119 protein-coding genes, 2 tRNA genes and 4 pseudogenes (1 of these 125 only partly in view) are annotated in these 108,846 nt (G+C 68.6%); 76 read left to right on the top strand and 49 right to left on the bottom strand.

Going from position 1 to position 108,846, the window contains the following annotated elements; genetic code table 11:
• Positions 1-74: 74 nt before the first annotated feature.
• From NKG98_RS09260 to NKG98_RS09275, 4 genes are all read right to left on the bottom strand, one after another.
• Positions 75-842, bottom strand: coding sequence for a mechanosensitive ion channel domain-containing protein (locus NKG98_RS09260; protein ID WP_254769372.1), 768 nt, complete (start codon positions 840-842; stop codon positions 75-77).
• 1 nt (position 843) lies between these two features.
• Positions 844-1,671, bottom strand: a complete 828-nt coding sequence (gene dacZ / locus NKG98_RS09265; protein ID WP_254769373.1) for a diadenylate cyclase DacZ — start codon at positions 1,669-1,671, stop codon at positions 844-846.
• A gap of 186 nt (positions 1,672-1,857) precedes the next feature.
• Positions 1,858-1,940 (bottom strand) — tRNA-Leu (locus NKG98_RS09270).
• Positions 1,941-1,986: 46 nt separating this feature from the next.
• The gene (locus NKG98_RS09275) at positions 1,987-2,160 is read right to left on the bottom strand and encodes a hypothetical protein (protein WP_254769374.1); all 174 of its coding nucleotides are present in this window, start codon (positions 2,158-2,160) and stop codon (positions 1,987-1,989) included.
• 235 nt (positions 2,161-2,395) lie between these two features.
• Between NKG98_RS09275 and NKG98_RS09280 the strand changes: the two genes are divergently transcribed.
• Positions 2,396-2,704 carry a transcription initiation factor IIB family protein gene (locus tag NKG98_RS09280; protein WP_254769375.1) on the top strand — a complete coding sequence of 103 codons (309 nt, stop codon included), beginning with the start codon at positions 2,396-2,398 and terminating at the stop codon, positions 2,702-2,704.
• Between the two features lie 18 nt (positions 2,705-2,722).
• On the opposite strand, the gene NKG98_RS09285 is transcribed toward NKG98_RS09280, so the two are convergent.
• A complete protein-coding gene (locus NKG98_RS09285) occupies positions 2,723-3,247 on the bottom strand; it encodes a phosphopantetheine adenylyltransferase (protein WP_254769376.1) in 525 nt (174 codons plus the stop codon).
• 134 nt (positions 3,248-3,381) lie between these two features.
• Between NKG98_RS09285 and NKG98_RS09290 the strand changes: the two genes are divergently transcribed.
• Both NKG98_RS09290 and NKG98_RS09295 read left to right on the top strand, forming a co-directional pair.
• Positions 3,382-5,637: an NADP-dependent malic enzyme gene (locus tag NKG98_RS09290; RefSeq protein WP_254769377.1), complete on the top strand. Its 2,256-nt coding sequence runs from the start codon at positions 3,382-3,384 to the stop codon at positions 5,635-5,637.
• A gap of 75 nt (positions 5,638-5,712) precedes the next feature.
• A complete protein-coding gene (locus NKG98_RS09295; protein ID WP_254769378.1) occupies positions 5,713-6,084 on the top strand; it encodes a 30S ribosomal protein S8e in 372 nt (123 codons plus the stop codon).
• Positions 6,085-6,156: 72 nt separating this feature from the next.
• Here the strand turns inward: NKG98_RS09295 and NKG98_RS09300 are convergent, their stop codons facing one another.
• Positions 6,157-7,152: a phosphate signaling complex PhoU family protein gene (locus NKG98_RS09300; protein ID WP_254769379.1), complete on the bottom strand. Its 996-nt coding sequence runs from the start codon at positions 7,150-7,152 to the stop codon at positions 6,157-6,159.
• Between the two features lie 500 nt (positions 7,153-7,652).
• On the opposite strand from NKG98_RS09300, the gene NKG98_RS09305 reads away from it, so the two are divergent.
• The 10 genes and pseudogenes from NKG98_RS09305 (at position 7,653) to phoU (ending at position 17,578) form a co-directional block, all read left to right on the top strand.
• Positions 7,653-8,642: a PstS family phosphate ABC transporter substrate-binding protein gene (locus NKG98_RS09305; protein WP_254769380.1), complete on the top strand. Its 990-nt coding sequence runs from the start codon at positions 7,653-7,655 to the stop codon at positions 8,640-8,642.
• Positions 8,643-8,726: 84 nt separating this feature from the next.
• A complete protein-coding gene (pstC, locus tag NKG98_RS09310) occupies positions 8,727-9,668 on the top strand; it encodes a phosphate ABC transporter permease subunit PstC (RefSeq protein ID WP_254769381.1) in 942 nt (313 codons plus the stop codon).
• Between the two features lie 52 nt (positions 9,669-9,720).
• Positions 9,721-11,430, top strand: a complete 1,710-nt coding sequence (gene pstA, locus NKG98_RS09315) for a phosphate ABC transporter permease PstA (RefSeq protein ID WP_254769382.1) — start codon at positions 9,721-9,723, stop codon at positions 11,428-11,430.
• Between the two features lie 4 nt (positions 11,431-11,434).
• The gene (gene pstB, locus NKG98_RS09320; RefSeq protein WP_254769383.1) at positions 11,435-12,313 is read left to right on the top strand and encodes a phosphate ABC transporter ATP-binding protein PstB; all 879 of its coding nucleotides are present in this window, start codon (positions 11,435-11,437) and stop codon (positions 12,311-12,313) included.
• A pseudogene (locus NKG98_RS09325) lies at positions 12,313-12,642 on the top strand (phosphate signaling complex PhoU family protein); the annotation flags it as partial. The gene pstB (NKG98_RS09320) and the pseudogene NKG98_RS09325, both read left to right, overlap by 1 nt.
• Before the next feature lie 379 nt (positions 12,643-13,021).
• Positions 13,022-13,996: a PstS family phosphate ABC transporter substrate-binding protein gene (locus NKG98_RS09330; RefSeq protein ID WP_254769385.1), complete on the top strand. Its 975-nt coding sequence runs from the start codon at positions 13,022-13,024 to the stop codon at positions 13,994-13,996.
• The gene (pstC, locus tag NKG98_RS09335; RefSeq protein WP_254769386.1) at positions 13,993-14,913 is read left to right on the top strand and encodes a phosphate ABC transporter permease subunit PstC; all 921 of its coding nucleotides are present in this window, start codon (positions 13,993-13,995) and stop codon (positions 14,911-14,913) included. The genes NKG98_RS09330 and pstC (NKG98_RS09335) overlap by 4 nt, the downstream gene beginning before the upstream one ends.
• The gene (gene pstA, locus NKG98_RS09340) at positions 14,913-15,827 is read left to right on the top strand and encodes a phosphate ABC transporter permease PstA (RefSeq protein ID WP_254769387.1); all 915 of its coding nucleotides are present in this window, start codon (positions 14,913-14,915) and stop codon (positions 15,825-15,827) included. The genes pstC (NKG98_RS09335) and pstA (NKG98_RS09340) overlap by 1 nt, the downstream gene beginning before the upstream one ends.
• Positions 15,824-16,693 carry a phosphate ABC transporter ATP-binding protein PstB gene (pstB, locus tag NKG98_RS09345; protein WP_254769388.1) on the top strand — a complete coding sequence of 290 codons (870 nt, stop codon included), beginning with the start codon at positions 15,824-15,826 and terminating at the stop codon, positions 16,691-16,693. The genes pstA (NKG98_RS09340) and pstB (NKG98_RS09345) overlap by 4 nt, the downstream gene beginning before the upstream one ends.
• Before the next feature lie 213 nt (positions 16,694-16,906).
• A complete protein-coding gene (phoU, locus tag NKG98_RS09350) occupies positions 16,907-17,578 on the top strand; it encodes a phosphate signaling complex protein PhoU (RefSeq protein WP_254769389.1) in 672 nt (223 codons plus the stop codon).
• A gap of 78 nt (positions 17,579-17,656) precedes the next feature.
• On the opposite strand, the gene NKG98_RS09355 is transcribed toward phoU, so the two are convergent.
• The 3 genes from NKG98_RS09355 to NKG98_RS09365 form a co-directional block, all read right to left on the bottom strand.
• Positions 17,657-18,205 (bottom strand): DUF7344 domain-containing protein, encoded by a 549-nt coding sequence (locus NKG98_RS09355; protein ID WP_254769390.1) that lies wholly within the window; start codon positions 18,203-18,205, stop codon positions 17,657-17,659.
• A 548-nt stretch (positions 18,206-18,753) separates the two neighbouring features.
• On the bottom strand, positions 18,754-19,413 hold the full coding sequence (locus NKG98_RS09360; protein ID WP_254769454.1) for a helix-turn-helix domain-containing protein: 660 nt from the start codon (positions 19,411-19,413) through the stop codon (positions 18,754-18,756).
• 246 nt (positions 19,414-19,659) lie between these two features.
• Positions 19,660-19,818 carry a hypothetical protein gene (locus tag NKG98_RS09365; RefSeq protein WP_254769391.1) on the bottom strand — a complete coding sequence of 53 codons (159 nt, stop codon included), beginning with the start codon at positions 19,816-19,818 and terminating at the stop codon, positions 19,660-19,662.
• A gap of 295 nt (positions 19,819-20,113) precedes the next feature.
• On the opposite strand from NKG98_RS09365, the gene NKG98_RS09370 reads away from it, so the two are divergent.
• The 3 genes from NKG98_RS09370 to NKG98_RS09380 all read left to right on the top strand — a co-directional run bounded on the left by NKG98_RS09370 (position 20,114) and on the right by NKG98_RS09380 (position 23,727).
• Positions 20,114-21,430, top strand: coding sequence for a hypothetical protein (locus tag NKG98_RS09370; protein WP_254769392.1), 1,317 nt, complete (start codon positions 20,114-20,116; stop codon positions 21,428-21,430).
• Positions 21,431-21,540: 110 nt separating this feature from the next.
• Positions 21,541-22,344, top strand: a complete 804-nt coding sequence (locus NKG98_RS09375; protein WP_254769393.1) for an FxLYD domain-containing protein — start codon at positions 21,541-21,543, stop codon at positions 22,342-22,344.
• Positions 22,345-22,506: 162 nt separating this feature from the next.
• Entirely contained in the window at positions 22,507-23,727 is a 1,221-nt protein-coding gene (locus NKG98_RS09380) for a hypothetical protein (RefSeq protein ID WP_254769394.1), read from the top strand.
• 402 nt (positions 23,728-24,129) lie between these two features.
• Here the strand turns inward: NKG98_RS09380 and NKG98_RS09385 are convergent, their stop codons facing one another.
• Entirely contained in the window at positions 24,130-25,560 is a 1,431-nt protein-coding gene (locus tag NKG98_RS09385) for a hypothetical protein (RefSeq protein ID WP_254769395.1), read from the bottom strand.
• Positions 25,561-25,915: 355 nt separating this feature from the next.
• The gene (locus NKG98_RS09390; protein WP_254769396.1) at positions 25,916-26,716 is read right to left on the bottom strand and encodes a hypothetical protein; all 801 of its coding nucleotides are present in this window, start codon (positions 26,714-26,716) and stop codon (positions 25,916-25,918) included.
• A 1-nt stretch (position 26,717) separates the two neighbouring features.
• Here NKG98_RS09390 and NKG98_RS09395 point away from each other — a divergent pair, with 1 nt between their 5' ends.
• Complete coding sequence (locus tag NKG98_RS09395) at positions 26,718-26,945, top strand: hypothetical protein (RefSeq protein ID WP_254769397.1); 228 nt, start codon at positions 26,718-26,720, stop codon at positions 26,943-26,945.
• An 84-nt stretch (positions 26,946-27,029) separates the two neighbouring features.
• Here NKG98_RS09395 and NKG98_RS09400 read toward each other — a convergent pair whose 3' ends face one another.
• From NKG98_RS09400 to NKG98_RS19105, 3 genes and pseudogenes are all read right to left on the bottom strand, one after another.
• Positions 27,030-27,299, bottom strand: a complete 270-nt coding sequence (locus NKG98_RS09400; RefSeq protein WP_254769398.1) for a hypothetical protein — start codon at positions 27,297-27,299, stop codon at positions 27,030-27,032.
• A gap of 377 nt (positions 27,300-27,676) precedes the next feature.
• Entirely contained in the window at positions 27,677-27,952 is a 276-nt protein-coding gene (locus NKG98_RS09405; RefSeq protein WP_254769399.1) for a hypothetical protein, read from the bottom strand.
• 104 nt (positions 27,953-28,056) lie between these two features.
• Positions 28,057-28,311 (bottom strand): annotated as a pseudogene (locus NKG98_RS19105) (TMEM175 family protein); the annotation flags it as partial.
• A 134-nt stretch (positions 28,312-28,445) separates the two neighbouring features.
• Between NKG98_RS19105 and NKG98_RS09410 the strand changes: the two are divergent.
• Positions 28,446-28,940, top strand: a complete 495-nt coding sequence (locus tag NKG98_RS09410) for a hypothetical protein (protein WP_254769400.1) — start codon at positions 28,446-28,448, stop codon at positions 28,938-28,940.
• Between the two features lie 278 nt (positions 28,941-29,218).
• Here the strand turns inward: NKG98_RS09410 and NKG98_RS09415 are convergent, their stop codons facing one another.
• The gene (locus tag NKG98_RS09415; RefSeq protein ID WP_254769401.1) at positions 29,219-29,410 is read right to left on the bottom strand and encodes a hypothetical protein; all 192 of its coding nucleotides are present in this window, start codon (positions 29,408-29,410) and stop codon (positions 29,219-29,221) included.
• A gap of 171 nt (positions 29,411-29,581) precedes the next feature.
• Positions 29,582-29,666 (bottom strand) — tRNA-Leu (locus NKG98_RS09420).
• 133 nt (positions 29,667-29,799) lie between these two features.
• Here NKG98_RS09420 and NKG98_RS09425 point away from each other — a divergent pair.
• From NKG98_RS09425 to NKG98_RS09460, 7 genes are all read left to right on the top strand, one after another.
• Positions 29,800-30,312: a helix-turn-helix domain-containing protein gene (locus NKG98_RS09425; RefSeq protein WP_254769402.1), complete on the top strand. Its 513-nt coding sequence runs from the start codon at positions 29,800-29,802 to the stop codon at positions 30,310-30,312.
• Between the two features lie 48 nt (positions 30,313-30,360).
• On the top strand, positions 30,361-31,587 hold the full coding sequence (locus NKG98_RS09430) for an alanyl-tRNA editing protein (RefSeq protein ID WP_254769403.1): 1,227 nt from the start codon (positions 30,361-30,363) through the stop codon (positions 31,585-31,587).
• Between the two features lie 152 nt (positions 31,588-31,739).
• A complete protein-coding gene (locus NKG98_RS09435) occupies positions 31,740-32,978 on the top strand; it encodes a mandelate racemase/muconate lactonizing enzyme family protein (RefSeq protein WP_254769404.1) in 1,239 nt (412 codons plus the stop codon).
• 153 nt (positions 32,979-33,131) lie between these two features.
• On the top strand, positions 33,132-33,377 hold the full coding sequence (locus NKG98_RS09440; RefSeq protein ID WP_254769405.1) for a hypothetical protein: 246 nt from the start codon (positions 33,132-33,134) through the stop codon (positions 33,375-33,377).
• Between the two features lie 340 nt (positions 33,378-33,717).
• Entirely contained in the window at positions 33,718-33,897 is a 180-nt protein-coding gene (locus NKG98_RS09450) for a protein translocase SEC61 complex subunit gamma (RefSeq protein WP_254769406.1), read from the top strand.
• The gene (locus NKG98_RS09455; RefSeq protein ID WP_254769407.1) at positions 33,897-34,334 is read left to right on the top strand and encodes a transcription elongation factor Spt5; all 438 of its coding nucleotides are present in this window, start codon (positions 33,897-33,899) and stop codon (positions 34,332-34,334) included. Before NKG98_RS09450 ends, NKG98_RS09455 begins: the two co-directional genes overlap by 1 nt.
• A gap of 75 nt (positions 34,335-34,409) precedes the next feature.
• The gene (locus tag NKG98_RS09460; RefSeq protein WP_254769408.1) at positions 34,410-34,730 is read left to right on the top strand and encodes a cupin domain-containing protein; all 321 of its coding nucleotides are present in this window, start codon (positions 34,410-34,412) and stop codon (positions 34,728-34,730) included.
• 21 nt (positions 34,731-34,751) lie between these two features.
• On the opposite strand, the gene NKG98_RS09465 is transcribed toward NKG98_RS09460, so the two are convergent.
• On the bottom strand, positions 34,752-35,039 hold the full coding sequence (locus NKG98_RS09465; RefSeq protein ID WP_254769409.1) for a DUF7565 family protein: 288 nt from the start codon (positions 35,037-35,039) through the stop codon (positions 34,752-34,754).
• Positions 35,040-35,144: 105 nt separating this feature from the next.
• Here NKG98_RS09465 and NKG98_RS09470 point away from each other — a divergent pair, with 105 nt between their 5' ends.
• Positions 35,145-35,909 carry a PHP-associated domain-containing protein gene (locus NKG98_RS09470; protein WP_254769410.1) on the top strand — a complete coding sequence of 255 codons (765 nt, stop codon included), beginning with the start codon at positions 35,145-35,147 and terminating at the stop codon, positions 35,907-35,909.
• Here NKG98_RS09470 and NKG98_RS09475 read toward each other — a convergent pair.
• From NKG98_RS09475 to NKG98_RS09485, 3 genes are read right to left on the bottom strand one after another with little or no spacing between them, the layout of a single operon-like run.
• Positions 35,903-36,385, bottom strand: coding sequence for a Mut7-C RNAse domain-containing protein (locus NKG98_RS09475; RefSeq protein ID WP_254769411.1), 483 nt, complete (start codon positions 36,383-36,385; stop codon positions 35,903-35,905). The genes NKG98_RS09470 and NKG98_RS09475 overlap by 7 nt on opposite strands.
• Positions 36,386-36,388: 3 nt before the next feature.
• Positions 36,389-38,140: a DNA polymerase/3'-5' exonuclease PolX gene (polX, locus tag NKG98_RS09480; protein ID WP_254769412.1), complete on the bottom strand. Its 1,752-nt coding sequence runs from the start codon at positions 38,138-38,140 to the stop codon at positions 36,389-36,391.
• A gap of 2 nt (positions 38,141-38,142) precedes the next feature.
• Positions 38,143-38,583: a DUF5788 family protein gene (locus NKG98_RS09485; protein ID WP_254769413.1), complete on the bottom strand. Its 441-nt coding sequence runs from the start codon at positions 38,581-38,583 to the stop codon at positions 38,143-38,145.
• Positions 38,584-38,685: 102 nt separating this feature from the next.
• On the opposite strand from NKG98_RS09485, the gene NKG98_RS09490 reads away from it, so the two are divergent.
• The 4 genes from NKG98_RS09490 to NKG98_RS09505 all read left to right on the top strand — a co-directional run bounded on the left by NKG98_RS09490 (position 38,686) and on the right by NKG98_RS09505 (position 42,805).
• On the top strand, positions 38,686-39,612 hold the full coding sequence (locus NKG98_RS09490) for a rhomboid family intramembrane serine protease (RefSeq protein ID WP_254769414.1): 927 nt from the start codon (positions 38,686-38,688) through the stop codon (positions 39,610-39,612).
• Entirely contained in the window at positions 39,612-40,394 is a 783-nt protein-coding gene (locus NKG98_RS09495; RefSeq protein ID WP_254769415.1) for an endonuclease V, read from the top strand. Before NKG98_RS09490 ends, NKG98_RS09495 begins: the two co-directional genes overlap by 1 nt.
• 83 nt (positions 40,395-40,477) lie before the next feature.
• A complete protein-coding gene (locus NKG98_RS09500) occupies positions 40,478-41,458 on the top strand; it encodes an SDR family oxidoreductase (protein ID WP_254769416.1) in 981 nt (326 codons plus the stop codon).
• A gap of 9 nt (positions 41,459-41,467) precedes the next feature.
• The gene (locus tag NKG98_RS09505) at positions 41,468-42,805 is read left to right on the top strand and encodes a glycerate kinase type-2 family protein (protein WP_254769455.1); all 1,338 of its coding nucleotides are present in this window, start codon (positions 41,468-41,470) and stop codon (positions 42,803-42,805) included.
• A 4-nt stretch (positions 42,806-42,809) separates the two neighbouring features.
• On the opposite strand, the gene NKG98_RS09510 is transcribed toward NKG98_RS09505, so the two are convergent.
• The 3 genes from NKG98_RS09510 to NKG98_RS09520 form a co-directional block, all read right to left on the bottom strand.
• Positions 42,810-43,943 (bottom strand): ArsA family ATPase, encoded by a 1,134-nt coding sequence (locus tag NKG98_RS09510; RefSeq protein WP_254765687.1) that lies wholly within the window; start codon positions 43,941-43,943, stop codon positions 42,810-42,812.
• A gap of 125 nt (positions 43,944-44,068) precedes the next feature.
• Positions 44,069-44,386, bottom strand: a complete 318-nt coding sequence (locus NKG98_RS09515) for a hypothetical protein (protein WP_254765688.1) — start codon at positions 44,384-44,386, stop codon at positions 44,069-44,071.
• Positions 44,387-44,449: 63 nt separating this feature from the next.
• Positions 44,450-45,550 (bottom strand): pyridoxal phosphate-dependent aminotransferase, encoded by a 1,101-nt coding sequence (locus NKG98_RS09520; RefSeq protein ID WP_254765689.1) that lies wholly within the window; start codon positions 45,548-45,550, stop codon positions 44,450-44,452.
• A gap of 93 nt (positions 45,551-45,643) precedes the next feature.
• Between NKG98_RS09520 and NKG98_RS09525 the strand changes: the two genes are divergently transcribed.
• Entirely contained in the window at positions 45,644-46,168 is a 525-nt protein-coding gene (locus NKG98_RS09525) for a CinA family protein (protein ID WP_254765690.1), read from the top strand.
• 103 nt (positions 46,169-46,271) lie between these two features.
• Entirely contained in the window at positions 46,272-46,757 is a 486-nt protein-coding gene (locus NKG98_RS09530; protein WP_254765691.1) for a metal-dependent hydrolase, read from the top strand.
• Between the two features lie 7 nt (positions 46,758-46,764).
• Here NKG98_RS09530 and NKG98_RS09535 read toward each other — a convergent pair whose 3' ends face one another.
• Positions 46,765-47,607: a cell division protein CdpA domain-containing protein gene (locus tag NKG98_RS09535; protein WP_254765692.1), complete on the bottom strand. Its 843-nt coding sequence runs from the start codon at positions 47,605-47,607 to the stop codon at positions 46,765-46,767.
• A 134-nt stretch (positions 47,608-47,741) separates the two neighbouring features.
• Between NKG98_RS09535 and NKG98_RS09540 the strand changes: the two genes are divergently transcribed.
• Together NKG98_RS09540 and NKG98_RS09545 are read left to right on the top strand one after the other, a co-directional pair.
• Complete coding sequence (locus tag NKG98_RS09540; protein ID WP_254765693.1) at positions 47,742-48,026, top strand: DUF5789 family protein; 285 nt, start codon at positions 47,742-47,744, stop codon at positions 48,024-48,026.
• 6 nt (positions 48,027-48,032) lie between these two features.
• Positions 48,033-48,731 carry a CPBP family glutamic-type intramembrane protease gene (locus NKG98_RS09545; protein ID WP_425504328.1) on the top strand — a complete coding sequence of 233 codons (699 nt, stop codon included), beginning with the start codon at positions 48,033-48,035 and terminating at the stop codon, positions 48,729-48,731.
• On the opposite strand, the gene NKG98_RS09550 is transcribed toward NKG98_RS09545, so the two are convergent.
• Positions 48,714-49,616, bottom strand: a complete 903-nt coding sequence (locus NKG98_RS09550) for a CPBP family intramembrane glutamic endopeptidase (protein WP_254765694.1) — start codon at positions 49,614-49,616, stop codon at positions 48,714-48,716. The genes NKG98_RS09545 and NKG98_RS09550 overlap by 18 nt on opposite strands.
• Before the next feature lie 200 nt (positions 49,617-49,816).
• Between NKG98_RS09550 and NKG98_RS09555 the strand changes: the two genes are divergently transcribed.
• From NKG98_RS09555 to NKG98_RS09565, 3 genes are all read left to right on the top strand, one after another.
• Positions 49,817-50,467, top strand: coding sequence for a helix-turn-helix domain-containing protein (locus tag NKG98_RS09555; protein WP_254765695.1), 651 nt, complete (start codon positions 49,817-49,819; stop codon positions 50,465-50,467).
• 158 nt (positions 50,468-50,625) lie between these two features.
• Positions 50,626-53,382 carry a PEP/pyruvate-binding domain-containing protein gene (locus NKG98_RS09560; protein ID WP_254765696.1) on the top strand — a complete coding sequence of 919 codons (2,757 nt, stop codon included), beginning with the start codon at positions 50,626-50,628 and terminating at the stop codon, positions 53,380-53,382.
• Entirely contained in the window at positions 53,379-54,143 is a 765-nt protein-coding gene (locus NKG98_RS09565; protein ID WP_254765697.1) for a DUF4010 domain-containing protein, read from the top strand. Before NKG98_RS09560 ends, NKG98_RS09565 begins: the two co-directional genes overlap by 4 nt.
• Positions 54,144-54,349: 206 nt before the next feature.
• Here the strand turns inward: NKG98_RS09565 and NKG98_RS09570 are convergent, their stop codons facing one another.
• The gene (locus NKG98_RS09570) at positions 54,350-54,601 is read right to left on the bottom strand and encodes a hypothetical protein (protein ID WP_254765698.1); all 252 of its coding nucleotides are present in this window, start codon (positions 54,599-54,601) and stop codon (positions 54,350-54,352) included.
• Between NKG98_RS09570 and NKG98_RS09575 the strand changes: the two are divergent.
• The 3 genes and pseudogenes from NKG98_RS09575 to NKG98_RS09585 form a co-directional block, all read left to right on the top strand.
• Positions 54,582-54,946 (top strand): annotated as a pseudogene (locus NKG98_RS09575) (DUF8168 family protein); the annotation flags it as partial. The gene NKG98_RS09570 and the pseudogene NKG98_RS09575 overlap by 20 nt on opposite strands.
• Positions 54,943-55,872 (top strand): annotated as a pseudogene (locus NKG98_RS09580) (hypothetical protein). The pseudogenes NKG98_RS09575 and NKG98_RS09580, both read left to right, overlap by 4 nt.
• Positions 55,873-56,016: 144 nt before the next feature.
• On the top strand, positions 56,017-56,475 hold the full coding sequence (locus tag NKG98_RS09585; protein WP_254765699.1) for a DUF302 domain-containing protein: 459 nt from the start codon (positions 56,017-56,019) through the stop codon (positions 56,473-56,475).
• Between the two features lie 8 nt (positions 56,476-56,483).
• Here the strand turns inward: NKG98_RS09585 and NKG98_RS09590 are convergent, their stop codons facing one another.
• The 3 genes from NKG98_RS09590 to nreA all read right to left on the bottom strand — a co-directional run bounded on the left by NKG98_RS09590 (position 56,484) and on the right by nreA (position 59,688).
• Complete coding sequence (locus NKG98_RS09590) at positions 56,484-56,744, bottom strand: DUF4405 domain-containing protein (RefSeq protein ID WP_254765700.1); 261 nt, start codon at positions 56,742-56,744, stop codon at positions 56,484-56,486.
• A 54-nt stretch (positions 56,745-56,798) separates the two neighbouring features.
• The gene (gene arcD / locus NKG98_RS09595) at positions 56,799-58,244 is read right to left on the bottom strand and encodes an arginine/ornithine antiporter ArcD (RefSeq protein ID WP_254765701.1); all 1,446 of its coding nucleotides are present in this window, start codon (positions 58,242-58,244) and stop codon (positions 56,799-56,801) included.
• 145 nt (positions 58,245-58,389) lie between these two features.
• A complete protein-coding gene (nreA, locus tag NKG98_RS09600; protein WP_254765702.1) occupies positions 58,390-59,688 on the bottom strand; it encodes a DNA repair protein NreA in 1,299 nt (432 codons plus the stop codon).
• Between the two features lie 117 nt (positions 59,689-59,805).
• On the opposite strand from nreA, the gene NKG98_RS09605 reads away from it, so the two are divergent.
• Positions 59,806-60,225: a CBS domain-containing protein gene (locus NKG98_RS09605; RefSeq protein ID WP_254765703.1), complete on the top strand. Its 420-nt coding sequence runs from the start codon at positions 59,806-59,808 to the stop codon at positions 60,223-60,225.
• Between the two features lie 96 nt (positions 60,226-60,321).
• On the opposite strand, the gene NKG98_RS09610 is transcribed toward NKG98_RS09605, so the two are convergent.
• On the bottom strand, positions 60,322-61,284 hold the full coding sequence (locus NKG98_RS09610) for a transcription initiation factor IIB (RefSeq protein WP_254765704.1): 963 nt from the start codon (positions 61,282-61,284) through the stop codon (positions 60,322-60,324).
• Positions 61,285-61,445: 161 nt separating this feature from the next.
• On the opposite strand from NKG98_RS09610, the gene rnhA reads away from it, so the two are divergent.
• Together rnhA and NKG98_RS09620 are read left to right on the top strand one after the other, a co-directional pair.
• On the top strand, positions 61,446-62,039 hold the full coding sequence (rnhA, locus tag NKG98_RS09615; protein WP_254765705.1) for a ribonuclease HI: 594 nt from the start codon (positions 61,446-61,448) through the stop codon (positions 62,037-62,039).
• 52 nt (positions 62,040-62,091) lie between these two features.
• A complete protein-coding gene (locus tag NKG98_RS09620) occupies positions 62,092-62,694 on the top strand; it encodes a DUF7108 family protein (protein WP_254765706.1) in 603 nt (200 codons plus the stop codon).
• On the opposite strand, the gene NKG98_RS09625 is transcribed toward NKG98_RS09620, so the two are convergent.
• Complete coding sequence (locus tag NKG98_RS09625; RefSeq protein ID WP_254765707.1) at positions 62,688-63,047, bottom strand: PadR family transcriptional regulator; 360 nt, start codon at positions 63,045-63,047, stop codon at positions 62,688-62,690. The genes NKG98_RS09620 and NKG98_RS09625 overlap by 7 nt on opposite strands.
• A gap of 199 nt (positions 63,048-63,246) precedes the next feature.
• Here NKG98_RS09625 and NKG98_RS09630 point away from each other — a divergent pair, with 199 nt between their 5' ends.
• From NKG98_RS09630 to NKG98_RS09650, 6 genes are all read left to right on the top strand, one after another.
• Positions 63,247-63,780 carry an inorganic diphosphatase gene (locus NKG98_RS09630; RefSeq protein ID WP_254765708.1) on the top strand — a complete coding sequence of 178 codons (534 nt, stop codon included), beginning with the start codon at positions 63,247-63,249 and terminating at the stop codon, positions 63,778-63,780.
• Between the two features lie 130 nt (positions 63,781-63,910).
• On the top strand, positions 63,911-64,744 hold the full coding sequence (locus tag NKG98_RS09635) for an aldo/keto reductase (protein ID WP_425504329.1): 834 nt from the start codon (positions 63,911-63,913) through the stop codon (positions 64,742-64,744).
• Positions 64,745-64,840: 96 nt separating this feature from the next.
• Positions 64,841-64,975 carry a hypothetical protein gene (locus NKG98_RS18995; protein WP_256558409.1) on the top strand — a complete coding sequence of 45 codons (135 nt, stop codon included), beginning with the start codon at positions 64,841-64,843 and terminating at the stop codon, positions 64,973-64,975.
• A 135-nt stretch (positions 64,976-65,110) separates the two neighbouring features.
• Positions 65,111-66,454, top strand: a complete 1,344-nt coding sequence (locus tag NKG98_RS09640) for an alkaline phosphatase family protein (protein ID WP_254765710.1) — start codon at positions 65,111-65,113, stop codon at positions 66,452-66,454.
• A 52-nt stretch (positions 66,455-66,506) separates the two neighbouring features.
• A complete protein-coding gene (locus NKG98_RS09645) occupies positions 66,507-66,920 on the top strand; it encodes a DUF371 domain-containing protein (RefSeq protein WP_254769457.1) in 414 nt (137 codons plus the stop codon).
• A 45-nt stretch (positions 66,921-66,965) separates the two neighbouring features.
• Entirely contained in the window at positions 66,966-67,790 is an 825-nt protein-coding gene (locus tag NKG98_RS09650) for an endonuclease III domain-containing protein (protein WP_254765711.1), read from the top strand.
• Between the two features lie 9 nt (positions 67,791-67,799).
• On the opposite strand, the gene NKG98_RS09655 is transcribed toward NKG98_RS09650, so the two are convergent.
• The 3 genes from NKG98_RS09655 to NKG98_RS09665 all read right to left on the bottom strand — a co-directional run bounded on the left by NKG98_RS09655 (position 67,800) and on the right by NKG98_RS09665 (position 70,857).
• Positions 67,800-68,213, bottom strand: a complete 414-nt coding sequence (locus NKG98_RS09655) for an EamA family transporter (protein ID WP_254765712.1) — start codon at positions 68,211-68,213, stop codon at positions 67,800-67,802.
• 64 nt (positions 68,214-68,277) lie between these two features.
• Complete coding sequence (locus NKG98_RS09660; protein ID WP_254765713.1) at positions 68,278-68,607, bottom strand: YbjQ family protein; 330 nt, start codon at positions 68,605-68,607, stop codon at positions 68,278-68,280.
• Between the two features lie 309 nt (positions 68,608-68,916).
• Positions 68,917-70,857, bottom strand: coding sequence for a beta-CASP ribonuclease aCPSF1 (locus tag NKG98_RS09665; protein WP_254765714.1), 1,941 nt, complete (start codon positions 70,855-70,857; stop codon positions 68,917-68,919).
• A 335-nt stretch (positions 70,858-71,192) separates the two neighbouring features.
• Between NKG98_RS09665 and NKG98_RS09670 the strand changes: the two genes are divergently transcribed.
• Positions 71,193-71,675 (top strand): DUF7984 family protein, encoded by a 483-nt coding sequence (locus NKG98_RS09670; protein ID WP_254765715.1) that lies wholly within the window; start codon positions 71,193-71,195, stop codon positions 71,673-71,675.
• Positions 71,676-71,686: 11 nt separating this feature from the next.
• On the opposite strand, the gene NKG98_RS09675 is transcribed toward NKG98_RS09670, so the two are convergent.
• A complete protein-coding gene (locus tag NKG98_RS09675; RefSeq protein WP_254765716.1) occupies positions 71,687-72,136 on the bottom strand; it encodes a hypothetical protein in 450 nt (149 codons plus the stop codon).
• A 124-nt stretch (positions 72,137-72,260) separates the two neighbouring features.
• On the opposite strand from NKG98_RS09675, the gene nucS reads away from it, so the two are divergent.
• Positions 72,261-73,007, top strand: coding sequence for an endonuclease NucS (gene nucS / locus NKG98_RS09680; protein WP_254765717.1), 747 nt, complete (start codon positions 72,261-72,263; stop codon positions 73,005-73,007).
• A 12-nt stretch (positions 73,008-73,019) separates the two neighbouring features.
• Here nucS and NKG98_RS09685 read toward each other — a convergent pair whose 3' ends face one another.
• The 4 genes from NKG98_RS09685 to gvpA form a co-directional block, all read right to left on the bottom strand.
• Complete coding sequence (locus NKG98_RS09685) at positions 73,020-73,871, bottom strand: hypothetical protein (RefSeq protein ID WP_254765718.1); 852 nt, start codon at positions 73,869-73,871, stop codon at positions 73,020-73,022.
• A gap of 110 nt (positions 73,872-73,981) precedes the next feature.
• Entirely contained in the window at positions 73,982-76,711 is a 2,730-nt protein-coding gene (gene mutS, locus NKG98_RS09690) for a DNA mismatch repair protein MutS (RefSeq protein WP_254765719.1), read from the bottom strand.
• A gap of 152 nt (positions 76,712-76,863) precedes the next feature.
• Complete coding sequence (gene gvpO, locus NKG98_RS09695) at positions 76,864-77,412, bottom strand: gas vesicle protein GvpO, halophile-type (RefSeq protein WP_254765720.1); 549 nt, start codon at positions 77,410-77,412, stop codon at positions 76,864-76,866.
• Between the two features lie 101 nt (positions 77,413-77,513).
• Positions 77,514-77,813, bottom strand: coding sequence for a gas vesicle protein GvpA (gene gvpA, locus NKG98_RS09700; protein ID WP_254765721.1), 300 nt, complete (start codon positions 77,811-77,813; stop codon positions 77,514-77,516).
• Between the two features lie 189 nt (positions 77,814-78,002).
• Between gvpA and NKG98_RS09705 the strand changes: the two genes are divergently transcribed.
• The 8 genes from NKG98_RS09705 to gvpM are packed head-to-tail and all read left to right on the top strand — an operon-like array spanning position 78,003 to position 82,497.
• Positions 78,003-78,650 (top strand): GvpL/GvpF family gas vesicle protein, encoded by a 648-nt coding sequence (locus NKG98_RS09705; protein ID WP_254765722.1) that lies wholly within the window; start codon positions 78,003-78,005, stop codon positions 78,648-78,650.
• The gene (gene gvpF / locus NKG98_RS09710) at positions 78,650-78,904 is read left to right on the top strand and encodes a gas vesicle protein GvpF (RefSeq protein WP_254765723.1); all 255 of its coding nucleotides are present in this window, start codon (positions 78,650-78,652) and stop codon (positions 78,902-78,904) included. Before NKG98_RS09705 ends, gvpF begins: the two co-directional genes overlap by 1 nt.
• A complete protein-coding gene (locus NKG98_RS09715) occupies positions 78,904-79,425 on the top strand; it encodes an Hsp20/alpha crystallin family protein (protein ID WP_254765724.1) in 522 nt (173 codons plus the stop codon). Before gvpF ends, NKG98_RS09715 begins: the two co-directional genes overlap by 1 nt.
• Positions 79,418-80,359 (top strand): hypothetical protein, encoded by a 942-nt coding sequence (locus NKG98_RS09720; RefSeq protein ID WP_254765725.1) that lies wholly within the window; start codon positions 79,418-79,420, stop codon positions 80,357-80,359. The genes NKG98_RS09715 and NKG98_RS09720 overlap by 8 nt, the downstream gene beginning before the upstream one ends.
• A gap of 50 nt (positions 80,360-80,409) precedes the next feature.
• On the top strand, positions 80,410-80,940 hold the full coding sequence (locus tag NKG98_RS09725) for a gas vesicle protein (protein WP_254769458.1): 531 nt from the start codon (positions 80,410-80,412) through the stop codon (positions 80,938-80,940).
• Entirely contained in the window at positions 80,933-81,271 is a 339-nt protein-coding gene (locus NKG98_RS09730) for a gas vesicle protein K (protein ID WP_254765726.1), read from the top strand. Before NKG98_RS09725 ends, NKG98_RS09730 begins: the two co-directional genes overlap by 8 nt.
• Positions 81,268-82,176, top strand: coding sequence for a gas vesicle protein GvpL (gene gvpL, locus NKG98_RS09735; protein WP_254765727.1), 909 nt, complete (start codon positions 81,268-81,270; stop codon positions 82,174-82,176). Before NKG98_RS09730 ends, gvpL begins: the two co-directional genes overlap by 4 nt.
• Before the next feature lie 3 nt (positions 82,177-82,179).
• Positions 82,180-82,497 carry a gas vesicle protein GvpM gene (gvpM, locus tag NKG98_RS09740; protein ID WP_254765728.1) on the top strand — a complete coding sequence of 106 codons (318 nt, stop codon included), beginning with the start codon at positions 82,180-82,182 and terminating at the stop codon, positions 82,495-82,497.
• 97 nt (positions 82,498-82,594) lie between these two features.
• On the opposite strand, the gene NKG98_RS09745 is transcribed toward gvpM, so the two are convergent.
• Positions 82,595-82,810 carry a hypothetical protein gene (locus NKG98_RS09745; protein ID WP_254765729.1) on the bottom strand — a complete coding sequence of 72 codons (216 nt, stop codon included), beginning with the start codon at positions 82,808-82,810 and terminating at the stop codon, positions 82,595-82,597.
• Positions 82,811-83,093: 283 nt separating this feature from the next.
• On the bottom strand, positions 83,094-84,107 hold the full coding sequence (locus NKG98_RS09750) for a Gfo/Idh/MocA family protein (protein ID WP_254765730.1): 1,014 nt from the start codon (positions 84,105-84,107) through the stop codon (positions 83,094-83,096).
• Between the two features lie 94 nt (positions 84,108-84,201).
• Between NKG98_RS09750 and NKG98_RS09755 the strand changes: the two genes are divergently transcribed.
• The 3 genes from NKG98_RS09755 to NKG98_RS09765 all read left to right on the top strand — a co-directional run bounded on the left by NKG98_RS09755 (position 84,202) and on the right by NKG98_RS09765 (position 85,982).
• Positions 84,202-84,441 (top strand): glutaredoxin family protein, encoded by a 240-nt coding sequence (locus NKG98_RS09755; RefSeq protein WP_254765731.1) that lies wholly within the window; start codon positions 84,202-84,204, stop codon positions 84,439-84,441.
• 472 nt (positions 84,442-84,913) lie between these two features.
• Positions 84,914-85,384, top strand: coding sequence for a nucleotidyltransferase domain-containing protein (locus NKG98_RS09760; protein ID WP_254765732.1), 471 nt, complete (start codon positions 84,914-84,916; stop codon positions 85,382-85,384).
• A gap of 112 nt (positions 85,385-85,496) precedes the next feature.
• Positions 85,497-85,982, top strand: coding sequence for an FxLYD domain-containing protein (locus NKG98_RS09765; RefSeq protein ID WP_254765733.1), 486 nt, complete (start codon positions 85,497-85,499; stop codon positions 85,980-85,982).
• Here the strand turns inward: NKG98_RS09765 and NKG98_RS09770 are convergent, their stop codons facing one another.
• Entirely contained in the window at positions 85,983-87,044 is a 1,062-nt protein-coding gene (locus NKG98_RS09770; RefSeq protein ID WP_254765734.1) for a zinc-dependent alcohol dehydrogenase family protein, read from the bottom strand.
• Positions 87,045-87,158: 114 nt separating this feature from the next.
• On the opposite strand from NKG98_RS09770, the gene NKG98_RS09775 reads away from it, so the two are divergent.
• The gene (locus NKG98_RS09775) at positions 87,159-87,806 is read left to right on the top strand and encodes a hypothetical protein (protein ID WP_254765735.1); all 648 of its coding nucleotides are present in this window, start codon (positions 87,159-87,161) and stop codon (positions 87,804-87,806) included.
• A gap of 1 nt (position 87,807) precedes the next feature.
• On the opposite strand, the gene NKG98_RS09780 is transcribed toward NKG98_RS09775, so the two are convergent.
• Positions 87,808-88,698 (bottom strand): ribonucleotide-diphosphate reductase subunit beta, encoded by an 891-nt coding sequence (locus NKG98_RS09780; RefSeq protein ID WP_254765736.1) that lies wholly within the window; start codon positions 88,696-88,698, stop codon positions 87,808-87,810.
• Positions 88,699-88,809: 111 nt separating this feature from the next.
• Here NKG98_RS09780 and NKG98_RS09785 point away from each other — a divergent pair, with 111 nt between their 5' ends.
• A complete protein-coding gene (locus NKG98_RS09785) occupies positions 88,810-90,630 on the top strand; it encodes a MutS-related protein (protein WP_254765737.1) in 1,821 nt (606 codons plus the stop codon).
• 3 nt (positions 90,631-90,633) lie between these two features.
• Here the strand turns inward: NKG98_RS09785 and NKG98_RS09790 are convergent, their stop codons facing one another.
• Positions 90,634-91,140, bottom strand: coding sequence for a DUF6735 family protein (locus NKG98_RS09790; protein WP_254765738.1), 507 nt, complete (start codon positions 91,138-91,140; stop codon positions 90,634-90,636).
• A 174-nt stretch (positions 91,141-91,314) separates the two neighbouring features.
• Between NKG98_RS09790 and NKG98_RS09795 the strand changes: the two genes are divergently transcribed.
• A complete protein-coding gene (locus NKG98_RS09795) occupies positions 91,315-91,983 on the top strand; it encodes an HAD family hydrolase (protein ID WP_254765739.1) in 669 nt (222 codons plus the stop codon).
• A 3-nt stretch (positions 91,984-91,986) separates the two neighbouring features.
• Here NKG98_RS09795 and NKG98_RS09800 read toward each other — a convergent pair whose 3' ends face one another.
• Entirely contained in the window at positions 91,987-92,487 is a 501-nt protein-coding gene (locus NKG98_RS09800) for an SRPBCC domain-containing protein (protein WP_254765740.1), read from the bottom strand.
• A gap of 92 nt (positions 92,488-92,579) precedes the next feature.
• Here NKG98_RS09800 and NKG98_RS09805 point away from each other — a divergent pair, with 92 nt between their 5' ends.
• The 3 genes from NKG98_RS09805 (at position 92,580) to NKG98_RS09815 (ending at position 95,028) form a co-directional block, all read left to right on the top strand.
• Complete coding sequence (locus NKG98_RS09805) at positions 92,580-93,863, top strand: DUF7405 family protein (RefSeq protein WP_254765741.1); 1,284 nt, start codon at positions 92,580-92,582, stop codon at positions 93,861-93,863.
• A 92-nt stretch (positions 93,864-93,955) separates the two neighbouring features.
• Positions 93,956-94,765 (top strand): NAD-dependent epimerase/dehydratase family protein, encoded by an 810-nt coding sequence (locus NKG98_RS09810; protein WP_254765742.1) that lies wholly within the window; start codon positions 93,956-93,958, stop codon positions 94,763-94,765.
• Between the two features lie 62 nt (positions 94,766-94,827).
• Positions 94,828-95,028, top strand: coding sequence for a DUF7535 family protein (locus NKG98_RS09815; protein ID WP_254765743.1), 201 nt, complete (start codon positions 94,828-94,830; stop codon positions 95,026-95,028).
• Between the two features lie 4 nt (positions 95,029-95,032).
• Here the strand turns inward: NKG98_RS09815 and NKG98_RS09820 are convergent, their stop codons facing one another.
• A complete protein-coding gene (locus NKG98_RS09820; RefSeq protein WP_254765744.1) occupies positions 95,033-96,040 on the bottom strand; it encodes a glutathione S-transferase family protein in 1,008 nt (335 codons plus the stop codon).
• A gap of 68 nt (positions 96,041-96,108) precedes the next feature.
• The gene (locus tag NKG98_RS09825) at positions 96,109-97,080 is read right to left on the bottom strand and encodes a calcium/sodium antiporter (RefSeq protein ID WP_254765745.1); all 972 of its coding nucleotides are present in this window, start codon (positions 97,078-97,080) and stop codon (positions 96,109-96,111) included.
• Between the two features lie 53 nt (positions 97,081-97,133).
• On the opposite strand from NKG98_RS09825, the gene NKG98_RS09830 reads away from it, so the two are divergent.
• Complete coding sequence (locus NKG98_RS09830) at positions 97,134-98,165, top strand: DNA methyltransferase (protein WP_254765746.1); 1,032 nt, start codon at positions 97,134-97,136, stop codon at positions 98,163-98,165.
• A gap of 180 nt (positions 98,166-98,345) precedes the next feature.
• Here NKG98_RS09830 and NKG98_RS09835 read toward each other — a convergent pair whose 3' ends face one another.
• Complete coding sequence (locus tag NKG98_RS09835; RefSeq protein WP_254765747.1) at positions 98,346-99,008, bottom strand: potassium channel family protein; 663 nt, start codon at positions 99,006-99,008, stop codon at positions 98,346-98,348.
• A 92-nt stretch (positions 99,009-99,100) separates the two neighbouring features.
• Here NKG98_RS09835 and NKG98_RS09840 point away from each other — a divergent pair, with 92 nt between their 5' ends.
• From NKG98_RS09840 to trpB, 7 genes are all read left to right on the top strand, one after another.
• A complete protein-coding gene (locus tag NKG98_RS09840; protein ID WP_254765748.1) occupies positions 99,101-99,322 on the top strand; it encodes a DUF7979 domain-containing protein in 222 nt (73 codons plus the stop codon).
• Positions 99,323-99,379: 57 nt separating this feature from the next.
• Entirely contained in the window at positions 99,380-99,790 is a 411-nt protein-coding gene (locus NKG98_RS09845; protein WP_254765749.1) for a DUF7124 domain-containing protein, read from the top strand.
• A 40-nt stretch (positions 99,791-99,830) separates the two neighbouring features.
• Entirely contained in the window at positions 99,831-100,364 is a 534-nt protein-coding gene (locus NKG98_RS09850; RefSeq protein ID WP_254765750.1) for a DUF5815 family protein, read from the top strand.
• Positions 100,365-100,584: 220 nt separating this feature from the next.
• Complete coding sequence (gene carB / locus NKG98_RS09855) at positions 100,585-103,842, top strand: carbamoyl-phosphate synthase large subunit (RefSeq protein ID WP_254765751.1); 3,258 nt, start codon at positions 100,585-100,587, stop codon at positions 103,840-103,842.
• 124 nt (positions 103,843-103,966) lie between these two features.
• A complete protein-coding gene (locus NKG98_RS09860) occupies positions 103,967-104,203 on the top strand; it encodes a DUF8015 family protein (RefSeq protein ID WP_254765752.1) in 237 nt (78 codons plus the stop codon).
• Between the two features lie 146 nt (positions 104,204-104,349).
• Complete coding sequence (folP, locus tag NKG98_RS09865) at positions 104,350-106,824, top strand: dihydropteroate synthase (RefSeq protein WP_254765753.1); 2,475 nt, start codon at positions 104,350-104,352, stop codon at positions 106,822-106,824.
• Positions 106,825-106,942: 118 nt separating this feature from the next.
• Positions 106,943-108,097 carry a tryptophan synthase subunit beta gene (gene trpB, locus NKG98_RS09870; protein WP_254765754.1) on the top strand — a complete coding sequence of 385 codons (1,155 nt, stop codon included), beginning with the start codon at positions 106,943-106,945 and terminating at the stop codon, positions 108,095-108,097.
• Here the strand turns inward: trpB and NKG98_RS09875 are convergent.
• Positions 108,089-108,846, bottom strand: the 3' portion of a protein-coding gene (locus tag NKG98_RS09875; protein WP_254765755.1) for a glycosyltransferase family 4 protein. 304 nt of this gene lie beyond the right edge of the window; 758 of the gene's 1,062 nt are visible here — the last part of the coding sequence; its start codon lies beyond the right edge, outside the window — the gene reads right to left on this strand; it ends in the stop codon at positions 108,089-108,091. The two genes, trpB and NKG98_RS09875, sit on opposite strands and share 9 nt — an antisense overlap.

The raw sequence follows: 108,846 nt of genomic DNA on the forward strand, positions 1-108,846 counted from the left end.
GATAGCGCGCCGGCGCGGGCCGGCGGCGGTCGACGCTTCTCTCGTCTCTCGTCTCTCCGACCGCGCGGGGTGGCTCACTCCCGAATCCGGACGACCCCCTCCTCGAACACCTGCCGGTTCGGGACGATGAACTCCTCGGAGTCGGACTCGATTTTCGTCACGAAGAGGTCGACCTCCTGGACGATCCCGGTTCGCTCGCCGATTCGAACCCGGTCGCCGATGCCGTAGGGCTGGTCGAGCAACAGGTAGATGCCGACGGCACTGGAGACGAGGAAGTCCTTGAACGCGAACGCGCCGACGACGACGACGCCGATGGCGTAGACCGCGAGCAGGATCTGCAGCGCCAGCACCTGAACGTTGATCTGATCGAGGGCGACGAGGAAGGCGACGTACAGGACGGAGTACTTGACGACCTTCGGGATGATCGAGACCTCGGGGAGTTTCACCCCACGGAGGTACTCGCTGACGACGAGTTCGGACTTGTCGGCGACGATGAAGCCGACGATGACGACCAGAACGGCGATGAACACCTGCGGGATGAAGCCGACGACGGTCTGCCAGAACGCGTTCGTGTTGAGCAGTTGCGCGATGTGGATCGCCGTCAGGACGGCGATGCCGTAGATGAACCACGAACTCAGGCGGGCGATGATCTCGACGGTCGAGGTTCCGATCGACTGGGCCGTCCGCTCGAACGGCGTCCCCTCGACGGCGTCGGGCACGCCGGCCGCGCTCAGCAGTTCCTTGTTGAGGCGGCCGACGAGGTAGCCGACGACGATCCCGAGCGCCAGCACCGCCGCGGCTACGACGGCCGGTTCGTCGATGAGGGACTGCCACGCCACCATGTCAGTAGTCCTCCGGATCTGCCTCCATGATGAGTTCACCGCCTTTGAACGCCCGTACCATCCCGTCGCTCTCGGAGAGGGCGATCGCGATCGCGTTGGTGTCGCGGGTGATCGCGCCCGCGGCCATGTGCCGGGCGCCAAGCCCCTTCGGGATGTCGACGCCCTCGGCGGAGGGTTCGAGGTAGCGGTACGCCGAGACGATCTTGCCCGAGTCGGAGATGACGAAGGCGCCGTCGAGCCGCGAGAACTCCTTGAGCATCACGTTCACGATCGGATCGCCGACGTGGACGTGGGACTTCTCGAACGGGTTGTACGACAGCGGGCGGGACTTGTTCATGACCTTCCCCGCGTCGCCGACGACGAACAGCGCGCCCACGGGCTTGCCCTTCTGGCCTTTCTTCCCGAGTTCGATCGCGAGTTCGAGCACCGACTTGATCACCTCCGGGTCGGCGCGGGACTTCACGAACAGGTCGTAGATGCCCGTGTGGGTGTCGCCGTCGGCGCGCACCCGCGAGACGGTGTCGATGCCGTCGCTGAAGACGCTCGTCGCGCAGACCAACTCGTCGCCGTCGTCGATCACGCCGTCGTCGAGTCCCCCCTCGATGCCGAACTTGATCCGTTCCGAGACGTTCTCGAACGCGAGGGGTAACTCGACGAACACGTCCGCGCCGACGGCGTTCTCCGTGCCGACGACGACGACGTCCGGCCCCCCCTCGTCGTCGTCCCCGATGGACGTGACCCGCTCGTAGTACGAGCCACTCGGGGAGAAGAGCATGACGGCGTCGGCACCCGAAAAGAGATCCGCGAACACGTCGTCTAATCCGGCCATTGATACATACAAGCCGTTCGCGCGCGAATAAGCGTTTTGGACCGTCTGACGCGTGACTGTCAATTATCTCCGGCCGGTGTCAGATGTAAGTAGCTCGTGGCGGGTCGTCGGCGAGCGAACGGGACCGTCTGCAGGCGTCTTTGAGCGTTTGCCGAGGGGTGGCGAAGCCGGCCCGCACACGATGGATGCGCGGGACAGGATTCGAACCTGCGGACCCCTACGGGACAGCGTCCTAAGCGCTGCGCCGTTGACCACTTGGCTACCCGCGCTCACCGCCGAGTTCCCGCGAGTCGAGTAAGAAGTTGTCGGTCCGCGCTACTCGTGGGTCACCGGCTGTTCGGGCGACCAGTCCGGGGGGACGATGAACGTGACGTGTTCGGAGTCGCGCAACTGGTGGAGTTCCGCGGCTTGCTCCGCGAGGGCGCGATCACGGTACGGCATCTCGAGGCCGCAACCGGTACAGACGAGTTTACACGTTGGTTCGTTCATGAGAGCACGCGCGGACCGTGCCGCGAGCGACCGGCGTCGCCCGACCTTCGGAGGCGTATTGCTTTAGTAACAGTGACCTAGTGAAATCGCGTGCGAACGGCCGGTTTCACTAGTCGTTCGTATCTGAACGTTGGGAACTGCCGGGCGAACGTTGCACGAGACAGGCCGTCGTTGGGCGACGGCCGCCCGTGGGGCGATCCGTACGTTTATTTCAGTTGCCGCGCTAGCGTGGGCCATGTACAGCGCGAGGGAGCGCGTCGAACACGCCGACTGGCTCGAGGAACTCGACCAGATCGCCGACCGTCTGGACCTCTCCTCGGAGGCGCGCTCGTGTGCGACGGACCTCTTTCTGGCCGACGTGCCGGAGGCCGACCGATCGAAGCGGGCCGTGCTGGCGGCCAGCGTCTACGCCGGGTCGCTCGTGGCCGGCGACGGCCGCACCCAGGGAGCGGTCGCCGACGCGGCCGACGTCTCGCGGCTGTCGATCCAGCAGCGGTGGAAGGAACTGCTGGCGAACGCGGGACTCGAACCGCCGCGGTGGTAAGGGAGACGGCCCGCGGCCTCAGTCGCGATCGGACGTGGAGTCGGAGGCGGAGTCGGGGTAACGGGCCTCGCGCCCCTCGCGGTCGGGGGTCACGCGCCCGTGCTCGTCGATCTCGCCCTGAACGATGCGGGTGCTCGAGATGATCTCGCCGTCCTCGGCGAGGACGTGCGGGACGACGACGACCTCGAGGGGGTCGTGGCCGCGCTCGCGGCGGATCTCGTTGATACGCTCGCCGCCGTCGACGGTCTCCGGTGAGACGATCAGGTAGTCGAACTGCGGTTCGGTCGCGATCCCCGTCGGCTCCTCGAGCGTTCGAACCTCGAACTCGCGGTCGTACTCGTCGGTGTAGCCCGCGAGTTCCGCTTCGAGGTCGCGCTTTCGGTCCTCGTAGGGTCTCACGTATCGGTCGACGTGGCGTGTCTCCGGGGCGAGTTCGTCGCTCGTCAGCCCGACGGTCACGTCCCCGAGTTCGAACGCCCGTTCGAACAGCCGTCGGTGGCCGTCGTGAACGGGGTCGAACGTCCCACCAAGCGCGACGTCCATACCCCAACCACTGCCGCGGCCCGTATAAAAGGGTCGAATCCGGATACGGCGTGTCGATCGGCGCGCACGACGTTCGACGATCGTCGATATCGCCTTTCACATCGTTTTTAGTATCCGACTCCCGTCTCCCCGATATGGGATTAGACGAGGACGCCCTGGAGTACCACCGGACCGACCCGCCGGGGAAACTGGAGATTTCCACGACGAAACCGACGAACACCCAGCGTGACCTCTCGCTCGCGTACTCGCCGGGGGTCGCCGCGCCGTGTATGGAGATCCACGAGGACGAAACCGACGCCTACACGTACACCGCGAAGGGGAACCTCGTCGGCGTCGTCTCGAACGGGTCGGCCGTGCTCGGCCTCGGCGACATCGGCGCGCAGGCCTCCAAACCCGTGATGGAGGGGAAGGGCGTGCTGTTCAAACGCTTCGCCGACATCGACGTGTTCGACGTCGAACTCGACGAGGACGACCCCGAGAAGTTCGCCGCCGCCGTGAAGATGATGGAACCGACCTTCGGCGGGGTCAACCTGGAGGACATCAAGGCGCCGGAGTGTTTCGAGATCGAGGAGCGCCTGCGCGAGACGATGTCGATCCCGGTGTTCCACGACGACCAGCACGGCACCGCGATCATCTCCGGGGCCGCACTGCTCAACGCCGCCGACATCGCCGGCAAGGACCTCGAAGACCTCGAAATCGTCTTCTCCGGCGCGGGCGCGAGCGCGATCGCGACGGCGCGTTTTTACGTCTCGCTGGGCTGTCGGCGCGAGAACATCACGATGTGTGACTCCTCGGGGATCATCACCGAGGCCCGCGCCGCGGCGGGCGACGTCAACGAGTACAAACGGGAGTTCGCCCGCGACGTCCCCGAGGGCGACCTCGCGGACGCGATGGCGGGCGCGGACGTCTTCGTCGGCCTCTCGATCGGCGGCATCGTCGATCAGGAGATGGTGCGCTCGATGGCCGACGACCCGATCGTCTTCGCGATGGCCAACCCCGACCCGGAGATCGGCTACGAGGAGGCCAAAGCGGCCCGCGACGACACCGTCATCATGGCGACGGGCCGGTCCGACTACCCGAATCAGGTGAACAACGTCCTCGGGTTCCCGTTCATCTTCCGCGGCGCGCTCGACGTCCGGGCGACGGAGATCAACGAGGCGATGAAAGTCGCCTGCGCCGAGGCGCTCGCCGACCTCGCGAGACAGGACGTCCCCGACGCCGTCGTCAAGGCCTACGGCGACCAGCCGATCCAGTTCGGCCCCGACTACATCATCCCGAAGCCGGTCGACCCGCGCGTGCTGTTCACGGTCGCCCCCGCGGTGGCGAAGGCGGCCATCGACTCCGGCGCCGCGCGGGTCGAGATAAACGTCGACGTCTACGAGGAGGAACTCGAGGCCCGCCTCGGCAAGTCCCGCGAGATGATGCGGGTGGTGCTGAACAAGGCCAAGAGCGAACCGAAGCGCGTCGCGCTCGCGGAGGGCGACGACGAGAAGATGATCCGGGCGGCCTACCAGATGCAGGAACAGGGGATCGCCCAGCCCGTCCTCATCGGCGACGAGAGCGAGGTCAAGCGGACCGCCGCCAACCTCGGGCTGGACTTCACCCCCGAGGTCGCGGACCCGTTCGCCGGCGACTACGACGAGTACGCCGACCGACTGTACGAACTGCGCCGGCGCAAGGGGATCACCCGCTCGGAGGCCGAGGAACTCGTCCGCCGGGACACCAACTACTTCGGCAGCGTGATGGTCGAGCGCGGCGACGCCGACGCGCTCCTGACGGGACTTACCCACCACTACCCGTCGGCGCTGCGCCCGCCGCTGCAGGTGATCGGCACCGCCCCCGACGTCGAGTACGCCGCCGGCGTCTACATGCTCACGTTCAAGAACCGCGTGATCTTCGTCGCCGACGCGACGGTCAACCAGTCGCCCGACGAGGAGGTGCTCGCGGAGGTCACGAAACAGACGGGCAAACTCGCCCGCCGGTTCAACGTCGAACCCCGCGCCGCGTTGCTGTCGTACTCGAACTTCGGTAGCGTCGACAACGAGGGGACGAGAAAGCCACGCCGCGCGGCCGCGATGCTTCAGGACGACCCCACCGTCGACTTCACGGTCGACGGCGAGATGCAGGCCGACACCGCCGTCGTCGAGGAGATTCTCCACGGCACCTACGAGTTCACCGACCTCGAAGAGCCCGCGAACGTGCTCGTCTTCCCGAACCTCGAGGCCGGCAACATCGGCTACAAACTGCTCCAGCGTCTCGGCGGCGCCGAGGCCATCGGCCCGATGCTCGTCGGGATGGACAAGCCGGTCCACGTCCTCCAGCGCGGCGACGAGGTCAAAGACATCGTGAACCTCGCGGGCGTGGCGGTCGTAGACGCCCAGCAGGAGTAGGACGGCTTTCCCACCGCCCGATCCGGGGCGGTTCAAAAGGGTGGATTCAAGTACGCGAGGGGACTTCTCCCGGGTATGCAAGATCAGGGACGCTCCACGCGCAAGCGCACCGGTGGCCGACTCAAGCACTTCCGCAACCGCCGCAAGTCCGAACTCGGGCGCCAGCCGACGGAGACGCAGGTCGGCGAGCCCCGCTTCCGGACCGTCGACGCCCGCGGCAACGACGAGAAGACCCGCGCGCTGGCGACGAACGTCGCGAACGTCAACACGGGCGAGGAGACGGTCTCCGCCGCCATCGAGGACGTCGTCGAGAACCCCGCCAACCCCAACTACGTCCGGCGGAACATCGTCACGAAAGGCGCCGTCATCGAGACCAGCGAGGGCCGTGCGCGCGTCACCTCCCGTCCCGGCCAGACCGGTCAGGTCAACGCCGTCCTGCTCGACTGACCGACGACTCGACTCTCCTCTCGACCCATCGCCCTATAATAGCGGTACGGGGACGACGGTCGACTACGTAGTTCAGGGCCGCGGCGCGGCCTTCTGCAGGGCCGTCTCGGCGATGTTGCCGCCGTAGTCGGCGCTCCGGGAGAGCGAGTCGACGATCAGCCCGAGCGACTGGGCCTGAACGGGGTCGAGGTCCCGGAGCATGTCGTCGACGGTCCGGGTGTGCTCGTCGATTCCGAGGACGGCCTCGCGGGCGGCGTGGCCGAGCCGGTTGGCCTCCTCGCTCTCGTCGGCGAACAGCGCGTCCATCGACTTCTCGAGGACGTCGAAGGCGTCCTCGAAGAGTTCGAGCAGCGCCTCGGCGACCTCCTCGGGGATCTCCTCGAGTTTGAGAGCGAGTTTGCTGATCTTTACGGCGTGGTCGGCGACGCGCTCGAGTTGCCGGGCGCTGGAGTGGTAGTCGAAACAGTCCTCGCGGGGGACGCCGAGTTCCTCGGTCGCGCGCGGGGAGCGAAGCGCCGCGCGGAAGATGCGCGAGACGACGAGCCAGAGGCGGTCGACGTCGTCGTCGCGCTCGATGACGTCGCGGGCGATGTCGTCGTCGTTCTCGACGAGCGCGGTGACGGCGTCTTCGAGCATGGCCCCGGCGATCAGGCGCATCCGGGTGACGGCGTTGACGATCGACAGTTCCGAGGAGTCGAGCAGGTCCTGGATGACGACGCTGTTGGTCGTCTCCTCTAACACCTCGACGCCGACGAGGCTCTGGGTCGCGCTCCTGATCGCCCGGCGCTGGTCGGTGGTGATGCGGTTTGCCTCCAGCCGGATGATGTCGAAGCCGCTGACGTACATCGTCATGACCGCCCGCGTGAGGCGCTCGCCTTCGAGGTTCGAGACGTCGAGGGAGCCTTCCTGCCTGTGGGTGTCGCTTTGGGGCGTCAACAGCAGGGCGTCGTCCTCGGGGTAGAACTCGACGGTCGTGCCGGCGCTGACGTCGTTCTCCGTCGCCCACGTCTTCGGGAGCGAGACGGTGTAGGTCGATCCGCCGGTCACCTGGACCTTGCGCGTCTCCATGTGGCGCGCTTTCGAGGCAGGGAATATAAATCCACCCCAATCTATAGATTAGCTCTTATCGGTACGTTCGAATCCGTTGTGTCATGCGATTTTCCCGAGAAAACGGGACGGCAGAGTCCGCGTCGATACCGCGATAACAGTTCTACAACGTATAATTATATAGTACTATTTCCAGTACGTAGATCGGCGCCGCGACCGACGGCGGGCGCGTTTCGCGGGCCGGCGCGCGCCGGCCGCGACGGCGTCGGTAGCGGCGGTCTCGACGACCTTCGGGGCGTCGAACGCGACCCGCGACGGGCGTCCCGGGAGCGGTGACTTCGGGGATGGATACCGGAGCCGACGTCAATAGTTCCTCGTCGATCGAAGATCGCGAGAGGGCGACCCGACAGCCCGGGGGAAGATGCCGGATACGATCACGTCTATATTGGAATATGTACCTCGGTTCGGATATATACACGTCATAGCATCGTATTTCTACGGGCATTCGAAACTCCCGCTCGATGCCTGACAAGCAGATCGGCCGTCGGGTCGACGCAGTATCGAGGCGGAAACTCCTCGCGGCGACCGGATCGATCGGCGCGCTGGCCGTCGCCGGCTGTTCGGAGAACGAGGCCAGCGACGGTGGCGACGGCGGAAGCGACGCCCTCTCCGGCGAGGTCGTCGTCACGGGTTCGAGCACGGTGTTCCCGATCTCCGACCGGATGGCAGAGGAGTTCATGGCGGAACACGACGTCAACGTGCCCGTCGACTCGACCGGCAGCGGCGGCGGGTTCGAGAACCACTTCTGCCCCGGCGACTCGGACATCAACGGCGCCTCCCGCCCGATCAAGGACGCGGAGGTCGCCAGTTGTGGAGACCAGGGCGTCACCCCGGTCGAGTTCCACGTCGCGGGCGACGCGCTCACGATGGCGGTCAGCCCCGAGAACGACTGGGTCGACTGCATGACCTTCGACGAGATGGCCCAGATATGGCAGGAAGACGGCGCCGAGACGTGGGCCGACGTCGACCCCGACTGGCCCGACGAGGAGTTCGAACTGTTCGGCCCCGACACCACCTCGGGCACCTTCGACTGGTTCACCGAGAACGTCGTCGGCGAGGCGGGCAACCACCGCGACGACTACGAGCCCACCGAGGACGACAACATCATCATTCAGGGCCTCGAGCAGAACCCCTACGCGATCGGTTACTTCGGCTACGCGTACTACGCGGAGAACCAGGATCGCGTCAAGGCCCTCGAAGTCCGCGAGACCGCGGACGACGAGTGTGGCGAGCCGAGTCTGCAGGCGGCGAGCGATGGCACCTACCCGATGGCTCGCCCGCTGTTCATCTACGCCAGCGAGGACGCCATCCAGCGCGAGGAGGTCGCCGCGTTCCTCGAGTTCTACCTCGAAAACGCCAGCGCGGACTTCGTCGCCGACGAGATCGGTTACGTCCCCTCGAGCGACAAGATGGTCGAGGAGAACCTCGCGACGCTCGAAGAGTACGCCTGAGACGTCGCGGATCGGCGCCGATCCGCGATCTCGGCGGGTGGAATCGCCTACGAACGACTCATTGACAAACGACATGGCACGGACATGAACGGGGATTCGGTATCCGCCTCGCTCACGCGCTCGTCCGCACTTCGGGACGGGCGCGAGCGGGCGTATCGGTGGCTGCTGTTCTCCTGTGCGGCGCTGACGGTGGTAGTGACGGTGAGCATCCTGGTCACGCTCGCGTACGACGCGATCACGTTCTTCGGGTTCGACGAGGTCGGCGTCGTCTCGTTCCTGACGGGGACGGAGTGGAACTCGCGGCGGGACGTCTACGGCGTCCTCCCGCTCGTGAGCGCGACGCTGATCATCACGGTCGTCTCGGCGATGGTCGCGATTCCGATCGGGACCGCCGCGGCGGTCTACCTCTCGGAGTACGCGAGTCCGGAGGCGCGCTCGGTGTTGAAACCGGCGCTCGAGATACTCGCGGGCATCCCGACGGTCGTCTACGGGTATCTGGCGCTCGTCTACCTGACGCCGTGGTTGCGGGCGGCCGGCCTCCCGCTGGGGACGTTCAACCTCCTCAGCGCGTCGATCATGGTCGGGATCATGATCATCCCGATGGTCTCCTCGCTCTCGGAGGACGCGATGAGCGCCGTCCCCGACTCGCTGCGACAGGCCGGCTACGGCCTCGGCGCGACCAAGTTCGAGGTCTCCACGGGAATCGTCATCCCGGCGGCGGTCTCGGGCATCTTCTCGTCGTACATCCTCGCGCTCTCGCGGGCCATCGGCGAGACGATGATCGTCGTGATGGCCGGCGGGTTGCAGGCGCGCATGCTGAACGTCGCGAACCCGTTCGAGAACCTGGCGAACTCCGGGCTGGCGATGACGGCGTCGATGGTCCACGCGGTCACGAGCGACGTCACCGGCGGTTCCCCGGAGTTCTACAGCATGTTCGGGATCGGACTCACGCTGTTCTGTCTCACGTTCGCGATGAACCTGCTGAGCAACCGGATCGCCGCCCGGTACCGGGAGGAGTACCAGTGACGATCGAACGACGCGCGCGGCCGGCCGCCGCGACCGCGGGGGTGAGTCGCTGATGGCGACCGGCGGACCCGCCGTCGACGAGTGGTACGGCACGGCAGGCGAGGTCGGACGCCGGCGCGGCCTGCTGTTTCAGGCCGCCTGCCTCGGCGCGACGGCGCTCGCGCTGGTGTTGATGCTGGTGTTCCTGCTGTACGTCTTCAACGACGCCGTCCAGCCGGCCACGGCCGATACGGGCTGGCTCGCGACGGTCGCCGTGACGGTCGTCCTCCCCGCGCTGGGGCTGGCGGCGTACTACTACCTGAACGACCGGACGGCGGGGCGAATCGCCTACACCGCCCTCGGCGTCCCGTTCATGAGCGCGATGGTCGCCGGCGCCGTCTGGATCGGCTTCGCGCACCTGATCGAGCCCCACGCGTGGTTCGCGCTCGTCCTCTCGGCGACGGTCGCCGCCGGCGTCGTGCGGGCGTACGGTCGGCTCGACCGGGACGCCCCGCTCGAACGGCTCGCCGTCCTGACTCTCGTCCCGTGGTTCGCCCTGGTCGGCGTCCCGGCCGTCTCGGTCGACTACACGGTCAGGACGCCGTTCCTCGGTCAGGAGCTGTTCCCGATCTCGGTCGCGATCCCGACGCTGGTGCCGAGCCTGCGGGCCGTGATCCTCTCGCTGCCGGTGCTCCCGACCGAACCGCTCGCGCTGCTCGCGTCGTTTGCCGTCCCGGTCGCGCTGGCCGCCGGCTGGCACCTCCGCCGGGTTCGCGAGAGCGACCGCGACGCCGCGGTCGCCGCCGGCGCGGTAACCGTCGCCGCCGCGGTCGGACTGGCGGTCGCCCCCGCGATCGGGTGGGGGCCGACCTCGTGGATCGTCCTCGTGACGGTCGTCGGGACGGGGACGGGCCTGTACGTCGAGCACGTCCTCAGGCGGGGCGAGGGGGTCTCCGGGCTCGCGCTCCCCGTCCTCGTCGCCGTCGGCGCGCTCGTCGGCTGGGGGATCGTCCGACTCGCCGACTTCGCCGGCCCGGACACGTGGCTCGACGCGGGGTTCCTGACCAGCGCGCACAGCACGACCCCCACGAACGCCGGCATCTACCCGGCGCTCATCGGCTCCGTCTTCCTGCTGGTCGTCATCGTCGTCTTCGCGTTCCCGGTCGGCGTCGGGGCGGCGATCTACCTCGAGGAGTACGCCCCGTCGAAGGGACGGATGGGTCGGGTCGTCGAACTCATCGAGATCAACATCGCGAACCTCGCGGGCGTCCCCTCCGTCGTCTACGGCGTCCTCGGGCTCACGGTGTTCATCAGGACGGTCGGGATGGGCAACGGGACCCCGATCGTCGGCGGGCTGACGGTCGGCCTGCTGATCCTGCCGATCGTGATCATCTCCGCTCAGGAGGCCATCCGGGCGGTTCCGGACTCGCTCCGACAGGCGAGTTACGGCATGGGCGCGACGAGGTGGCAGACGACCCGGAACGTCGTCCTCCCGCGGGCGCTCCCGGGGATCTTCACTGGGACGATCCTCGCGCTCGGGCGGGCGATCGGCGAGACGGCGCCGCTGTTGATGATCCAGATGCCGGCGATCGTCAGGAGGTCCCCCGAGTCGTTCTTCAGCACGGCCAGCGCGATGCCGCGACAGATCCTCCAGTGGTCGACGCTGATCAAGACGGACTTCCGCTACGGCGTGCTCGCGGCGGGCGTCGTCACCCTGCTCGTCGTCCTGCTCACGATGAACGCGACCGCGATCGTCCTCAGAAACAGGTACCAGCGAGGCTGACACGATGACGAACGAACGCACACTTGCGGACGGAACGAACCGAACCGACGCCGACCCGCACCCGGCCGGAGCCGACGGGGCGCTCGTGAACGTCCCCGGCACGATCGGCCGGGACGGGACGGCCGCGACGACCGAGACGATCATCGAGGCGCGCGACCTCGACGTCTACTACGGCGACGAACAGGCGTTACGGAGCGTCGAGATGGCCATCCCCGAGAAGCAGGTGACGGCCCTCATCGGCCCCTCTGGCTGTGGGAAGTCGACGTTCCTGCGCTCGATCAACCGGATGAACGACCTCATCGACGTCTGCCGGGTGGACGGCGGCGTCCGTTTCGACGGGAAGAACGTCTACGACGAGGACGTCGATCCGGTGGCGCTGCGCCGGAAGATCGGGATGGTGTTCCAGCAGCCGAACCCGTTCCCGAAGTCGATCTACGACAACGTCGCCTACGGCCTGAAAGTTCAGGGGATCGACGACGACCTCGACGAGCGGGTCGAACAGGCGCTGAAGCGCGCCGCCCTCTGGGACGAGGTGGAGGGACGGCTGGACGAGTCGGGGCTCGAACTCTCCGGCGGCCAGCAGCAGCGACTCTGCATCGCCCGCGCCATCGCCCCCGACCCGGACGTCGTCCTGATGGACGAACCGGCCTCGGCGCTCGATCCCGTCGCGACCTCGCGCATCGAGGACCTGATCGACGAACTCTCCGAGGAGTACACGGTCGTGATCGTCACGCACAACATGCAGCAGGCCGCCCGCATCTCCGACAAGACCGCGGTCTTCCTCACCGGCGGGGAACTCGTCGAGTTCGACGCCACCGCCAAAATCTTCGAGAACCCCGACAGCGACCGCGTCGAAGACTACATCACCGGCAAGTTCGGCTGATGACCGTCGACTACCGGCGCCGCCTCGACCGCCTCCGGGACGCCGTCGTCGCGATGGGCGACCTCGTCCGCGAGTCGCTCGCGGACGCGTTCACGGCGCTTTTCACCGGCGACCGCCCCCTCGCGCGGGCGGTCCGGCGGCGGGACGACGAGGTCGACCGACGGTACCTCGACGTCGAGCGCGAGTGCCTCGAACTGCTCGCGTTACACCAGCCGGTGGCGGGCGACCTCCGGATCGTCGCCGCGGCGTTCAAAATCGTCACCGACCTAGAGCGCGTCGGCGACCACGCGGTGAACGTCGCCGCGCGGACGCTGTACGCCCTCGAAAGCGACGACCGACTGCTGGCGTAGCGGACCGCGGCCCACGCTCCGTTTTTACACGATTTCGGCACGGAGCGTCGCGCGCGGCCGAATCGCCCGCGGCGGCCGCCCTCGCGACCTCGGACCGACGTCGTCGGTCGCCGCCACGGACCCCCGTTACTGTGCCCCCATCTATATACTTCGACGAGTGATACGATTGAATTCCCCGAGCGGGCCGTCGGCGACGGTCGCTCCGGACGCCGATGGATCCGTCGGTACGACTACATCGGACCGCAGTACTGCGATTTTTCTTCGGATCGTCGTCGAGGCACGTCCCCCTCCGGTAATACATAGCACTATATACTCATCATAGTAGGCTACTTACCCCGTCTGCGGCATCCATTCAATGATGTCGAGAGACACCACTGGCTCCTCGCCGGCCGGGGTCGGCCGGCGGGATTTTCTCGCCGCGGCGGGCGTCGCGGCGACGGCCGGCCTCGCCGGCTGTTCTAGCGCCTTCGCACAGGGGGGAAAGCAAGTAAACATCGCCGGCAGCAGCACCGTGTTCCCGGTGACCGCGGAGGTCGCGGCCGAGTTCTCCGACCGTCGGCCCGACGTCACCGTCTCCGTGAGCCAGACCGGCACCGGCGGTGGTTTCTCGAATTTCTTCTGTCCCGGCATGACCGACGTCAACAACGCAAGCCGGGAGATCGCCGACGTCGAGGTCCAGCAGTGCGCCGACAACGGGATCGACCCGATCGAGTTTACGATCGCGACGGACGCGCTCACGGTCGTGGTAAACCCCGACGCCGACTGGGTCGACTGCCTGACCGTCGACGAACTGGCCGAGATCTGGCGCGACGGCGGCGCCGAGCGCTGGAGCGACGTCCGCGAGGAGTGGCCCGACGAGGAGTTCGAACTGTTCGGCGCGGACACGACCTCCGGCACCTTCGACTACTTCGTCGAGGCGATCCTCGACGAGGGTGACACCCACCGCAGCGACTACCACGCCACCGAGCGCGACCGGACGATCGTCCAGGGGGTCCGGGGCAACGAGTACGCGATGGGCTATTTCGGCTTCGCCTACTACGGCGAGAACCCGAATCGGATCAAGGCCCTCGGGATCGACGACGGCGACGGCTGCGTCGAGCCGTCGATCGAGACCGCCATGAAAGGCGAGTACACCCCGCTCTCCCGGCCGCTTTTCGTCTACGTCTCCGACCAGTCGCTCACGCGGCCCGAGGTGCAGGACTTCCTTCGGTACTACATGGACCGGGCGGCATCCGACCTCGTCTCCGACGTCGGCTACGTCCCGATCACCGAGGACCAGCGCGACGAGAACCGCGCGCAACTGGAGGCGGCCATCGACGAGGTGACCGCATGAGCGAGCACGACTTCGCACACGACGGCGTCCGGACGGCCCGCGGCGCCGCGTTCCGGTACCTCTTTGCGCTCTGTGCGCTGCTGTCGATCGCGACGACCGCCGCCATCGTCTTCACGCTGCTGTACGACGCCGTCGACTTCTTCGGTGCCGTCGGCCCCGCCGAGTTCCTCCTCGGGACCCAGTGGAGTCCGACGAACGAGCACACGTTCGGCGTCCTCCCGTTGATCTCGGGGACGCTGACCATCACGATCGGGTCGGCCATCGTCGCGTTGCCGATCGGCCTGCTGACGGCGATCTACCTCAGCGAGTACGCCACGGAGCGCCGGCGGGCGTACCTCAAGCCGGCGATCGAGGTGCTCGCGGGCGTTCCGACGGTCGTCTACGGCTACTTCGCGCTGGTGTACGTCACGCCGGCGCTCGACACGTTCCTGCCGATCGGCACGTTCAACGCGCTGTCGGCGTCGATCATGGTCGGGATCATGATCATCCCGATGGTCTCCTCGCTCTCGGAGGACGCGATGAGCGCCGTCCCCGACTCGCTGCGACAGGCTAGTTACGGCCTCGGCGCGACCAAGTTCACGGTCTCGACCTCGGTCGTCGTTCCCGCGGCGCTGTCGGGCATCTTCTCGTCGTTCATCCTCGCGCTCTCGCGAGCGATCGGCGAGACGATGATCGTCGCCATCGCGGCGGGCCAGACCCCGCGGCTGCTCGACCTCACCGACCCGGCCGGGATGTTCCTCGACTCCGTCCAGACGATGACCGCGGCGATGGTCCAGATCGGCCAGAGCGACGTCGTCGGACAGGGCGTCGAGTACCAGAGCCTCTTCGCGGTCGGCCTCACCCTGTTCGTGATCACGTTCGCGATGAACCTCGTCAGCGAGTGGGTCGCCTCGCGCTACCGGGAGGTGTACCAGTGATGGCGCCGGAAGACCGACTCGAAACCGACGGCGGGACGGCGACCGGGACGGCGTTCGGACGGGTGAGCCGACGGAAGGACGTCGCCTTCCGCTACCTGACGCTTTCGGCCGCGCTGGTCGGCATCGTCTCGCTGGCCGTGTTGCTCGCGAACGTCGCGGTCGACGCGGTCGGCTGGCTCACGTGGGACTTCCTCACGCGCCAGCCGAGCCTCCGGGACCCCCACGAGGCCGGCTTCTACCCGGCGCTGCTGGGCTCGATCGCGCTCATGCTGTTGATCGCGCTCGTCACGTTCCCGCTGGGCGTCGGCGCCGCGATCTACCTGGAGGAGTACGCGAGCGACGGGCCGCTGACGCGGTTCATCCAGATCAACATCGCGAACCTCGCGGGCGTCCCCTCCGTCGTCTACGGCCTGCTGGGCCTCGGGCTGTTCGTCAGCCTGCTCGACCTCGGCTTCGGGACGCTGATCGTCGCCGGCTTCACCGTCTCGCTGCTGATCCTGCCGATCGTGATCATCTCCGCCCAGGAGGCCATCCGGGCGGTTCCGGACTCGCTCCGACAGGCGAGTTACGGCATGGGCGCGACGAAGTGGCAGACGATCCGGAACGTCGTCCTCCCCCGGGCGATGCCCGGCATCCTGACGGGGACGATCCTCGCGCTCGGGCGGGCGATCGGCGAGACGGCGCCGCTGATCATGATCGGCGCGCCGACGGTGGTGTTCGGCGCCCCGAACAGCCTGTTCAGCAAGATCAGCGCCATGCCCCTGCAGATCTACACGTGGGCGGACCAGCCCCAACTCGAGTTCCAGTACGGCGTCGTCGCGGCCGGCGTCGTCACCCTGCTCGTCGTGTTGCTGTCGATCAACTCGGTCGCGATCCTCATCCGCAACAGATATCAGCGGAGGACCGGACAATGACCCAAGAACAGATGACTTCCTCGGAGACGGAATCGGCAGACGACCGGACGACCCCTGCGCCGGGTACCCGAAGCCTCGCCGACCGGGCCGACGCGGGCGAGCGCGCCCGCACCGATCGGACGATCATCGAGGCGCGCGACCTCGACGTCTACTACGGCGACGAACAGGCGTTACGGAGCGTCGACATCGAGATCCCCGAGAAGCAGGTCACCGCCGTGATCGGCCCCTCTGGCTGTGGGAAGTCGACGTTCCTGCGCTCGATCAACCGGATGAACGATCTCGTCGACGCCGCGCGCGTCGAGGGCGAACTCCTGTTCGACGGGAAGAACGTCTACGACGAGGACGTCGATCCGGTCGCGTTACGCCGGAAGATCGGGATGGTGTTCCAGCAGCCGAATCCGTTCCCGAAGTCGATCTACGACAACGTCGCCTACGGCCTGAAAGTTCAGGGGATCGACGACGACCTCGACGAGCGGGTCGAACAGGCGCTGAAGCGCGCCGCCCTCTGGGACGAGGTGGAGGGACGGCTGGACGAGTCGGGGCTGGAGCTGTCGGGCGGCCAGCAGCAGCGACTCTGCATCGCCCGCGCCATCGCCCCCGACCCGGAGGTGTTGCTCATGGACGAACCCGCGAGCGCGCTCGATCCCGTCGCCACCTCGCAGGTCGAGGACCTGATCGACGAACTCTCCGAGGAGTACACGGTCGTGATCGTCACGCACAACATGCAGCAGGCGGCGCGGATTTCGGACAAGACCGCGGTGTTTCTCACCGGCGGCGAACTCGTCGAGTTCGACGCCACCGCCAAAATCTTCGAGAACCCCGACAGCGACCGCGTCGAAGACTACATCACCGGCAAGTTCGGCTGATCGACCGCGACCGTCTTCTTCCGGGGTACCGCTCACGTCGAACGCCGCGAACCGGTCGCGCCCGCGAACCGACCCACGACACGCCGACGCGACGACCGTTCGCTATCGCCGTCGGGAACGCCGTGCCGTTCGACACCGTCGCGGCCGGACGGTCCGCTCGCGTCCGTGACGGTGGACGCAAGGTATTTCAACGGTCGACGAGGTGGCTGAACTATGGCCAGACAATCGTACCAGGAACAACTCTCGGAACTCCGTGAGGACGTCCTCTACATGGGCGAGGTCGTGATGGAACGGCTCCGAATGGGCCTCGACGCCCTCGAACAGAAAGACGAGGAGATCGCCCGGGAGGTCATCGAGGGCGACGCCGAGGTAAACCGGATGTACCTCGACCTCGAACAGCAGTGTATCGAACTGCTGGCGCTCCAACAACCCGTCGCGAGCGACCTCCGTTTCATCGCCTCCTCGTTCAAGGTCATCACCGACCTAGAGCGGATCGGCGACCTCGCGGTCAACCTCGGGGAGTACACCATCGACGCCGAGCAGGACCTCTTCCCGGACGTCGACGTGCAGGCGATGGGCGAGTTGACCCTCGAGATGGTCGACGACGCCATGCGGGCCTACGACGCCGAGGACGTCGAGGCCTGCCGCGAACTCGCGGCCCGCGACGACGACCTCGACCACTTCGCCGAGCGCGCGAGCCAAATCGTCGTCCGCGACCTCATCGAGCGCGAACTCGACGCCCCGGGGGAGGTCGAAGGCCTCCTGCAGGACGTCTCGCGGCTGCTGCTGACGATCCGCGACCTCGAACGCGTCGGCGACCACGCGGTCAACATCGCCGCCCGGACCCTCTACATGGTCGAGAACGACGACGAACTCATCTACTAGAATCGGTTCCGCCGCCGTTGCGTTCACAACGCCTCGCTTTCGTCGCCGTGTTCCCGCGCTGCTCCCCGAGTTCGTCGGTCAGGTCGCCCTCGCGTGTACGCCGATCACGACGGCGAACGCCGCGATGACGGCCCCGCCCGCCGCGAGTCCCGCCGGCGCGACCACGCCCGTCGCGCCGAGGGCAGCAAGCAGGAGAGTACAGAGGGCGGCCACGGCGGCGTATCTGCGCGGCCACGAGTCCCGCCGGTCGACCCCGTCGATTTCGTCGATGAAGGGGTCGAACGCGGCCGCGAGCGGCGTCCGCTCGACGATTCCGCGGTCCTTGTCGTAGTCGACGATCCCCTCGCGGTCGAGTTTCGGGAGGTGCGACTGGTAGAGCGAGATGTAGACCCGCTGGCGCTCGCTCGAAGTCAACGCGTCGACGGTCGTCCCCTGCTCCCAGGCGGCTACCCGTTCGGCGAGGTCGCCGAGTCGCACCGGGCCGTCGGCCTGCCGCAGGTACCGGAGGACGTCGCGCCGGCGCCGCGTCTGGAGGATGTGAAAGATTTCGTCGGTTTCGAGGTCGTCCGCGTCCGCCGTCGAGGAGCGGTCCTCGAACCGTTCGGCGACCGCCTCTCCGATACCCATGGCTTGTGACAGCTCACTTCACACCGATACATAAAGCGCGGTAGTCTTTCACGCGACGGGTGCGTTTAACGACGTATTATCCGTCGGTTCGAAGACGGAAGCGCCCGGACACGTCTGTGGCCGGGCGGTGTCTGACAGTCGGCGGCCGCACAGCCACGAACGGCCGCCGAACGCGGATCGAGCATGAGCGATCGGTCGCGACCCGCCCGAAGGCGCGTCGCTCGGATCTCGAGCGCCCGTCGTCGTCGAAGCGGGGTCCGACGAGGGCCGAACGGACGCTCACCACCGGCACTCACAGGGGGTCAGTCGATCGGCTGTACGTCGTCTCGCCGGCGCATCGCGCCGACAGTACAATCACCCGTCCGTACAGTAATAAACGCATCTTTCGGGGTAGATATGGCTCCAATCTCGAAATAATCTCGACGAACGTCTTATAATTTGTGCGAAAGTGCGTGAAGTGCCGATGGTTATCTGACCCACCGGGCGGAAAGTCGGTGATCGTCAACCCGCTCGTCGACCGCGTCGGCGCGCTCGCGGCGCCGCGCCCGTCAGGGGTCGATCCCGGTCGGCGTCATCCGGTTCGAGAGTTCCGCGCTCACGAGCGCCGCGTGGCTGCGCCGGAGGCGCTCGGAGAGCGCCTGGTGGGAGACGTCGAGTTCCGCCGCGAGTTCCTGTAAGGTGACCTGACGGGGGACGTCGAAGTAGCCGAGTTCGTGGGCCTTCGCGATCGTCTCGTACTGGGTCTCCGTCAGGGGCGTCCCGCCGCCCGAGGAGTCGCTCATCTCCGAGACGCGGCGGACGGTCGCGTCGAACTCGTAGTTCCCGAACAGTTCGTGGGCCTCCGAGAGGGCCTCGCGGTCGTGAAAGAGCAGTTTCGTCGACCACGTCCCCCGACGGCCGGAGGCTTCGAGGATCGCGCCGTCGTGCTCCGCGACGATCCGCTCGAACACCTTCACGCGCCGCTCGAACTCGAGGCGGAACAGCCACCGCTCGTCGTCGGCGTTCGCCAGACTCGCGATCACGTCGACCGTCGGGTCGGCCTCGAGGGCCTCCTCGACCGTCCGCCGGTCCGGCCCGCTCGTCCAGACCAGCGGCGGCGAACCGCCGATCATCCCGGCGACCTGGAACTCGAACGACGGCACGCGTTCGAACGTCCCGGACAGGCAGAGTCGATCGGCCGGAAGTTCGAGTTCGACGAGGGTCGTCATCATCGCTTTCCACCACAACCGCGTATACCCGGCTTGCGTTTCCGGTAGCCTTTCCCGCCACCATTCTGGACTGACAGTCAGTTCTTACGGTGAGTCAGGACGAGTGATCGGTAACCGTACCAACAGTAGGCGCCGGTTTATACGGCGACGCACGCGTCACACCTCGAATCCGACGGTGAGCGCGAGCAGGCCGATGGCGGACGCGTACAGCGGGATCGCGTAGCGCCAGACGCGGTTCGGGACGACTCACACCAGGTACGGCGCGACGATCGCGGCGACGAACCCGCCCGTGTAGATCGAGGGCAGCAGCGTCAGGTCAACGGCGACGCCCCGCGAGAACAGGCCGACGACGTAGACGACGTCGAGCAACGCGAGGCGTCGGAGCGTCGAGTACGGCAGCCGCATCCGCTCGCCGATCGTCCGGTCCGCGTCGAGTTCCCGCGCGGCCGACCCGATCTCGGTCGGCTCGACGGCCGCGAGTTCCGACTCGAGTTCCAGCGCTGGTCGAGCCAGTGCACCTCCTCCCCGCCCTCGCGACGCTCGTCGGGATCCACGGTGGTCCCTCGACTGACCTTCAGGTGAGCGTCCTGACGGTATCAGCCGGTTTTAGAATTGCGCTTGCCGCCGTCGTCGAAGGGACGAGGACGAATCTAAATTGAACTTTCGACAGATTTATCGAAATATAGTGTGATCGCCCCCTATGGACCGACGTGGTTTCCTCGCTGCGGGTGCCCTCCTCACACTGGCCGGCTGTGCCAACCCTACTACCGACCAACGGTTCCCGGAAGACGACGGACGAAACGCCGACGAGACCCCGTGGGACGACGGGGACGCCGCCGAGAACGACGCGCTCGCCAAAGCGCAGTGGGCGCTCGAGAGTGCGATCGACGAGATCGAAAGGCAAGGCAACGGCGCCGCGTTCGGCGCCGCGCTCGACGGGACGGTCGCGGTGGACCCCGGGCCGATCAAGAGAAGCCTCAGAACGACGCGCGAGGCGCTCGACGACGCGCGCGACGACGGCCTCGACGACAGGCAGGCCGCGGTGGCCGACGCGATCGCGGCCGCCGAGCGAGTCGTCCGCGGGATCGTCGAGGCCCAGCCGGCGGTCGCCGCCCTCGCCGACGGACCCGCGGCCGTCCGCGCCGACGTCTACGACGGCGCGTTCGACGACGCCGCGGACGGCGCCGCCGACCTCGCGCGCGACGCCGAGACCGCCCTGAACGGGCTCGCGGACGTCCGCGCCGACGTCGACGACCTGGAAGCGGACGACTTCGAGGTGGTCGAGGCGCTCTCGGTCGCCCAGGTCGACGAACAGCTGGGTGTCCTCGAGGCCGACGCCGGGGCCGCGGCCGGCGTCGGCGAGGCGGTCGCGCCGCTCGTCGAGGGGGAGGAACTGTTCTGGCCCGCGTACAAACCCGTCCGGAAACTGGCGTTCGAGGACGTCGACGGGGAAACGCTCGCCGACGCCGAGGCCGCCTTCGGGGAGGCCCGCGACGCGGCGAGCGGCAACGACGACGCCCCGGCGTTCGGCGACGACGCGGCGGCGTTCGCGACCTACGCCCGCGCGATGGGCGAGGCGGCGCGTCGCGCCTCGCGCGTCGTCGACCGCCACCTGGACGAGTTCTACGTGGACGCCCACGAGCACGCGCAAGCGCTGTCCGAGGCGCTCTCGACCGCGGCGGACGCCGAGGTCCGCGATCGGTCGTGGGACGACCGCGACTTCGAGTACGACCTCCGCGAGTACGTCGATCCCGAACTCCAGACCGACACCGAGACGTGGACCGAGGACGGGACGTTCCACGTCAACGGAATCGTCACGAACGAGATGCCGTACCCCGTACACGCCACGGTCCAGCCGATCCGCGTGTACGAGAACGGCGAGACGCAAGGCGATTCTAACATGATCAGGATCGAGGTGCAGGCGAACGCCGAGTTCACGATCGAAGGCCTCAGCTACGAGGCCGAAGACGGCCTCGTCGACGTGCGACTTCGGCTGTTCCGGATGAGCTGGGGCTAATCGTTCCCGACTACGTCATCCCCGTTCCTTTCGTCCGATCCGGCTGAAATAGTCACTCGGAAATGGTTTTCTCCACAATATTTATAATATATAATTATGGTGTGTGTCACATGTTCCGGCGGAAACTCCTGCTGGCGAGCGGTTCGGCGTTCACAGCCGTCCTCGCAGGATGTGCATCCGGCAACGAGGAGATCGAAGGTGGATCACGGGACGACGATGACGACGAGGAGGACGGGAACGAAGCCGACGAGCGAACGGATACTACCTCCGACAACGATTCCGAGGACGGTTCCGAAGACGAGTCCGAGGACGGTTCTGCGGATGTCGGAAGCGCGGACCTGGAAATCCTCGATCACGAGATGGTCCTCGAGGAGGGTGACTTCCTGGACGACGTGTACGTCGCAGCGACCGTAGAGAACAGCGGCGACGAGCGGAGTGGCCAGATCGAACTCCAGGTCGACTGGTACGACGAGGAGGGTAACTACCTCGACAACGACACTGGCCGCCTCCGGTCGCTCCCGGCTGGTGGGACGTGGACGTCGCGAACATACGCGCTCACGGTCGATGCCGAGGATGTCGACGATTACGAGATCGAGGGCGAGTACGGTGACGACCCCCGGACTGGGGCCGAGGGACTTACGCTGGTCGACAGCAGCATGGTGGTTCAGGGCGACGAGCTGGAGATCGAGGGTCAGGTCGAAAACGAGACCGACGAGGACGAGGACTACGTCGAGGTGGTCGCGACGGTGTACGACGGCGAAGGTCGCGTGATGGGGGACGAGTGGACGAACGTGACCGACCTGCGTGCTGGCGAGACGTGGGCGTTCCAGTTCGAGCACTTCGGGCCCGATATCCGAAATCGCGTAGAAGAGGCTGCCGACCACGAGGTCTTCGTCACGGATTCGGTCTGGTGAAGGCGTATATCGGTTACGGAAGTCCGGCCTCGGTCAGCACAACAATCAAAACGCTTGCCGAGCCGCGGGACCTCACCTGCTCCAGATAACTCCCCGTTGCTCGCCCTGACGGATTCGTTTCCCGTAGAAATACTCTAAAGGGAATCGTACGATGATCCGGACATGGGCGAAACGCACAACGTGTGGACGCCGGTGTACGTCGGCGAGCGGCCGGACGACCTGATCCGGCGCACCATCCACATCCTCATCGACAACGGCTTCGAGACGACTCGCGACGGTGACACCGACCTCGTGGAGTGGTACAAGTTCGAGGGGGACGACCGGTACGACATCCGCAAGGACGCCACCCTCGACGAGGTGATCGAGGAGTCCCGCACCGCCGACGACGTCGACAATGTCGTGATTCGGGTCTGGATGCCCGACAGCTCGTCGTGCCTGCGCGTCGAGTTCAACGACGAGGAGTCCGTCGCCTATCCTACATTGGCCCTGTTCGGTCCGGACGAGTGGGAACTGGGCGACAAAGGGGACGTGGAGTACGACGTCGCCCGCGAGCGTTCCGACCGGCTCGCCGACGCGCTCGTCGCACTCGCCGAGGAGTTCGACCCGTGGTTCGCCTTCGCCCGCGTACGTCACCCCTACGACGGCGACGACGTGTTCCCCGCGGACGAACCGCCGAACAGCGGCGTCGAAACGATCCCGTGGATGGCGGCGTTCGGTGAGGAGTGGTTCGATCGGTTCGGTGGTCGGGAACGAGTCCTCGACGCGCCATCGTGGCGGGTCGACGCCCTCGACTCCGGCGGCGTGTTCCTGCGGTCGCACGACGTACCCGCACGGATCCGGTCGGACGCCACCGGCGGCCCCGAGATTTCCACCTACGACTACCTGTTCGACCGCGACTCCCTCGACGACTTGGAGGCCGAAATCGAGCGGCAGAAGAACACGTTCGTCGATCCGTTCCGCGACCTCGACGACGGCGAGTTGGCCAGCGACGTAGTGATGTGTGAGGCACACGCCCCCTTCGAGTTCGAGGAGATGGACTACGCCTCGTTCTTCGACGAGTACACCATCGAGGACATGTGCCACGTCTTCTGCGTGCGCCGCGACGGCGACAAGTTGTGGGAGGCGAACAACGACGAGTTCGTCCGTCGTCTCGTCGACGAGGACGGCCAGCCCATCGGAGAACTCCCCGATGGCGTACCGCCCCACCGGGAGATGATCTCGCACAAGGTCGTGACCGAACACCACGGCGCTGCGCCGCTCGACATGCTTCGGATGGATGCTCCCGACGAGCCGAGCTTGACCGCACGATTGCACGGGCTCAGTCGGACACGCGAGGGCGAGAGCATCTGGCAGGACGAGGCCGAACCGGTCACGAGAACGTGACGACGGTGTGACGTGGCGGCGAACGGCCAACCGAGAAGCGGTTCAGATTGCGGCGTCGACGGGGACGCGCTCGTACACGTACACGGTGTAGGTCTCCGGGTCGCCGCTGGCGGTCACGTCGGCGGGATAGGTGACGGCCTCGCCGTCGGTCTCCACCCACGTCGCCCGTTCGCCGAGGGCCTCGACAGCGTTCCCGTCCGAGACGACACGAGCGTCGGACTCGTCCGCGCCGTCAGAGAGATAGACGTCCCGACCGCGGGACTTGCTACGGACGGAAGACGTATGCAGCAGATGAATCCTAGCAGCTACCGAGGGGTTCGACGGGGCCGATCAACGATATTTCTAGTCTCTGCATCCGGTCACGGATAGTTACAGCGGGTTTGAACGCTGTGAGGGCCTATTTCAGCTCGTGAGCTCGGACGTGTCGGGGATGGTCATGTTGGTTTCGATCTCCGCCCAGTCGTCGAAGTCGTTCTCAGAGTTACTACCATCCGAGAAGCCATAGTAGCCCGGATCGGCGTTGTAATTCATGTTGCTGGGGTACTCGGCGAAGTCGTATTGCACGGAGTCGATCCCATCGAAATCTAATGGGGTGAGACCGAGCGAGTGTCCCAGTTCGTGCATTACCGTCGCCCCGGTCCAGTCGGAACGGTCGCTCATCACCATCATATTGCCGACTCCTCGGGTCTGACCGACGAGGATCTTCCCGTCGTCGACCTCTGTGCCGGTATCGAGCTCGTTCACGATCAGCACGTAGTGATAGCCGTAGCCGTCGTTCTCGAAATGCGCCTCTTTATACTCGTCGTAGTCGTTCCAGGACGTCGACGATTGCCGAGCAACCTCGTCGCTAAAGACGAAGTGGAGATTGATTCCGGTCGACCCGTCTTCGTTCTCGACCGACGCGTCACCGAATTCGGCTTCTATTCTGTCCGCCTCGTCGCTGTCCCAGCCCTCTCCTTGCATCTCGTCGACCTCCACGAAGACGTCGGTCTGAAGCGGGTCAGCGCCGGGATAGCGCTCTGGGCTGTGGACCTCGGGGCCATCAGGGATACCGTCGCCGTCTGTATCGGCCTCGAGCGGGTCCGTTCCGGTCTCGATCTCGGTGCCGTCGTCGAGGCCGTCGCCGTCGGTGTCGTCGTCGGTCGGATCGGTGCCGTACTCGTCGACCTCCGGACCGTCGTCGAGGCCGTCGCCGTCCGTATCAGCTACCGTGGGCTCTGTGGAGTGCTCGCGGACTTCGCCGGCATCGCTGAGGCCGTCGCTGTCGGTATCTCGCTCTCGCGGGTTGCTCTCGTACGTGTTGACCTCGTCGCCGTCGTCGAGGCCGTCACCGTCGGTATCGTCGTCGGTCGGGTCGGTCCCGTGCTCGCCGATCTCCTCACTGTCACTGAGTCCATCGCGGTCGGTATCGGCTCTGGTGGGGTCCGTTCCGTGCGTCCCGATTTCTTCGGGATCGCCGAGGCCGTCGCCGTCCGTATCGGCCTCTGTGGGATCGGTGTCGTACTCGACTACCTCGTCGCCGTCGTCGAGCCCGTCGTCGTCGGTGTCCGGATCTAACGGGTCACTGCCGTACGCATCGACTTCTGTGCCGTCTTCGAGGCCATCAGCGTCGGTATCGACCTCGGTGGGGTCCGCGCCGATCTCTATCTCGTGATCGTCGCGCAGGCCATCGCCGTCGGTATCGGCCTCGAGCGGATCGGTCCCGTCTCGAAGCTCGGCGACCGGCGTGAGGCCGTCACCGTCAAGATCGACGACGTTGGTCGCACCGACAACCCCTGTTGTGAGGAGTCCGACTGAGACAACGAGGGCGAGCGCTATCTGCTTCGACAGCATTCCTGATCATACTTTCATAGATGCTGTTATAGTTACCTTTGATGAAAGTCGGGAGTCGGGGCGAACCGCGCCACTGCGAGGCGCTAGTTGCGTCGGTGTTGAACGAGGCGTCAGCGGTGAGATCGACGGCCTCGGCGCCCGATTTGACCGCAGCTACCCGCTGGCCTCGGCCTCGGCGGCGGCCCGGAGGTCGCTGCGGAAATGCATGGTCGCGTCGCGGAGTAGCCCCGTCGGCGGCGACGAAACTCGCCAGTTTGACATCTACCCCTCTTCAAGAGATTCCCAGTCTTGAGCGAACGGGCCGACATGCACTTTTATATCCTATAGTGCAGATTGAATTATCTTGGTCAGAGACTCATTGTCCATGGAGAGTGACGATAACTTCATCAAAGGGCTCATGACCATTCAAGTCCCACAGGTGGAATGAGTAGTCGTAGTGATAATCAGGGAGTTCATTCTCCGGGTCACCAAGCATCGTATACGGTTCTACATGATAGTGGAGTCGCCCATCCTTGATGACTGGATTGCTATCTTTAAAGTCCTCTACAATATTTTCGTGAAAACCGTCTTCATCGTCGTATCCCACGAGGCCATATTCTGTTGGGAGAACGCCCACAACAATAGTAAGACACCGATCTCCCTCGTCAAATGTTCGAAATTCAACTGGTGCTGCAACAGTCGGGTCCTCGTCTTGATTCGGTGTTTCTCCTTGCCAGTTGACGTGTTGGCGTGCGGCTTCGGGACTAGCGATGGCTCTACCCCACACAGAGGGAACCCCGTCTTCGATGGTTGGTTGGCCTTCAACAACGGGTTCGTAGGTCGTTGTCCCACCATCGTGTAAAACAGCAGGTTTCGTTCGCATGCGACTGCTCAGACAACCGCTGAACGACGTGATCGAGAGGGTGGTTGCTCCGAGGAGGGCCCGACGGCGAATTTTCATACGACTGCTTCTTTTTACAATTTTATAAGTATTGTGAATTATTAGTTTTGGCAGGTTATCCATGGAGAACTGGAGTGCTGCGAAACCGTCTCCGCCGTATCCCCGTTGATCGCTTCGAATATCCGATCCTGAAGGACCTGCCCAACTCCGCTCTCGTCGGTCGGCGTGATCGTCTTGGACTATGAATGGTTGAGTTATGGTGTCACAGGATACCATCTTGGCGTACGAGGAGGACGAGCGAAAGCCGCTCGACAGCAGCCGCGAACGGACGTTCCACCAGGGCTGGGAAGACGCACTCGAAGACGGGCCGTACAGCGAGGGGACGTTCAACACGCTGAGCTGGCAGAACCTCGGCAACCGCCTGGGCTGTCTCTTCGGCGACGTTCCCGAGGAAATGCGAGACGAACTGCTGTTCTGGGCGGAGCGACAGCGCCGACTCGAGTGATCGTCGGCAGATCGTGACCTCGATCGGCAAGATGACCCCGCTCAGTATAGGAAACTCACTTTACGAGTTCAGAGAAATGACTCGTCACTCGTCTGTGCAGGATGATTTATTAGAACGCTCTGTTCCGGGAAGTGGGAATTCTGCATCTTCAGAAGCCTCAACTTCATCTTCAGGTATGGTCCGTCTGATGAGATACAAAACGAGCCCAACCCCAGAGAAGATAACAACAATCGAAGCCCACAGTACCGAATTTTCGATTCCGCGCTTCTCTGGGTCTCTCAGCACGAGAATTGACAGTAGAGCGTGGATTGATACGTATAGGATTGTCAGATCAAGGATGGCAATTGCTTCCATCAAATATTGGTTTGTATAATGTCGTAAAATAGTTTTCTCAGTCAGTAGGTAATGAGTCCGATGTTTTATGTTCAGTTCGCAGGCCACCCGTTTCACTTTGTCATGTTTTCCGATGCACTTCAGGGCAACTCCTCTCCTCACTACTGGAGTCTGCGGTCTCTGGTCACCTCACGCCGACCGTCTTCGCTGTGGACGACGACACGGGCGAGTCTCGATTGGTCGAACTCGACGAACTGGGCCGGACATGATACGAACCGGCTCTGTTGAAACCCTCAACGGTTGATGTAAACAGCGTGCTGAATACAGGCGCGAATGCAGCGGAACGAGTCCAACTCTACGTAGTTACCGGGGACCCATCTCGTGGCCCTCTACTCGGATTAAAGATCATCTGCTTCGAGATTCGCCGCCAGTCGTGACTCGAGCGTGGCGTTTATCGGAATTAAGAGCAGCCACGTCAGAATCCCGAAGCCGGGATCGAACGCCGCGACGATTATCGAGAGGAGGAACACGAACGGGGACGCGAGATACCTAGCCGCTTGAATCTCCACGGCCCGAGATGTGAGTCCTTCCTCAACGAGTTGTTTCCACGACGCGTACGACCAGAGGAGTGCGAGAGTAAACCCTGTAAGTGCGAGTGTTCCCGACAGAAACATGATTCCGAACTGGTCCGGATACGTCGCAAAGACGTGGAGGCGAACGGGACGAACGCGACCATGAGGAGAAACAGGAGATTGAGCCACACTACTCCCCTGTCATGTTTCTCGATGTGGACGAAGATGCGACGGTGGTTGACCCAGTATGACGCAATAACGAGGAAGCTCAGGACGAAGCCGAAGAACTCGTGCCATTGGTCAAGGAGGAGATCCGGGAGAACCGAAATCGGGTTTCCCACCGGCATTTCCGGAACGGTGATTTCGAGCACTAACAACGTGATGGCGATAGCGATGACGCCGTCGCTCAATGCGAGCAGTCGGTCCGTTTCGTCCGACTCTCGGCGAAATGAAAACGCCATGGATTGACAAACATCACCAATTCACAAACAGTTGTTCGTCTATTCGCGCACGTGTGCGCCGGTCTGTCTTATAGCGGGTTGTTTGTGCCGAAATGCACCGGAAAATTGATTTGTATGCGCAATATCCATTAGCTATGGATAGGCGAGGTTACCTCACTGGCGTTACGATCGGGATCGTTGGCATCGCAGGCTGCTCGGACTCACTGGGCAATGCAAACAGTGACACTCGAAACGCTGGCACGGAAAATACTGGCGCTGACACGCCCGAATTCGAGGTCGACGACGACGCCCCGGGCACGGTCATCCTTCTTCGGCAACAGCCACAGAACCCGAACGGTGTCGTGGTCGGCGACGAGTTCGAGATCGCTATCGTGCTCGGAAACGCCGGCGGGGAACCGGTCAGTACCGACGTGAGCGTCGAACTCGGCCCCCCGACCGACGACGAGCCCGCTCAAATGGCGACGGTCGCCGTCGACGAACTCCCCGCTGGGGCGGCGCGATTTTTCACCGCCGGCCCGTTTGCAGCGACGGTTGCCGGCGACTGGGAACTAACCGCCGGCCCCGAGATCGACCGGGTCTATCCCGAATACGACGGGATAGTCACCGTCGAAGACCAGGCCGACGAGTGAGAGAGGTCGCTTCTGATTCTGCTCCACAATGGGCACGGGCCCTTGGGATCATGATGCGGCCAGAGCTATGTGATCGATCTAAATTCAGATAGACGAGTTTCGCACTGCTAGGTACGTCAGCAAGATCGGCATCGAGATCGAGGCCGGACATAATCATCTTATCTCGCAGAGACGCAGGGCTGATCGACCGGAGGCGAACGCCACGTCGTACCACCCAATCACGATGGCAGTCACTCCGATCAGAACTGCTTTTCCGGTCCCACATCTTAGACTGCCCGTCACCCGGAAGCTACAATATGGATCGTCTTGCCGGCGGCGAACGCGCGCAGCGCGCGGACGAACGTGCCGGCGACGTCGTCGCAGGAGATGACCTCTGCCCAGAGGGCCGTGACCGGCTGAGTGTCGAGATCGATTACGGCCGCGGCCGACGCCGGGACCTGCTGGGTCGGGGTGAGCCCCGGCGTCGTCACGCCGACCACCTCCGCGCTTCCGCCGAACCATCAGCGGGCGCTCTCGCAGGAGACGGGTGGCCGAGCGCAGCAGGCGCTCGGGAAGTAGTTCCGAGAGGATTGTGCGTGGGTGCTCGTCCCTTTTTAAGGGGAGCTCCCCTCGAAAGGGGAGTATCAGCACCGGTGACGTAGTGCGTGGGACCGGATTCGAACCGGCGGACCCCTACGGGACAGCGCCCTCAACGCTGCGCCGTTGGCCTGGCTTGGCTACCCACGCTCGCGTCGTCTTGCTGCGTTCGTTCGTATCCAGCGTGCATATAAAAGCCCTTCCTTTTCTTCGAAGCCTGCGCCCCGGTCGCACGAACCCGTCCAAGCGGAGGCTTGAAATGCTCCAGTTGCGAATCTCCCGCATGGCCAAATACTCGACGGGCTCGTCGTCGGGTGGCGGCGGGACGACCTGCGAGCTTTGTGGCGCCGAGAGCGACTCGCTGCGACGGGCGACCGTCGCCGGCGCGGAACTCGAAGTCTGTCCCGACTGCGCGCCCCACGGCGACGCACGCGGCGGATCGAACCGCTCGGACCGCTCGTCGGGCGGCTCGCGCGACGGGACCGACCGCAAGAAGAAGGCGGCACAGAACGTCGCGCGGGCGAACCCGATCTGGGACGGCGACTCCGAACACTGGGAGAAGGAGGGGACGAACTACGACGACGACCCGCTCCCGTACCTCGTCTCCGGCTACGGCGAGCGCCTCGAGGAGGCCCGCCAGGAGGCCGGCTACCGGCGCGAGGAACTCGCCGAGGAACTGGGCTGTCGGGAGTCCGACCTGCTGGCGATCGAGCAGGGGCGGGCGACACAGGCCGGCGTCGGCGGCGGTCTGGTCCGCGCGCTGGAGGAGTACCTCGACGTGACCCTCACCGAGTGACCGGGCGGCGAGCAAACTTTTAATCGCGGGGCGCGGAGTCGGTGAGTGATGAGTGGGCAACGGGCGGCAGCCGAGCCGTACACGACGCGCTTCCAGACCGAGGTGACGGCCGTCGACGGCCGGAAGGTCTGGCTCGAGACGAGCTACTTCTACGCCGAGAGCGGCGGCCAGCCGGCCGACCGCGGCCGGATCGGCGACGTCCCCGTCGAGGACGTCCGACTCGTCGACGGCGAGCACGTACACGTCCTCGCCGAAGAACCGTCGTTTAGCGCCGGTCGCCGCGTAATGTGTTCGATCGACTGGTCGTTCCGGATGTACTGCATGCGAGCGCACACCGCCAGCCACGCCCTCTACGGCGCCGGCCGGCGGCTCCTCGACGACCTCGGCTACGGCGGGTTCGACATCGGCGAGGAGAAGGTGCGCGTCGACTTCGAGACGAGCACCGAGATCGACGACGAGACGCTGGTCGAACTCGACGAACTGGTAAACCGGGCCGTCTGGGAGTCCCGACCGGTCTCGTGGGAGGAGGTGCCGGTCGCGGAGGCCCGCGACCGCGAGGGCATCTCGTTCAACGAAGCGACCGAGGAGGAGGCGTTCCGGAAGGGGCGCGTCCGGGTCGTCACCATCGGCGCCGAGGACGACGACGAGCGCAGCACCAACGGGTCGAGCGACCCGTGGGACGTCGCCGCCTGCGGCGGGACGCACGTGCGAAACACGCGCGAGATCGGGCCCGTGACCGTTCTCGGACGGTCGAATCCCGGCGAGGGGATGACGCGGGTCGAGTTCGCCGTCGGCCCGCGGGCGATCGAGCGGCGGGCGGTCGAGAAGCGGACGACCCTCGCGGCCAAGCGGGACCTCGGCGTCGGCATCGAGGACGTGCCCGACGAACTCGAACGGCTACGGGACGAGCGCGACTCGCTCGCCGAACGACGGCGGACGCTCGAACGCGACCTCGTCGCGAGCCGGCTGGAGGGCGGCGAACGGATCGAGCGCGACGGCGCCGCGTGGCTCGTGGCGGCCGTCGAGGGCGTCTCCGGCGACGCCGTCGGCGAGGTGCTGCGGGAGCGCGCCGGGGAGTTCGCGGACGTGGTCGTCGCGGTCGGCGACGACGGCTCGCCGTTCGTCGCCGTCGGCGCGGCCGGCGACGAGAGCGCCGCGGCCGTCGTCGACGAGGTGACCGACGAGTTCGGCGGGGGCGGCGGCGGCTCCGACCGGTTCGCCCAGGGCGGCGGCTTCGACGCCGGGGTCGACGAGGTCGTCGACTGGCTCGGGTGACGCCGGCGGCGAGAGCCGCGGTGTGCAGGGTAGCACTGACGGTGCTCGATCGCCTATCGTCTCCGGCATGAGGCCCCTGCTTTCGACCCGCCGGAATCGAACGACCGTACCGAACGTGAAAGTTTTACTACGAGCCGAGTCAATGTAACGCCATGGGAGTCGATTACTCGCAGCTCCGGGACCCGAACGCCGAGTACACGATGCGGGACCTCTCGGCCGAGACGATGGGCGTCACCCGCGAGCGCGGCGGCGGCCGCGACGTCGAGATCACGGACGTCCAGACGACGATGGTCGACGGCAACTTCCCGTGGACGCTCGTCCGGGTCTACACCGACGCGGGGATCGTCGGCACCGGCGAGGCCTACTGGGGCGCCGGGGTACCGGAACTCGTCGAGCGGATGAAGCCGTTCGTCGTCGGCGAGAACCCGCTTGACGTCGACCGCCTCTACGAGCACCTGATCCAGAAGATGTCCGGCGAGGGCAGCGTCGAGGGCGTCACCGTCACCGCCATCGCGGGCATCGAGATCGCCTTGCACGACCTCGCGGGCAAGATCCTCGAGGTGCCGGCCTACCAGCTACTCGGCGGCAAGTACCGCGACCACATGCGGGTCTACTGTGACTGCCACACCGAGGCGGAGGCCGACCCCGAAGCCTGCGCCGACGAGGCCGAGCGCGTCGTCGAAGAACTCGGCTACGACGCGCTGAAGTTCGACCTCGACGTCCCCTCCGGACTCGAGAAAGACCGCGCGAACCGCCACCTCCGGCCCGGCGAGATCCGCCACAAAGCCGAGATCGTCGAGCAGGTCACAGAGCGCGTCAAGGACCGCGCCGACGTCGCCTTCGACTGTCACTGGACGTTCTCCGGCGGCAGCGCGAAGCGCCTCGCGGAGGCCATCGAGGACTACGACGTCTGGTGGCTCGAAGACCCCGTCCCGCCGGAGAACCTCGACGTCCAGGAGGAAGTGACGAAGTCCACGACGACGCCGATCACGGTCGGCGAGAACCGCTATCGCGTCACTGAGGAGCGGCGCCTGATCGAGAACCAGGCGGTCGACATCGTCGCCCCCGACATGCCCAAGGTCGGCGGGATGCGCGAGACCCGCAAGATCGCCGACGTCGCCAATCAGTACTACGTGCCGGTGGCGATGCACAACGTCTCCTCGCCGGTGGCGACGATGGCCAGCGCCCACGTCGGCGCGGCGATCCCGAACTCGCTGGCCGTCGAGTACCACAGCTACGAACTCGGCTGGTGGGACGAGTTGGTCGAGGAGACGGTCATCGAGGACGGCTACATCGAGATCCCCGAGGAGCCGGGACTGGGCGTCACGCTCGACATGGACGCCGTCGAGGAGCACATGGTCGAGGGCGAGACGTTGTTCGACGAGGCGTAAGCCGAAGTCAAGCACGCCGAGCTTTGCTCAGCGGAGTTCGACGCGAGCCAGCGAATCCTCGATTCGAGCCGTTCGACGAGGCGTAGCTTCGTCGAGCACCCCGCCGAACCCCGCTCCCGAACCTTTTTGTCGTCTTCCTGAACAGACCGTGGTATGTCTCTCCCCTTCGAACTCCTCACGAAGGTCCTCGTCGACCCGCTCATCGAGTACGTCTGGCACGGCCTGACCGTCGGACGGATCGTCACGCGACTCGTCGCGACCGTCGCGCTCCTCGGCGGGGCGTACCTCGCGTTCCTCCGGCCGGCACCGCTCTCGTACGTCGGCTGGGCCCTCGTCGTTCCGGCGATGATCTTCACCGCCTACGACGCGCTCACCGTCCACCGGTACACGCGCCACTGAGCCAACGCGTCGGAAGCGCTCGTCCAACTCCTCGCCTCGCTCGCGCTCGTCGAGGGGCCCGGTCGGTCCGCGGCGCGTTCTGCGTCCCGAGGCCGTCGCCCGCGTCGACCTCCTCGGGGTCGCGGCCGGCCCGCGTCGACCTCCTCGGGGTCGCGGCCGACCCGCGCCAGTTTCTCCTCGCGTTCGGCCTCGTACTCGTCGGCGGGGTCGGTGTCGTCCTCGGCCGTGCGCGAGGGGTCGCCGTCCAGCGGTTCGGTCGCCGGCCCGTCACCTGCGGCGTCGACCCGTCGGCCGACGGACGAAAGACAGATAAAAGACGACGCGGTGTGAACGGACAGACATGGACGTTCCGTACGACCTCACCTCGTACGTTCGGGTGCTCAAAATGGCGACGACACCCACGCGTGAGGAGTTCTTCCAGGTGGCGAAGATCGCCGGCGCCGGCATCCTGCTCGTCGGGCTCATCGGGTTCCTCATGGGCGTGGTGATGTTGCTCCTGACCGGCACGGGTGGCATGTGATGGCAATCTACGCAGTCAAGACCACGGCCAGTCAGGAACAGACCGTCGCCGACATGATCATCAACCGCGAGGAGTCGGAGGTCCACGCCGCGCTGGCGCCGGACTCGCTTACCTCCTACGTGATGGTCGAGGCGGACAACGACGCCGTCCTCGAGCGCGTCCTCGAGGAGATTCCCCACGCCCGGACCATCGTCCCCGGCCAGTCGGACATCTCCGAGGTCGAACACTTCCTCTCGCCGAAGCCGGACGTCGAGGGGATCGCCGAGGGCGACATCGTCGAACTCATCGCGGGGCCGTTCAAAGGCGAGAAGGCCCAGGTCCAGCGCATCGACGAGGGCAAGGACCAGGTGACGGTCGAACTGTACGAGGCGACGGTTCCGATTCCGGTGACGGTACGCGGCGATCAGATCCGCGTGCTAGACTCCGACGAACGATAGCGGCTCCCGGAGCGAGAGAGGTAGTCAGTCGGGGTATCCGCCGGATTCTTTACGTTCTCCGCAGTATCGTGACACATGGGATACGACACCGTGTCCTACGACGAGGTCGAACCGCGCGCCCCCGGCATGCACTTCCTGCGCGACGCGCTCGACTGCGAGACCCACGGGATCACCGTCGTCGAAGCCGACGCGGGCTGGGAGGGGATGGAACACGAACACGGCGACGAGGACCACGAGGAGACGTACCTCCTGTTAGCGGGCGCGGCGACGCTCGCGTTCGACGGCGACGAGGCGGCCCTCGAACCCGGCGACGCCGTCCGGGTCGACCCCGGCCAGCCGCGGACGCTCTCGTTCGACGCCGACGACTCGCTGATGGTGATCGTCGGCGCGCCCTGAGGACGGGAACCGTCGACGGCGCTACCGGCGCAGGTACTCCGCGAGGCGGGTCTCGTCGACGACGTCGTCGACGTCCTCGAGGAGGTCCTCGCGCTGGCGGACGGCCCGGGAGTCGGCCCCGTAGGCGCGGACGTACTCCGCGCGGCTGTGTTCGGTGAAGACGTGGCGGATCGCCAGATAGCCGTCGGGGACGAGGGTGCCACAGACCTTGCACTCGCGGCGCTCGTGGTCGTTCACCTGGTGAGCGATCGCCGACTCGACGTCCTCGAACACCGAACCACAGCCGTCGATCCCGCATTCCCAGGCCATTTTCGTGAGTGTCGACGTGCCGTCCTAATATGTCTTTTCGCCTTCGGCGTCGCGGCGCTCGCAGGAATCAGAATACATAACTCGCCGGTCACGAAAGCCCCTCGCGTGAGCGACGGATCGGAGTTTCGGGTCGACCTCCACGTGAAGGTCCTCGACGACCGCGTCCTCGAACGGGCGCGCCGGGCGGACCTCGACGCGATCGTCTACGCGCCACACTTCACCCGTCTTCCCGAGATCCGGGCGCGAGCGGCGGCGTACTCGAGCGAAGACCTCCTCGTCGTTCCGGCCCGGGAGGTGTTCACCGGCTCGTGGCGCGACCGCAAGCACGTCCTCGCGGTCGGCCTCGAAGAACCGGTGCCGGACTTCATCTCGCTCGACGCCGCGATGGCCGAGTTCGACCGGCAGGACGCGGCGGTGCTCGTCCCCCACCCCGAGTTCCTGAACGTCTCGCTGACCGAGGCGGACCTCCGGACGTACCGCGAGTCGGTCGACGCCATCGAGATTTTCAACCCGAAACACCTCCCCTCGCACAACCGCCGGGCGCGGGACCTCGCCGACGAGTTCGACCTGCCGCCGTTCACGTCCTCGTACGCCCACCTGCCGGGCTCGGTCGGCATCTCCTACACCGCCTTCGAGGACGGGATCGAGTCGGCGGCCGACCTCGTCGACGCCCTGAAGGAGGGTACGCCGCGGCGGGTCGTCTACCGGAACGGCCTCCGGCGCCTCCGGACGACCGCGGCCGAACTGGTCCACCTCGGCTACGAGAACTCCTGGCAGAAGGCAGACCGGCTGTTCCTCTCGGGGACCGAGCCGACCCACCCGCGTCACATCGCCTACGACGGGAAGTTCGACGACGTGGCGGTCTACTGATCGGCGTCCTCGCGCCCGCCTTCCGAGGCCGACCCGATTTCCGAGAGCGTCTCCCGCACCCGGTCCCAGTGGCTCCCCCGCCAGAAACACTGCCCGCAGTCGCGACACCGCCAGACCGGCTCCTCGGCCGGATCCGGCGCGTACTCGGGGGTCGGCTCCGTGCGGTCGACGCGCGCCAGCGGACCGTTGCAGGCCCCGCAGAACCGTGGCTCGTCGGCGAGCGAGAGCGGGACGCCGGCGTCCGCGAGCGCCGCCAGTTGCGACTCGATGGCACGCGAGTCGAGCAGGATCGCCGCGTCGGCGCGGCCGGCGAGTTCGACGTCGCGGCTGACGACGGTCCGCCCTTCGGCCGCGGCGACGGCGAGGACGTCGTCGTCGGCCTCCAGATCGCGGTCACCCGCGTAGAGGGTGTCGTGGCCGCACATCCGCAGGTAGGGCACGAGGCGGCCGCACATGACGTCGACGAGCAGGCGCATGAGTCAGTGCAGGAACGCCCGCAACTCCGCGAGCGGCCACGCGTTGATCACGTCCGCGGGTTCGGCCCAGCCGCGGCGGGCGGTGTGGACGCCCCACCGCATGTACTCGAGGGTGGCGGGCCGGTGGGCGTCGGTGTCGACCGCGATCGTCGCGCCCTCGTCGATCGCGGCCTGGACGGCGCTGCCCCACAGGTCGAGCCGGCGGGGGTTGCCGTTGACTTCGAGGGCGGTGTCGTGTTCGGCGGCGGCGCGGCCGAGTGCGGCGGCGTCGATCGACAGCCCCTCGCGCTGGTTGAGCAGCCGGCCGCTCGGGTGGCCGAGCACGTCGACCGCCGGGTTCTCGATCGCCCGCAGGAGTCGCTCCATCGCCGTCTCGGAGTCCTGGCTGAGGCCGCTGTGAGGCGAGGCGACGATCAGGTCGAGCGCCTCGATCACCGCCTCGGAGAGGCCGATCTCGCCGTCGGCGTCGACGTTGGCCTCGATCCCCGCAAGCACCTCGACGTCCGCCGCGGCGTCGACCTCGCGGATCGCCTCGACCTGCTCCGCGATCTCGGGCTCCGAGAGGCCGACGTCGGCGACGACCCCCGCCCCCTCGGCGTGGTCGGCGATGCAGTAGTACTCGTAGCCGCGCTCCTCGGCGGCGGCGACCATCTCGTCGATCGAGTTGTTGCCGTCGGACCACTCGGTGTGGGTGTGGAGGTCGCCCCGGACGTCGTCGCGGGTGACGAGATCCGGGAGGTCGCCGCGCTCGGCGGCGTCGATCTCGCCGCGGTCCTCGCGGATCTCGGGCGGGATCCACGGCAGGCCGAGCGCCTCGTACATCCCCGCCTCGGTCTCGCCGGCGACCCGGTCGCCGACGCGCTGGTCGGCATCGGGGTCGTCGACCTCGCTCACGTCGAACGCGCCGTACTCGTTGAGCTTCAGCCCGCGGTCGATCGCGTAGTTGCGCAGGCGGACGTTGTGGTCCTTGCTCCCCGTGAAGTACTGCAGGGCGGAGCCGAACTCCGCGGGCGCGACGACGCGCAGGTCGACGCGCACCTCGCCGACGCGGACGCTGGCCTTCGCGGGGCCGGACTCGATCTCGTCGTCGACCGACTCCCAGCCGACGAACGCCTCGACGACAGCCTCGGGTGACTCCGTCGAGGCGAGCACGTCGACGTCGCCGATGGTCTCGCGCCAGCGCCGGATCGAGCCGCCGACCTCACAGCGGTCGACGGCCCCGACGGACTCCAGAAACGCCAGCACGTCGTCGGCCAGCGGCCGGGCCTCGCCCAGCAACTGGCGCTGGCCGACCTGCCGGGCGAACTCGAGGTTCTCGAGGATGTTTTGCTCGGTCTTCGGCCCGAACCCCGTGACCTCGCGGATCTCGCCCGCTTCGGCCGCCGCTTCGAGGTCGTCGAGCGTCCGGACGCCGAGTTCGCGGTAGAGGGTCCCGACGGTCTTCGGGCCGACGCCCTCGACGCGGGTGAGGTCGGCCATCTCGACCGGCAACTCCGCGCGGAGTTCCTCGAGTTCCTCGATCTCGCCGGTCTCGACGTACTCGATTATCTTCGCGGAGATGGCGTCGCCGACGCCCTCGATCTCCTCGATCGCCCCCTCGTCGCCGGCCTCGACGAGGTCGGCGATCGGCGCCGGGTGCGCGCCGATGGCGTCGGCCGCCCGGCGGTACGCCCGGGGCTTGTACTCGACGTCGTTGGCTTCGAGCAGGTCGGCGAACTCCTCGAAGCGGGCGGCGAGTTCGGCGTTTGTCGTCATCGCTACCGCCCCCGCCGCGTCGCGGCCTCGTCCTCGTGGCCGAGTGCCTTCTTCAGGAACGACATCCACCGCTTCTGGTCGGCGGTCCGCTGGGCCCGCTCCTCGCGTTCCAGATCCGTCGGGCCGAGGCTCTCTAAGGCGTTCAGCGCCCGGTCGATGCCGACGACGCTGCTGGCGAGTCGCTCGCCCTCCTCGCGGCTGACGTCGCCCGCCTCGATCCGCTGGACCCGCTGGAGGCGCTCGCGTCGCAGGTTCCGCTTCGCCCGCTCGACGCGCTCGCGCTCGCCGGGCGGTACCGTCTCGCGGCGCTTGATCTCGAAGACGAACTCCCGGAGGTCGATCTCCTCGCCTTGCACCTCGATCCGGTCCGGGATGTCCGCGCCGACGGTCGCGCCCTCGCGTTCGACGCGTTCGAGCAGCTGTTTGCGCTCGTACTCTTTCACACCCCCGAATCCGCGTCGAAGGGGCAAAAAACGTCGGTCGCTCCCGGAAACGGAGGATCGAAACCCCAAACCCCTTGGCAACTGGCCACTTATCCCGGGGCAATGGCAACGTGCGACGTGTGTGGGAAGCAAGAGAGCATGCCCTACAACTGTCGACACTGCGGGGGGACCTACTGCGCCGAGCACCGGCTCCCGGAGAACCACGACTGCTCGGGGCTGGAAAACTGGAACGACCCCGGCGGGGTCTTCGACAGCGGCTTCGACGACAGCGTGAACGCCGGCTCCTCGCGGGCCTCCGGCGTTCGCTCGAAGCTCGCCTCGCTGACCGGGACCGGCGGCCCGCTCGCGTACTTCCGCGGGAACATGACCTACACGTTCCTCGCGCTGATGTGGCTGACGTTTCTCGCACAGTTTATCGTTAGCGCCGCCTTCGGTGCCGAAGCGTTTCAGACCCTCTTCATCCTGCGGCCCTACTATCCGGAGTACGTCTGGACGTGGTTCACGTCGATCTTCGCCCACGGCAGCCTCATGCACATCGTCGGTAACAGTATCGTAATCTTCTTCTTCGGGCCGCTCGTCGAGCGCTACGTCGGCTCGCGGAACTTCGCGATCCTCTTTCTCGTCAGCGGTGCACTCGCCGGTCTCGGACAGATCACGATCCAGATACTGGAACCCGGGGCGGTTACGCCGCTCACACCGGGCGTCCTCGGTGCCAGCGGCGCCGCGCTCGCGATCATGGGCGTCCTGACGGTGCTGAACCCCAACCTGAAGGTGTACCTCTACTTCATCCTCCCGATCCCGATCTGGGTGCTCACCGGCGGCTACGCCGTCTTCAGCGTCTTCTTCCTCGCAACCGGCGGTGGCGGCCCGATCGCCCACGCGGCACACCTCGTCGGCCTCCTGATCGGCCTCGGCTACGGCGAGTACGTCAAGCGCACCCGGAACGTCCGGGCGCCGAACCAGTTCCAGCTCGGCGGCGGCCCCGGCGGGCCGGGCGGTCCCGGCGGTCCCGGCCGTCGCCGGTTCTGATGGCCGCCGATCCCCGTCCCGACCTCGCGCCCGACCCCGCGCTCTCGCGCGAGGAGATGGAGGCCCTCCAGCGCGAGATCGCCCGCGCGGCCGCCTTCGAGGACGACTTCGCGTTCGACCCCGGGGCGCTCTCGAACCCGCTCGCCGCGACCGCGAACGAGGAGGCGGCGCCGATCGTCGCGGGCGTCGACCAGTCGTTCCTCCTCGACGAGGAGCGCGCCGTCAGCGCCGTCGTCGCCGTGCGGGGCGGCGAGGTGATCGAGCGCGTCCACGCGGTGACGCCGCTCGAAATTCCGTACGTCCCCGGCCTGCTCTCGTTCCGCGAGGGCCGGCCGATCCTCGACGCCGTCGAGGCGCTGTCGGTCGCCCCCGACCTGTTCCTGTTCGACGGCAGCGGCCGCATCCACTTCCGGCAGGCCGGCATCGCGACCCACATGGGCGTCGTCCTCGGCGTCCCGAGCGTCGGCGTCGCCAAGAGCCTCCTCTGTGGCCACCCCGCGGGCGAGACCGACGGACTCGACGCCGGCGCCCGGGTGCCGATCGAGGCGAACGCGCGCGTCGACGCCCCCGACGGCACGCTGCTCGGCTACGCCGTCCAGACGAAGCAGTACGACTCCCCGAACCGCCACGTCAACCCGCTGTACGTCAGCCCCGGCCACCGCGTCGGCCCGGAGACGGCCGCCGACGTCGCCCTCGCGCTCTCGTCGGGCTACAAGCTCCCCGAACCGATCCGGCTGGCCGACTCGTACGCGGACGAGGCGAAGCGTGAGCACGTCGATTGAGGCCACCGCCGGGTGCACCGGCCCGTTCCGAGCGGCGCGACGAACCGTCGGTACTTAGGTGTCGTCTCCCGAACCGGTCGGGTATGACGAACGCAGCGGAAGCGGACGCCGACGAGGGCGGGTCGGAGTCCCGCGTCGGCGAGGACGCGGGGGAGGCGAGCGACGAACGCGTGCGACCGAACCGCCGGACCGCCGGCGAGGACCGGGAGGTCGTCGCCGGCGAGGCGCCCGACGACCGCTACACCCGCAAGAAGAGCGTGCTGATCACGGGCTGTTCCTCCGGGATCGGCCGCGCGACCGCCCGGGCGTTCCTCGAGGAGGACTGGCGGGTGTTCGCCACGGCGCGCGACCCCGAGGACGTCGCGGACCTCGCGGAGGCGGGCTGTGAGACGCTCGCGCTCGACGTCACGGACTCCGAGCAGGTCGCGCGGGCCGTCGAGACGGTCGTCGAGGACGGCGGCGCGATCGACTGTCTCGTCAACAACGCCGGCTACGCCCAGATGGGGCCACTGGAGGACGTCTCCACCGTCGACCTCCACCGGCAGTTCGACGTCAACGTCTACGGCCCCCACCGGCTGACCCGCGCCGCCCTGCCGCACATGCGCGCGCAGGGCGAGGGCCGGATCGTCACCGTCTCGAGCGTGCTCGGGCGCCTCTCGTTCGCCGCGACGGGCGCCTACTCGGGAACGAAACACGCCGTGGAGGCGATGAACGACGCCCTCCGCGCGGAGGTCGAGGAGTTCGGGATCGACGTCGTGTTGATCGAACCCGGCAGCGTGAAGACGAACTTCGTCGACCGCGTCGACGAGGAACTCCCCGAGAACCGGACGCCAGCCTACGAGTCGCTGTACGAGATCGTCGAGGACGCGGGACTCGTCGGCGGCGACGGCCCGCTCGCGGTCGACCCCGAGGACGTCGCCGCGGCGATTCTCCACGCCGGCACCTGCCCGGAGCCGCCGGCGCGGTACCCCGTCGGCCCGATGGCCCGGTACGGGACGTACGCCCGGTTCCTCCCCGACCGCGTGCGCGACGCCGCCTACGGCCTCGTTCGCAAACTCGTCTGAACCGTGACCGTGTTCGACGACCGCGACGACCTCGCGGGGACGCCCGCCCGCGAGACCGCGCTCGCCTGCCTCGAAGCGGGGATCCGTGCGGCCCTGCCCGAGCGCGTCGTCGCCGAGGCGGTCTCGGTCGAGGGCGACGCGCTGTACCTCCTCGACGCCGAGTACGACCTCTCACGTTACGACCGGGTCGTCGTCTGCGGCGGCGGGAAGGCCGCCGGCGGCCTCGCGCGGGCGCTCGAATCGACCCTCGGCGACCGGATCGACGGGGGCGTCGTCGTCTCGACCGATGGCGCGGAGACCGACCGGGTCGACGTCCGCGCGGGCGACCACCCGACGCCGAGCGAGCGCAACGTCGCGGCGACCGCCGACGTCCTCGCTCTCGCCCGCGAGGCCGACGAGCGAACCCTCCTGCTCGCCGCGATCACCGGCGGCGCGAGCGCGCTGCTGTGCGCGCCGGCCGACGGCCTCTCGCTCGCGGCCCTGCGGGAGACGACCGACGCGCTGCTCGCCTCGGGGGCGTCGATCGACGAGGTAAACGCCGTCCGCAAGCACTGCTCGGCGATCAAGGGCGGTCGCCTCGCCCGCGCGGCGGCCCCGGCGACGGTCGCGGCGCTCGCGATCAGCGACGTCGTCGGCGACGACCCGGCCGTGATCGGTAGCGGACCGACGGTTCCCGACCCATCGACGTTCGCCGACGCGCTGGCGGTCCTCGACCGGTACGACCTCGACGACGAGGTTCCCGCGCCCGTCCGGGAGCGCCTCGAACGCGGCGCCGCGGGCGAAATCGCGGAGACGCCGACGGCGGAGGACGCCGCCGTCGCGGCCGCGGACTGGCACCTGCTGGCGAACGGCCGGACGGCGACCGACGCCGCCCGCGAGGTCGCCCGCGAGCGCGGCTACGGGACGCTCGTGCTCTCGGGTCGCCTCCGCGGCGAGGCCCGCGAGGTCGGGCGCGTCCACGCCGCCGTCGCCGAGGAGGCCCGGGCGACGGGCGACCCGGTCGAACCCCCGGCGGTCGTCTGCTCGGGCGGCGAGGTGACGGTCGCGGTCCGCGGCGACGGCGTCGGCGGCCCCAATCAGGAACTCGCGCTTGCGGCCGCCGCCGAGTTCGCCGACCGCGGGACCGACGCCGTGCTCGCGAGCGCCGACACCGACGGGATCGACGGCCCGACCGACGCCTGCGGGGCGCTCGTCGACGGCGGGACGGTCGACGACCCGGACGCCGCGTGGCGGGCGCTCGCGGCGAACGACGCCGCCGGCTTCCTCGACGACGCGGACGCGCTCCTCCGGACGGGCTACACGGGGACGAACGTGAACGACCTGCGGGTGCTCGTGCTGGACGAGTAGGGGGTCAGCGCAGACAGGCCGCGACGACCGCGAGCATCTCCTCGCCGCGCACCTCGTCGGCGAACAGCGGCACCCGCTTGACGTCCGTGCCCCGGAAGAGGTCCTGGGCCCTCGCCAGGGCGCGCTGCTGGACGTCCCAGCGGCGCTGGCAGAACTCGCAGTCCTCGAGGTTCGGCTGGAGGAACTCGCCCGCGCCCTCGACGTCGTCGGTGACGTCCGCGAGCGGCTCCATCACCCGGTTGACGACGACCGTCCCGACGGGAATCTCGAACGTCCGGAGCTGATCGCGCAGGCGCTCGGACTCCAGGACGCTCATCTCCTCGGGGACCATCACGATCCGGAAGTCGGTCCGCTCGGGGTCACGCAGGGTGGCTCGCAGGCGCTCGACCCGCTCGCGCACGACCCGCAGGTCGTCTAGGTCGCCGGCGCTCCCCGGTGTGTCCTCGTCGCCGAACATCCCCTTGAGGCCGTCCATCATGCCGGAGATGCGCTGGCGGAACGTGATGATCCGCCCCATCATCGTGTCCATGATCTCCGGAAGCTGGAGCAGGCGGAGGGTGTGGCCCGTCGGCGCGGTGTCGACGATCACGCGCTCGAAGCGGTCGTCGTCGAGGTACTCGAGGAGGGTCTGCATCGCGACGGCCTCGTCGGAGCCGGGCATCGCGCCGCCGAACAGCGCGTCCATCGGCGACTCCTCGCCCAGCATCTCGCCGAGGCCGCCGAGGGCGTCCGGCCCCGCCGCGGCGAACGCCGCCTGCCCCTCTTCGAGGGCGGCGTCGGGGTCGATCTCGGCCGCGTAGAGGGGGACGTCCTCGCGAAGGCGCTCCGGACGGGCCGGCACGTCGGTCTCGAAGGTATCGGACAGCGAGTGGGCGGGATCGGTCGAGACGACGAGCGTCGACGTCCCGCGGCGGGCGCTGTCGAGGGCGGTCGCGGCCGCCATCGTCGTCTTGCCGACCCCGCCTTTCCCCCCGTAGAGGACGTACTCGGGGCCGTCGGCGGGCCCCTCCGACGGCTCGACGTCGATCGTCCGGCGCTCGCTCTCCGCGACGGCGTCCGTCGGCGTCACCTCGATAGTGTTGTCGTCCGCGTCGTCCTCCTCGGTCTCGTCGACCGGTTCGACGTCGAGTCCGCTCATGGAGCCGAATAACCCGTCCGGACACGAGTATTCGTCGGTCGCGAGCGGCGGCGGCCGACGCCGCGCGTGAGCGTGACACACGGGTACCGAGTGTCCGTGGCGCGGCTCCCTGCGGTAGGTCGTTCTCACGCCGGTCCCGCGGCGTAGTGCAGCGCAATCGCGAGCGAGACGTAGGCGGCGACGAGCGCCGCGAGGCGGACCCCGAGGCGGTCGTCGAGGCGGATCGCCGCGGCGGCGCCGACGGCGAGGGCGACGAGGTTCGGCCACGCGGCCGCCGACAGCGGGGGGAGGGCCGCGAGCGCCAGCGCGGCGAGAAGGCGGTCGACCGCCCCGGGGACGCTCGCGAGCGACCCGGTCAGGTAGACGGTCGCGCCGACGACAGCGCCGAAGGTGAGCGCGACCGCTCCGACGACCGTCTCGGCGAGTTCCCGGATGGGCGACACGGCACAGCCGTGGGGGTCGATCGACTAAGCTATCGGCCTTCACGTGGCCGCGTTTGATGGCCGTCAGCCGAAGTACGCGGCGAGGCGGTCGGCGGCCTCCTCGGCCCGCGGCGTGACGAGCGCGAACCGGAGCCAGTCCGCGCGGGCGTCCCCGAACGCCTCGCCCGGCATCCCCGCGACGCCGGCCTCGTCGATCAGTCGCTCGACGTTCTCCAGCGTGCCGGGGTAGCCCTCGAAGCGGGCCATCACGTAGAAGGCGCCCTCGGGACGGGTGTACTCGGCGCCGGCGTCGTCGAGCGCGCTCGTGAATGCGTCGACGCGCTCGCCCAGGAGGTCGCGGTTGCGCTCGTAGTACTCGGGCCCCGTCTCGCGTAAGGCGTGCAGGACGGCGTACTGGGCCGGCCGACTCCCGGCCACGTTGACGAGCATGTGCCGGCTCTCGGCGTTTTCGACGAGGTCCGGCGGGAATATCGCGTAGCCGACGCGAAAGCCCGTGATCGCCATCGACTTCGAGAAGGCGTTGGTGACGATCCTGTGGTCGGAGTCGACCGCGAGCGCGCTCTCGAACCGCCCCGAGAGGTCGAAGTGGTCGTACACCTCGTCGCTGACGAGGATCGCGTCGTACTCCTCGGCGATCGCGACGAGTTCGCACACCGTCTCCGCCGGGTAGACCGCCCCCGTCGGGTTGTTCGGCGAGTTGACGACGATCGCCGCGGTCTCCTCGCTCGCCGCCGCGCGCACGTCGGCGGGATCGAGGTGGCCGTCCGCGTCGGTCGCGACGAACCGCTGGCTGCCGCCGAGCATCGTCGTCTTGCCCGGGTAGTAGGGGTAGACGGGGTCGGTGAGGAGCACCTCGGAACCGGCGTCGCGTTCGAGCGCGCGGGCCATCGCGAGGTAGTTCGCCTCGCCGGCGCCGTTGGTGACGACGACCTGGTCGGCGTCGACGCCCCGGCGGGCGGCGATCTCCTCGCGGAGGTCGCGGAGGCCGGGGCTCGGCGGGTACTGGAAGGCGTCCGGGTCGAGGTCGGCGTACTCGTGCAGCGCCTCCCGCAGCGCCGCCGGGGGCTCCCAGTCGGGGTTGCCGCTGACCATGTCGATCACGTCGCGGTCGGCCCGGGCCGCGTAGCCCATGACGCGAAAGAACAGGGGCGTCTCGTACTCCATGCTCGCCCCTGCGGCCGGCGCCCCCGTGGTTCTTTCGTCACGGCTGGGCCGGCGACCCCGGCTTTCACTACCGTCCCGCCCGTTCACGCTCGCATGAACGACGCCATCGACCGCGACCTCTCGCGGCGGGTCGGGGAGGCCCTCCGCGAGGCCGACGCCACCCTCGCCGTCGCGGAGTCTTGCACCGGCGGGCTGATCGGCGCCGCGATCACGGCCGTCCCCGGTGCGAGCGACTACTTCGACGCCGGACTGACGACCTACGCCTACGACGCCAAGCGCCGCCACCTCGGGGTGAGCCGCGAGGCCCTCGACGAGCACGGCGCGGTCTCGGAGGCCGTCGCGGTGGAGATGGCCCGCGGGGCCCGCGACGTCGCCGACGTCACCTGGGGGCTGTCGGCGACCGGCGTCGCCGGCCCCACCGGCGGGACCGAGGAGACCCCCGTCGGCACCGTCTACGTCGGCGTGGCGTACGCGGCCCCGTGGGGCTCCGGGGAGTCCGCCGCGACCGCCTCCCGGTACGAGTTCGACGGCGACCGCGCGACGGTGCGCGCGAAGACCGTCGAACGCGCCCTCCGGGACCTGCTCGCGGACGTCGAGCGGGTCGAGGGCGACGGCTGAGCCGGGACCGCGCGCCACGCCGTTTCGGCTCGCGGGACGGTCACCGCGAGGCGACGGTCTCGAAAGAAAGGTATTCGGGCCCGGCCTCCCCAGTGGCCGGTAGATGAACAAGAAAGGACACGTTCTCAACGCGATCCTGCTGGGCGTCGGTCTGGGGTACCTGCTCGAACCCGCGGGGGACGAGACGACGTTCGCGGCGATCCTGATGATCGGCATCCCGGTCACCCTCGGCGCGCTGTTTCCCGACGTCGACACGGAGTTCGGCCGCCACCGCAAGACGCTGCACAACCTGCCGGTGCTCGCGGCGTTCGTCGCGTTCCCGTACGTCTTCGGCAACCTCGAGTACGTCTGGATCGGCGTGCTCACCCACTACGTGCTCGACGTCGCCGGCAGCAAGCGCGGGATCGCGCTGTTCTACCCGCTCTCACCGAAGGAGTACGGCCTGCCGACGGGCGTCAACGTCAGCAGCGCTCGCTCCGACATCGTGACGGTGCTCGTGACGGTCGCCGAACTCGCCGCCGCCGCGGCGTGGCTCTACCGCCTCCCCCAGCGCGGGTTCGAACTGGGGCGGGCGGCGTTCGGGTTCTGAGCCGCCGTCACCCCCGCTCGTGGTTGGGCGTCCACTCCCCGCAGGCGTCCATGTCGTCCATCGCGCCCTCGTAGTGGTCGCAGTAGGGCGTCATCCCGTCGGCGGTCCGGACGTACCGGAAGTGCTGGCAGTTGCCGCAGTAACGATCGGTCGTCTCGGCCGGCGACCCGGACCCGGAGACGACCTCGGCGCCGTCGTCGTCGAGCGGCGACCGGATGTCGCCGGCGGCGGCCCCGCCGTCGCTGGCGGCGGCCGCGACGGGGCCGTTCGTCTGGGTCGCCACCTCGCCGTCGGGGTCGTCCCCGAGGAAGCCGACGCCGCCGACGCCGCCCGAGTGTTCGACCTCGACGACTTTCGTCTCGTTCGTCCGTGTGACGTTCATCTCGAGCATCCCGCCGGGGTCGTTGCGGGTCTTGAAGTTGACGACGGCGGTGAACAGACACCAGACGGCGGTGAACAGGCCGAGCAGGTAGACGGCCGACACCAGCCACGTGAGGTTGTCGCCGTGGCCCCGCCAGTGGGACGGGTAGGCGTGCCAGAAGAGCGCGACCCCGAGCAGGCAAAGCGCCAGACCGATGGCCGCGGCGGCTTTCACCCGACGGCTCGACGGGAGGACGACGAAGACGCCGACGAGCGCCGTCGGGACGCCGACGCCGGCCGCGATCCCCGCCCACTTCACCGGGGCGAACGGGCCCTCGAAGGCCCAGGCCAGCAGGTCGGTCGTCGCCACGAGCACCGCCACGACGGCGAGGACGGCCCCGGCGATCACGAGCGCGGTTCCCGCGTACAGCCGGCGGAGGCTGGACACCTCCCCGGCGTTCCCCTCGTAGACCTCCGTCAGGCTGGTCATGGACCCGGATTGAACGGCCTGCCACAAAACGATACGTCAGACACGTGTCACCGGTCGGAGGGGACGGGCCGGCCACGCGGTCCCGAACACGGGGAAGCGAAAGCTTGAATCGACGCCCTCGCGAACGACCGACCATGAGCGACGAGGAAGACGACGGGGAGCCAGCGGTCGAACTCGGCGAGAAGACGCCGGTCGAGGGGGCGCCGCTGGCCCGCGTGAGTTCCCGGCTGCACTGGCCGATCCAGCAAAGCGAGGTAGACCGCCTCGAAGGCGACAGCGTCCTCCGGACGGCCGACGGGCCGCGCTCGCTGTCGGCGGTCCTCGAGGAGGTCGACCTGACGTACTTCGAGCGTCGACAGGAGTTCGAACGCCACGTCCGGGACGTGATCGGCACCGGGCCCGTCGAGACCGCCGAGTAACCAGCCGTGGCGACCGGCGACGTCCGCGGCGGCGTGCGCCGGCTTCTCGACCGAGTACCGGAACTCACGTGGGTCCAGAAGTCGCTGCTCGCCGGCGCCGTCCTGACGGTGCTGTGGATGCGTCTCGTCCCCTCGGACCTCGGCCGGCGGGCCGTCGTCGACGGCGTCCTCTTGATCGGCGGGCCGCTCGCGCTGGGGCTCACCCACGGCCGCCGCGTCGGCTGGCGGGTCGACCGGCGCGCGGCCCGCAACGCCCTCCTGCTCTCGCTGTTCGTCCTCCCGTTCTACCTCGTGGGGTCGACGCTGCCGACGATCCGCGAGTTCTACCCGATGTGGGAGACCTCGGCCGCCCTCGGCGAGTTCCTCCCCCACGGCGTCCAGCTATTCCTGCTCGCGCTGGCCGCGGAGACGTACTACCGGGGGTTGCTCTGCGTCGGCGTCCGCGAGATCGGGTTCGTCGCGGTGTTCATCAGTCCCGTCGTCTACATGCTCCACCACTCCTCGAAGCCGCCGGTCGAGTTCCTGCTGTCGGGGCCGACGGACGTCCTCTTCGGCGCGGTCGACTACGAGTCGAACTCGATCCTGCCGTCGGTGATCGCCCACGGGGCCGGTCTCGTCCTGCTCGACTGGCTCGTCCTCCACGACCCGCTGTTCGACCCCGCGCCCGCGCTCCGGGCGGTCGAGTGGCTACCCGTGCCGCTGTGAGTCCGCGGTCCGGCGTCGGTCGACGAGCGGGGGCGGGCGCGGTATCCGTTCGGACTTCAGTAACGTCGTCGGTCCCCAGAGCGCCGCGAGCAAGGCGGCCAGCAGCACCCAGTTGGCGTAGTAAAACACGTCGGCCACCGCGACGGTTTCGGCGGTGAAGTTGATCCACCCGTGTAAGACCACGATGGCGAGGACGCTGCGGGCCGTGTGGTTGTACACCCACGTGAACGCCACCGAGAGGGCGACGATCCCGATCATGAACAGCCAGAACCCCTGCGTCCCGAATCCGACCGACTCGGCCTGAAACGAGCCCGCGACGAAAAACAGCGGGAGGTGCCACCCCGCCCACACCACGCCCAGTATCAGGCTCGCGGTCAGCGCGGACCACGTCGTCTGGAGCCGATCCAGCGCGTAGCCTCGCCACCCCAGTTCCTCGAGGATGGGTGGGAGCGTCGCGAAGAAAAGCGCCGGCAGGATCGCGAGCGGGTCGACGCCGAACTGCCGAACCCCCTCGCCCCACGTCGCGCCCGGTCCGCCGAACGCCACGTCCATCACGGCTGCGGCGAGAGTCACGACCAGCGGCAGGGCCAGAATCACGAGGAACCACCGGGAGCCGATTCGACCGATCCCGGTGACGCGGGCCCGGAGGTCCGACAGGCCGTCGCGGCCGTACGCGAGGTACGCGAAGGCGATTCCCGCGATTCCCGGGCCGGTGAGTCCCAGCAACAGCAGCAGGGCCCCCGTACCGCTCGCAAAGGATACCCCGAGGGCGATCGCCGACAGCCAGAACGACCACGTGATGGCGAACGTCACGGCGAAGAAGACCCAGGGGCTCGTCAGGGAACCGGTCGTATCGGTGATCGTTCGGCGCACGTTTTGGTACACGGTACCACGGACGGTCGGTGCGAGCTTAACAGTTGTTGCAAACACGGATTATTTATTCAGAATTGATGAAGAATGGAAGCCGAACTCCTACTGTGATAGTGAAGGCTAAGGAATCGCCTAGCTTCAATGGTAGTATAAATGCAGAGTATGAGAGTGGGAGGCTGCCCATTCAGTAAACCGCTGAGCCAGGTGGTATTCCGATGAGAGCGGTGACAGTCCTCGTCTCGCCCCCGACGAATCACCCTGTGGACCATCTGTTTACCAGTGAATCGAGTGTGCAACGGGAGCGAATCTTCAATCTCACCCTCCTCGAAGATGGGACGTTCGTTCTCCTCGGCCGGATTCGGGGCAATCTAACGCATGCACGCGAAATCCTCTCGGCTGAACAGGACGTCCTCGGATTCAGTATCTCCGAACAGGACGCGAACGTCGGGCTCGTGTTTGTACACGCTCGACCGCCGTCATCCATCAGGCGGATACTCGAACTCCGTCGAGAGCAGGGCGTGTTCTTCGACTTCCCGATCGAGGCGACGGAAGAGGGGCAGCTCAAGCTCACCATCGTCGGCGAAACCAACAGCGAAATCACGGGAGTACTGGACGAAATTCCAGCAGAGATCGAAATATCGGTCGAACGAATCGGCCCGTACATCGAGGGTCCGAAATCGATGAAAGACTTGCTGACCGACCGCCAGCGCGAAATACTGGACGTCGCGCTCACCAGCGGGTACTACGACGTTCCTCGGCGCGCGACTCACCGAGACATCGCCGAACAACTCGAACTCGCAGTGCCGACAGTGAGCGAACACCTCCAGAAAATCGAAGCTAGAATCTTCGGCGCTCTCGAACTCTGAGCACGGCCCCGGGACCCTCAAAAAACGCCGCCCTCCGGTTTCATATTTAAATGGCCATTAGTACTAGGCATCAGTCTAACTCCTCAGCTAGGCAATAGCGTATTATGGAACTCTGCCCCGTTACAGATCAGTGCCGTGTAATCAGGAGGGATGATTAGATGCCGGAGACTGAGCTATCAGACGTACGCGACCGGCGGTTCGTCATCTCGCTGGACGAAGAAGACGCGACAAACCTCGAACTCACTGGCGGTAAGGGTGCAAATCTCGCTCGCTTAGTCGAAGCGGGCATGCCAGTCCCCGCTGGAACGTGTGTGACGACTGGCGCCTATCAGGTTCTCGCCGACGAGCCCGACATCCGGGCAGAGATCGAATCGTTGGAGGGACTCGACCCGGAGAGTGCGGACGAAATCGCTACGAAGAGTGAGGAACTCAGAACGAAGATCCGGGAGACGGAGATCCCCGAACACGTCCAGCGGGCTATCTCGAACGCACTCGACACGCTCGGTGCCGATGCGTACGCCGTTCGGTCGAGTGCGACGGCCGAGGATTTGCCGACGGCGTCGTTCGCCGGGATGCACGAGACGTTCCTCGGAATCGACCAGGAAAACGTCCCCGAATACGTTCAGGAGTGCATAGCGAGCCTCTTCACGGAACGGGCAGTGTCGTACCGGCTCCGGAACGGCATCTCGCACTCTGAGGTAGCGATGGCGGTAGTCGTGCAGACGATGGTCGAACCAGAGGTTGCCGGAGTGCTCTTCACCGCCGATCCTGTGTCCGGTAATCGCCACATTGCATCGATCGACGCCAACTATGGTCTTGGCGATACGGTGGTCGCCGGAGACGTATCTCCGGACAACGCACGTGTTGACCGGCGAACTGGAGACGTCCTCGAATACGAAGTCGGCGAAAAGCAGCTCGCGCTCCGCTCGGGGAAGGACGACCAGGATGAGCCATCGCTGGAAGAGGTGTCTACGGGACGCCGCGAGAGCCGGGCGTTGACCGATGCCCAACTACGGGAACTCGTAGAGTTCGGGGAAGATGTCGAAGAACTACTCGGGAGCCCACAGGACATCGAATGGGCACTCGTCGATGGCGAGTTCGTGCTGCTCCAGTCACGTCCAATTACCTCTTTGTATCCGCTCCCCTCACCAGCGCCAGCCGGCGACCAGCTGCACATCTACTTCAGCATCGGTCACCAGCAAGCGATGGCCGAGGCACTCCCACCACTGGTCGCCGATTGGATGCAGGAAACGCTAAACAGGTCGGTTGCTCGGTTCCAGTCCCCCGAATCCGAGCAGTCGTTCGCAGTCGAAGCCGGACGCCGAGTGTATGTGGACCTCACCCCCCTTCTCCGAGGGGAAGTAACACGAAAGATCGCTCTTCGCGTCCTCGACTCGATGAGCGAGCCTGCGACGCGTGCACTCGAAGATATCCTCGACCGACACGACGATACATTTTCCCAAGACACGCTCACGAACAGGCTCCGAACGCTCGGTCGCGTGAGCCGACGCCTCCTCCCACTTGCGGTCTCAAACGCACCGCACCTGTTGGTCCGTCTCCTCGAGCCGTTCCTTTTGGGGCCACCCGACGCCGAACACGTCCGTGCTCGTGTCGAACGGGCGGGAAAAACGATGGCAGCTCGTGTCACGCAACCCGAGTCCCGGAGTGAGCGGATTCGAGTGGCATTCGAGGAAACTGCACTCGGGACGCTGGTCGCTTCGGTCGGAAGCAAGTCGATGCCGTATCTCCTGGCCGGCGTCGTGGCGGGCAACGTGCTGGAACGGCTGTACCCGGACGCAGACGACGAACTCACAGCACTCAGCCGCGGATTCGACGAGGAGATCGCCACCGAAATCAATCAGCGGCTCGGCGACCTCGCAGATATTTCCAGGGAACATCCGGGCGTCGAAGCGGCGATTCGAGACGAATCCTCGCTCTCAGAGATCGAAGATGTCGATGGCGGAACCGAATTCGTGGCGGCATTCGAGACGTTTCTCGACGACTTCGGCTTCCGGACGAGTAACGAGATAGACCTGAGCCGACCACGCTGGCGAGACGACCCTTCGATACTCTTTCAGACGATTCGAAGTAATCTTCGGAGTAGTGACCGGGGAGAACACCGCAAACACTTGGCGCAACTGAAACAGGATGCGGGTGAAGCCGCCGAGAAACTCGAGAATCGCGCTAGTCGAGGACTCTTCGGCCCCGTGAAACGGCCGATTGTGGGGCAGTTGATCCAAGTGTACCGGGGAGGAATTCAGCTCCGGGAACATCATAAACACGGAGCTGCGCGGTTTCTCGCGGCCATACACGACTGCGTCTCCGATGTGGGAACCGAACTCGCTGAGGCTGGAGTATTGGAACACCCAGAGGACGTCTGGTTCCTCCGGAAACGGGAGTTGTTGGACGCACTTGATGGTGAGTCCCCTCTTGATGTAGACGTCTCCGAACGACGTGATACTCACCAGCGATATATGTCACTGAGCGCACCGCCTATTCTCACGAGCGAAGGAGAGACACCGACAGGCAAGAGAAATGGTTCACCCTCAGAACACGTGCTCACTGGAACGCCGGTCTCGTCCGGTGTGGTCGAAGGAGTTGCCAGGGTGATGCACGATCCGTCCGAACAGTCGATTTCAAAGGGTGAGATTCTCGTCGCCCCGTCTACGGACGTTGGATGGACACCGTTGTTCCAGGATGCGGCTGGGTTAGTGATGGAGGTTGGTGGCCGGATGACACACGGCGCACTGGTCGCACGTGAGTACGGTATTCCGGCCGTCGTGTCGGTGGCGAACGCAACCAACGAAATCCGAACGGGCGAGCGAATTCGAATAGACGGCGAGCGCGGAACCGTCGAGTTACTTGACCGAACGGACCAGTCGACGGGAGATTCTGACTCTGAGAGTAAGCGATGAGCACTCGCTGGAGCGAGATGAGAGGTCGAATCGATACGGAAGACCTCAGAGCGATAGCTGAATTTCTTGCTCTGCTCCTCGTCTTGCTGGTTTTACCCGACGAGCGCCTCGATGTACTGCTCGGAGTGAACCCGCGACAGGTCTGGTTAGTCGTGGTGTTCGTCGCAGGACTGAGTTTTCTCGGATACCTCCTATCCAAGGTAGTCGATCCGGGGACTGCAATCGGGGTCACCGGAGCACTTGGGGGTGCCGTGTCCCCCGGAATGACAATTACATCACTCACTGAACAGTACCGGCGTCATCCGGAGTTCGGTCTTGCCTACACGGTCGCAGCCGCAATCGCATCGACGATGCTGTTCTCGCGTAACTTCATCGTCGTGGCCATCGTCAGCCCTGCACTTGCCCAGTCGCTCGTGATTCCATTCGTGGCGATGGCCGGGGTAGGATTCCTCGTGACAGGGAGTCTCCGGCTTCGTACTCGAAATCGTGAACCACCAACGAACGAATTAAATACTCCGTTTCGGATTCGATCAGCGCTAGCGATCGGCGGCCTTGTCGCGGTCGTTCTTGCCTTCGTCAATTCCGTTGACCTGTCTCTTTCAGCAGGCACTACCCGCATTGGAATCGTCGTAGCGACTGTGGTACAGTTATCTGTATACGTTGCAGTAACGTCGATAGCTGGTGCGAAACAGATTGCTCAAGTGATCGTTGTGATACTACTCGGTAGCGCGAGCGTCGGAATTGTGCTCGTCGTGTTATAGCGGAGCACACCCGAAATGATACGCTTGGTACCGAAACACATCGGCATCTTGCACTGAAACCCGCATTCGACTAGAATATCTAATTGAATTCGAGCCAGGTTGCATGCCATGTTCTGGCCTTCTATTCAGCACGGGCCGTTGTGGCTGTTATCTGATATATACACTATTTTACAGCCTTCGGCAAGAGTCCAAAATGAATTCCTACTTCAGCGGAACTCTGACCAAGGATCAAACGCTTTGAACTTGTCTTCGACCACCGACAGGTCGTCCTTCTCCCCAATTTGCAAATCAGCGGGATCTTCCTCGATAGCACGCATCACCTCGGGACCGCGGAACGGGTAGTCCTCATCGTCGTCACCGAGATCAATCTCCAGTTCATCGGCGCGCTTCACGTTCGCGGCCAGCCACATATTGTACCAGAGGACGGCGAAATAGAACACCTCGCTGAAGTGCCACACGCTACTCGTGGCGGTCTTGCTCGACAACTACCGTGACGGCCACGAGTTCGCCGATCTCCTCCTGGTGGTGGACCGCGCCGGGGAGATCGTACCCCCTCGGACGGTCTACGCCGGCGAGGATTTCGCGCTCCGAATCGACGAGCGCGCGGGCGGACGACCGTCGTCCCGCCTCGGGAGTCGGCCGCGGCGGTCGTGGGCCGCCACGTGGAATCGGTTGACCGCACACCCGCTCGACGCCGCTCACGACAAGTACGACATGGTGCTCGACGCGAATCTCCGTCGATCGGCGCGTGGTCCACCGCGCTCCAGTACATCGAGGACTTCCGGGAGGTGTTCGACCGATGACGCGCATCCAGCAAGTCCAGTGGAGGCTGGAGATGGACTACATCGGCCACCCGTACTACGTCTCGGGGAACGCCATCATGCACGCGCTCGGTCAGCAACTCCCGCACGACGTCCACCGGCACCTGAACGCGAGTCACGGCGTCTTCGTGCCCGGGCAGTTCGGGACTTCCCGAGGAGCACTCGCAGAGCGGTATCCGGCCGTACCTCGGGAGTGGGCTCCCGGACGTCGAGGCGTACGACGACCTGTTCCTGATGCGGCAGGCGTCGCACTCGTGGCTCCTCGATTCCCGGCCGCGAGACGCGCCGAACACCCACGACAGCCGCGTCCAGAGCGGTCACCTGACGCTGTCCCACGAGACCATCATGGGGAAACCCGACGGCGCGCGGAAGCAACAGCGGACGACGAAGTGGTACATCAACGCGTACCTTCACGCCGACCGGGACGACGTCCTCCCGCTCGACGAGAGCGCCCTGGACGGCCTCCAGTTCGGCGGGAAGCGCAACTACGGCTACGGCATCACGGGGCTGAAAGACACGCAGGTCGTGGACCTGGACGTTGGACTACTCGCGCCTCGAAGACGGCGAGGCGTTCATCCTCGAACTCGTGACGCCGTTCGTGCTGGAGTCGGAGTACCCGAACGCCCACGACCAGGACGTCCCGTGGTGGTGGAAGGAGGACCGCCGCCGATCTCCGTGAACGCGAGGAGAAGGTGCCGGAGCAACGCGAGGTGTACAAGCTCCAGGCGGTAGACCACGGACAGGTGGTCGCCTACGAGGGCGACCGTCCGGTGGAGACCGCGAAGAGCGGTATCCTCCGGGTCGGAAGTCACTCGAAGTACGGCTTCGGTGAGTTGCGAGTGAAGCCCGTCGAACCCCGGTCGGAGCAGTGGCAGAAACCAGATGAAAAGACGAAGGTCACCGGGTGAAATAACTCATGCGAGACAGAGAAATCGGCACGAAAAAATCACGCTGCAGACTGAATAAAGAAATCGTATTTGCAACAACTGTTAAACCAGGCAGGGGGCTCTCGACCAGCCACTGTTTTACGCACGCCACGCGATGTACCGCGCATGAGTCTCCCGATCGACCCGACCGAGATCGACCCCGACGAGTACGGCGAGAAACAGGCGGTCCTCGAGATGGACCACGAGGAGGCCGTCGAGCACGTCCGCGAGGTCTGTCTCGACGTCGGCTTCGGCATCCCCGTCGAGTTCTCCCCGTCGGAGTTGCTAAACGAGAAGGTCGACGCCGACCGGGACCCCTACTACGTCCTCGGCGCGTGCAACCCCGAGATCGCGGATCGGGCCCTCGACGAGACGATGGGCATCGGCGGGCTCTTCCCGTGTAACACGGTCATCTGGGAGGAAGAACCGGGCCGCCAGCGGGTCTACCACGTCTCGATCATGCGGATCGCCCGCCTGCTCGGGATCGCACCGGACAGCGAGGAGTGGGGCGAGATCCTCGCGGCGACCGGCGAACTCACCGAGGAACTGTTCGAGCGCCTCGACGCGGTCGAGGCGAGCGGCTGAGTCGCCGGTTACGACCGCAGGAGCTTCGGCACGGCTCTGACGTACCGCCAGTGGAGCGCGAGGTGGACGGCGACGAGCGCGGTCATCGTGAGGCTCGCGAGGACGTGAACGCGGGTCCAGTCGCCGCGGACCAGCCCGACGAAGTCGAGCCCGCGCGAGGTGCCCCCGCCCGGGAGCACCTGCCAGAGGACGACGCCCGAGGCGAGGACGACGAGAAACGCCGCGAACAGGAGGAGGTTGACCGAGAGGTTCTGCGTCCGTCGGTTCATGCGTGACGAGACGGCCGGAACGGGCAAAGCGTCGTCCGTGCAGTATACAGGGGGTTATCCCCGCCCCAGTCCGCTCCGGGGCAGGCGGGCGCGCCGCGTCGTCGGCACGCCCACGCCGGTCGCCGCCATCGCGAACAACACGAGCGGCGACAGCAGGCCGAACAGGTAGTACGGCGCGTACTCCAGCGTGGGGACGCCCGTCGCCGAGGCCATGAAGACGCCCCCGGCGTGCCACGGGATGAGCGCGCCCGTCGGCGTGCCGGCGGCCTCGACGGCCCGCGAGAGCTGGTCGCCCTCGAGATCGAACTCCTCGTAGAGGTTCCGCAGCGTCACCCCCGGCAGGACGATGCTCATGTACTGCTGGGCGGTCAGCGCGTTGATCGCTATCGCCGCGGCGCCCGTGCCCGCGATCAAACTCGTCGAGTTGCGGATGCCCTGCGAGAGCCGGTGGGCGAGCACCGCGAGCGTGCCCGTCCGTTCGAGCAGGCCGCCGAGCGCGAGCGCCGCGACGACGACCGTGATCGTCCACGCGGACCCCGAGAGGCCGCCGGTCGCGAGCAGTTCGTCGACGAGGGCCGCCCCCGTCCCGGGCTCGGTGCCGTACAGGAAGACGTCCCACGCGGCGACGAAGCCGACGCCCTGGACGGCGACCGAGGTGACGACGCCGGCGAAGACGCCGGCGACCAGCGACGGCAGGGCGGGGTAGCCGCGGAACGCGAGCCCGAACGTGACCGCCAGCGGGAGAAACGCCAGCGGCGAGAGGTCGTAGGTGCCCGCGAGCGCGCCCTGGATCTCGACGACGCGGTCGGCGGGGATCGCCCCGTCGACGCCGACGCCGAGGGCGGCGAACGCGAGGACGGCGACGGCAAACGCCGCGCCCGTCCCCGTCCGCATCCGGCGGATGTGGTCGTACAGCGGCGTGTTCGTCACGCCGGCCGCGAGGTTCGTGGTGTCGGACAGCGGCGACTGCTTGTCGCCGGCGTACGCCCCCGAGAGGACCGCGCCGACGGTCATCGGTGCGGGGACGCCGAGTCCGGCGCCGATGCCGACGAACGCGACGCCGAGGGTCCCGACCGTCGTCCACGAGGAGCCGATCGAGAACGCGACGACGGCCGCGAGGACCGCCGCGACGGGCAGGAACACCGCCGGCGTCAGCGATTCGAGGCCGTAGTACATCATCGCCGGAATCGTCCCCGCGGCGACCCACGTGGCGATGAGCGCGTAGATGGTGAAGACGATCAGGAGTGCCTGTGCCCCCATCAGGAGGCCGCCGGCGAGGCCGTCCGAGAGGTCCTCCCACGTGTAGCCGAGGGAGCGGCCGAAGGCGCCGGTGAAGACGATGCTCCACAGCAGCGGGGCGTGCGGGTCGAGCCCCAGCAGGGCCGAACCGACGCCGAGGAACGCGACGACCGCGAGCACCGGAACGAGCGCGAGACGAAACGAGGGCCGTCGCTCCGGGTCGAGGTCGTCGACGGTGGTCGGTGTGAAGTCGAGCGTCATCGGCCGAGTTATGCAGATGAAGCATAAAAACTTGTCTTTTCATTACCGAGATTCATGCGGCGTGGTACCGAGATCCACTGCTCGGGACGCCAACAGGAGCTCGCGGACGGGTACGGCGGGGACGCGGACGAAAAACGGAGGCCGGCTACTCGACGCCGTACGCCGAGAGGCTCGACTGGAGGCCCGCGGCGAGTTCGGACTTGCGCTGGAGGCGCTCGCGGGAGACCGGCAGCCGCGAGGCGACGGCCGCGACCGCCCCGTGGAACGTCTCGGCCGTGCCGTACTCCCCCTCGAAGGCGTTGCGGACGCTCTCGCGGACCTGCCAGACGCCGACGGGCGCCCAGTAGTCGTCCGACACTTCGCGGAGGACGAGACACTTCGCCTGCCGGCCGATCGACTCGAGGTACTCCAGCACTCCGAGGCGGGCCGCGTAGTAGGCGCCGGCGGTCTCCTCGACGTAGCTCGACCGGCCCTCGTACCCCTCCGAGGCGCTGGCCATCCAGACGTTCCCCTCCGGGTCGGGGTTCCAGATGCTCCCCGGGGCCTTCATCTCGACGAGTTCGAACTCCCAGGAGCCGGGCGCGAGGATCACCCAGTAGCGGTTGCCCACGTACTCGTTCGCCCAGACCTGGACCTCGTCGACGCTCGGCTCGTTCCTGATCCGGCCCCGCAGGTACTGGCCGACGGTGTCGTCGACGGCGGTGATCGACCACCGCGTCGGCACCAGCCGGCGGTTCGCGGCCTCGCCGAGCGCGCCCGCCGAGAGGATCGAGTTGATCTCGTAGACGTCGAACCCCCGCCGGTAGAGGTAGGTCATCGCCCCCTGTGCCTGCCAGTCGTCGTCTTCGAGGGTCTTCCGGACCGGGCGGGGGACGTGGGGGTTCTCCCGGAGTTCGGCGTCGCGGGCGGTCGCCCGCGGGCCCCGCGGGGTCGCGACGTCGGTGCCCGCGTCCAGCCCGAGGTCGGGTTTCCCGTCGAGGCCGATTTCGAGGTCGACGGGCCGGTCCGAGATGGCGACCTCGCGCTGGACGCCGACGAAGCCGTCCCAGACGTCGTGGACCGAGGGCGCCAGCCGGGAGGCGATGCCGGGGGCGTCGACGTTCGCGCGCTTGTTCGAGTTGAGCAGGCCGGTCCGGCGCTGGAGCACGTCGTCGATGCCGTACCCCCGCCGGTACCAGTTTCCGTCGGTGACGTACTCCTCGGCCGCGCCCTCGTCGCCGACCGGCGAGAGGACGCCGACGGGAATGTCGGGGTAGTTCGACCGCCCGACGAAGATCGACGGGGCGGTCGAGCCGACGAGGGAGTCGCCGCTGAGCGCGTCGTCGAACTTGCGCTCGAACTCCGCCAGGTGGTCCGTGATCGCGTAGGACTTCTCCTTGGCGAGTCGGCGGCGTTCTGCCTCCTCGTCGGGCTCTAGGTCCTCGATGTACTCGTCGAGGCGCATTCACCGGAGGTAGGGGCGGCCCGGCTTTGAATGTTCGCTCGCGCCGACCGATCCGACACCCCGTAGCGAGGGCAAGGCCAAGAGGTAGGATCGGGGCCGGCCTCACGTAGGTTCGCCATGGCAGTCCAGCAAATCGCCGAACCGGACGTCGTAACGGCACACCGAGACGACGGCGTCGAGGACGTCGTCGAGAAGATGGCGACCGAGAACGTCGGCTCGGTCGTGATCGTCGAGGACGGCTCGCCCGTCGGCATCGTCACCGACCGCACGATCGCCCTCTCGATCCGCGAGGTCGACGACGTCGCCGACCAGACCGTCGACGACCTCATGGCCGCGGACCTCGCGACCGTCTCCGCCGACGCCGGCGTCTTCGACGTCATCCGGACCCTCAGCGACGAGGGGGTCCGCCGCGTACCCGTCGTCGACGACGGGGGCTCGCTCGAAGGGATCGTCTCGCTCGACGACCTGATCGTCCTGCTTGCCGACGAGTTCGGCGGGATCAGCACGGTCATCGAACAGCAGGCACCGCGCTTCTAGCCCGCTCTCGCGGCCGCGGGCCGACCCGGCCCGCGGCCGGGTCGGTCGCCACTGCGCGGCGGGTGCGAAAAATCGAGCCTCGGGGGCAAACGGCGGCTAGCCGTGGATGCCCATCGCTTCGATCTGTTCCTGGTACCGGTTGCGGATCGTCACTTCCGTCACCTGCGCGACGTCCGCGACCTCGCGTTGGGTCTTCTTCTCGTTGCAGAGAAGGGACGCGGCGTAGATCGCGGCGGCGGCGTAGCCGGTCGGGGACTTCCCCGAGAGCAACCCTTCCTCGGCCGTCTTCTCGATGATCTCGTTGGCCTTGGTCTGGACCTCCTCGGAGAGTTCGAGTTCGGAACAGAAGCGGGGGACGTACTTCTTCGGGTCGACGGGTTTCATCTCGAGGCCGAGTTCCTGCGAGATGTACCGATACGTGCGACCGATCTCTTTGCGTTCGACGCGGGAGACTTCCGAGATTTCCTCCAGGCTGCGCGGGATGCCCTCCTTTCGACAGGCGGCGTACAGCGCCGAGGTGGCGACGCCCTCGATCGAGCGCCCGCGGATCAGGTCCTCTTTGAGCGCGCGCCGGTAGATGACCGACGCGACCTCGCGGACCGACCGCGGGACGCCAAGCGCCGAGGCCATCCGGTCGATTTCGGAGAGCGCGAACTGCAGGTTTCGCTCGCCGGCGTCTTTGGTTCGGATGCGTTCTTGCCACTTGCGCAGCCGGTGCATCTGGCTGCGCTTCTTCGAGGAGATGGAGCGACCGTACGCGTCTTTGTCCTTCCAGTCGATCGTCGTCGTCAGCCCCTTGTCGTGCATCGTCTGCGTCGTCGGCGCGCCGACGCGGGACTTCTCCTGCCGTTCCTGGTGGTTGAACGCCCGCCATTCCGGGCCGGGGTCGATCTTTTCTTCTTCCACGACGAGCCCACAGTCTTCGCAGATGAGCTCACCCCGGTCGGAGTCCTTGACGAGGTTGTCCGATTCACACTCGGGGCAGGCACGAATCCCCTCCTGATCCTCGGCCTCGTCCGTCTCGCGCAATCGCTCCCGCTGGCGGGTGGACCGTGTCATCGCACTTTTATAGTAGTAGCATCAGCGTATATAAATCCTTGGGAAGGGTTTTCGGTGCCGAACGTTTATCGGCCGAAAGCGGACACGTAGGACGGTTCCCTCCGGCGATTTCGGTCCGAAACCGCAAAGACTTTACTCGCCGTATCGCCTCCACCCGAGGGATGCCGGTGATCGAATGCGACGTCGAGGCGGCCCGCGAGCGACTCGAAGCCGCGGACGTGACGGTCGAGCCCGGAAACACCGAACACGAGCGCTGGCGGGCCGAACGCGGCGGTGCGAGCGCCGTCGCGTACGACGACAAGGTCGTGATTCAGGGGTCGGAGCCGCGCGACCTCGAGGCGCTGCTGCGCGAGGGCGGCGGCCGCGCGCACGTCTACTTCGACGGCGGCGCGCGCGGCAACCCCGGCCCCGCCGGAATCGGCTGGGTGATCGTCACCGGCGACGGCATCGCCGCCGAGGGCAGCGAGGCGATCGGGCGCGCGACGAACAATCAGGCCGAGTACGAGGCGCTCGTCGCGGCGCTCGAAGCCGCACGCGACTACGGCTTCGAGGAGGTCCACGTCCGCGGCGACTCCGAACTCATCGTCAAGCAGGTCCGCGGGGAGTACGACACGAAGAACCCGGAACTGCGCGAGAAGCGGGTGACCGTCCGCGAGTTGCTCTCGTCGTTCGACGAGTGGACGCTCGAACACGTCCCCCGCGAGGTCAACGACCGCGCCGACGCGCTCGCGAACGAGGCGATGGACCGGGCCTGACGGCGCCGGACCGCCAAGCGGATGAAGCCTCGGGCGCGTAGGCTCGGCCGACATGAGCGAGCGTCGCGACGCGGAGGGGGAATCGACGGACGGCGACGAACTCCCCGCGGACGTCGTCGACGAGGCCGAGCGGCTGACCCGCCTCGCGCGCCGGGCGGTCGACGACGCCGAGCGGGAAGTGTACGAACGTCGCCGCGAGGAACTGCTCGCGGCCCGCGGGTTCGTCGCCCGCGTCCGCGAGGACGACGCGGGCGAGGTGCTCGTCGTCCATCCGGACGAGTGGCTCGACGACGGCGTGGTCCGGACGGACCGCATCGAGGATCTCTCGCGGGGAATCGAGATCCCCCTCGACGGAGCCGGCGACCCCGACGACTGGGAGAACGTCGACGCGCACAACCGCGAACTCGTCGACGCGGTCCGCGAGGCCCACGGCGACGTCCACGGCGCGAACGCGGCGGCGCTCGCGGACTTCATGGGCAACCACTACGCCAAGCCGATCGAGTCGGCGACGGCCGACGAGCTAGCGGAGTTTCTCACGGAGTACTTCGTGCGAAACGCGTGGCCGTCCGAGGCCCAACGAGAGGCGATCGAGGAGTCGATCGAACTCGTCTTCGAGACGGCCGGAGAACCGCTACCCGAAGCGGGCGGTCAGTAGCTCTCGTCGACGATCTCGCGGATCTCGTCGGCACGCTCCTCGTCGATGACGACCTTCGAGAGCGTCCACTGGATCCCGTCGAGGACGGCCGCGTAGCCGTCGTCGGTCAGCGTGTACTGGTTGGTGCGCTTGTCGAGTTCACTCTTCTCGACCAGTCCGAGATCGACCAGTTCGTCGAGGTTGGGGTACAGCCGACCGTGGTTGACCTCGGTGCCGTAGTAATCCTCTAGTTCCCGTTTGATGGCGAGACCGTACATCGGTTCCTTCGCCAGAATGACGAGGATGTTGTTCTGGAACGCTGTAAGGTCGCGAGCGATGCTCTGTTCGCCGGTGATTGATTGTGCCTCTGACATAGGTGTGCAAATGTCACCAGACTATTTAAGGTTTGCCAACTATTCGTGTGCGGTAACGACCGGTTATCGCCCGGCCGACAGGGGGTGCCGTGCCCGTGGCCCGGATCGGCACTCGTCGGCCGGTTGTCTGGCAGCCGTCACCTAACCCTCCAACTCGATTACGAAAGTACTTTTTGATCCACCGCGGACGTGAGCGTGTATGGTGAACCTCTGGGAAGACCTCGAGACGGGACCGAACCCGCCGGAGACCATCTACGCTGTCGTCGAGTGTCTCAAAGGCGAGCGCAACAAGTACGAGTACGACAAGGACGTCCCCGGCGTCGTCCTCGACCGGGTGCTCCACAGCAACGTCCACTACCCCTCCGACTACGGGTTCATCCCGCAGTCCTATTACGACGACGAGGACCCCTTCGACGTGCTCGTTCTCGTCGAGGACCAGACGTTCCCCGGCTGTGTCATCGAAGCCCGCCCCGTCGCGCTGATGAAGATGGACGACGACGGCGAGCAGGACGACAAGGTCGTCGCCGTCCCCACCGAGGACCCCCGGTTCGACCACATCGAGGACCTCGAGGACATCCCCCAGCAGACCCGCGACGAGATCGACGAGTTCTTCGCGACCTACAAGAACCTCGAGGCGGGCAAGGAAGTCGAAACGCAGGGCTGGGAGGACCGACAGGCCGCCTACGACGCGATCGAGCACGCCCAGGACCTCTACGAGGAACACTTCGGGTAGTCTCCCGCTTCGATCCGAACGCGTCGCACCGTCTCTCCACCTCCGACGCGCCGTCGTCCGGACGACCGCCGCGGCGTTCGACCGTCCACAGTACCACACGTTCTACGTAACTTCGGTACCGGAAACGACTATGCGGATCCGGACGGCAGGTGCGAGCGTGACCGCCGACGACCTTCCCCCGATCGGACTGGGCACGTACGGGAACACGAACCCCGAGGAGTGCGCCGAGAGCGTTCACACGGCGCTCGAACTCGGTTACCGGCACGTCGACACCGCCGAGATGTACGGGAACGAGGCGGCCGTCGGCGAGGGGATCGCGCGGGCGGACGTCGACCCGGCGGACGTCTTCGTCGCCACCAAGGTCGACTCGCGCAACCTCGCGTACGACGACGCGGTCGAGAGCGCCCGCGCGAGTCGCGACCGACTCGGCGTCGACGTCGTCGACCTGCTGTACGTCCACTGGCCGATCCGGACGTACGACCCCGCCGAGACGCTGGCCGCGTTCGACGACCTCCGCGACGAGGGCGTGATCCGCCACGTCGGGCTCTCGAACTTCACGCCGGCGCTGCTTTCGGAGGCGCTCGAACGTCTCGACTCGCCGCTGTTCGCCCACCAGGTCGAGTGCCACCCGATGCTCCCACAGTCCGAGTTGCGGGCGCTGGCCCGCGAGCGCGGCCACTACCTCGTGGCGTACTCCCCGCTGGCCAAGGGAGCGGTGACGTCGCACCCGGTCCTGCGCGAGGTCGCCGCGGACCGCGACGCGACGGCCGCCCAGATCGCCCTCGCGTGGCTGGCCTCGAACGACCGCGTCGTCCCCATCCCGAAGGCCGCGACCGAAGCGCACGTCCGCGAGAACGTCGAGGCGCTGGATCTCTCGCTCCCGCCCGAGGCGATCGAGCGCATCGACGCCATCGAGGAGCGAACGCGGACGGTCGACTTCGAACGCGCGCCGTGGAACCGGTGAGCGCCGCCCGATACCCGGTAGTTATTCGCACGCAGTCGCCGATGCGTTATGAGCATGGGTAATTTTATTCCGGTGGCCGTGCTAGTCCCGAACGTCATGGCAACGAGCGAGCACCCCTCTCGGTCGTCGGACTCGACGCCCGAGGCATCCGAACCCGGTACGGGCATCGCCCACCCCACCGTCGTCCCGACGAACTTCGACCCCGACGCGTCGGACGGCCGTCGGGACTGACGACCGGCGGGGTCGGCGCGGACGACGAGACGGCCGTCCACGTCCGCTCTCGGGGCCGCTCGCGGCGCGTCGCTCGTTCTCGAAAACAGTGTCCCGAGACGAACCTTCTTGTATGCGGTCGGACTACGACCCCCCATGGGACTATTCGACCGGCTGCGGGGTGACGGAGACCCTCGCGTCGCTTTCGTCGGAATTGATGGCGTGCCGTACAGTCTCCTCTCCGACAACCCGGAACTCTTTCCCAACTTCGCGGCACTCGCCGACGAGGGGACGGCGGGCGAGATCTCGAGCATCGTCCCGCCCGAGTCGAGCGCCTGCTGGCCGTCGCTGACGACGGGCGTCAACCCCGGCGAGACGGGCGTCTACGGCTTTCAGGACCGCGAGGTCGGCACCTACGAGACCTACGTCCCGATGGGACGGGAGGTACAGGCCCCCCGCGTCTGGGACCGCGTCGAGGAAGCAAACCGGCGTGCGACCGTGATGAACGTCCCCGTCACCTTCCCGCCCCAGCGTGACGTCCAGCGGATGGTCTCGGGTTTCCTCTCGCCCGGCCTCGAGAAGGCGGCCTACCCCGACGACGTCCGGGAGTACCTCGACTCGATCGGCTACCGGATCGACGTCGACCCGAAACTCGGCCACGAGGAGGACAAGACCGACTTCGTCGAGGACGCCCACGCGACGCTCGACGCCCGGTTCGAGGCGTTCGAACACTACGTCGAGGAGGACGACTGGGACCTCTTCTTCGGCGTCTTCATGACCACCGACCGGGTCAACCACTTCCTGTTCAAAGACTACGAGCGCGACGGCGAGTACAAGGAGGCGTTCCTCGAGTTCTACCGGAAGGTCGACGAGTACGTCGGCCGCCTGCGGGAGGCGCTCGCGGACGACGTCACCCTGATCGTCGCCTCCGATCACGGCTTCACCTCGCTGGACTACGAGGTCCACTTCAACGAGTGGCTCCGCGAGCAGGGGTGGCTCTCGTTCCGGACCGACGACCCCGAGGAACTCGACGACGTCGCCGACGAGACGACGGCCTACTCGTTCATCCCCGGCCGGTTCTACGTCAACCTCGAAGGTCGCGAGCCCCGCGGCACCGTCCCCGAGGCGGAGTACGACGACGTCCGCGACGAACTCAAGGCGATGCTCGAGACCCTCGAAGGGCCCGACGGCCGGCAGGTCGTCGACCGCGTCGTCGAGAAGGAGGAGGTGTTCCGCGGCGACCACGACGAGATCGCCCCCGACCTCGTCGCCATCCCGACGAAGGGGTTCGACTTCAAGGCCGGCTTCAGGGCCGACTCCGAGGTGTTCGCCACCGGCCCGCGAAACGGGATGCACAGCTTCGACGACACCGCGCTGTTCGTCGACGACCCCGACGCGACGCTCGACGGCGCCGACCTCTACGACATCGCGCCGACCATCCTCGACCTGATGGACGTCGAGTACAAACGCGGCGAGTTCGACGGCGCGAGCCTCGTCTAGATCCGATCCCGTTTTCCCCGCGACGGCCGACCGACTGGACATGAGCGACCCACTGGAGGAGGTCATCCGCGCCCGCGGCCACGAACACGTCAGCGCCGCACACGCGAGCACGTTCGAGGTGACGACCGACGACTACCTCACGCCCGCCGGCGACTGCATCCTCGCGGTCGACGCCGACCGCGCGCCCGCGGACTTCGACCCCGCGTTCGTCGAGGCCTGCCGGGACGCGTCGGCGGCGATCACCGTCACCGTCGAGGCCGGCGGCCACCGCGATTCGGTCGTCGGCCGGGGCGACCCCGACCTCGAGTTCGCCAGCGAGCGCAGCGCCGTCGGCCGGACCAGCGAGTACGTCGACGAGCGAACGGTCCTCGTCGGCGCCGCGTTCGCCGCCGAGGGGTTCGACCGCGACCTCGTGGCGGCGCTCGCCGACGGCGCCGAGGCGACGGTGACGATCACGGTCGAGTAGCCGCGAGTCACCGCCGTTTTGTCGCCCGGGTTCGTACCCCGGGGCATGAGCGAGGAGCCAGATCCCGAACCCGCCGTGAACATCAGCGGCGGGCCGGACGGCGGCGGGGCCGCCGCCGAGTTCGACCCCGCGGCGGCCGACACCCGCGCCGAGGCCGTCGTCGACCGGCTGGGCGAACTGTACTGGACGAAGACCTACGGCGGCCGCGACGGCTTCGAGTGTCTCGTCCGGACGATCCTCAGCCAGAACACGAGCGACGTGGCGAGCCAGCCGGCACACGACGCGCTGATCGAGCGCTACGGCGGTGCGGACGCGGATCTGGCCGACGCCCTCGCCGACGCCGAGCGGAGCGTCCTCGCCGAGACGATCAGTTCCGCGGGCCTGTACAACCGGAAGTCGAAGACGCTGATCGAGGTGGCCGAGTGGGTCGTCGCGGAGTTCGGCTCCGCGGCGGCGTTCGACGCGTTCGCCAGGGACGGCGACCCCGAGGAGGTCCGCGAGACGCTGCTGTCGGTCCGCGGCGTCGGCCCGAAGACCGCCGACTGCGTGTTGCTGTTCGCCGGCGGCCGCGCGGGGGTCTTCCCCGTCGACACCCACGTCCACCGGATCTACCGCCGGATGGGCGTCGCGCCGGCCGACGCCGACCACGAGGGGGTCCGCGAGGTCCTCGAAGCCGACGTGCCGGCCGCGAAGTGCGGCTTCGGTCACACCGCGACGATCCAGTTCGGCCGCGAGTACTGCACGGCCCGGAAGCCGGCCTGTCTCGACGACCCCGAGGCGTGTCCGCTGGCGGACCTGTGCGAGCAGGTCGGCGTCTACCCCGAGACGGGCGAGGTCGTCGACCCCGCGGCGGCGCCCGAGGCCGACTGACGCCGACCTTCAGTTCGCGAGCAACAGGACCGCGAGGACGGCGAAGGCGATGCCCGCGGCGTCCTTCAGGACGAGGGTCTCGCCGAGGACCAGCACGCCGAGGACGGCCGCGACGACGAAGTACAGCGCCGAGACGGTCGTGACGACGCTCGCCCGCCCGTAGGAGAGTCCGGCGTAGAAGGCGACGGCGCCGATCCCGGCGAAGACGCCGGCCGCGAGCGCGAGGCCGACGCCGGTCCGTTCGAGGGTGACCGGCTCGCCCCGGACCGCGACGTACCCCAGCGCGACGGCGACGCCGGTCGCGTACGACAGCACCATGGCGATCTCGGGATCGATCGTCCGCGTCGCCTCGTTCGCGAGGACGGTCCAGACCCCCCAGCCGAGCATGGCGACGACGGCGAGGACGACCGCGTGTTGGCTCATACGCGTGCCGACGACTCCGAGCGTCGAATAGCCGTCGAAACCGCCCTAAAACCGATCCGCGGGCCTACTCCCGGCGCGTCTCGACGGCGGTCCCGGAGAGGTTGACCCACAGCATTCCCTCTGCCATCTCCTCGTAGTCGAACGTCGCGCCGACGACGGCGTCCGCGCCGAGGTCCGCCGCCTCCGCCCGGAGGTCGGCGATGGCCTCCTCGCGGCCGGCCTCGACCTTCTTCTCGTAGGAACCGCTCCGCCCGCCGACGACGTCCCGGATGCCGGCGGCGATGTCGCTCACCACGTTCGCACCGATGATCGCCTCTCCCGAGACGACGCCGAGGTACTCCACTACTTCGTACCCGTCGAGACTGTCCGTCGTCGTGATGGTGATCTCGTCCATGCCCGTTAGCGTGGGCGCGGCTACGACATAAATTTTCTCTAACAATTCTGGCGCGCGGTTGCCACGTCCGGCCGACCGTCCATCGGGACGCGGTCGGCCAGCCCTCAAAAACGACCGATCGACCAACCGGCGAAAAACGAGTACTCGACCGACCAACCGGCCGTCGCGCGCGGTCGCGATTCCAGCGACCGCGCGCGACACGGGGGAAGGCTGGCCTCCGAGCGGCGTGCGGACCCGCGCGCCGCGTTACGGGTCTGGCGGAAATTGAAACGGCGAGCGAGGCCCGCCAGGGCCGAGCGAGGGTTCTCTTCAGAGGAAGCGGAACGTCTCCAAGTTCTTCGGCGCGAAGGTGCGCATGTTGAACTTGTGGTACAGCGCCGAGGAGAGGTCCTGGGTGGAGCGTTCGTCGCCGTGGACACAGAGCACCTTCTCGGGGCGGGGGTTCATCGTCTTCACGAAGTTCTCGAGGCCGGCGCGGTCGGCGTGGCCGGAGAAGCCGTCGACCGTCTCGACGTCGACGTCCAGCGAGAGGGTGCCGCGGCCGTTGCCGCCGTTGCGTCCCATCCGGCCGACCTCGCTGACGGGAATCTCGTCCCAGCCGTTCTGGATGCGTCGGCCGAGGGTGCCCTGGGCCTGGTAGCCGACGAAGACCATCGTCGAGTCCGGGTCGGGGCCGATGTGGCCGAGCCACGACATGATGGGGCCGCCGGTGACCATCCCGGAGGTCGAGAGGATGATGGAGGGGTCGCCGTCGGCGACGTCCTGACGCTCCTCCTCGCCGCCGTCGATGTGGTTGAACTCGTCGGCGAGGAAGGGGTTCTCGTCCTCGTGGAAGATGCGGTCGCGCAGGTCGTCCCGGAGGTACTCGGGGTAGGTGGTGTGGATGGCGGTCGCCTCCCAGATCATGCCGTCGAGGTGGACGGGCATCGAGGGAATCTCGCCCTCGCGCATCGCCTCCTCCAGGACGAGCATGATCTCCTGGGAGCGACCGACCGCGAACGCCGGGATGAGAACCTTCCCGCCGCGCTCGGCGGTCTCCCTGATGATCTGCTTGAGTTTGCGCTCGGAGTCCTCCTGGTCGGTCTGGTAGTCGTTGCGCCCGCCGTAGGTCGACTCCATCACGAGCGTCTCCACCCGCGGGAAGTCGTTGACCGCGCCGTTGAACAGGCGGGTGTCCTCGTAGTGGATGTCGCCGGAGAAGGCGACGTTGTAGAGGCCGTCCCCGATGTGGAAGTGCGAGACGGCCGAGCCGAGGATGTGGCCGGCGTTGTGGAAGGTGAGTTTGACGTCGGGCGCGATGTCGGTGACGTCGCCGTACTCCAGCGGGATCGTGTGTTTGATCGCCTCGCGGACCTGCTCGGACTCGTAGGGCGGAGAGCGGCCCTCCTTGGCCGCGACGTCGAGGTAGTCGAGGGTGAGCAGGCCCATCAGGTCGCGGGTGGGTTCGGTACAGTAGATGGGGCCGTCGTAGCCGTACTTGAACAAAAGCGGGATGAGCGCGGAGTGGTCGAGGTGGGCGTGGGTGAGCACGACGGCGTCCAAGTTCTGGGCGCCCGCGCCGAGCGCCTCGGGGACGTGGAGGTACGGCACCTCGCCCTCGGCGCCGGGTTTGTCCCCGCAGTCGATGAGGATGCGCGTCTCGGGCGTCGAGAGGATAAAGGAGGCGCGGCCGACCTCGCGGCAGCAGCCGAGGGTCGTGATGCGGACGTACTCGTCGTCGGACATCTCCTCGCGGTGGATCTGTCGGCCCACCTTCTCTAGGATGTCCCGGCGGTCGTCGCGCTCCTGTTTGAGGAAGTTCCGGACGTTCGAGACGGTCGACGACTCGATGGGCGGCGTGCGGACGACCTCGGGGGTCCAGCCGACGGTCTTGGTGATCTCGCGCAGGGTCGAGCCGTGACGGCCGATCACCATGCCCGGCTTCTCGGCCTCGATGACGACCTCGCCGGTGTCGGCGTGGAAGTCGAGGTCGGTGACGCCGGCCTCGTCGGGGATGACGTCCATGATCTGCTCGCGGGCGTCGCCGGGCCGCGAGAGGACACTCGGGTCCGGCCGGACCGTGATCCGCTTGCGCAGTTTGCTCGCGAGTTTGCGGATCAGGTCGCCCTGTCGGGCGAACTTCTTCGGATCCCGGGTGTAGACCACCAGTTCGGGGCCCTCGTACTTCACCGAGGAGACCGAGATGTCGCTCGGTAACTCGCTCGTGATCTCTGCTTTCAGATCGTCGAGTTGCTGCTCTACAGTGCTCATAGTCGCCGAATGTGGCTCGCACGGACTCGTCGACGGGGAATCGTGCGTCTCGAGCCGTACGCGCGGGAGAGCGGGTCGTCTCGGGTCCCGTGGCCGCGCGACGGCGTCGCCGCCGTCGGCGCGCGTCGCCCGAAGCGGGGCCACACGGGCTGGTTCATCAATGGGTCGCCGTCCCGGATCATCGTGTGGTGTGTCCGTGCCGTGACGAGCACGCTCCCAGGTGTGTCCTGGTTCGTGCGGGAAGATTCCAGGGAGAACCCGCTTACCCGAGCCTATTCCTTGCGTGGTATAAAAGCCTTCGCAAAAGTGAGTACGGGGCGCCACGAACGGTCGGTATGCGACTCACACCGCGACGCGTCGCCGAGGAACGCGACTGGGTGGCCGACCGGGCAGACCGGGTCGTCCCCGTGATCAACGAGGTCCGCGACGAACTGGGCGAGCTATTCGAGACGGACGTCGACCCCGTGAACGAGGCCGCCTACCGCGAGGCGGTCGACGACGTCTTCGCCGACGGCGACCTCGCGGTGAACGTCGCCGCGCTGGTCGCGCTCCTGCGCGACCTCGACGTCGAGGGCGACTACCCCGGCTTCGTCGTCGACGAACTGCTCGGGCGCGAACTCGCCGCGACCGTCGCCGGCCGCCAGCCGCTTCGCACCCTCGGCGAGGCGACGTTCCACTACGCCGACCTGCGGGTCCACGGCCCCGCCGACGAGAACGCCGGCGTCGACGACCTCGAGGCGGCGCTGGCCGCCGGCTTCCAGGAGCGACTGCCCGGCTGGAACTGGACCGAACGCGAGAGTCCGTTCGCCGTCGAGTGACCGGGAGCGGGTTACGGCGCCTGCGCCTGAAGCTCGGCGAACGCCTCGCCGGGCAGCAGCGCGTCGACCGAGCCGTCCCTGAGCGTCCCGACGAGCGCCTCGGCGGACGCGTCGAGCAGGAAGAGTCCCATCTCGAGCACCGAGTCCTCGATTTCGAGGTCCGCGTCGGCCTCGGCCGTCGACTGGAACTCGGCTGCCGTCTCCTCGACCAGTTCCCTCTGTCGCCGCTGCATCTCGGCCTGCGCCTCCTCGCGGTCGAGGTCGCCGGCATCGAGTTCCGCCGCGACCGTCTCCTGGATCGCCGCGAGCTCCGCCTCCGGCGGCTCGACGACCGCGGTGATCGCGCCGGCGGTCGACCCGGCGTCCTCGTCGGCCTGAAGCTGACTGCACCCCGCGACCGAGACCGCGGCGCTCGCGCCCGTCAACCGGAGGAACCCGCGGCGGGAGGGCAAACCGTCCATCACGTTTCGACAACGTCACGCGAACGCGAATAAGCCTTGTCTCCGGCCTCGCGCGTCGAAACGGCCCCCTGCGGCCGGCCCAGGGTCGGGGCCCTTTTGGTCGTCGGCGGGCTACCCCGTCGCAGTGACCGCGAGCGAACGAGAGCCCCCGGTTCGAACCCTCGAAGCGCCCTCGCCCGAGGCCGCCCGCGACGCGATCGACGACGGGATCGCCCGCGGCGCGCTCGTCACCGTCTTCGGCCGGTGTACCGTCGACTACGACGGCCGGGCGTCGAGCACGCTCGACGCCGGCGACAGGCACGTCATGCTCAAGCCCGACGGCGCGGCGCTGGTCCACACCGCCGAGGGCCAGCAGCCGGTGAACTGGCAGCCCCCCGGCTGCGAGCACGAGGCGTTCTGCGCCGACGGCGCGCTGTGCCTGCGCAGCCTTCGCTCGACGCCCGACGAGCGCCTGCTCGTCACCTTCGAACGGGTCGTCCAGGTGTCGACGTTCGCGATGGACGACCCCGGCGAACTCGCGTTGGTCGGCACCGAGGCGGACCTCCGCGACCGCATCCTCGACGACCCCGACCTGCTCGAACCGGGATTTACCCCCCTCGCGACCGAGCGCGACACGTCCGCCGGCGCCATCGACGTCTACGGCGAGGACGACGACGGGAACGCCGTCGTCGTCGAACTCAAGCGCCGCCGGGTCGGCCCCGACGCCGTGAGCCAACTGCGCCGGTACGTCGACGCCCTCTCGCGGGACCTCCACGCCGACGCCGCGGTCCGCGGGATTCTCGTGGCCCCATCCGTGACCGACCGGGCCGAGCGGCTGCTGGCCCGCCACGGCCTCGAATTCGTCCCGCTCGAGCCGACGGTCGGCGACTGAGTCGCGACGCGGCTACCGCGCCCACTCGGCGAACAGTTCGGCCGGCGTCTCGTCGGGCACCGCGTCGTCGGGCAGCGCGTCCCACCCCAGCACGTCGGTCCCGGGATCGGCCGCCGTCTCGAAGCCGGCGGGTTCCGCGTCCGGCCCGCCCCGGTACTCCGGCGGCGGGACGTCGTGCGCGTAGGTCCCCTCGGGGTGGGAGACCGTCCAGACGTGCAGCATACACGGCGTCCGGCAGTCGGGGAGCACCTCGCCCTCGCTGGCGGCGTCCTCGTAGACCTGCCGGTAGTACCACCAGGCGAACCGCCCGGGGAGGCCCGCGTGGGCGTGCCACGGCGAGCACCGGCCGCCGTCTTCGGCCTCCCCACGGTAGACGTCGGGCGGTCGCTCGACCCGCTCGCCCGAGCGCGTCGCGACGAACATGGCGCCGATCGGCCGCCACCGCTCGTCGTCCACGAGCACCGCCTCGGGTCGCCCGGGATCGAGGACGGTGTCGTCGCCGACGAACTCGGGGTGCAGCCAGTGGGAGTAGCCGCCCGACTCGCCGGAGACGAGGGTGTCGAAGTACGGGACGAACCCCGCGTCGAGCAGCGCGCCGACCGTCGGGTAGCGACGCTCGATCGTCCGCTCGACCGCGCCCCGCAGGCGCTCGGTTTCGGGGTCGTCGTCCGCACATCCGTCCGCGTTCGACCCCGGACAGGACGTCATCGACGGCCGGAGCGTCGCCTCGGGACAGCGGCGGTGCGGTCGCTCGTCCTCCTCGTCGTCCGCCCGCACGTCCCCCGCGAGCGCGAACGGGGCCGCGAGCGCCCCGCCCGACGCCCCCAGCAGGGCGCGGCGCGTCACGCGGTCGTCGCCGGTCATGGTGGACGTACCACCCCGCGGCCGGCCGTAAAACGCAGCCCCGATTCGACCGATCGGAAAGCGCACGAAATTTTGTGCAACGCGGCGCGCCCGACCCCCACCGCCGCCGATCACTCCTCCAGCAGGCGCTTCAGCCGGTCGAGTTCCGTGAGCGCCTCGACCGGCGTCAGGTGGGCCACGTCGAGTTCCCGGAGTTCGGCCGCGACGTCGGTGGGGGCGTCGCCGACGTCGGAGCGAAGGTCCGACCCGGCGGTTCGCTCGCCGCCGTCGGCCGCCGCGTCGGCGGGCGCCCGGTCGGACGCGCGGGCCGTCGCGGACTCCCCGCCCTCGCTCCGGCGTTCGCCGGCGTCCGCGTCGGCCGCCTCGCTCGCCGCCGCGACGAGTTCCCGCGATCGTTCGACGACGGGGTCGGGGACGCCGGCCGCGGTGGCGACCTCGACGCCGTAGGAGCCCTCGGCGGCGCCGGGGGCGATCTCGTGGTGGAAGACGACCTCGCCGTCCGCCTCGCTCGCCTCGAAGTGGAGGGTGAACGCGGCCGGGAGGTCCTCGGCGAGTTCGGTGAGGGGGTGGTGGTGGGTCGCGAACAGCGTCGTCGCGCCCACCTCGTCGTGGAGGTGCTCGGCCATCGCCTGCGCGATGGCGAGGCCGTCGGCCGTGCTCGTCCCGCGGCCGACCTCGTCGAGCAGGACCAGCGAGCGCTCGTCGGCCTCCCGGAGGATCGTCGCGAGTTCGTCCATCTCGACCATGAACGTCGACCGACCGCCCGCGATGTCGTCGCTGGCGCCGACGCGGGTGAAGATCCGCTCGACGGGCGCGAGGCGGGCCGCCCGCGCGGGGACGAAACTCCCCACCTGCGCGAGCAGGACGATCAGCGCCACCTGCCGCATGTACGTCGACTTCCCCGACATGTTGGGGCCGGTGATGACCGCCAGCCGCCGGTCCGGCGAGAGGCCGACGTCGTTCGGGACGAACGACTCCTGGGTGCGCTCGACGACCGGGTGGCGTCCGGCCTCGATCGCGAGTTCGGGGTCGCCGTCGACGACCTCCGGCCGGCAGTAGTCGTACTCGGCGGCGACGGTCGCCAGCGAGACCAGCGCGTCGAGCGTCGCGACCGCCTCCGCCAGCGCCTGAACGCGCTCGACCTCGTCGGCGACCGTCCGGCGGACCTCGCGGAACAGTTCGTACTCGCGCTCGTCGGCCCGGCCCTCCGCGCGAACGATCTCGTCCTCGCGCTCCTCGAGTTCGGGCGTGACGAACCGCTCTGCGTTCTTCAGCGTCTGGCGGCGCCGGTAGTCCTCGGGCACCGAGTCGAGGTTCGGGTTGGTCACCTCGATGTAGTAGCCGTGAACGGAGTTGTAGCCGACCTTCAGGGAGTCGATGCCGGTCCGCTCGCGCTCGCGCTCTTCGAGGTCGTCGATCCAGCGTTTCCCGTCGCGGGCGGTCTCGCGCAGGCGGTCGAGGTCCTCGTCGTACCCCTCGGCGACGATCCCGCCCTCGGTGATCTCCAGCGGCGGGTCGGCGACGATCGCCCGGTCGATCAGGTCGCGCACGTCCGCGAGGGGGTCGAGCGCGTCGCGGAGGTCCCGCAGGCGGTCGGACTCGGCGTCGGCGAGTTCCGCCCGCACCTCGGGGACGACCGCGAGCGTGTCCCGCAGCGAGCGCAGGTCACGCGCGTTCGCCCGCTCGCGGGAGATCCGCCCGATGAGCCGTTCGAGGTCGTAGACGTCCCGCAGCAGGCCGTGGAGTCGCTCGCGGGTCCGGACCGCGCCCGTCAGTTCCTCGACGGCGTCGAGTCGCGCCTCGATCCGGTCGGGGTCGAGCAGCGGCCGGCGGATCCAGTCCCGGAGTTTGCGGCTCCCGAGCGCGCAGGCGGTCTCGTCGAGGACGCCGACGAGGGTGGCGTCCTCGCGGCCGTGGACCGCGCGGGGTTCGAACAGTTCGAGGCTGCGCAGCGCGACGGCGTCGAGCAGCAGGTACTCCCGCGGGTCGTACCGGGTCAGGTGCGTGAGGTACTCGAGGCGGCGGCCGTCGCCGTCCGCGTCGTCCTCGTTCCCGTCCGCGTCACCGTCTTCCTCCCCGGCCGCGCCGCCGCGGGCGTACTCCGCGTAGGCGAGCAAGGCCCCGCAGGCGCGGATCTCGGCGTCGCCGGCCAGCAGCGCGTCCGGATCGCCGAAGTAGGCGGCGACGCGCTCGCCGGCCCGCTCGCGGTCGAAGGCGGCCGCCTCGAACGGCGTCACCATGCAGTCGTCGGGGAAGAGGGCCGCCGGCGCGTCGGGGCCGACGACGGCCTCGGCGGGGTCGAACCGGCTCACCTCGTCGGCGATGGCCTCCCGCGAGGTCGCGCCCGTCGCGAGGAAGTCGCCAGTGGAGACGTCGAGCAGGGCGAGTCCGAGTTCGCCGTCCTCGCGGGCGACGGCGGCGACGAAGTTGTTGTCCGCGCTGGAGAGCAGTTCGTCCTCCGTGAGCGTCCCGGGGGTGATGACGCGGGTGACCGCCCGCTCGACGACGCCGGGGGACTCGCCGGGTTCCTCGACCTGATCGGCGACGGCGACCCGGTAGCCGGCCTCCAGCAGTTCCTCGATGTAGGAGGCGGCGTTGTCGACCGGGATGCCGGTCATCGGGTACTCGCCGGTGGAGTCCTCGCGGCTGGTGAGCGTGAGTTCGAGCAGGCGCGCGGTGCGCTCGGCGGCGCCACAGAAGGTCTCGTAGAAGTCGCCGACCTGAAAGAGGACGATGGCGTCGTCGTAGCGCGCACAGAGGTCGTGGTACTGGGCCATCATCGGCGTCAGTTCCTCGCGCCGTTCGGCCATCGCCTCCGGTGGACCGAGCGCCGGATCCATACGAGAGGGGGACCGCCCGACGCGGAAAAAGGTGCTGGATCGGCGGAAACCGCGCGCCCGCGCGCCGGTCGGCGCCGGGACCCGAGGACTCGTCTGGCGGCAGGGGGGAGCGCGGGCGGCCGGGGCGGCGTTCCGATTCCGAGCGAGGCCTGTCAGCCGGACTCGTACTCGACGGTGTCGCCCCGGCGGTAGCGGTCGATCCGGCGGTAGCCCTCGATGACGCCGTCCTCGGTCAGGTCGACCTCGTAGCGGCCGAGGACGTCCATGGTGTCGGGGATCGAGGAGCGCTCGACCACCTCGACGACGGCGCGCCAGCCGTCCTCGGTGGGCGTGATCTCGCTTACGCCGTCGAACTTCCGGCCGATGATCTGCCCGGCGGTCCGCTCGACCGTCCGGCGGACCGCGAGCAGGCCCTCGACCCGCTCGTCGTCGACCTCGACGTCGAGGTCGCTCGTGTCGACGTCGCCGGGATCGGTGGTCTCGACGCCGCTTGGGTCGACCTCGCTCTCGGCCGCGGCGGTGCTCTGGTCGTCCGGTTCCCCTTCGCTCTCGGTTTCGGTTTCGCTCACTGTCGGATCACTCTCGTCGTGCTGGTAACAGAAGCCGTTCTCCCGGGCCGGTCGCGAACAGCGCTCACCCTCGGCTGTCAGCGCCTTACACCGCTCGGGTTCGGAGTCGGATTGCGCGTCTGCTTCGGCCATGTGTCGGTCCACATCGGTGGCCCCCGCCGGGGGTTCCGGCGAGGGTCGGCGGAGCGCCGACGGCGACGATCACGGCGAGATCCGCCCGCGACGCCTCGTCGCTAGCCCTGCTGTTGCATCTCCGCCGTGATCGGCGACGACTCGGGACGGGTCTCGATATCGAGTTCCTCGAGGGACTCCATGTCCCCCTCGGCGGTCGCCCGTTCGATCTTCGATATCTCCTTGGCGTAGTGGAGGAAGGTGTCCACCGACGCCACGACGACTCGCGCCTCGACTGTGAGGAGCTCGATCCCCACGACGGAGACGCGCGCCCAGACGTCGATGACGACGCCCTTGTCGAGGATGCGATCGAGTACCTCCGCGAGGCTCGAGGAGTCCGGCCGGCGCGTTGGTTGTGCCATGATGCGTCCGTTCGTCCGACAGCGACACGTATGACGGTTCGGGGTGCTGGTGCAAGCGAGCCGACACCGCGCGGCTGCAAGCACCACCGTAAGGCACCGGGAAGCCGAACCGGCCACCGAGAGTCGCGCACGTCGCCGGCGCGCCGACAGCCGCCGGACGGTGACGGTGCGAGGCCACGTCTCAGAGTTATGAACGAGTCAGCACGGTCCGAGGCGAACAGCCGGTACGTCTACGGGATCGTTCGCGACGAGGACGCCGTCGAGTTCGAGACCGACGCCGTCCGCGGCGGCGAGCGCGTCTACCCGATCACCCACGGCCGGCTGGCGGCCATCGTCTCGGACGTCGACACGACCGATCCCGAGGAGACCGACGAGGACGCCAAGCGTCACGACGAGGTGCTCCGGGAGATCATGGAACACGACGGCGGGCGAACGGTCGTCCCGATGCAGTTCGGCATGGCCTTCGAGAGCGACCGGGCGCTGAAGAACGTCCTCCGGGGCGCGCGCCCGGCGTTCCGGCGGGCCATGCGCGACGTGCGGGGGGCGGTCGAACTCGGCCTGAAGATCGTCCGCGACGAGGACGACGCCGTCGACCGGGAGGCGGTCGCCGCGGCCGTCGACGACGAACTCGCCCCGCTCGCCGAGGACGCCGTCGACGGCGACCTGTTCAGCGACCGCCTCGTCTACAATCGGACGTTCCTCGTCGCCCGCGACGACCGGGAGGCCTTCGACGAGGCCGTCGCGCGCCTCGAAGACGAACACGACGACCTGACGTTCCGGTACTCGGGCCCGTTCGCCCCGTACAGCTTCGTCGACGTCCACGTGGGGGCCCAGTGATGTTCGTCCTCGACGACCTCCTGTTCCGGCCGTTCGTCGGCATCGTCGACGCCCTGCACACGATGGCGCTCGACGAACTGTACGACGTCGACGCCATCGAGGACGACCTCAAGGAGAACCAGTTGCTGTACGAACTCGGCGAGCGCTCCGAGGAGGAGTACCGCCGACGGAAGGAGGAACTGGAGACGGAACTCGAAATCGCCCGCGAGGTCCACGAGGAACTCACCAGCGGCCGCGTCCAGGTGAAACGATAATGGTAGACGACCCACCCGACGACCCGCCAGACGAACCGACCGACGACCGTCGCGACGGCAACTGGATCGCCAGTCTGCTGGACGCGCTAGAGCGCCTCGACCGGTACTCGTCGTCCGAGCACCGCGGCCGGGGCCGGCGCTTCGACTACGACGTCTCGATCCGGACGGGCCTCGACGCGATCGACGACCGGCGCCGCGACCCCGAGGAAGGGGGCCCGCCCGGGCGTCGCCCGTCGGGGACCCGACCGTCCGCGCCGGAACGGGGGTCGTCGGGGCGAACCGCCAGCGCGGACCGGTACAACCTCACGACCCGCCGCCACGGGGACGAACTGCTCGTCACGGCGGACGTCGCCGGCGTCGACCCCGACGACGTCACCGTCGGCTTCGACGACGACGTGCTGGTCGTCGCCGTCGAGGATCGGCCGCTCGAACGCGTCGACCTGCCGTGGGAGGGGTCGACGGCCGAGGCGCGGGTCAACAACGGCGTGCTCACCGTCCGGGCGAGGCCAGCCGATGACTGACCCGAACGAGGGGGCGGAGGCGGTGACCGAGGCCGCCGCGGAGGGCCTCGACGGCCTCGAGGACGCGCTCCGTTCGATCGACGACCTCGTAGACCCCGACGAGGAGCACCTGGGGTCGGTGATCGACCGCCTCGACCGCCTCGAACGGGTCGCCCGCGAGGCCGAGGAGTTGCTCGCGTCGATCGACCTCGCCGAACTCCCCGACGCGGTCGACGAGGAGGAACTGGTCGAGGCGGTCGAGACGGGCGAGATTCCCGACGCCATCGCCGAGGGCGAGGCCGACGAGGTGGTGCGCGTCCGCCGGCTCCTCCGGGCGATCAACCTGCGGGAGCTGCTGGACGTCGGGAACGTCGTCGAGATTTCGCGGGAGGCGAACGAATTCGAGGAGGCGGTCGGGAACGTACGCGACGGCGGCGACGGCGGCGAGGACGACGGCATCCTCGGGAAGGCGACCGACGCCGTCGGCGACGACGAGGGCGGGATGCTCGAAACCGCCGTCGAGGAGGGCGAGGAGTTGGTGGCAGAGGGCAAAGAGGCCGCGAGCGACGAGTTCGGCGTCGGCTCGCTCGACCCGGCCGAGGGCGAGGAGTTCGGCTTGGACGCCGAGGACACCGAAGCCTACCAGCGGATGGTCCAGGACCGGGCGGTCGCGAGCATCGAGGAGTTCCGCGAGGCGCTGCTCGTCGTCCACGGGAAGTTCCAGAAGGTGTACGACTTCAACCGGGAGCACCTGCGCCGCGAGGACGCGAGCACCCACTCGCGGAACCCGACGGCGGCCTCGACGATGCCGATCGAACGGGCCGACATGCGCGCGGCCGACCGCCTCTCGACGGTGCCGCGCCAGGTGAAGTACTCGACCGCGCCGGGGTTCGACCGGATCTACGGCTCGCGGTTCGAGCGCGAACTCGAGAAACGCCGAGGTGACAACGAGTGAGAGACTTCCAACCCAGCAGACAGAAGACCGACCTCGCCGAGGTCGTCGAGATGCTCCTCGACAAGGGAATCGTTATCAACGCCGACGTCGCCGTCTCGATCGGCGACACGCAACTGCTCGGCATCCAGATCCGGGCGGCGATCGCCTCCTTCGAGACGGCCGCGAAGTACGGCCTCGAATTTCCCGAGGGGACGGACATGCGCCGCGTCGCGGAGGCCGCCGGCGATCCCGAACTCGCCGAGCGCGAGCGGCCCGCCGCGCCGGTCGACCCGACCCGCGGGGTGAACGTGACGGCCGAAGGGGACGACGAGGAAGACGGCGACGGCGAGGAGACCGAGACCGCGAACGACGGTGGCTCGTACGGCCACGACGGGGGCACCGAGCGCGGAACCGAACACGTCGGCGTCCGACCCGACCCCGGGACGCTCGGCGGGACGGGGACCGACCTCGTGAGCGACACGACGAAGGGAGACCCCGAGGAGTGGGAGCCAAACGAGGAGGACGAAGAGGCGGGCGAGGGCGACGCCGACGAGGCGGAAGCCGACGGGGCCGAAGACGACCCGGAGGCCGAGGATGGCTAAGATCGACGTCGGCGACGAGGCGGACGCCCGGCAGGGACTCGTCACGCTCGTCGTGACCGTCGTCGAACTACTGGTCGAAGCCCTGGAGCGGGAGGCCGTCCGCCGGATGGACTCCGGGAAGCTCTCCGACGAGGATGTCGAACGTCTCGGGAGCCAACTCGCCCGGATCGAAGCCGAGATCGAACAGTTGAAACGCGACGAGGGGATCGAGGAGGGGGTCGCCGACCTCCGGGGCGACCTCGACGGCCTCGTCGCGGACGCCATCGAACGCTTCGACGATCCGGAGGCAAGCGGGCCGGGCTACACCGTCTACGGGGGTGACGAGGAGTGACCGACGACGTCGGGCGAGCGGTCGAGAACGGCGGCCCGGAGACGGCGGAGGACGCGGCGGAAGAGCCGCCGGAGTTCGACGAGGGCCGGTACGTCTACTGCGTCGTCCGCGCCGAGGCGGACGACGCCGACGCGTTCGAGGGCGTGACGGGCCTCGAAGACGAACCCGTCTCGCTCGTCGCCGTCGACGGCGTCGGCGCGGTCGTCCACGCCTGCGAGGGGCTGTACGACTCCGCCGACCTCGGGGAGATCCGCCGCTGGCTCGTCCGCCACCAGTCGGTCGTCGACGCGGCCGCCGAGCGCTTTGGCACCCCGCTGCCGTTCCAGTTCGACACCATCGTCCGCGGCGACGACGGGACCGTCCGCGAGTGGCTCCGCGAGGAGCGCGAGACGCTCGCGGACGTCCTCGGATCGCTGGCGGGCCACTGGGAGTACCGGATCGAGGTCGTCCGGACCGACCCGGTCGACGCGGCCGCCCTCGAAGCGGACGACGAGCGACTGGCGGGCCTCCGCGAGCGGATCGACGACGCCGCCGAGGGGACGGCGTTCCTCCTGGAGAAGCGCTACGACCGGCGGGCCGCCGAGCTACGGCGGGACCGCCGGGAGGCACTGGCGGCCGACCTCCGCGAGCGGCTGGCGGGGCCCGCCCGCGAGGTCCACGAACTCGACCGGTCGCCGGCCGCGACGCTCGACGAGGCGGACGGGAGCGACGAGGCGGGCGAGACGGTCTGCCGGCTGACGGTCCTCGCACGCGAGGACCGGGAGGACGCGGTCGGATCGGTGCTCGACGACGTGGCGGCCGAGCCGGGGATCGAGGTGCGGTTCACGGGGCCGTGGCCGCCGTACACGTTCGTCCCGGACCTCGGGGACGAGACCGACGCCGGCTCCGCCGGCGGGAGGGGGTAGCGCGTGGAGCCGACCAGAAACGAGGACGCGCTGGTCGACGTCCTCGACGTGCTCCTGCGTGACGGGGCCGTCCTCCGGGCGGACGTGATCGTCTCGGTCGCGGAGATTCCGCTGATCGGGATCAAGCTGACGGCCGCCATCGCGGGCATGGAGACGATGACCGAGTACGGCCTGTTCGAGGAGTGGGACACCACCCGGCGGAAGGCCGCCGTCGCCAGACGGCAGTACCGCCGCGGCGAGCGCCGGCGGGAACCGGAGCGACGCGAGGCGTCGGCCCTGCGCCAGCGGTCGGCAGCGGACGATCGAGACGGGGAAGACTGAGACGACTCCCGGGATCGGAAGGGAGCGTCGACGAAAGAGCGCGAGTGCGAGTGCGAGACGCCCGACAGTGGTGAGGCGATTCGAGCGGGACGACCGGTCAGGCGAACTTGGGGCGTTCCTTGGTCACCTGGACGTCGCCGGAGACGGCGGTGCGCTCGCCGTCCTCCTCGTAGGTGTACCGCCCCGTGCCGCCACAGAGGGTGCACTCGTACTTCTCGGTGATCTCGTTTATCATCTCGCCGTCCTGGAAGTAGACCCGGCTCTGGGTGATCTGGAGGAACTGGGCGGTCTCGCAGTTGGTGCACTCGATCATGCGAGACGGGTCGGCCGTTTCGGTAGTAGTTATCCGGCTTGTAACCAGTCCGGAGGGTCGATACAGACGTGTTAACACCGCCCGGAACGGCGAGCGCCGACGGCGGGTCGCGGCCCCCGGCCGCGGGCGACGATCCCTCCCGCGGGCACCGACGGGATCGCCCGACGGGAGCGGGGACGACCTCGCGGACCAGCGACGGATTACGGGTCGAAAACCGCGGGTGAAACGATTCGACGTCGATTAACGGAGCGAATGCTGTGATTTCGACGGCCGTTCGCGGGGGCTACGGTCCGACGGCGACGCGCTCGCCCGAGCGCGCGGACTCGTAGGCCGCCTCGGTCAGCGCCGTCACTTTCAGGGCGTCGCGGGCGGTCGCCGGCGGTTCCGTCCCGTCGAGGACGCTCCGGACGAAGGCGTCGGCGCGGGACTGCTCGCGGCGCGGATCGATGTAGGGAACGTGTTCCGCGCTCTCGGCGTCGATCTCGAAGACCCGACGCGAGCGCCACTCCTTGCCTTCGAGGTAGACCGCGCCCTCCTCGTCCCAGACGTGGAGGTGTTCGCGGACGGCCGGCGCGTCGCCGTAGAAGGAGAACGCCCCCGTCGCGCCGTTCGAGAAGCGGACGTCGAGGTGGGCGCGGCGGTCGACGCGCCGCTCGTCGTCGTGGAAGACCATGCTCGCGCGTACCGACTCCGGTTCGAGGCCGGTCGTCCAGAGTACGCCGTCCAGAACGTGGCTGCCGGTGTCGTAGAGGAAGCCGCCGCCGGAGAGGTCGGGGTCGAGGCGCCAGTTGCCCGCGGAGGCCTCGATCCACCCCTGGGTGATCGAGGCGGTGAGCCACGTCGGCGAGGCCTCCCGGAAGCGCTCGTGGGCGGTCTGAAACGCCGTCTGGAGGTGGCGCTGGTAGCCGACCATCAGCGTCTCCGGCCCCGTCGCCGCCCGCTCGGCGAGGTCGCGGGCGTGCCCGTAGTCGGTCGCTAACGGCTTGTCGCAGTAGACGTGTAAGCCGCGGTCGAGCGCGGCGGTCACCTGCTCGTAGTGCAGCGTGTGGGGCGTCCCCACGAGGACGGCGTCGAGGCCGGCGTCCCCGAGCATCGCCTCGTAGGAGGGGTACCTGCGGTCCTCGGCGACGACGAACCGGTCGCCGACCTCCGCGAGGCGCGCCTCGTCGAGGTCGCAGACGGCCGCGACGGTCGCCTCGGGGTGGCGGTGGAACTGACTGCCGACCGTCGTGCCGATGTAGCCGAGGCCGACGATCCCGAGGCGAATCGGTGTCGTGGCGTCTCGCTGTGACGTCATGGCTCGTCGCACGACGCCCAAGGCCATGTCTCTTTGGCGAGGGGAACGCCGCGTCGCCGCCGGACCTTTCCTCGTGGAACCGGTACGGCCGCGCATGGCGATCACGCTGTACGAACTCGACGGCTGTCCCTACTGCGAGACGGTGGCCGACGCGCTCGACGAGGCCGGCGTCGACTACGAGAGCGTGTGGGTCGACGCCCCGCACTCCGAGCGCGACGAGGTCAAGCGCGTCTCCGGCCAGCGTGCCGTGCCGGTGCTCGTCGACGACGAGCGCGGGGTCACGATGGCCGAGTCCGAGAACATCCTCGCGTACGTCGAGCGGACGCTCGCGTGACGGCAGTAACGGCCGCCATCCGCGGGCGCAGGCGACGGCTCACGGCCGGTAGCCGGGGGCTATCGGCGTCGGCGCCGCGTCCGACCGGTCGGGTAGCTCGCGGATACCGCCGCGTTACACCACTCCTGTGCTCGTTTTCGCCGGGCTAGCCGCGACCGAGCGACTCCATAACAAAGGGGACGTCCCGCGTCGCCCTCACGTGCGGGGAAGCAACGCCCCGTCGGGTACACGCTCGGCGCAGACCACGACGCGCTGACCGGCCGATTGCCGTGCGTTCGTGCCCGGATCGCTCGGAAGTGGACTCGCCCCCCGCTTCGAGTCAGCTCATGTCTCTCACGCCAGGGCGGGCCCCCGCCCCCGCCCGGCTCACCAATTTTCGAGCGACGGCTCCCGGTACGCGAGCGGCGGCGTTCCCTCGCGGACGGCGTCACGCCGAAATCGCTTAGCACGCGGGACGAATACGTCGGGAACGATGCCCCCGCTCGGCGACGACCACCGCGCCGCGATCCGGACGCTCGCGACCGAACTCGAAGGGGCCGGCGTGACGTGGGCGCTTACGGGCAGCGCGAGTTTCGCGCTGCAGGGCGTGCCGGTCGAACCGGACGACGTCGACGTGCAGACGACCGCCGAGGGCGCCTCCGAGATCGAACGGCGGTTCGCGGAGCGGGTCGTCGAACCGGTCTCGTTCTCCGCGGCCGAGCGGATTCGCTCGCATTTCGGCGCGTTCGAGGTCGAGGGCGTCCGGGTCGAGGTCATGGGCGCGGTCCAGAAGCGGCGGGCGGACGGACGCTGGGAGTCGCCGGTCGACGTGGCGGCCCACCGCAGGGAGGTGTCCCTCGACGGCGTGTGCGTGCCCGTCCTCTCGCTCGCGTACGAGGCGCGGGCCTACGAGCGGCTGGGCCGGACCGAGCGGGCCGCCCTGCTGCGCGAACACGTCGAGTGACGCCCGCGGGTTCGGTCTGCAAGGCGTAGGCCAAAACCGTCGGAGCCGTTTCGTTCGATCGGATGCAGCAGTTCGTTTCGAGCCGTCGGCCGCTCGCGCGGGGTGGGCCGCGGTGAGCGACGCCGGGACGGGCCGGCGACGGTACCTGGCGGCGCTCTGCGGCGCCGTGGCGACGGTCGCCGGCTGCGGCGCCGCGGAGACCGCACCGCGGTACGAGTCCGGCGAGGCCGACGGCAACGCGTCGGCCAACGGCTCGCGGTCGGCCGAGCAACTGGAGACGGCCGAGGCGCTCGCCGTGACCGAGGCCGACGAGGACGCCGACCACCGCGAGGGGCTCGCGGTGGTCGACCACGAGTACGTCGTCTACGACGACTACCGCGGGCCGACCGTCGAGGGAGTCGTCGAGAACGACGGCGACGAACCCCTCAGGCGCGTGGAGGCCCGCGTCCGCGTCTACGACGACGCGGGCCACCAGCTCGGCCGGTACGTCGACCGCACGGGCGACCTCGAACCGGGGGACACGTGGCGGTTCGAGGTGCTCGTCCTCGAATCGCCGGGCGACGTGGCGAGCTACGACGTCGCGGTCGTCGGGCTGTGATCAGAACTCGGTGACGACGGGGATGCCGACCGTCTCGTAGTCGTCCATCGCGGCGAGGGTCTCCGGGAGGTCGTCGAGCGAGAGCCGCTCGCCGACGATCCGCCCGGGGTCGAGCGTCCCGCGCTCGATGAGGCGGAACAGCTCCTCGTAGCGGACCGGCGGCATCCCGAACGAGCCGCGGACGTCGATCTCCTGCATGGTCATCGCGTCGACGGGGATCGACACCTCCCCCTGTTCCTCGCCGGAGGTGAGCCCGATCTGGACGTGGGTCCCGCGCCGGCCGAGGCTGCGGATCGAGTTCCGGCAGGTCTCCGCGACGCCGAGGGCGTCGATCGAGACGTCGGCGCCGCCGCCGGCGGCCGCCTTCACCTCCGCGTGGACGGTCTCGACCGCGGCGGCGTTTACGGTCTCGACGGCGCCGAGGTCGCGGGCGCGTTCGAGTTTCTCCTCGCGGACGTCGACCGCGATCGGGTGTGCGCCCAGCGCCGCGGCGACGTGGACCGCCGAGAGGCCGACGCCGCCACAGCCGTGGACCGCGACGGCGTCGCCGGCGCGGAGGTCCGCGCGGTCGGCGAGCGCGTGGTAGGCCGTCACGAACCGACAGCCGAGGCCGGCCATCTCCGCGAAGTCGACCGCGTCGGGCAACCGGACGCAGTTGAAATCCGCCTCGCGGACGGGGAACGCCTCGGCGAACGCGCCGGGGGCGATTCCGGTGAAGCCGAGCGGGAGCACCGTCTCGCAGACGTTCGCCCGCCCGGCCCGGCAGTGCGGGCAGGTGCCGTCGGCGAGGTGGAAGGGGACGGTGACGCGGTCGCCCGCCGAGAGGGTCTCGACGTCCGCGCCCACCTCGGCGACGACGCCGGCGGGTTCGTGCCCGAGGATCTGGCCCTCCGGCGCCTGCGCCCCGATCCACCCCCAGTCGCCGCGCCACGCGTGCCAGTCGCTGCGACAGACCCCACAGGCCCGCGTCTCGACGATCACCTGATCGGGTTCCGGTTCGGGGTAGTCGACGTCGCGAATCGCGAGCGGTTCGCCGTACGCTTCGAGGACTGCGGCGCGCATACGCCCCCGTTCGACGGGGAGGGGTAAAACTGTCGGCGGCGCGTCGGGTCCGTAGCTGAAGCGAGGATTTCAGCTTGGACAACGTATACCCCCGGTGATACCCAACGGTTGCCCATGCCCACGTCCCTGACGCGACGACGCCTCCTCGCCGCCGGATCGGCCGCCGGCCTCGCCGCGGTCGCCGGCTGTATCGCCGACGGCCCGAACGACAGAGCGGCGGGCGGCGACGGTGGCGGAACCGAACCGGACGGGAACGAGACCGACGGCGACGGGGAGAACGACGGACACGACGACGAGAACGGAGACGACGGGACGTACGTCCTGCGCGACTCCGAAGTCCTGACCTACTCGACCCCGAACGGCGAGACGAGCGCCGAGGCGTTGCTCTCGAGAACGGACGCCGACGACCGCATCGAGTACGACGCGCTCGCCGAGGAGGACCGGAGCCGCGTCGAGTCGTTCGTCGACGAGACGGACTTCGACGAGGCCGTCATCGTGCAGGTGCGCGTCCGCCTCCCCGACCACTGCCACGACGTCGAAGTCGAGGAGGTCGACGCCGACGAGGACGGACTCTCGGTCCGCGCCCGGGCGGTCGACGACGGCGGCGCCGACGAAATGTGCGCGCAGGCCCTGCACACGGTGACCGCCCTCGTCCGGGCGGTCTTCGAGGACGAGGTCCCGAAGACCGGTTCGATCCACGTCGTCGACGCCGACGGGAGCGAGCACGGGTTCGGCTACGGGTCGGCGAGCGACGGCGAGTGACTCACTCCTCGAGGCGCACCAGTTCCTCGACCGACGGGAACTCGCCCGCGTCGTCGGTGATCTGTGCCATCCGCTGGGCGTGCTTCTCGGCGGCGTACTCGACGAGGCCCGCCTCGGGAACGCCGGGTTCGCCCTCGACGCTCGCCTCGCCGACGATGCGCCGGGTGAGCGCCGCGAGGTCGCCGACCGTCTCGTGGAGCAGCGAGGGGTCGACCTCGCCGCCGGCGAGTAGCCGCTTCAGCTTCCACATCCCGAAGCCGACGTGGCGGCCCTCGTCGCTGCGGATCTTCGAGAAGCCCTCGACGAGCCCCGGTAGCTCCGGCAGCGCCTCGAACTCGCCGCTGAAGTTGCGCTGGACGCCGTAGTAGCCCGTCTGGGCGAGGATGCCCTCGATCGTCAGGTGGTAGTGACAGTACGCCAGCGCCCGGTTCTCGGGGCCGTCGTCGTCGAGCAGCGCGGCCATCGCCGCCTCGTTGCGCGCGAACAGTTCGTCGTAGGCCTCGCCGAACCACCGGTCGTCGGTCGGTGACGTCCGCTCGCCGCCGCGGCGCTCCTCCTCGGGGCCGATCACCGTTTCCCAGTAGCGGTCGAAGAAGTCGGCGTGCTTTGCCTCCTCGTATAGCTGGGTGGTGACGAACAACTGATCGGCGACGTCGTCGAGGACGACCGACAGCGGCGCGAGGTCCTCGGTGACGGCCTCCTCGCCGGCGCCGAACAGCGCGAGCGTCGAGCGGAGGCCGTCGAACGACGCCTCGGAGAGGTCTGCGATGGCCTCGCGGTCCGCCGCGAGGTCGATCTCGTGGGGGTCCCAGTGGCGCTCGACCGCGTTGCGGTAGTAGCGGTACGACCGCCGGTCGCGGTCCAGCCGCGGTCGCGTGGCGTCCGTGGCCATACCACACGGTACGATCCCCCACCGTCAAAGTGCTACCGGACCGACACGCGCCGGCGCCCGTACCCGCCCGATGACACAGCGTTCAAGATCGCTGACGCGAATCCCTCGCGTATGCGACTCGAGGAGTACTGGGGGGTCGGGCCGAAGACGCGCGAGACGCTCGTCGACGGACTGGGGGCCGAGGCGGCGGTCGAGGCCATCGAGAGCGGCGACGTCCGCGCGCTGGTCGACGCCGGCCTCCCGCGGGGCCGGGCGACGCGAATCCTGCGCCGGGCGACCGGCGGGGAGGGGATGGAGACGCTGGCGACGAGCGACGCCCGCGCGGCGTACAAGGAGCTACTCGATCTGGCGGTCGAGCACGCGGTCACCGAGCGCGCCGCCGACCGGATCCGGATTCTCACGCCGCTGTCGAGCCGCGAGGCGATGGCGGAGCGCCTCGACGCGGTGCTCGCGGCCCGCGACGCGTGGGCGGCCCTCCCCGAGGGCGACCGCGAGGCCGTCCTCGCGGCGTACGACCGCTACGACGAGCGCGAGGGGAGCGAACTGGCCGCCGTGGAGGCGGCCCTCGCGCTGGCCGAGGCGGGCGTCGACGCCGGGCCGTTCGCGGCGATCGCCGACCTCGACCGCGAGGCCCTCGCGGAGGCCGCGGCGGCGCTGTCGGCGCTCGACGACGGGCGCGTCCGCGAGGGAGCCGACGAGGAACTCGACCGCCTGCGCGACGCCCTCGGGACGGTCGAGGACGTGGACGCGAACGCCCTCAACCTGATCGAGGAGTTACGCGAGGACGGCGTCCGCGACGTGGCCGGCTTCCGCGACGCGTTCGAGGATCGGCTGGTCGCCGACGCGGGCGTGACGATCGACCGGGTCCGCGAGGCGATACCGGCCGACGCGACCGACGCGACGGACTTCGTCGGCGCGACGCTGCGCGGGCTCCGGGCCGACCTGACCGACGCCGTCGACGAGCGCGAGGCGGCCGTGGCGAGCGACCTCGAGGCGACGCTGGCCGACGCCCGCGAGGCGGTCGACCGGGCCGTCTCGGCGGTCGACGAGATCGCGTTGCACCTCTCGCTCGCGCGGTTCGCGCTGGCGTACGACTGCACGCGCCCGACGTTCGTGGAGACCGAGGCGCGCGGCGCCTCGGACCGGGCGAGCGCGGGAACCGCGCGAGAGGGGCGCCGCGCGGCCGTCTCCGTCGTCGGGGCGCGCAACCTCCGGCTGGCCGCGAGCGACGAGGAGTCCGTCCAGCCCGTGACGTACGCGCTTGGCGACCACGCCGTCGACGAGGTTCCCGACGGCGTCGGCTCGGCCCCCGGCGACGACCGCGTCGCCGTCCTCACGGGGGCAAACAGCGGCGGGAAGACGACGCTGCTGGAGACGCTCTGTCAGGTGGTCCTGCTGGCGTCGATGGGCCTGCCGGTCCCCGCCGAGCGCGCCGCGGTGACCCCCGTCGACGCGCTGGTGTTCCACCGTCGCCACGCCAGTTTCAACGCGGGCGTCCTCGAATCGACGCTGCGCTCGATCGTCCCGCCGCTTTCCGGCGACGGGCGCACCCTCATGCTCGTCGACGAGTTCGAGGCGATCACCGAACCCGGCAGCGCCGCCGACCTGCTGCACGGCCTCGTGACGCTCACCGTCGAGCGCGACGCGCTGGGCGTGTTCGTCACCCACCTCGCGGACGACCTGGAGCCGCTGCCGCCCGAGGCACGCGTCGACGGCATCTTCGCCGAGGGGCTGGGGGCCGACCTCGAACTGCGCGTCGACTACCAGCCGCGGTTCGACACGGTGGGACGGTCGACGCCCGAGTTCATCGTCTCGCGGCTCGTCGCGAACGCGAGCGACCGGGCCGAGCGCGCGGGCTTCGAGACGCTCGCGGAGGCGGTCGGTCACGAGGCCGTCCAGCGGACGCTGGCGGACGCCCGCTGGGACGAGTGAGGCTCACGGCTCGCCGACGCCCTCGTCCGACGGGGCGTCGTAGGTGTAGAGGTGACCGTCCCGATCCTCGCAGACGCGCGCTTCGAGGTACGCCTGCGCCGCCCGCCGCGAGAGGACGCCCATCTCGACGACGTCGGCCAGCGCGGTCTTCGTGGCGCGAAACCACGTCCGGAGTTCGAGGTCGTCGCCGGGGTCGGCCGCGACGAGCGCGCCCCGGCCCCGGCGGCGGCCGTCGCCCCAGCCGAGCCAGAACGCGCGGTAGGGTCGCACCGCGAACGCGGGGGAGACGAGGTACAGCGCCTCGTAGCCGCGCGGGTCGAGGTAGTCGGTCAGGACGTGATCGAGCGCGACGCCGGCGGCGAGCAGTTCGGCGTCGACGGCACTGCGGGCCAGCGGCGCGTCGTGCGTGATCGCGGTCGCGAGCGCGAGGCCCTCGCCGCCCCAGTGGCTGTACCGGAGGTCGTAGCGGCGGTCGGGTCGCCGGTAGGCGACGAGCGCCCTATGTCCCATCGCGCCACCGGCGAGCGGGGCGGTCGACGTCGGTCGTCGAGGGCGCGAGCGCGGGCATTCGGTCGGGCATCGGGGAGTCTGGCCGCCCGTTTGCACTTGAACCTGTGGACGCCCCGCGGACGGGTCGCCGGCGAGCGCAAGGCCGAAAGTCTCCGAGCCCGTACGGACGACCGAATGCGATACGACGCAGTCGTCTTCGACAACGACGGCGTGTTGACGACGCCGACCCGACGGGAGGCCCTCCGGCGGGCGATGCGAACCGCCTTCGAGAGCGTCGGCGCGGTCGCGCCGGCCGACGAGCACCTCGACACCCTGATCAGCCCCGACGTGCCGTCGCTGCGGTCGATCGCGACCGAGCACGGCGTCGAGGCGAGCGAGCTCTGGGCGGCCCGCGAGCGCGCCGCCGTCGAGGTCCAGTACGAGGAGATCCGGGCGGGCCAGAAGACCCTGTACGACGACGTTTCGAGCCTCGACGACCTGACGGCGCCGCGGGCGATCGTGAGCAACAACCAGCACGAGACGATCGCCAACATCGTCGAGCACTTCGGGCTCGACGGCTTCGACCCGTGGTACGGCCGCGAGCCGACCATCGCCGGCATCGAGCGCAAGAAGCCGACGCCGTACTACCTCGAACGCGCGATCGACGACATCGGCTGTTCGAACCCGCTGTACGTCGGCGACAGCTGGGTCGACGTGGCGGCCGCCGACGCGGTCGGGATCGACTCGGCGTTCGTCTGGCGCGACCACCGCGACGGCTACGACCTGACGGCGTTCGACCTCGAGAGCGAGCCGACCCACGAGATCGACACGCTCGCGGAGCTTCCGGGGCTGGTCTCCGGGTAGCGATCAGGCGGTCGCGTTCGCGTCCGCGTCCGCGTCCGCGTCCGGGTCCGGGTCCGGGTCCGGGTCCGGGTTCGCCCGCGCCTCGGCGCGCGCTTTCACGGCCTCGTTCATCGCCCTGAAGCCGCGCTCGATGCGGTCCGCGTCGAACAGGAGGGGGACGAGCGCCCCGCGGAACGTCTCGCGCTGGAGCAGGCGAGTGCGCTCGCCGCCGTCGACCGGTTCGAGGTGGAACTCGTGGTACCCGTCGAAGGCGAACGGGACCAGCAGGCGACCGACCCAGACGAGGCGGCGGTTCTCCTCGGCGGCGACGACCGCCGGCGTGAACGTCCAGCCCCGCGACTCCGGCGGCTCGATCCGCACGCGGAGGCGCTCGCCCGTGACGGGAACCCCCTCGATCGAGCGGACGAACGGGTTCCACTCCGGGTAGGCGTCGAACTCGAGGAGCACGTCCCAGACGACCGACGGCGGGGCGTCGATCTCTTCGAAGACCTCGACCTGGTGCACGCTAGTCACTGACTCGCCCGACGGACAAGCGTGTGTCGGTGACGGCGGCCGCCACCAAAACCCCCATTGTCGTCCGGGCCGGAGGGGCGCGCATGAGCCCCCCGTCGCGCGGACTCCCCCGTCGCGCGTTCGTCCGCAGCGCCGTCGCCATCGGCGGGGCGAGCGCGCTCGCCGCCTGCATGGACCGCGAGGGCGAGGAGGTCGCAGACCTGCCGCAGGCGTCGGTCGCCCCCGAGGACCTCCCGGAGCGCCAGCACGCCTGGAACGACCACGTCCTCGAAGACGAGCACGGCAACGCGCTCGCGCCCGAGCACAACGTCCTCCTCTGTCTCGACTACCTGGGCGACCGGCCGACCGACGCCGAGCGCGGAGAGGTCGAAGCGGCGCTGACGACCCTCGAACGCGCCTACGAGCGCGGGAGCGACGGCCTCGCGTTCACCGTCGGCTACTCGCCGGCGTACTTCGACCGGTTCGACGGGGACCTGCCCGGGTCGGTCCACCTGCCCGACCCCGAGCCGCTGGCGTCGATCGAGGACCCCGCGCTCGACGCGTACGACGCGCTCGTCCACCTCGCGAGCGACCACGGGTCGGTCGTGCTGGCCGCCGAGGAGGCGCTGACCGGCGAGCGCGCGTCGCTGAACGGCCTCGACGTCGAGGGCTCGTTCGACGGGATCTTCGAGGTGGCAGAGCGCCGGACCGGGTTCGTCGGCGAGGGTTTGCCCGCCGACGAGCAGGAGGGGGTCCGCGGCATCCCCGACTCCGAGCCCGTCCCCGAGGACGCTCCGATGTTCATGGGGTTCAAGTCCGGCTTCCGGAAGAATCAGGCGAGCGAGGACCGCGTGACCATCGACGCGGGACCGTTCGCCGGCGGGACGACGACCCACCTCTCGCGCATCCGACTCCACCTCGAACAGTGGTACGAGCAGGACAGCCGCGACCAGCGCGTCGCCAAGATGTTCTGTCCCGCCCACGCCGACGAGGGCCGCGTCGAGGGCGCGGGGCACGACCTCGGCGACTCGAGCGAGTTGGGCGACTGCCCCGCCCACGCGACCGACGACGCCCGCAACCGCGGGGTGGTCGGCCACGCCCAGAAGGCCGCCCGCGCCCGCGAGGACGACGAACCGCGCATCCTCCGGCGGGACTTCGACTCGACCGACGGCGGCGAGGCGGCCGTCCACTTCCTCGCCCACCAGCGGGCCGTCTCGGAGTTCGTCGAGACGCGGCGGGCGATGACCGGCGCCGACCTCGCCCGCGACTCCGCGGTCGGCTCGCGGACGAACAACGGCATCCTCCAGTACCTGACGGTCGCGAACCGGGCGAACTACCTCGTCCCGCCGCGCCGGCACCGCTCGCTGCCGTCGCCGGCCCCCGAGTGACCGTCCCGCCGACCGCGACGCGCTCGCCGGGGCCGGCGCCGGCCCGCAGTCGCCGCCCGGAGCTATTTCCTGCCGGCCGACGTGCGAGGCCCGTGACCGACGTCGCGATCACCGGCGCGTCGGGGAACGTCGGCCGGCAGGCGATCGAAGCGTTCCCCGGCGACGAGTACGACCTGACGCTGTTCTCCCACAGCGAGAGCGAGGACCTCGAGACGACGCCGATCGAGATCACGGACCGCGAGGCGCTCGTCGACGCCCTCGACGGGCAGGACGTGTTGATCCACCTCGCGGCCACCCCCTCGCCCGCCGCGGAGTGGGACGACCTGTCCGGGCCGAACGTCGAGGGCGTCTACAACGCCTTCGAGGCGGCCGTCGAGAACGACCTCGAACGGGTGGTGTACGCGAGTTCGAACCACGCGGTGAACATGGGCAACGTCGCCTCGCCGATCCGCCCGGAGACGACCGAGGGCACGCCGACGGCGGTGCGCCCGGACGACCCGCCGGCGCCGGACACCCACTACGGCGTCACGAAGGTCTTCGGCGAGGCGATGGGGAGCTACTACGCCCGCAGACACGGCATCGAGGTGGTCTCGCTGCGGATCGGCTGGCTGCTCTCCCGCGAGGGCCTCCGCGAGGCGGTCGCCGAGCGCGACGGGGCCGGCGAGCGCTACGCCCGCGCGATGTGGCTCAGCCCCGAGGACTGCCGCCGCGCGATCGACGCCGCCGCGACGGCGACCCTCGACGACAACCCCGTGACCGCCCACGCGGTCTCGCGCAACGCCGACCGGTTCCTCTCGCTGACCGAGACGGCGCTGTCGATCGGCTACCGTCCGCAGGACGACGCCGCCGCGGTCCTCGACGGCGAGGAGTTCACCGGCCGCGAGGGCCTCGAAACGGGCTGAGCCCGCGGCGGCCACGCGCCGGTTCCGAAACACCGATTAGTCGGCGCGCGACAGTATCTCGTATGCTCACGAGCGTCTCCGAGTCCACCGGCTACGGGCCGAACCGCGAGATGTCGGCGTTCGGCTACCTCGTCGCGTTGCCCCTCGTCGTCCTGTTGATCCCGCTGGTGCCGATCATCGCGCTCGTCTGGCTGTTCTCGAAGCTGTTCGGCACGGACGAGGGCAGCCCCTCCACGCGGGCGAAACGGCCCCCGAGCGCCTGAGGGGTCAGTCGTCCGCCTCGACGCCGGTCAGCGCCGCGGGCGGGCCGCCCGGCAGCGCGTCGCGGCCGTGGGGCGCCTCGAAGTCGAGGTCCGGCCCGCGGGCGACGATCCGGTGGGGGTTGACGTCCGGGTGGGTCGTGTAGTAGTGCTCCTTGACGTGGTCCATCCGGACGGTCTCCGCCACGCCGGGCGTTTGATACAGATCCCGCAAATACGGCCAGAGGTTCTCGTACTCCCGGACGTACCGGACGTTACACATGAAGTGGGTGTGGTAGACCTCGTCGAACCGGACGAGCGTCGTGAACATCGCGACGTCGGCCTCGGTGAGGCGGTCACCCGCGAGGTATCGCTGCTCGCCCAGGACCTCGTCCCAGCGATCCAGCGCCGCGAACAGGTCGTCGACGGCCTCGTCGTAGGGCTCTTGCCCGGTGGCAAAGCCCGCGCGGTAGACGCCGTTGTTGATCGGTTCGTAGATGTCGTCGAGGATGCGGTCGACGTCCTCGCGGTAGCCCTCGGGATAGAGGTCGACGTCCCGGGTCGCGAGGTCGTCGAACTCGGTGTCGAGCATCCGCATGATCTCGCGGGACTCGTTGTTGACGACGGTGTCCTCCTCGGTGTCCCACAGCACCGGCACCGTCACCCGGCAGGTCGCGTCGGGGTCCGCGCGGACGTACAGGTCCCGCAGGGAGTCGACGTCGTGGACGCGGTCGCGGGTACAGCCGTCCTTCTCGGGGGTGAACTGCCAGCCGTCCTCGTCGCGGTCGGGGTCGACGACGGAGACGGGAATCGCCTCCTCGAGGCCCTTCAACGCGCGCACCACGAGCGTCCGGTGGGCCCACGGGCAGGCGTAGGAGACGTAGAGGTGGTACCGACCGGCCGCCGGTCGAAAGCGGGCGTCGGGGTCGTCGCGCACCTCGTCGCGGAAGGTCGTCTCCCCGCGCTCGAAGGCGCCCTCCTCGTCCGTGGCCTCGTAGGCGTCCGTCCGCCACTCGCCGTCGACGAGCATGTTCATGGCCGGATCGAGGGCTCGCGCGCACAAAGGGGCTCGCTAACACCGACGTTACCGGGCCGGCGACGCGCTCAGCCCGCGGTGACGACCCAGTAGGCGACCACCGTCGCGACGAGCGCGGCGCCCTCGGGGCGGGTCAGCCGACGGCCGGTCGCCAGCAGCGCGGTCGCGACCGCGGTGAGGACGAACAGCCAGCCCAGTCCGAGGACGGCGTCGGCCGCGACGTGCATCGGGCGCAACAGGGCCGCTACCCCGAGTACGCCGAGCAGGTTGAGCACGTTCGAACCGACGATGTTCCCCGCCGCGATGCCGAGTTCGGCGCGCCGCGCCGCGACCAGCGACGCCGCGGCCTCGGGGAGCGAGGTCCCGACGGCGACGACCGTCACGCCGACCAGCCACTCGGAGACGCCGGCGTCGAGCGCCAGCCGCCCGGCCGCGTCGACCAGCAGGTCGCCCCCGGCGGCGACGAGCGCGAGGCCGACCAGCAGGACGCCCGCCTCGACCGCGAGCGGGCGTCGCCGGTCGTCGTCGAGCGACGGGGCGTCCGGACGGGCGGGGCCGCCGTCGACCGCCGGGTCGTCGCTCGACTCCGAGCGGGCCGCCCGGACGAGCGCGGCGAGGTACGCGACAAGCAGCGCGACGAGCAACGCGCCCTCGGCCCGCGAGACGGTCAGGTCCGCGAGGACGGCGAGTGCGACCCCCGTCGCCGCGCCCATCGCGAGGGCGTCCCGGCGGACGAGCGCGTCGGTGACGCGAAACGGCCGCAGCAACGCGAGGACGCCGAGCAGGAAGCCGAGGTTGAACACGTTCGAGCCGACGACGTTGCCGACGGAGACGTCCGGCCGGCCGACGAGGGCGGCGTCGACGCTGACGGCGAACTCGGGCGCGGAGGTGCCGAACGCGATCACCGTGAGGCCGATCACCAGCGGCGGGACGTTCGCTGCGCGTGCAAGCGCCGCGGCGGCGCCGACGAGCCAGCGTGCGCCGAACCAGAGGGCGACGACGGCGGCGGCGACGAGCGCGAAGTCGACGACGAGCGACACGGCCGAGGTTACGATGGCGAGGGCTTATGACGTTCGGGTGAGCACGCCGGAGCATGGCCGACGACGGGGAGGACGAGGCCGACCGTCACCGCCAGAGCCGCCTGTTCACGACCGACGACGGGGGGTTCGACGCCGAGCGGGCGCGCGAGGAGTCGCTGCCGGTCGAGGACGGCGAAGTGGTCGACACCGACGACCTCGCGGACCACCAGACGTACCTCGACGGCCGGGGGATCTACGACGAACGAAACCGGCTCAACGACCTCACCGGCCGGGAGTGGAAGTACGCGACGAAGTCGGTGATCGCGGAGGGGTACCCGCCGGACCTCCAGCACGACCTGCGAAGCGAGCACGGCGGCCAGAAACCCCCGCGGCTGTGTGCGACGCTGATCGGCCGGTTCAGCAAGGCCGGCGACCGCGTGCTGGACCCGTTCGCGGGCGTCGGCGGCACCTTACTCGGCGCGAGCCTCTGTGAACACGAGGGAACGGGCCTCCGGGAGGCGCTCGGCTTCGAGCGCAACCCGCGGTGGGTCGAGGTGTACGAGGAGGTCGTCGAGCGCGAGAACGCGGAGCGACGCGCCCGCGGCGAGCCCCCGCTGGAACCACAGGAGATGCGTCGCGGCGACTGCGCCGAGTTGATCGAGGACGTTCCGGACGACTCGGTCGACCTGCTGCTGACCGACGTCCCGTACTGGAACATGGACGAACTCGAGCAGACCCGCAACGAGCGGGCGACCCGCGAGAGCAAACTGGGGGCGTTCGACGCCGGCGACGGCGCCGAGACGACCGGGTCCGCGACGAAAGGCGAGTGGCTCGCGGACATGGCGGCGAAGTTCGCTCGCTTCGCCGCGGCCGTGAAACCGGGAGGCCACGTCGTCGTCTTCATCGGGGACATGTACCGCGAGCGCTCCTACGAGTTCCTCTCGGCGGACCTGGCGCGGGCGATCGACGACGCGGCGCCGGCGACGCTGGCCGCGAACCTGATCTGGTACGATCCGACGAAGGACCTCCACGTCTACGGCTACCCGTTCTCGTTCGTCCCGTCGATGGTCCACCAGAACGTGCTCGTCTTCCGCGTCGACGACTGACCACCGCGTCACGCGGCCGTCTGACGCACCTTTATGGGCTCACCGGCCGATCTCGGAGTAGGCGCGCACGATACACCGGCAGTTCCCATCCTTCCCGCTGCGCGCCTCGACACACCACCTCCGGACGCTTCTCCCCGAGCGGTCGGACCCGCCTCCGGCCGCCGTCGGTCGCGTCCCGCCTCAGGCGTTCGCGGGCAGCAGCGCCCGGCGGACCTCCTCGACGCGGTCGACCTCGACGACGAGCGCGACCTCGTCGCCGGCGGCCAGTTCGGTCCCCGGAAGCGGGATCGTCAGCGGTTCGCGCTCGCGGCCGTGGGCGTAGATGCGCGCGCCGCCCGGGAGGTCGAGTTCGCTCGTGCGCTTGCCGACGGCGGGCGACCCCTCGCGGATCTCGATGACGGTGAGTTGCAGGTTGGCCGCGAGGTCGGCGACGACGTTGAAGTCGCCGCCGAGCAGGGCCGTCTTCGCGCCGGCGGCGCCGAGGCGCTCGGGGTAGATGATCTCGTCGACCTCGTCGGCGTAGCGCTCGTAGATCTCCTCGCGGTAGTCCTCGTCGATGCGGAGCACGGTGCGACAGCCGTGGTGTTTGCCGACCATCGCGGCGGCGAAGTTGACGTTGAGGTCGGGGGTGAACGCACCGATCGCGTCGGCGGTCTCGATCCCGGCCTCGACGAGGACGACCTCGTCGTCGCCGTCGCCCCGGACGGCCTCGAAGCCGTCGTCGGTCGCTCGCCGGACGCGGTCGTGGTCGTCGTCGACGACGACCACCTCGTGACCCTCCTCGTCGAGGATGCGCGCCGTCCGGGAGCCGACGCGACCGTACCCCACGATAACGAACTGCATGGCAGTCGGGTACGGGGCCGGGGACCAAATACGTTGGCCGGGTCCGCGACGCAAACGTTTAATAGTGTAATGTGCTAACGTATGTCTCAGCGATGTCTACGAGCGACACCGTCCGCCGAACGCTGCGCCTGCGCCGGGTCGACTCCGCCGCCGCGGCCGCCCGCGTCCGCCACGTCGACGAACTGAGCGAGGAGGCTCTCGCGCGGTTCGTCGAACTGATCGAGTCGGGGTCGACGGCCGCCGTCGACGAGGCGACGTTCGCCGACGGCGAAGTGATCGTCTTCACCGACTACTACCGGGTCGACCTCTCCTGACGGCGTCGCGCCGCCCGTATCGAAGCCGTTTTCCCCGGAGCGGCCGACCGGTCGGGTATGAACGGCGGCAGCGACATGACCCTCGCGTTCGAACTCGAGGCACTGAAGGAGGTCGCCTACCCCGAGGCAGTCTTCGAGGACGCCCGCGGCTGGACCAGTTACGTCGGGGTCGTCTCCGAGGAGCCTACGTACGTCGTCACGAACTTCACCCGCAAGAACCGCGTCCGGCAGGACTTCTTCTCCGGACCGCGCGGCGTCAGCGAGAGCCTCCAGAGCGTCAAACAGCAGTTCGACACCGAGCGGTACGTCTTCATCGGGACGACCGACGAGGACGAGGCCCTCGCCGACGCCGTCGGCTGGGAGTACCTCGACGTCGAGGAGGCCGCCGAGGCCGCCGACTGGGACCTCGCCGACGACGAACTGGTAGGCGACACGAGCGAACCCGACGTCCGCGACGACTGGCCGTAGAGTCGTCGGGCTTATCCGCCGCCCGCCCGAAGTGACGGCGATGGCCGAACCCCGCGTACCGGGCGACGACGACCGAACGCTCGAACTCCCGTGCGGGGAGTCGATCGACCCCCACGAGATCGACCTCGGGATGCGCGAGTACGACTGTTCCTGTGGCGACGTCCACGCCGTCGTCACCGACGTCCACCCGCCGTCGCGCTTCGTCCCCGAGTCGCTCGTGGCCGTCCTGCGCGAGACGATCGAGACCGAGGACGACTTCGGCGAGTTCGGCACCCCCCACCTCATGGGGATCACGATGGAGGAGTTCCCCGAGGCGGTGGCCGTCCACGACGCCGCCGAGGACGGCAGCGTCGGCTACGCGATGCTGTGGGTAACCGACTTCGACTCCCGCCGACTCCACGAACTCGTCGTCGAACTCGTCGTCGAACTGATGGAACACGCCGTGAGCCACGCCGAGGACGACGACGCCGTCGGCGAGTTCGAGTCCCAGATGCTCGAGTTCGACGTAAGCGAGTTCGTCGCGGAGTACCGCCGACTGCGCGACTGGGAGAGCGAGCACGACCGGCCGGTCTGAGCCGGACGTTGGGACCGCTTTTGCCGACCGCCGCGCCGCCGAGCGGCCGCGCTCTCGCCATCGTCCGTCGAACGATCCCGCGCGCTCGCCGTTCTCCGGGTCGCCACCCCGTAGCGACCGCTCCGGTCGCGGCAATATTCGAAATTCGAAACGGCACTTCGGGTATCGTAATATTTCGTGGCGCTTATTACGATTCGCGAACTCCGGGTGAACGGGACCAATGAGTACGGACCACGACACGGGGGCAGACGGGCGCACGATCCTGCTCATCGGCAGCGGGCCGATCCAGATCGGGCAGGCCGCGGAGTTCGACTACTCCGGCGCGCAGGCCTGCCGGGCGCTACAGGAGGAGGGCGCCCGCGTCGTCCTCGTGAACTCCAACCCGGCGACGATCATGACCGACCCGGAGATGGCCGACCGGGTCTACATCGAGCCGATCACCACCGACGCCATCGCCGAGATCGTTCGGACGGAAGAGCCCGACGGCGTCATCGCCGGCCTCGGCGGCCAGACCGGGCTGAACGTCACCGCCGAACTCGCCGAGGAGGGCGTCCTGGAGGAGTACGACGTCGACATCATGGGGACGCCGCTCGATACGATCTACGCGACCGAGGACCGCGACCTCTTTCGCAAGCGCATGGAGAAGATCGATCAGCCGGTTCCCCGGTCGACGACCATCACCCTCGACGAAGGCGAGTCGGTGTCGGAACTGACCGAGGCCGACCTCGAATCCCGGGTCGAGGCCGCCGTCGACGAGGTCGGCGGCCTCCCGGTCATCGCCCGCACCACCTACACGCTGGGCGGGTCGGGGTCGGGCGTCGTCGAGGAGATGGACGAACTCGTCGAGCGCGTCCGCAAGGGCCTGCGGCTCTCGCGCAACGACGAGGTGCTGATCACCGAGTCGATCGCCGGCTGGATCGAACTCGAGTACGAGGTGATGCGCGACGCCGACGACTCCTGTATCATCATCTGCAACATGGAGAACATCGACCCGATGGGCATCCACACCGGGGAGTCGACGGTCGTCACGCCCTCGCAGGTCATCCCCGACGACGGCCACCAGGAGATGCGCACGGCCGCACTCGACGTCATCCGCGAACTGGGCATCCAGGGCGGCTGTAACATCCAGTTCGCGTGGCACGACGACGGCACCCCCGGCGGCGAGTACCGCGTCGTCGAGGTCAACCCCCGCGTCTCCCGCTCCTCCGCGCTCGCCTCGAAGGCGACCGGCTACCCGATCGCACGGGTGACCGCGAAGGTCGCGCTGGGCAAGCGCCTCCACGAGATCGAAAACGAGATCACCGGCGAGACCACGGCGGCGTTCGAACCCGCCATCGACTACGTCGTCACCAAGGTACCGCGGTGGCCCAAGGACAAGTTCGACGAGGTCGAGTTCGAACTCGGCACGGCGATGAAGTCGACGGGCGAGGCGATGGCCATCGGCCGCACCTTCGAGGAGTCGCTGTTGAAGGCGCTCCGGTCCTCGGAGTACGACCCGAGCGTCGACTGGGACGAGGTCAGCGACGCGGACCTCGAAGCCGACTACCTCGCGACGCCCACCCCCGACCGGCCGTACGCGATGTTCGAGGGGTTCGAGCGCGGCTACACCGTCGCGGACGTCTGCGACCTGACGGGCATCCACGAGTGGTACGTCGAACGGTACGCGAACGTCGCCGAGGCGTCGGTCGCGGCCGCGGAGGGCAACTTCGAGGAGGCCGCGGAACTCGGCTTTACGAACCGGCAGGTCGCCGCCCGCGCGGGCGCCGACGTCGGGACCGTCGAGTCGGCGGCGCCCGCCCGCTCGTACAAGCAGGTCGACACCTGCGCCGGCGAGTTCGCCGCCTCGACGCCGTACTACTACTCGGCGCGCGACCCGGTCGCGTCCGGCTCCTCGCCGATCGGCAGCGACGAGGTGCGCGTCGACCGCGACGTCGAGAGCGTCGTCGTCGTCGGCGGCGGCCCGATCCGCATCGGTCAGGGCGTCGAGTTCGACTACTGCGCCGTCCACGCGGTGCGCGCCCTCGAGGAACTCGGGATCGACGCCCACGTCGTCAACAACAACCCCGAGACGGTCTCGACCGACTACGACACCTCCGACGGGCTGTTCTTCGAGCCCATCACGGCCGAGGAGGTCGCCGACGTCGTCGAGGCGACCGGCGCCGACGGCGTGATGATCCAGTTCGGCGGCCAGACCTCCGTGGACATCGGCGACCCCCTCGAAGCGGAACTCGACCGCCGCGGCCTCGACTGCGCGGTGCTGGGCACCGACGTCGAGGCGATGGACCTCGCCGAGGACCGCGACCGGTTCAACGCGCTCATGGACGACCTCGGGATCGCCCAGCCCGCCGGCGGCGCGGCCCACAGCCGCGAGGAGGCGCTCGAACTCGCCCACGAGATCGGCTACCCCGTGCTCGTCCGCCCCTCGTACGTCCTCGGCGGGCGCGCGATGCGGGTCGTCTCCGACGACGACGAACTCGAACGCTACATCGAGGAGGCCGTCCGCGTCAGCCCCGACAAGCCGATCCTCGTCGACGAGTTCCTCGCGGGCGGGGTCGAACTCGACGTAGACGCCGTCGCCGATGGCGAGGAGGTCCTGATCGGCGGCATCATGGAGCACGTCGAGGCGGCGGGCGTCCACTCCGGCGACTCGGCCTGTGCGATCCCGCCGCGGTCGCTCGACGCGGAGACGCTCGCCCGGGTCCGCGAGGTCACCGAGGACATCGCCCGGGCGCTCGAAACCGTCGGCCTGCTGAACGTGCAACTCGCGGTCCTGAACGGGGAAAGCGAGGCGCAGGGGGGCTCGGATGCGAGCGGTGAAACCGCGAGCGAGGTCTACGTCCTCGAAGCGAACCCCCGCTCCTCGCGGACCGTGCCGTTCGTCTCGAAGGCGACGGGGGTGCCGATCGCCAAACTGGCCGCGAAGGTGATGGCCGGCGAGTCGCTCGCGGACCTCGACGCACACGAGCGGATCCCGGAACACACCTCGATCAAGGAGGTCGTCCTGCCGTTCGACCGTCTGCCCGGCAGCGATCCGCGGCTGGGTCCGGAGATGAAGTCCACGGGCGAGGTGATGGGCACCGCCGCCGACTTCGGGACGGCCTACTGGAAGGCCCAGCAGGCGGCGGACAACGCCGTCCGCGAGGGGACCGCCATCGTCGACCTCGACGTTCCCGAGGGAGCCGACGAGTCCTCGTCACGGCTCGTCGAGGGCTTCGAGGCGTTCTTCGACGTCGAGACGTTCGACGACCCCGCGCGGGCGATCCGCGAGGGGACGGTCGACCTCGTCGTCAGCCGCGACCGCGAGGCGCTCGGGACGGCCGTCGAGGAGGACGTCCCCTACATCTCGACGGAAGCGGGCGCCGAGGCCTACCTGACGGGACTGGCGGCGTTCGACGGCGCCGCGAGCGACGCGGGCGGCGACCTCGACGTCGCGGCGGTCACCGACCGGCCGACGCGCGCGGCCCGCTGGGGCGAGTGAGCAGCGGTCCGAACCGACGAGACGGGCGCAGAACGATCGATGGGCCGAACGGTGCCGTCTGACGCCGCGAAATCAGTCACATTTTAGTGGGATAACCTCGTAGTACGTGATGAGGTGGTGATCGATGACCAGCAGAGACATCGCCGGGTTCTCGGATCGCGTTCGTCGACTGCTCCACGCCGCGGGACGGTACGACCTTCTGCTCGCGACGATCCCCCTCGCGTTCGCCGGTGCCGCCCTCGTCGGCGAACTGTTCGACGTCCCGTTCGAAGTCGCGCTCCTGGCGGGCGCCGCGGTGGCGTTCTTCGCGGTGCTCGACGGACTCTTCCTCCGGCCACCGACCGGCCTGCAGCGCACGTGAGCGGCCCGTGACCCCCCTGCGGTCGCCGAACCAGTCACCCGCACAGCGGCTACGTGCGCTCGCGGCGACCGCTCGCGAATGGAGGGGCCCCCGCGGCCGGTCACCGAGTTCGACACCCTAAAGCGGGCGGACTCTGTGGTTCGGGTATGGAGTACCACGAGGCGGCGGACTTCCTCTTCGGCCTGCGCCGGTTCCGTCCGAAACCGGGCACGGAGTCGACGGCGGACTTGCTCGCCCACCTCGGGGACCCCCACGAGGGCGTCGACTTCGTGCAGGTTGCCGGCTCCAACGGGAAGGGGAGCACCGCGCGGATGCTCGAACGCGTCCTCCGCGAGGCCGGCCTCACCGTGGGACTGTACACCTCGCCGCACCTCGAGGACGTCCGCGAGCGGATCCGCGTCGACGGCCGGAAGATTCCCCGGTCGACGGTCGCCGCGTTCGTCGCGGAGGCCCGCGGCTACGTCACCGACCGGGCGGCCGACGGCGACGCGCCCACCTTCTTCGAGACGATGACCGCGCTCGCGCTCTGGCAGTTCGGCCGCGAGGACGTCGACGTGGCCGTCCTCGAAGTCGGCATCGGCGGCCGGTACGACGCGACGAGCGTCGTCGACCCGGTCGCGAGCGCCGTCACGAGCGTCACGCTGGAACACACGGGGATCATCGGCGACACGATCGAGGAGATCGCCCGCGACAAGGCCCAGGTCGTCGGCGAGGAGCCGCTCGTCACCGGCACGACGGGGGACGCTCTGGCGGCCGTCCGGGCGGTCGCCGGCGAGGTCGTCACCGTCGGCCCCGACCCGGACGCCGACGTCCGCGTCGCCTACGAGGGCCGGACGAACCACACCGAGGCCGCCGTCTCGATCGACGCCGAGGGGTGGGGGATCGAGACGCGCATCCCGCTGCCTGGCGACCACCAGGCCGAGAACGCCGGCATCGCGGCGGCGCTCGCCCGGCAGGTGGCCGACGTCTCGACGGACGACCTCGCGCGGGGGCTGCGAAGCGCCCACTGGCCGGGCCGGTTCGAGGTGCTCGGGACCGACCCGCTGGTCGTCCTCGACGGCGCGCACAACCCCGGCGCCTGCGAGCGCCTCGCCGAGACGCTCGCGACGTTCGAGTACGACGACCTCCGACTGGTCTTCGGCGCGATGCACGACAAGGACCACCACGGGATGGCCGCGGCGCTGCCGACCCCCGACGCGGTCGTCACCTGCGAACCGCCGCTGGACCGTGCCGAGGACCCCGCGGTCCTCTCGACGGTGTTCGAGCGTACAGGCGTCGACGACGTGCGGACGGGCGAGAGCGTCCAGGACGCGCTCGCCGACGCGCTCGCGGCCGCCGACGCCGACGACTGCGTCCTCGTGTCCGGGTCGCTGTTCGCCGTCGCGGAGGCGCGCGCCCGGTGGACCCGGCAGACGACGCCGAAGCGCGTCCGCGACCTCGAGGACGCCCGCGAGGCGCTCGCGGGCGCGAACGTCGCCGCGACCGAGATCCGTCGGGCGAGCGGCGAGGCGGTCCACCGCGTCGTCGCGACGAGCGTGGGGCGCCGGCAGGCCCGCGCCGTCCAGCGGGAGTTCGCCCGCGTCGGCGGCGAGTGCTCGCTGTCGGCCCTGGAGGGCGATCAGGGCGACGAACGCGTCGACGCCGTCCTGATGGGCACGCTCGCGCAGTTCGACCGACTGGTCGGCCGCCTCGACTCCCGCCCCGACGGACTGGCGGCCCTCGCCGCCGACCTCCGGGAGACGCTCGACCTCGACGGCGAGAGGGAGTCGGCCGCGGGCCGCTCGCGATACCCGTGGACCGACCGGACCGCCGTGATGGGCATCTGCAACGTCACGCCCGACAGCTTCCACGACGGCGGCGAGTACGACGCGCTCGACGACGCCGTCTCGCGGGCCGAGGCGATGGTCGAGGCCGGCGCGGACGTGATCGACGTCGGCGGCGAGTCGACCCGGCCCGGCGCCGACCCCGTCGCCGTCGAGGAGGAGATCGACCGCGTCGTCCCCGTCATCGAGCGGATCGCGGACCTCGACGCCCTCGTCTCGGTCGACACCCGCAAGGCCGCCGTCGCCGCGGCCGCCCTCGAAGCGGGCGCGGACGTCGTCAACGACGTCTCGGGGCTCGAAGATCCCGAGATGCGGTTCGTCGTCGCCGAGCACGACGCGGGGCTGATCCTCATGCACAGCATCGACGCCCCGGTCGTCCCGGATCGTGACGTCGCCTACGACGACGTCGTCACGGACGTGATCGACGAACTCGCCGAGACCGTGTTGCTCGCCGAGAAGGCGGGGATCGACCGCGATCGGATCGTCGTCGACCCCGGCCTCGGCTTCGGGAAGTCCGCCGCCGAGAGCTTCGAGTTGCTCGACCGGATCGACGAGTTCGCGGCGCTTGGCTGTCCCGTCCTCGTCGGCCACTCCCACAAGTCGATGTTCGAGCGCGTCGGCTGTGGCCCCGACGAGCGCCTCGCGCCGACGGTCGCCGCCAGCGCGCTCGCGGCCGACCGCGGCGCCGACCTCGTCCGCGTCCACGACGTCCCCGAGAACGTCGCGGCCGTCAAGACCGCGCTCGCGGCGGCGAACCCCGACGCGCTCGACGACGACGGCGCGTTCGTCGACGGCTGACCGCAGAATCGAGCGTCGGAGGCCCGTCGAGTCCGTTCGTGATCGAAATCGATCACCGAGCGACGGGAACGGTCGCGACGGAACGTATTTATCCGCCGCGGGCCACCCGTGACGTGACATGGCAGACGGAGAGTTCGGCGGCTACGGCGGCCGCCACGTTCCCGACCCGCTCCGCGAACCGCTCGACGAACTCGCCGCGGCCTACGACGAGGTCCGCGAGACCGACGCGTTCCGCGAGGAGTTTCGCGCCCTCCTAGAGGAGTTCACCGGCCGACCGACCCCCCTCTACCACGCCCGCAACCTGAGCGAGCGCTACGGCGCCGACATCTACCTCAAGCGCGAGGACCTGCTCCACGGCGGCGCCCACAAGATCAACAACGCGCTCGGCCAGGGGCTGCTGGCGAAACACGCCGGCCGCGAGCGGCTGATCGCCGAGACCGGCGCCGGCCAGCACGGCGTCGCGACCGCGATGGTCGGCGCGCTGCTGGGGCTGGAGACGGAGATTTACATGGGGAAAAAAGACGCCGAGCGACAGGCGATGAACGTCTTCCGCATGCGGCTGCTGGGCGCCGAGGTCAACGAGGTGACCCGCGGCGGCGCGGGCCTCGCCGACGCCGTCGACGTCGCCCTCGAGGACTTCGCCGAGAACGTCGCCGACACCCACTACCTCGTCGGCAGCGCCGTCGGCCCCGACCCGTTCCCGCGAATGGTCCGGGACTTCCAGTCGGTCATCGGCGAGGAGGCCCGCGAGCAGTTCCGCGAGCGGACGGGGGCGCTGCCCGACGCCGCCGTCGCCTGCGTCGGCGGCGGCTCGAACGCCATCGGGCTCTTCCACGCCTTCCGCGACGACGAGGTCGCATTCTACGGCGCCGAGGGCGGCGGCGAGGGCCCCGACTCGACGCGCCACGCGGCGCCGCTCGCGAGCGGGACCGACGACGTGCTCCACGGGATGAAGACGCGCGTCCTCGGCGACGACGTCGAGGTCCACTCGGTGTCGGCGGGGCTGGACTACCCCGGCGTCGGCCCCGAGCACGCCATGTTCCGCGCGGTCGGCCGCTGCGAGTACACCGCGGTCACCGACGACGAGGCGCTGGCGGCGTTCCGCGAGTTGAGCGAAACGGAGGGGATCATCCCGGCGCTGGAGTCCAGCCACGCGGTCGCGCGGGCGATCCAACTCGCCGAGGAGGGCGCCCACGACTCGCTCCTCGTCAACCTCTCCGGGCGCGGCGACAAGGACATGGAGACCGCGGCGGCGAAGTTCGATCTAGAATAACCCGCGGTCCTCTCGCAGGTCGCGGTACGCATCGAGGTAGCGCTCGCCGACCGCCTCGTGGTCGAACTCCGCGAAGCGTTCGTCGTAGTCGCGGTGTTCGAGGTCGCGGGCTTCGAGCAGGACGTCGGCGAGTTCCTCCTCGCTCGTCGTCCGGAACCCCCGCTCGCACCCCTCGAGGAGTTCGTGGGCACAGGAGTCGGTGTGGTACTCGACGACGCCGACACAGCCGGCGGCGAGCGCCCACAGCATCTCGGTCGGGAAGACGCAGTGCTGGGCCGTCTGGGCGAAGACGTGCGCGCCGCGGTAGGCGGCGATGCGTTCGTCGAGCGAGGCGTCGCCGGCGAACTCGACCCGGTCGTCGATCCGGAGGTCGCCCGCTAGCTCCTCGTAGGCGTCGCGCTCGGGACCGTCGCCGAGCACCCTCGCGCGCCACTCGCGGTCGCGTAGCTCCGCGAGCGCCAGCAGGAGACTTTCGAGGTTCGCCCCCGCGTCGAGCCGACGGGCGTAGACCACGTCGACCTCCTCGCCGGGGTCGGTCTCGCGGACCCGCTCGACGTCGACGCCGTTGGGGACGACGTCGACCGCGTTCCCGTCCGCGCCGAGTTCGCGGACCTTCCGCCGGACGAGTTCCGACGGGGTGACGATCCGGTCGGACGCGCGGGCCGCGAGGCAGCGCCGCCGGCCGCCCTCGACGCCGCCGTCGCCGTACCACTCGACGAGCAGCGGCGCGCGCGAGAGCGTCGCCCCCG

It is taken from the genome of Salinilacihabitans rarus (assembly GCF_024296665.1).
Classification (GTDB): domain Archaea; phylum Halobacteriota; class Halobacteria; order Halobacteriales; family Natrialbaceae; genus Salinilacihabitans; species Salinilacihabitans rarus.

Excerpts from the sequence above, each read along its gene's own strand:
- NKG98_RS09260 (WP_254769372.1), bottom strand. The coding sequence starts at position 842 with ATGGTGGCGTGGCAGTCCCTCATCGACGAACCGGCCGTCGTAGCCGCG.
- dacZ (WP_254769373.1), bottom strand. The coding sequence starts at position 1,671 with ATGGCCGGATTAGACGACGTGTTCGCGGATCTCTTTTCGGGTGCCGAC.
- NKG98_RS09275 (WP_254769374.1), bottom strand. The coding sequence starts at position 2,160 with ATGAACGAACCAACGTGTAAACTCGTCTGTACCGGTTGCGGCCTCGAG.
- NKG98_RS09280 (WP_254769375.1), top strand. The coding sequence starts at position 2,396 with ATGTACAGCGCGAGGGAGCGCGTCGAACACGCCGACTGGCTCGAGGAA.
- NKG98_RS09285 (WP_254769376.1), bottom strand. The coding sequence starts at position 3,247 with ATGGACGTCGCGCTTGGTGGGACGTTCGACCCCGTTCACGACGGCCAC.
- NKG98_RS09290 (WP_254769377.1), top strand. The coding sequence starts at position 3,382 with ATGGGATTAGACGAGGACGCCCTGGAGTACCACCGGACCGACCCGCCG.
- NKG98_RS09295 (WP_254769378.1), top strand. The coding sequence starts at position 5,713 with ATGCAAGATCAGGGACGCTCCACGCGCAAGCGCACCGGTGGCCGACTC.
- NKG98_RS09300 (WP_254769379.1), bottom strand. The coding sequence starts at position 7,152 with ATGGAGACGCGCAAGGTCCAGGTGACCGGCGGATCGACCTACACCGTC.
- NKG98_RS09305 (WP_254769380.1), top strand. The coding sequence starts at position 7,653 with ATGCCTGACAAGCAGATCGGCCGTCGGGTCGACGCAGTATCGAGGCGG.
- pstC (WP_254769381.1), top strand. The coding sequence starts at position 8,727 with ATGAACGGGGATTCGGTATCCGCCTCGCTCACGCGCTCGTCCGCACTT.
- pstA (WP_254769382.1), top strand. The coding sequence starts at position 9,721 with ATGGCGACCGGCGGACCCGCCGTCGACGAGTGGTACGGCACGGCAGGC.
- pstB (WP_254769383.1), top strand. The coding sequence starts at position 11,435 with ATGACGAACGAACGCACACTTGCGGACGGAACGAACCGAACCGACGCC.
- NKG98_RS09330 (WP_254769385.1), top strand. The coding sequence starts at position 13,022 with ATGTCGAGAGACACCACTGGCTCCTCGCCGGCCGGGGTCGGCCGGCGG.
- pstC (WP_254769386.1), top strand. The coding sequence starts at position 13,993 with ATGAGCGAGCACGACTTCGCACACGACGGCGTCCGGACGGCCCGCGGC.
- pstA (WP_254769387.1), top strand. The coding sequence starts at position 14,913 with ATGGCGCCGGAAGACCGACTCGAAACCGACGGCGGGACGGCGACCGGG.
- pstB (WP_254769388.1), top strand. The coding sequence starts at position 15,824 with ATGACCCAAGAACAGATGACTTCCTCGGAGACGGAATCGGCAGACGAC.
- phoU (WP_254769389.1), top strand. The coding sequence starts at position 16,907 with ATGGCCAGACAATCGTACCAGGAACAACTCTCGGAACTCCGTGAGGAC.
- NKG98_RS09355 (WP_254769390.1), bottom strand. The coding sequence starts at position 18,205 with ATGGGTATCGGAGAGGCGGTCGCCGAACGGTTCGAGGACCGCTCCTCG.
- NKG98_RS09360 (WP_254769454.1), bottom strand. The coding sequence starts at position 19,413 with ATGACGACCCTCGTCGAACTCGAACTTCCGGCCGATCGACTCTGCCTG.
- NKG98_RS09365 (WP_254769391.1), bottom strand. The coding sequence starts at position 19,818 with ATGCGGCTGCCGTACTCGACGCTCCGACGCCTCGCGTTGCTCGACGTC.
- NKG98_RS09370 (WP_254769392.1), top strand. The coding sequence starts at position 20,114 with ATGGACCGACGTGGTTTCCTCGCTGCGGGTGCCCTCCTCACACTGGCC.
- NKG98_RS09375 (WP_254769393.1), top strand. The coding sequence starts at position 21,541 with ATGTTCCGGCGGAAACTCCTGCTGGCGAGCGGTTCGGCGTTCACAGCC.
- NKG98_RS09380 (WP_254769394.1), top strand. The coding sequence starts at position 22,507 with ATGGGCGAAACGCACAACGTGTGGACGCCGGTGTACGTCGGCGAGCGG.
- NKG98_RS09385 (WP_254769395.1), bottom strand. The coding sequence starts at position 25,560 with ATGCTGTCGAAGCAGATAGCGCTCGCCCTCGTTGTCTCAGTCGGACTC.
- NKG98_RS09390 (WP_254769396.1), bottom strand. The coding sequence starts at position 26,716 with ATGGTATCCTGTGACACCATAACTCAACCATTCATAGTCCAAGACGAT.
- NKG98_RS09400 (WP_254769398.1), bottom strand. The coding sequence starts at position 27,299 with ATGGAAGCAATTGCCATCCTTGATCTGACAATCCTATACGTATCAATC.
- NKG98_RS09405 (WP_254769399.1), bottom strand. The coding sequence starts at position 27,952 with ATGTTTCTGTCGGGAACACTCGCACTTACAGGGTTTACTCTCGCACTC.
- NKG98_RS09410 (WP_254769400.1), top strand. The coding sequence starts at position 28,446 with ATGGATAGGCGAGGTTACCTCACTGGCGTTACGATCGGGATCGTTGGC.
- NKG98_RS09425 (WP_254769402.1), top strand. The coding sequence starts at position 29,800 with ATGGCCAAATACTCGACGGGCTCGTCGTCGGGTGGCGGCGGGACGACC.
- NKG98_RS09430 (WP_254769403.1), top strand. The coding sequence starts at position 30,361 with ATGAGTGGGCAACGGGCGGCAGCCGAGCCGTACACGACGCGCTTCCAG.
- NKG98_RS09435 (WP_254769404.1), top strand. The coding sequence starts at position 31,740 with ATGGGAGTCGATTACTCGCAGCTCCGGGACCCGAACGCCGAGTACACG.
- NKG98_RS09440 (WP_254769405.1), top strand. The coding sequence starts at position 33,132 with ATGTCTCTCCCCTTCGAACTCCTCACGAAGGTCCTCGTCGACCCGCTC.
- NKG98_RS09450 (WP_254769406.1), top strand. The coding sequence starts at position 33,718 with ATGGACGTTCCGTACGACCTCACCTCGTACGTTCGGGTGCTCAAAATG.
- NKG98_RS09455 (WP_254769407.1), top strand. The coding sequence starts at position 33,897 with ATGGCAATCTACGCAGTCAAGACCACGGCCAGTCAGGAACAGACCGTC.
- NKG98_RS09460 (WP_254769408.1), top strand. The coding sequence starts at position 34,410 with ATGGGATACGACACCGTGTCCTACGACGAGGTCGAACCGCGCGCCCCC.
- NKG98_RS09465 (WP_254769409.1), bottom strand. The coding sequence starts at position 35,039 with ATGGCCTGGGAATGCGGGATCGACGGCTGTGGTTCGGTGTTCGAGGAC.
- NKG98_RS09475 (WP_254769411.1), bottom strand. The coding sequence starts at position 36,385 with ATGCGCCTGCTCGTCGACGTCATGTGCGGCCGCCTCGTGCCCTACCTG.
- polX (WP_254769412.1), bottom strand. The coding sequence starts at position 38,140 with ATGACGACAAACGCCGAACTCGCCGCCCGCTTCGAGGAGTTCGCCGAC.
- NKG98_RS09490 (WP_254769414.1), top strand. The coding sequence starts at position 38,686 with ATGGCAACGTGCGACGTGTGTGGGAAGCAAGAGAGCATGCCCTACAAC.
- NKG98_RS09495 (WP_254769415.1), top strand. The coding sequence starts at position 39,612 with ATGGCCGCCGATCCCCGTCCCGACCTCGCGCCCGACCCCGCGCTCTCG.
- NKG98_RS09500 (WP_254769416.1), top strand. The coding sequence starts at position 40,478 with ATGACGAACGCAGCGGAAGCGGACGCCGACGAGGGCGGGTCGGAGTCC.
- NKG98_RS09510 (WP_254765687.1), bottom strand. The coding sequence starts at position 43,943 with ATGAGCGGACTCGACGTCGAACCGGTCGACGAGACCGAGGAGGACGAC.
- NKG98_RS09520 (WP_254765689.1), bottom strand. The coding sequence starts at position 45,550 with ATGGAGTACGAGACGCCCCTGTTCTTTCGCGTCATGGGCTACGCGGCC.
- NKG98_RS09525 (WP_254765690.1), top strand. The coding sequence starts at position 45,644 with ATGAACGACGCCATCGACCGCGACCTCTCGCGGCGGGTCGGGGAGGCC.
- NKG98_RS09530 (WP_254765691.1), top strand. The coding sequence starts at position 46,272 with ATGAACAAGAAAGGACACGTTCTCAACGCGATCCTGCTGGGCGTCGGT.
- NKG98_RS09535 (WP_254765692.1), bottom strand. The coding sequence starts at position 47,607 with ATGACCAGCCTGACGGAGGTCTACGAGGGGAACGCCGGGGAGGTGTCC.
- NKG98_RS09540 (WP_254765693.1), top strand. The coding sequence starts at position 47,742 with ATGAGCGACGAGGAAGACGACGGGGAGCCAGCGGTCGAACTCGGCGAG.
- NKG98_RS09555 (WP_254765695.1), top strand. The coding sequence starts at position 49,817 with ATGAGAGCGGTGACAGTCCTCGTCTCGCCCCCGACGAATCACCCTGTG.
- NKG98_RS09560 (WP_254765696.1), top strand. The coding sequence starts at position 50,626 with ATGCCGGAGACTGAGCTATCAGACGTACGCGACCGGCGGTTCGTCATC.
- NKG98_RS09565 (WP_254765697.1), top strand. The coding sequence starts at position 53,379 with ATGAGCACTCGCTGGAGCGAGATGAGAGGTCGAATCGATACGGAAGAC.
- NKG98_RS09585 (WP_254765699.1), top strand. The coding sequence starts at position 56,017 with ATGAGTCTCCCGATCGACCCGACCGAGATCGACCCCGACGAGTACGGC.
- NKG98_RS09590 (WP_254765700.1), bottom strand. The coding sequence starts at position 56,744 with ATGAACCGACGGACGCAGAACCTCTCGGTCAACCTCCTCCTGTTCGCG.
- arcD (WP_254765701.1), bottom strand. The coding sequence starts at position 58,244 with ATGACGCTCGACTTCACACCGACCACCGTCGACGACCTCGACCCGGAG.
- nreA (WP_254765702.1), bottom strand. The coding sequence starts at position 59,688 with ATGCGCCTCGACGAGTACATCGAGGACCTAGAGCCCGACGAGGAGGCA.
- NKG98_RS09605 (WP_254765703.1), top strand. The coding sequence starts at position 59,806 with ATGGCAGTCCAGCAAATCGCCGAACCGGACGTCGTAACGGCACACCGA.
- NKG98_RS09610 (WP_254765704.1), bottom strand. The coding sequence starts at position 61,284 with ATGACACGGTCCACCCGCCAGCGGGAGCGATTGCGCGAGACGGACGAG.
- rnhA (WP_254765705.1), top strand. The coding sequence starts at position 61,446 with ATGCCGGTGATCGAATGCGACGTCGAGGCGGCCCGCGAGCGACTCGAA.
- NKG98_RS09620 (WP_254765706.1), top strand. The coding sequence starts at position 62,092 with ATGAGCGAGCGTCGCGACGCGGAGGGGGAATCGACGGACGGCGACGAA.
- NKG98_RS09625 (WP_254765707.1), bottom strand. The coding sequence starts at position 63,047 with ATGTCAGAGGCACAATCAATCACCGGCGAACAGAGCATCGCTCGCGAC.
- NKG98_RS09630 (WP_254765708.1), top strand. The coding sequence starts at position 63,247 with ATGGTGAACCTCTGGGAAGACCTCGAGACGGGACCGAACCCGCCGGAG.
- NKG98_RS09635 (WP_425504329.1), top strand. The coding sequence starts at position 63,911 with ATGCGGATCCGGACGGCAGGTGCGAGCGTGACCGCCGACGACCTTCCC.
- NKG98_RS18995 (WP_256558409.1), top strand. The coding sequence starts at position 64,841 with ATGGCAACGAGCGAGCACCCCTCTCGGTCGTCGGACTCGACGCCCGAG.
- NKG98_RS09640 (WP_254765710.1), top strand. The coding sequence starts at position 65,111 with ATGGGACTATTCGACCGGCTGCGGGGTGACGGAGACCCTCGCGTCGCT.
- NKG98_RS09650 (WP_254765711.1), top strand. The coding sequence starts at position 66,966 with ATGAGCGAGGAGCCAGATCCCGAACCCGCCGTGAACATCAGCGGCGGG.
- NKG98_RS09655 (WP_254765712.1), bottom strand. The coding sequence starts at position 68,213 with ATGAGCCAACACGCGGTCGTCCTCGCCGTCGTCGCCATGCTCGGCTGG.
- NKG98_RS09660 (WP_254765713.1), bottom strand. The coding sequence starts at position 68,607 with ATGGACGAGATCACCATCACGACGACGGACAGTCTCGACGGGTACGAA.
- NKG98_RS09665 (WP_254765714.1), bottom strand. The coding sequence starts at position 70,857 with ATGAGCACTGTAGAGCAGCAACTCGACGATCTGAAAGCAGAGATCACG.
- NKG98_RS09670 (WP_254765715.1), top strand. The coding sequence starts at position 71,193 with ATGCGACTCACACCGCGACGCGTCGCCGAGGAACGCGACTGGGTGGCC.
- NKG98_RS09675 (WP_254765716.1), bottom strand. The coding sequence starts at position 72,136 with ATGGACGGTTTGCCCTCCCGCCGCGGGTTCCTCCGGTTGACGGGCGCG.
- NKG98_RS09685 (WP_254765718.1), bottom strand. The coding sequence starts at position 73,871 with ATGACCGGCGACGACCGCGTGACGCGCCGCGCCCTGCTGGGGGCGTCG.
- mutS (WP_254765719.1), bottom strand. The coding sequence starts at position 76,711 with ATGGATCCGGCGCTCGGTCCACCGGAGGCGATGGCCGAACGGCGCGAG.
- gvpO (WP_254765720.1), bottom strand. The coding sequence starts at position 77,412 with ATGGCCGAAGCAGACGCGCAATCCGACTCCGAACCCGAGCGGTGTAAG.
- gvpA (WP_254765721.1), bottom strand. The coding sequence starts at position 77,813 with ATGGCACAACCAACGCGCCGGCCGGACTCCTCGAGCCTCGCGGAGGTA.
- NKG98_RS09705 (WP_254765722.1), top strand. The coding sequence starts at position 78,003 with ATGAACGAGTCAGCACGGTCCGAGGCGAACAGCCGGTACGTCTACGGG.
- gvpF (WP_254765723.1), top strand. The coding sequence starts at position 78,650 with ATGTTCGTCCTCGACGACCTCCTGTTCCGGCCGTTCGTCGGCATCGTC.
- NKG98_RS09715 (WP_254765724.1), top strand. The coding sequence starts at position 78,904 with ATGGTAGACGACCCACCCGACGACCCGCCAGACGAACCGACCGACGAC.
- NKG98_RS09720 (WP_254765725.1), top strand. The coding sequence starts at position 79,418 with ATGACTGACCCGAACGAGGGGGCGGAGGCGGTGACCGAGGCCGCCGCG.
- NKG98_RS09725 (WP_254769458.1), top strand. The coding sequence starts at position 80,410 with ATGCTCCTCGACAAGGGAATCGTTATCAACGCCGACGTCGCCGTCTCG.
- NKG98_RS09730 (WP_254765726.1), top strand. The coding sequence starts at position 80,933 with ATGGCTAAGATCGACGTCGGCGACGAGGCGGACGCCCGGCAGGGACTC.
- NKG98_RS09745 (WP_254765729.1), bottom strand. The coding sequence starts at position 82,810 with ATGATCGAGTGCACCAACTGCGAGACCGCCCAGTTCCTCCAGATCACC.
- NKG98_RS09750 (WP_254765730.1), bottom strand. The coding sequence starts at position 84,107 with ATGACGTCACAGCGAGACGCCACGACACCGATTCGCCTCGGGATCGTC.
- NKG98_RS09755 (WP_254765731.1), top strand. The coding sequence starts at position 84,202 with ATGGCGATCACGCTGTACGAACTCGACGGCTGTCCCTACTGCGAGACG.
- NKG98_RS09760 (WP_254765732.1), top strand. The coding sequence starts at position 84,914 with ATGCCCCCGCTCGGCGACGACCACCGCGCCGCGATCCGGACGCTCGCG.
- NKG98_RS09770 (WP_254765734.1), bottom strand. The coding sequence starts at position 87,044 with ATGCGCGCCGCAGTCCTCGAAGCGTACGGCGAACCGCTCGCGATTCGC.
- NKG98_RS09775 (WP_254765735.1), top strand. The coding sequence starts at position 87,159 with ATGCCCACGTCCCTGACGCGACGACGCCTCCTCGCCGCCGGATCGGCC.
- NKG98_RS09780 (WP_254765736.1), bottom strand. The coding sequence starts at position 88,698 with ATGGCCACGGACGCCACGCGACCGCGGCTGGACCGCGACCGGCGGTCG.
- NKG98_RS09785 (WP_254765737.1), top strand. The coding sequence starts at position 88,810 with ATGCGACTCGAGGAGTACTGGGGGGTCGGGCCGAAGACGCGCGAGACG.
- NKG98_RS09790 (WP_254765738.1), bottom strand. The coding sequence starts at position 91,140 with ATGGGACATAGGGCGCTCGTCGCCTACCGGCGACCCGACCGCCGCTAC.
- NKG98_RS09795 (WP_254765739.1), top strand. The coding sequence starts at position 91,315 with ATGCGATACGACGCAGTCGTCTTCGACAACGACGGCGTGTTGACGACG.
- NKG98_RS09805 (WP_254765741.1), top strand. The coding sequence starts at position 92,580 with ATGAGCCCCCCGTCGCGCGGACTCCCCCGTCGCGCGTTCGTCCGCAGC.
- NKG98_RS09815 (WP_254765743.1), top strand. The coding sequence starts at position 94,828 with ATGCTCACGAGCGTCTCCGAGTCCACCGGCTACGGGCCGAACCGCGAG.
- NKG98_RS09820 (WP_254765744.1), bottom strand. The coding sequence starts at position 96,040 with ATGAACATGCTCGTCGACGGCGAGTGGCGGACGGACGCCTACGAGGCC.
- NKG98_RS09830 (WP_254765746.1), top strand. The coding sequence starts at position 97,134 with ATGGCCGACGACGGGGAGGACGAGGCCGACCGTCACCGCCAGAGCCGC.
- NKG98_RS09835 (WP_254765747.1), bottom strand. The coding sequence starts at position 99,008 with ATGCAGTTCGTTATCGTGGGGTACGGTCGCGTCGGCTCCCGGACGGCG.
- NKG98_RS09840 (WP_254765748.1), top strand. The coding sequence starts at position 99,101 with ATGTCTACGAGCGACACCGTCCGCCGAACGCTGCGCCTGCGCCGGGTC.
- NKG98_RS09845 (WP_254765749.1), top strand. The coding sequence starts at position 99,380 with ATGAACGGCGGCAGCGACATGACCCTCGCGTTCGAACTCGAGGCACTG.
- NKG98_RS09850 (WP_254765750.1), top strand. The coding sequence starts at position 99,831 with ATGGCCGAACCCCGCGTACCGGGCGACGACGACCGAACGCTCGAACTC.
- carB (WP_254765751.1), top strand. The coding sequence starts at position 100,585 with ATGAGTACGGACCACGACACGGGGGCAGACGGGCGCACGATCCTGCTC.
- NKG98_RS09860 (WP_254765752.1), top strand. The coding sequence starts at position 103,967 with ATGACCAGCAGAGACATCGCCGGGTTCTCGGATCGCGTTCGTCGACTG.
- folP (WP_254765753.1), top strand. The coding sequence starts at position 104,350 with ATGGAGTACCACGAGGCGGCGGACTTCCTCTTCGGCCTGCGCCGGTTC.
- trpB (WP_254765754.1), top strand. The coding sequence starts at position 106,943 with ATGGCAGACGGAGAGTTCGGCGGCTACGGCGGCCGCCACGTTCCCGAC.